General features: G+C 63.9%; 96 protein-coding genes and 2 pseudogenes (1 of these 98 only partly in view). 58 read left to right on the top strand and 40 right to left on the bottom strand.

Going from position 1 to position 115,343, the window contains the following annotated elements:
• Positions 1 to 347: 347 nt before the first annotated feature.
• From ASG20_RS19305 to ASG20_RS06790, 5 genes are all read right to left on the bottom strand, one after another.
• Positions 348 to 698, bottom strand: coding sequence for a hypothetical protein (locus tag ASG20_RS19305; RefSeq protein WP_156364063.1), 351 nt, complete (start codon positions 696 to 698; stop codon positions 348 to 350).
• A gap of 770 nt (positions 699 to 1,468) precedes the next feature.
• Positions 1,469 to 1,999 (bottom strand): hypothetical protein, encoded by a 531-nt coding sequence (locus tag ASG20_RS06805; protein WP_056050084.1) that lies wholly within the window; start codon positions 1,997 to 1,999, stop codon positions 1,469 to 1,471.
• Between the two features lie 98 nt (positions 2,000 to 2,097).
• The gene (locus tag ASG20_RS06800) at positions 2,098 to 2,952 is read right to left on the bottom strand and encodes a hypothetical protein (RefSeq protein ID WP_056050083.1); all 855 of its coding nucleotides are present in this window, start codon (positions 2,950 to 2,952) and stop codon (positions 2,098 to 2,100) included.
• Positions 2,953 to 3,011: 59 nt separating this feature from the next.
• On the bottom strand, positions 3,012 to 3,668 hold the full coding sequence (locus ASG20_RS06795) for a hypothetical protein (RefSeq protein ID WP_056050081.1): 657 nt from the start codon (positions 3,666 to 3,668) through the stop codon (positions 3,012 to 3,014).
• A gap of 46 nt (positions 3,669 to 3,714) precedes the next feature.
• Positions 3,715 to 4,368, bottom strand: a complete 654-nt coding sequence (locus ASG20_RS06790) for a hypothetical protein (protein ID WP_156364061.1) — start codon at positions 4,366 to 4,368, stop codon at positions 3,715 to 3,717.
• Positions 4,369 to 4,443: 75 nt separating this feature from the next.
• On the opposite strand from ASG20_RS06790, the gene ASG20_RS19300 reads away from it, so the two are divergent.
• Positions 4,444 to 4,635 carry a hypothetical protein gene (locus ASG20_RS19300; protein WP_156364059.1) on the top strand — a complete coding sequence of 64 codons (192 nt, stop codon included), beginning with the start codon at positions 4,444 to 4,446 and terminating at the stop codon, positions 4,633 to 4,635.
• A gap of 274 nt (positions 4,636 to 4,909) precedes the next feature.
• Here ASG20_RS19300 and ASG20_RS06785 read toward each other — a convergent pair whose 3' ends face one another.
• From ASG20_RS06785 to ASG20_RS06775, 3 genes are all read right to left on the bottom strand, one after another.
• Positions 4,910 to 7,009 (bottom strand): hypothetical protein, encoded by a 2,100-nt coding sequence (locus tag ASG20_RS06785; RefSeq protein ID WP_056050077.1) that lies wholly within the window; start codon positions 7,007 to 7,009, stop codon positions 4,910 to 4,912.
• 69 nt (positions 7,010 to 7,078) lie between these two features.
• Entirely contained in the window at positions 7,079 to 7,669 is a 591-nt protein-coding gene (locus ASG20_RS06780; protein ID WP_056050075.1) for a hypothetical protein, read from the bottom strand.
• On the bottom strand, positions 7,666 to 8,079 hold the full coding sequence (locus ASG20_RS06775) for a hypothetical protein (RefSeq protein ID WP_156364057.1): 414 nt from the start codon (positions 8,077 to 8,079) through the stop codon (positions 7,666 to 7,668). Before ASG20_RS06775 ends, ASG20_RS06780 begins: the two co-directional genes overlap by 4 nt.
• A 1,325-nt stretch (positions 8,080 to 9,404) precedes the next feature.
• On the opposite strand from ASG20_RS06775, the gene ASG20_RS06765 reads away from it, so the two are divergent.
• Both ASG20_RS06765 and ASG20_RS18945 read left to right on the top strand, forming a co-directional pair.
• Complete coding sequence (locus ASG20_RS06765) at positions 9,405 to 10,010, top strand: DNA-binding protein (protein WP_056050069.1); 606 nt, start codon at positions 9,405 to 9,407, stop codon at positions 10,008 to 10,010.
• A 257-nt stretch (positions 10,011 to 10,267) separates the two neighbouring features.
• Positions 10,268 to 11,335, top strand: a pseudogene (locus ASG20_RS18945) (IS3 family transposase).
• A 599-nt stretch (positions 11,336 to 11,934) separates the two neighbouring features.
• Here ASG20_RS18945 and ASG20_RS06750 read toward each other — a convergent pair.
• A complete protein-coding gene (locus tag ASG20_RS06750; RefSeq protein ID WP_201780690.1) occupies positions 11,935 to 13,545 on the bottom strand; it encodes a GMC family oxidoreductase in 1,611 nt (536 codons plus the stop codon).
• Positions 13,546 to 14,390: 845 nt separating this feature from the next.
• On the opposite strand from ASG20_RS06750, the gene ASG20_RS06745 reads away from it, so the two are divergent.
• The gene (locus tag ASG20_RS06745) at positions 14,391 to 15,704 is read left to right on the top strand and encodes a hypothetical protein (RefSeq protein WP_056050064.1); all 1,314 of its coding nucleotides are present in this window, start codon (positions 14,391 to 14,393) and stop codon (positions 15,702 to 15,704) included.
• A gap of 415 nt (positions 15,705 to 16,119) precedes the next feature.
• Entirely contained in the window at positions 16,120 to 17,136 is a 1,017-nt protein-coding gene (locus tag ASG20_RS18940; RefSeq protein WP_082470835.1) for an ATP-binding protein, read from the top strand.
• Between the two features lie 344 nt (positions 17,137 to 17,480).
• On the opposite strand, the gene ASG20_RS06735 is transcribed toward ASG20_RS18940, so the two are convergent.
• From ASG20_RS06735 to ASG20_RS06720, 4 genes are all read right to left on the bottom strand, one after another.
• On the bottom strand, positions 17,481 to 18,305 hold the full coding sequence (locus ASG20_RS06735; protein WP_056050063.1) for a TauD/TfdA dioxygenase family protein: 825 nt from the start codon (positions 18,303 to 18,305) through the stop codon (positions 17,481 to 17,483).
• Positions 18,306 to 18,329: 24 nt separating this feature from the next.
• Entirely contained in the window at positions 18,330 to 18,761 is a 432-nt protein-coding gene (locus ASG20_RS06730) for a DUF2147 domain-containing protein (protein ID WP_443025882.1), read from the bottom strand.
• 142 nt (positions 18,762 to 18,903) lie between these two features.
• Entirely contained in the window at positions 18,904 to 20,049 is a 1,146-nt protein-coding gene (locus ASG20_RS06725) for a sensor histidine kinase (protein ID WP_056050061.1), read from the bottom strand.
• Positions 20,034 to 20,729: a response regulator gene (locus ASG20_RS06720; protein ID WP_056050059.1), complete on the bottom strand. Its 696-nt coding sequence runs from the start codon at positions 20,727 to 20,729 to the stop codon at positions 20,034 to 20,036. The genes ASG20_RS06725 and ASG20_RS06720 overlap by 16 nt, the downstream gene beginning before the upstream one ends.
• A 175-nt stretch (positions 20,730 to 20,904) precedes the next feature.
• Between ASG20_RS06720 and ASG20_RS06715 the strand changes: the two genes are divergently transcribed.
• Positions 20,905 to 21,579, top strand: a complete 675-nt coding sequence (locus ASG20_RS06715) for an outer membrane protein (RefSeq protein ID WP_056050057.1) — start codon at positions 20,905 to 20,907, stop codon at positions 21,577 to 21,579.
• Positions 21,580 to 21,892: 313 nt separating this feature from the next.
• On the opposite strand, the gene ASG20_RS06710 is transcribed toward ASG20_RS06715, so the two are convergent.
• A complete protein-coding gene (locus ASG20_RS06710) occupies positions 21,893 to 22,939 on the bottom strand; it encodes an aromatic alcohol reductase (protein ID WP_231420536.1) in 1,047 nt (348 codons plus the stop codon).
• On the opposite strand from ASG20_RS06710, the gene ASG20_RS06705 reads away from it, so the two are divergent.
• On the top strand, positions 22,919 to 23,356 hold the full coding sequence (locus ASG20_RS06705) for a winged helix-turn-helix transcriptional regulator (RefSeq protein ID WP_056050053.1): 438 nt from the start codon (positions 22,919 to 22,921) through the stop codon (positions 23,354 to 23,356). The genes ASG20_RS06710 and ASG20_RS06705 overlap by 21 nt on opposite strands.
• 95 nt (positions 23,357 to 23,451) lie before the next feature.
• Here the strand turns inward: ASG20_RS06705 and ASG20_RS06700 are convergent, their stop codons facing one another.
• A complete protein-coding gene (locus ASG20_RS06700; protein ID WP_056050051.1) occupies positions 23,452 to 24,384 on the bottom strand; it encodes an AraC family transcriptional regulator in 933 nt (310 codons plus the stop codon).
• A 92-nt stretch (positions 24,385 to 24,476) separates the two neighbouring features.
• Between ASG20_RS06700 and ASG20_RS06695 the strand changes: the two genes are divergently transcribed.
• Positions 24,477 to 24,875, top strand: a complete 399-nt coding sequence (locus ASG20_RS06695) for a hypothetical protein (protein WP_056050050.1) — start codon at positions 24,477 to 24,479, stop codon at positions 24,873 to 24,875.
• Between the two features lie 36 nt (positions 24,876 to 24,911).
• Complete coding sequence (locus ASG20_RS06690; protein ID WP_056050048.1) at positions 24,912 to 25,979, top strand: aldo/keto reductase; 1,068 nt, start codon at positions 24,912 to 24,914, stop codon at positions 25,977 to 25,979.
• A 319-nt stretch (positions 25,980 to 26,298) separates the two neighbouring features.
• On the opposite strand, the gene ASG20_RS06685 is transcribed toward ASG20_RS06690, so the two are convergent.
• Positions 26,299 to 27,078 (bottom strand): Crp/Fnr family transcriptional regulator, encoded by a 780-nt coding sequence (locus tag ASG20_RS06685; protein ID WP_056050045.1) that lies wholly within the window; start codon positions 27,076 to 27,078, stop codon positions 26,299 to 26,301.
• A gap of 94 nt (positions 27,079 to 27,172) precedes the next feature.
• Here ASG20_RS06685 and ASG20_RS06680 point away from each other — a divergent pair, with 94 nt between their 5' ends.
• From ASG20_RS06680 to ASG20_RS06645, 8 genes are all read left to right on the top strand, one after another.
• Complete coding sequence (locus ASG20_RS06680) at positions 27,173 to 28,294, top strand: alpha/beta hydrolase (RefSeq protein ID WP_056050042.1); 1,122 nt, start codon at positions 27,173 to 27,175, stop codon at positions 28,292 to 28,294.
• An 87-nt stretch (positions 28,295 to 28,381) separates the two neighbouring features.
• Entirely contained in the window at positions 28,382 to 28,990 is a 609-nt protein-coding gene (locus ASG20_RS06675) for a carboxymuconolactone decarboxylase family protein (RefSeq protein WP_056050565.1), read from the top strand.
• Positions 28,987 to 29,451, top strand: a complete 465-nt coding sequence (locus ASG20_RS06670; protein ID WP_056050041.1) for a hypothetical protein — start codon at positions 28,987 to 28,989, stop codon at positions 29,449 to 29,451. Before ASG20_RS06675 ends, ASG20_RS06670 begins: the two co-directional genes overlap by 4 nt.
• A 69-nt stretch (positions 29,452 to 29,520) precedes the next feature.
• Entirely contained in the window at positions 29,521 to 30,612 is a 1,092-nt protein-coding gene (locus ASG20_RS06665) for a catalase family protein (RefSeq protein ID WP_056050039.1), read from the top strand.
• Positions 30,613 to 30,688: 76 nt separating this feature from the next.
• Positions 30,689 to 31,774 (top strand): catalase family protein, encoded by a 1,086-nt coding sequence (locus ASG20_RS06660; protein ID WP_056050038.1) that lies wholly within the window; start codon positions 30,689 to 30,691, stop codon positions 31,772 to 31,774.
• 37 nt (positions 31,775 to 31,811) lie between these two features.
• Positions 31,812 to 32,381, top strand: coding sequence for a type 1 glutamine amidotransferase domain-containing protein (locus ASG20_RS06655; protein ID WP_056050035.1), 570 nt, complete (start codon positions 31,812 to 31,814; stop codon positions 32,379 to 32,381).
• The gene (locus ASG20_RS06650) at positions 32,381 to 33,142 is read left to right on the top strand and encodes an SDR family NAD(P)-dependent oxidoreductase (RefSeq protein WP_056050033.1); all 762 of its coding nucleotides are present in this window, start codon (positions 32,381 to 32,383) and stop codon (positions 33,140 to 33,142) included. Before ASG20_RS06655 ends, ASG20_RS06650 begins: the two co-directional genes overlap by 1 nt.
• Before the next feature lie 96 nt (positions 33,143 to 33,238).
• Positions 33,239 to 33,949 (top strand): SDR family NAD(P)-dependent oxidoreductase, encoded by a 711-nt coding sequence (locus ASG20_RS06645; protein ID WP_056050031.1) that lies wholly within the window; start codon positions 33,239 to 33,241, stop codon positions 33,947 to 33,949.
• Positions 33,950 to 34,013: 64 nt separating this feature from the next.
• Here ASG20_RS06645 and ASG20_RS06640 read toward each other — a convergent pair whose 3' ends face one another.
• On the bottom strand, positions 34,014 to 36,104 hold the full coding sequence (locus ASG20_RS06640; RefSeq protein WP_056050029.1) for an epoxide hydrolase family protein: 2,091 nt from the start codon (positions 36,102 to 36,104) through the stop codon (positions 34,014 to 34,016).
• Positions 36,105 to 36,574: 470 nt separating this feature from the next.
• Positions 36,575 to 38,098 carry a sialate O-acetylesterase gene (locus ASG20_RS06635; protein WP_056050563.1) on the bottom strand — a complete coding sequence of 508 codons (1,524 nt, stop codon included), beginning with the start codon at positions 38,096 to 38,098 and terminating at the stop codon, positions 36,575 to 36,577.
• Positions 38,099 to 38,322: 224 nt separating this feature from the next.
• Between ASG20_RS06635 and ASG20_RS06630 the strand changes: the two genes are divergently transcribed.
• Positions 38,323 to 39,360 (top strand): cupin-like domain-containing protein, encoded by a 1,038-nt coding sequence (locus tag ASG20_RS06630; protein ID WP_056050027.1) that lies wholly within the window; start codon positions 38,323 to 38,325, stop codon positions 39,358 to 39,360.
• 78 nt (positions 39,361 to 39,438) lie between these two features.
• On the opposite strand, the gene ASG20_RS06625 is transcribed toward ASG20_RS06630, so the two are convergent.
• Positions 39,439 to 42,924, bottom strand: coding sequence for a glycoside hydrolase family 2 (locus tag ASG20_RS06625; RefSeq protein ID WP_056050025.1), 3,486 nt, complete (start codon positions 42,922 to 42,924; stop codon positions 39,439 to 39,441).
• Between the two features lie 82 nt (positions 42,925 to 43,006).
• Entirely contained in the window at positions 43,007 to 43,957 is a 951-nt protein-coding gene (locus tag ASG20_RS06620; protein ID WP_231420532.1) for an ROK family protein, read from the bottom strand.
• Positions 43,958 to 44,246: 289 nt separating this feature from the next.
• On the opposite strand from ASG20_RS06620, the gene ASG20_RS06615 reads away from it, so the two are divergent.
• The 4 genes from ASG20_RS06615 (at position 44,247) to ASG20_RS06600 (ending at position 51,564) form a co-directional block, all read left to right on the top strand.
• The gene (locus ASG20_RS06615) at positions 44,247 to 47,396 is read left to right on the top strand and encodes a TonB-dependent receptor (protein ID WP_236698752.1); all 3,150 of its coding nucleotides are present in this window, start codon (positions 44,247 to 44,249) and stop codon (positions 47,394 to 47,396) included.
• Between the two features lie 86 nt (positions 47,397 to 47,482).
• Positions 47,483 to 49,054, top strand: coding sequence for a tryptophan halogenase family protein (locus ASG20_RS06610; RefSeq protein WP_231420555.1), 1,572 nt, complete (start codon positions 47,483 to 47,485; stop codon positions 49,052 to 49,054).
• Positions 49,047 to 50,297: an ROK family transcriptional regulator gene (locus tag ASG20_RS06605; RefSeq protein ID WP_056050021.1), complete on the top strand. Its 1,251-nt coding sequence runs from the start codon at positions 49,047 to 49,049 to the stop codon at positions 50,295 to 50,297. The genes ASG20_RS06610 and ASG20_RS06605 overlap by 8 nt, the downstream gene beginning before the upstream one ends.
• Before the next feature lie 43 nt (positions 50,298 to 50,340).
• The gene (locus tag ASG20_RS06600) at positions 50,341 to 51,564 is read left to right on the top strand and encodes a glycoside hydrolase family 27 protein (protein WP_056050019.1); all 1,224 of its coding nucleotides are present in this window, start codon (positions 50,341 to 50,343) and stop codon (positions 51,562 to 51,564) included.
• Between the two features lie 560 nt (positions 51,565 to 52,124).
• Here the strand turns inward: ASG20_RS06600 and ASG20_RS06590 are convergent.
• A complete protein-coding gene (locus ASG20_RS06590; protein ID WP_056050017.1) occupies positions 52,125 to 52,511 on the bottom strand; it encodes a winged helix-turn-helix transcriptional regulator in 387 nt (128 codons plus the stop codon).
• An 89-nt stretch (positions 52,512 to 52,600) separates the two neighbouring features.
• Here ASG20_RS06590 and ASG20_RS06585 point away from each other — a divergent pair, with 89 nt between their 5' ends.
• Complete coding sequence (locus ASG20_RS06585) at positions 52,601 to 53,464, top strand: SDR family oxidoreductase (protein ID WP_056050015.1); 864 nt, start codon at positions 52,601 to 52,603, stop codon at positions 53,462 to 53,464.
• 10 nt (positions 53,465 to 53,474) lie between these two features.
• Here ASG20_RS06585 and ASG20_RS06580 read toward each other — a convergent pair whose 3' ends face one another.
• Positions 53,475 to 54,047, bottom strand: a complete 573-nt coding sequence (locus ASG20_RS06580; protein ID WP_056050013.1) for a sugar O-acetyltransferase — start codon at positions 54,045 to 54,047, stop codon at positions 53,475 to 53,477.
• 2 nt (positions 54,048 to 54,049) lie between these two features.
• Positions 54,050 to 54,607, bottom strand: a complete 558-nt coding sequence (locus tag ASG20_RS06575) for a DUF1349 domain-containing protein (protein WP_201780687.1) — start codon at positions 54,605 to 54,607, stop codon at positions 54,050 to 54,052.
• A gap of 204 nt (positions 54,608 to 54,811) precedes the next feature.
• Here ASG20_RS06575 and ASG20_RS06570 point away from each other — a divergent pair, with 204 nt between their 5' ends.
• The 5 genes from ASG20_RS06570 (at position 54,812) to ASG20_RS06545 (ending at position 58,059) form a co-directional block, all read left to right on the top strand.
• The gene (locus ASG20_RS06570) at positions 54,812 to 55,360 is read left to right on the top strand and encodes a TetR/AcrR family transcriptional regulator (RefSeq protein ID WP_056050009.1); all 549 of its coding nucleotides are present in this window, start codon (positions 54,812 to 54,814) and stop codon (positions 55,358 to 55,360) included.
• 313 nt (positions 55,361 to 55,673) lie between these two features.
• The gene (locus ASG20_RS06565) at positions 55,674 to 55,910 is read left to right on the top strand and encodes a YozE family protein (RefSeq protein WP_056050007.1); all 237 of its coding nucleotides are present in this window, start codon (positions 55,674 to 55,676) and stop codon (positions 55,908 to 55,910) included.
• Between the two features lie 390 nt (positions 55,911 to 56,300).
• Positions 56,301 to 56,861 (top strand): GDSL-type esterase/lipase family protein, encoded by a 561-nt coding sequence (locus ASG20_RS06555; RefSeq protein WP_056050003.1) that lies wholly within the window; start codon positions 56,301 to 56,303, stop codon positions 56,859 to 56,861.
• 48 nt (positions 56,862 to 56,909) lie between these two features.
• Positions 56,910 to 57,428: a TIGR02594 family protein gene (locus ASG20_RS06550; RefSeq protein ID WP_082470768.1), complete on the top strand. Its 519-nt coding sequence runs from the start codon at positions 56,910 to 56,912 to the stop codon at positions 57,426 to 57,428.
• Between the two features lie 112 nt (positions 57,429 to 57,540).
• Positions 57,541 to 58,059: a general stress protein gene (locus tag ASG20_RS06545; RefSeq protein WP_056049998.1), complete on the top strand. Its 519-nt coding sequence runs from the start codon at positions 57,541 to 57,543 to the stop codon at positions 58,057 to 58,059.
• A gap of 122 nt (positions 58,060 to 58,181) precedes the next feature.
• Here the strand turns inward: ASG20_RS06545 and ASG20_RS06540 are convergent, their stop codons facing one another.
• Positions 58,182 to 59,123 (bottom strand): alpha/beta fold hydrolase, encoded by a 942-nt coding sequence (locus ASG20_RS06540; RefSeq protein WP_156364055.1) that lies wholly within the window; start codon positions 59,121 to 59,123, stop codon positions 58,182 to 58,184.
• Positions 59,124 to 59,255: 132 nt separating this feature from the next.
• On the opposite strand from ASG20_RS06540, the gene ASG20_RS06535 reads away from it, so the two are divergent.
• Positions 59,256 to 60,194 (top strand): LysR family transcriptional regulator, encoded by a 939-nt coding sequence (locus ASG20_RS06535; RefSeq protein WP_056049993.1) that lies wholly within the window; start codon positions 59,256 to 59,258, stop codon positions 60,192 to 60,194.
• A 78-nt stretch (positions 60,195 to 60,272) separates the two neighbouring features.
• On the opposite strand, the gene ASG20_RS06530 is transcribed toward ASG20_RS06535, so the two are convergent.
• Positions 60,273 to 61,619 (bottom strand): DUF3999 family protein, encoded by a 1,347-nt coding sequence (locus ASG20_RS06530; protein ID WP_056049990.1) that lies wholly within the window; start codon positions 61,617 to 61,619, stop codon positions 60,273 to 60,275.
• A complete protein-coding gene (locus tag ASG20_RS06525) occupies positions 61,616 to 64,471 on the bottom strand; it encodes a DUF2339 domain-containing protein (protein WP_056049988.1) in 2,856 nt (951 codons plus the stop codon). The genes ASG20_RS06530 and ASG20_RS06525 overlap by 4 nt, the downstream gene beginning before the upstream one ends.
• A gap of 639 nt (positions 64,472 to 65,110) precedes the next feature.
• On the opposite strand from ASG20_RS06525, the gene ASG20_RS06520 reads away from it, so the two are divergent.
• The 5 genes from ASG20_RS06520 (at position 65,111) to ASG20_RS06500 (ending at position 70,665) form a co-directional block, all read left to right on the top strand.
• Entirely contained in the window at positions 65,111 to 65,794 is a 684-nt protein-coding gene (locus tag ASG20_RS06520) for an NAD(P)H-dependent oxidoreductase (protein ID WP_082470765.1), read from the top strand.
• A 26-nt stretch (positions 65,795 to 65,820) separates the two neighbouring features.
• Positions 65,821 to 66,852, top strand: a complete 1,032-nt coding sequence (gene adhP, locus ASG20_RS06515) for an alcohol dehydrogenase AdhP (protein ID WP_056049985.1) — start codon at positions 65,821 to 65,823, stop codon at positions 66,850 to 66,852.
• A 2-nt stretch (positions 66,853 to 66,854) separates the two neighbouring features.
• The gene (locus tag ASG20_RS06510) at positions 66,855 to 69,239 is read left to right on the top strand and encodes a phosphoketolase family protein (RefSeq protein WP_056049982.1); all 2,385 of its coding nucleotides are present in this window, start codon (positions 66,855 to 66,857) and stop codon (positions 69,237 to 69,239) included.
• Complete coding sequence (locus ASG20_RS06505) at positions 69,227 to 70,267, top strand: acetate/propionate family kinase (RefSeq protein ID WP_056049978.1); 1,041 nt, start codon at positions 69,227 to 69,229, stop codon at positions 70,265 to 70,267. Before ASG20_RS06510 ends, ASG20_RS06505 begins: the two co-directional genes overlap by 13 nt.
• 128 nt (positions 70,268 to 70,395) lie before the next feature.
• Complete coding sequence (locus tag ASG20_RS06500) at positions 70,396 to 70,665, top strand: hypothetical protein (protein WP_056049975.1); 270 nt, start codon at positions 70,396 to 70,398, stop codon at positions 70,663 to 70,665.
• A gap of 456 nt (positions 70,666 to 71,121) precedes the next feature.
• Here the strand turns inward: ASG20_RS06500 and ASG20_RS06495 are convergent, their stop codons facing one another.
• The 4 genes from ASG20_RS06495 to ASG20_RS06480 form a co-directional block, all read right to left on the bottom strand.
• Positions 71,122 to 71,538 (bottom strand): response regulator, encoded by a 417-nt coding sequence (locus ASG20_RS06495; RefSeq protein WP_056049972.1) that lies wholly within the window; start codon positions 71,536 to 71,538, stop codon positions 71,122 to 71,124.
• Positions 71,539 to 71,607: 69 nt separating this feature from the next.
• On the bottom strand, positions 71,608 to 72,240 hold the full coding sequence (locus ASG20_RS06490; protein WP_056049970.1) for a response regulator transcription factor: 633 nt from the start codon (positions 72,238 to 72,240) through the stop codon (positions 71,608 to 71,610).
• Positions 72,233 to 73,795: a PAS domain-containing sensor histidine kinase gene (locus ASG20_RS06485; RefSeq protein ID WP_168371605.1), complete on the bottom strand. Its 1,563-nt coding sequence runs from the start codon at positions 73,793 to 73,795 to the stop codon at positions 72,233 to 72,235. Before ASG20_RS06485 ends, ASG20_RS06490 begins: the two co-directional genes overlap by 8 nt.
• Before the next feature lie 262 nt (positions 73,796 to 74,057).
• On the bottom strand, positions 74,058 to 74,876 hold the full coding sequence (locus ASG20_RS06480) for a universal stress protein (RefSeq protein WP_056049968.1): 819 nt from the start codon (positions 74,874 to 74,876) through the stop codon (positions 74,058 to 74,060).
• Positions 74,877 to 75,046: 170 nt separating this feature from the next.
• On the opposite strand from ASG20_RS06480, the gene ASG20_RS06475 reads away from it, so the two are divergent.
• From ASG20_RS06475 to ASG20_RS06455, 5 genes are all read left to right on the top strand, one after another.
• Positions 75,047 to 75,697, top strand: coding sequence for a BON domain-containing protein (locus ASG20_RS06475; protein WP_056049965.1), 651 nt, complete (start codon positions 75,047 to 75,049; stop codon positions 75,695 to 75,697).
• A gap of 1 nt (position 75,698) precedes the next feature.
• On the top strand, positions 75,699 to 76,400 hold the full coding sequence (locus tag ASG20_RS06470; RefSeq protein WP_056049962.1) for a VIT1/CCC1 transporter family protein: 702 nt from the start codon (positions 75,699 to 75,701) through the stop codon (positions 76,398 to 76,400).
• 155 nt (positions 76,401 to 76,555) lie between these two features.
• Positions 76,556 to 77,506, top strand: coding sequence for a L,D-transpeptidase (locus ASG20_RS06465; protein ID WP_056049957.1), 951 nt, complete (start codon positions 76,556 to 76,558; stop codon positions 77,504 to 77,506).
• Between the two features lie 35 nt (positions 77,507 to 77,541).
• Positions 77,542 to 80,121 carry a cation-translocating P-type ATPase gene (locus tag ASG20_RS06460; RefSeq protein ID WP_236698751.1) on the top strand — a complete coding sequence of 860 codons (2,580 nt, stop codon included), beginning with the start codon at positions 77,542 to 77,544 and terminating at the stop codon, positions 80,119 to 80,121.
• Complete coding sequence (locus ASG20_RS06455; protein WP_056049954.1) at positions 80,118 to 81,740, top strand: SulP family inorganic anion transporter; 1,623 nt, start codon at positions 80,118 to 80,120, stop codon at positions 81,738 to 81,740. The genes ASG20_RS06460 and ASG20_RS06455 overlap by 4 nt, the downstream gene beginning before the upstream one ends.
• Here the strand turns inward: ASG20_RS06455 and ASG20_RS06450 are convergent.
• Positions 81,732 to 82,295, bottom strand: coding sequence for a GNAT family N-acetyltransferase (locus ASG20_RS06450; protein ID WP_082470833.1), 564 nt, complete (start codon positions 82,293 to 82,295; stop codon positions 81,732 to 81,734). The genes ASG20_RS06455 and ASG20_RS06450 overlap by 9 nt on opposite strands.
• Positions 82,296 to 82,461: 166 nt before the next feature.
• Between ASG20_RS06450 and ASG20_RS06445 the strand changes: the two genes are divergently transcribed.
• Together ASG20_RS06445 and ASG20_RS06440 are read left to right on the top strand one after the other, a co-directional pair.
• On the top strand, positions 82,462 to 83,076 hold the full coding sequence (locus ASG20_RS06445) for a hypothetical protein (RefSeq protein WP_056049952.1): 615 nt from the start codon (positions 82,462 to 82,464) through the stop codon (positions 83,074 to 83,076).
• A 60-nt stretch (positions 83,077 to 83,136) separates the two neighbouring features.
• Positions 83,137 to 83,673 (top strand): hemerythrin domain-containing protein, encoded by a 537-nt coding sequence (locus ASG20_RS06440; protein WP_056049949.1) that lies wholly within the window; start codon positions 83,137 to 83,139, stop codon positions 83,671 to 83,673.
• Here the strand turns inward: ASG20_RS06440 and ASG20_RS06435 are convergent.
• From ASG20_RS06435 to ASG20_RS06425, 4 genes are all read right to left on the bottom strand, one after another.
• Positions 83,670 to 84,347 (bottom strand): Crp/Fnr family transcriptional regulator, encoded by a 678-nt coding sequence (locus tag ASG20_RS06435; RefSeq protein WP_443025879.1) that lies wholly within the window; start codon positions 84,345 to 84,347, stop codon positions 83,670 to 83,672. The genes ASG20_RS06440 and ASG20_RS06435 overlap by 4 nt on opposite strands.
• Before the next feature lie 88 nt (positions 84,348 to 84,435).
• Entirely contained in the window at positions 84,436 to 84,558 is a 123-nt protein-coding gene (cydX, locus tag ASG20_RS18935) for a cytochrome bd-I oxidase subunit CydX (RefSeq protein WP_082470763.1), read from the bottom strand.
• A gap of 25 nt (positions 84,559 to 84,583) precedes the next feature.
• Positions 84,584 to 85,723 carry a cytochrome d ubiquinol oxidase subunit II gene (gene cydB / locus ASG20_RS06430; protein ID WP_056049942.1) on the bottom strand — a complete coding sequence of 380 codons (1,140 nt, stop codon included), beginning with the start codon at positions 85,721 to 85,723 and terminating at the stop codon, positions 84,584 to 84,586.
• 14 nt (positions 85,724 to 85,737) lie between these two features.
• On the bottom strand, positions 85,738 to 87,309 hold the full coding sequence (locus tag ASG20_RS06425) for a cytochrome ubiquinol oxidase subunit I (protein WP_056049939.1): 1,572 nt from the start codon (positions 87,307 to 87,309) through the stop codon (positions 85,738 to 85,740).
• A gap of 121 nt (positions 87,310 to 87,430) precedes the next feature.
• On the opposite strand from ASG20_RS06425, the gene cydD reads away from it, so the two are divergent.
• Entirely contained in the window at positions 87,431 to 89,227 is a 1,797-nt protein-coding gene (gene cydD / locus ASG20_RS06420) for a thiol reductant ABC exporter subunit CydD (RefSeq protein WP_056049936.1), read from the top strand.
• Positions 89,224 to 90,651: pseudogene (locus ASG20_RS20090) on the top strand (amino acid ABC transporter ATP-binding/permease protein); the annotation flags it as partial. The gene cydD and the pseudogene ASG20_RS20090, both read left to right, overlap by 4 nt.
• A gap of 97 nt (positions 90,652 to 90,748) precedes the next feature.
• Here ASG20_RS20090 and ASG20_RS18930 read toward each other — a convergent pair.
• Positions 90,749 to 91,477 (bottom strand): sterol desaturase family protein, encoded by a 729-nt coding sequence (locus tag ASG20_RS18930; RefSeq protein WP_082470832.1) that lies wholly within the window; start codon positions 91,475 to 91,477, stop codon positions 90,749 to 90,751.
• Positions 91,478 to 91,536: 59 nt separating this feature from the next.
• Complete coding sequence (locus ASG20_RS06410; protein WP_056050551.1) at positions 91,537 to 92,229, bottom strand: OmpW/AlkL family protein; 693 nt, start codon at positions 92,227 to 92,229, stop codon at positions 91,537 to 91,539.
• Between the two features lie 132 nt (positions 92,230 to 92,361).
• Between ASG20_RS06410 and hemN the strand changes: the two genes are divergently transcribed.
• Positions 92,362 to 93,681: an oxygen-independent coproporphyrinogen III oxidase gene (gene hemN, locus ASG20_RS06405; protein WP_056050549.1), complete on the top strand. Its 1,320-nt coding sequence runs from the start codon at positions 92,362 to 92,364 to the stop codon at positions 93,679 to 93,681.
• 6 nt (positions 93,682 to 93,687) lie between these two features.
• On the opposite strand, the gene ASG20_RS06400 is transcribed toward hemN, so the two are convergent.
• The 3 genes from ASG20_RS06400 to ASG20_RS06390 are packed head-to-tail and all read right to left on the bottom strand — an operon-like array spanning position 93,688 to position 96,930.
• Complete coding sequence (locus ASG20_RS06400) at positions 93,688 to 95,196, bottom strand: acetyl-CoA hydrolase/transferase family protein (protein WP_056049930.1); 1,509 nt, start codon at positions 95,194 to 95,196, stop codon at positions 93,688 to 93,690.
• Positions 95,193 to 95,933 (bottom strand): DUF6920 family protein, encoded by a 741-nt coding sequence (locus ASG20_RS06395; RefSeq protein ID WP_156364053.1) that lies wholly within the window; start codon positions 95,931 to 95,933, stop codon positions 95,193 to 95,195. The genes ASG20_RS06400 and ASG20_RS06395 overlap by 4 nt, the downstream gene beginning before the upstream one ends.
• 31 nt (positions 95,934 to 95,964) lie before the next feature.
• Positions 95,965 to 96,930: an Acg family FMN-binding oxidoreductase gene (locus ASG20_RS06390; protein ID WP_231420525.1), complete on the bottom strand. Its 966-nt coding sequence runs from the start codon at positions 96,928 to 96,930 to the stop codon at positions 95,965 to 95,967.
• 507 nt (positions 96,931 to 97,437) lie between these two features.
• Between ASG20_RS06390 and ASG20_RS06385 the strand changes: the two genes are divergently transcribed.
• The 14 genes from ASG20_RS06385 to ASG20_RS06325 form a co-directional block, all read left to right on the top strand.
• Positions 97,438 to 97,992, top strand: a complete 555-nt coding sequence (locus ASG20_RS06385; protein ID WP_156364051.1) for a hypothetical protein — start codon at positions 97,438 to 97,440, stop codon at positions 97,990 to 97,992.
• 487 nt (positions 97,993 to 98,479) lie between these two features.
• Positions 98,480 to 99,085: a hypothetical protein gene (locus tag ASG20_RS06380; protein ID WP_056049909.1), complete on the top strand. Its 606-nt coding sequence runs from the start codon at positions 98,480 to 98,482 to the stop codon at positions 99,083 to 99,085.
• Between the two features lie 23 nt (positions 99,086 to 99,108).
• Entirely contained in the window at positions 99,109 to 99,771 is a 663-nt protein-coding gene (locus tag ASG20_RS19295; RefSeq protein ID WP_056049906.1) for a hypothetical protein, read from the top strand.
• Positions 99,772 to 99,783: 12 nt separating this feature from the next.
• The gene (locus ASG20_RS06370; protein ID WP_056049902.1) at positions 99,784 to 100,254 is read left to right on the top strand and encodes a MauE/DoxX family redox-associated membrane protein; all 471 of its coding nucleotides are present in this window, start codon (positions 99,784 to 99,786) and stop codon (positions 100,252 to 100,254) included.
• A complete protein-coding gene (locus ASG20_RS19615; RefSeq protein ID WP_056049898.1) occupies positions 100,239 to 101,207 on the top strand; it encodes a hypothetical protein in 969 nt (322 codons plus the stop codon). Before ASG20_RS06370 ends, ASG20_RS19615 begins: the two co-directional genes overlap by 16 nt.
• Positions 101,207 to 101,914, top strand: coding sequence for a class I SAM-dependent methyltransferase (locus ASG20_RS06360; RefSeq protein WP_056049895.1), 708 nt, complete (start codon positions 101,207 to 101,209; stop codon positions 101,912 to 101,914). The genes ASG20_RS19615 and ASG20_RS06360 overlap by 1 nt, the downstream gene beginning before the upstream one ends.
• Before the next feature lie 1,355 nt (positions 101,915 to 103,269).
• Positions 103,270 to 104,124, top strand: a complete 855-nt coding sequence (locus ASG20_RS06355) for an OmpA family protein (RefSeq protein ID WP_056049892.1) — start codon at positions 103,270 to 103,272, stop codon at positions 104,122 to 104,124.
• Positions 104,125 to 104,167: 43 nt separating this feature from the next.
• Positions 104,168 to 105,436, top strand: a complete 1,269-nt coding sequence (locus tag ASG20_RS06350) for a hypothetical protein (protein ID WP_056049889.1) — start codon at positions 104,168 to 104,170, stop codon at positions 105,434 to 105,436.
• Positions 105,433 to 106,719, top strand: coding sequence for a hypothetical protein (locus tag ASG20_RS06345; RefSeq protein WP_156364047.1), 1,287 nt, complete (start codon positions 105,433 to 105,435; stop codon positions 106,717 to 106,719). Before ASG20_RS06350 ends, ASG20_RS06345 begins: the two co-directional genes overlap by 4 nt.
• Positions 106,720 to 106,749: 30 nt before the next feature.
• A complete protein-coding gene (locus tag ASG20_RS19290) occupies positions 106,750 to 107,385 on the top strand; it encodes a hypothetical protein (RefSeq protein WP_156364046.1) in 636 nt (211 codons plus the stop codon).
• Between the two features lie 672 nt (positions 107,386 to 108,057).
• Positions 108,058 to 111,162, top strand: coding sequence for a TonB-dependent receptor (locus ASG20_RS06340; RefSeq protein WP_056049884.1), 3,105 nt, complete (start codon positions 108,058 to 108,060; stop codon positions 111,160 to 111,162).
• Between the two features lie 55 nt (positions 111,163 to 111,217).
• Positions 111,218 to 112,768, top strand: a complete 1,551-nt coding sequence (locus ASG20_RS06335; protein ID WP_056049881.1) for a tryptophan halogenase family protein — start codon at positions 111,218 to 111,220, stop codon at positions 112,766 to 112,768.
• Entirely contained in the window at positions 112,765 to 114,288 is a 1,524-nt protein-coding gene (locus tag ASG20_RS06330; protein ID WP_056049878.1) for a tryptophan halogenase family protein, read from the top strand. Before ASG20_RS06335 ends, ASG20_RS06330 begins: the two co-directional genes overlap by 4 nt.
• A protein-coding gene (locus ASG20_RS06325) for a WD40/YVTN/BNR-like repeat-containing protein (RefSeq protein WP_056050547.1) crosses the window boundary here: on the top strand, positions 114,285 to 115,343 show its start. It continues 1,176 nt past the right edge of the window; the window shows 1,059 of its 2,235 coding nt (coding positions 1-1,059); its start codon is at positions 114,285 to 114,287; its stop codon lies beyond the right edge, outside the window. Before ASG20_RS06330 ends, ASG20_RS06325 begins: the two co-directional genes overlap by 4 nt.

Genomic DNA, 115,343 nt, shown 5'->3' with positions numbered 1-115,343 from the left:
GTAAGCCGGTTGCGCGGGGTGGTTGAGGGATACCCTCTCTACATCGCATACCCCTGAATCCGGCCACACCGCTGATTAGGCGTCCAAGCAATTCCCATCTCTCGATCCTTTTTGGGAATGGCGGCAGCTGCCCAATGTCGGCTATCGCCACCCGCCCTCCCGAATGCAGCCGGTCTGGTTTCCTTCCCATTCCGGTCATTCGTGGTGCAAAAATCAAAGATTTTGCATCAATTTGGCGCATACAAATCTGGTCCCACTTCCTGTTCAGGCTGTGACTTACCCCCTATTCCCGTCATTTTGTCCCGTGCCCAGACAATGCTGAGTGTCCGCGCCATTGAACGCCCTCGTTAGGCGTAGGGTCGCCCAGCGGCGGTAATGAGCACGTCGTGATCGAGATTGCATCCAATCGAAACTCTATCCAACCATCCAAGACCAACAAGGGCACGGTCGATCTTCGAGCGCTCAACTGCGGAAAGGCGATGTGAAAGCCCGTTGATGTCAACAACCCTTACTGTTCCAGCGCGATATTCGAACTCGGCATTAACCTCGCCGATGGTGCGACAAAGAACGCGTTCGCGTTTGGCAAAGGAGACCGGCTGAAGTGAGCGCCAGTAGGCAGACGTCTCACCAATTGAGGGCGAAGGAGGAGCAGACGGGCGCGAGGCGGCGACTTGAAGCAGCAGGGCGACGACGAACAAGGCAGGTCTCCTTCGATCTGTCGTCTATGACATATGATTTCTGTTCGCCATATCCTGCTTCCTGATGCGACATTCACGGATTGATGCATTTTTGGCGAGCGCATTCGATGGCAGGTTTACCAGGGTGCGGCCCCGAAAGCCGCCCGGCCGCTTTCCTTCCTTATCACGACATTCGCGAGCGGATAGCCGGGCTTCAAATCGATCATGCGCAAAGATGAACTAGCGTCCGAAGTTGGGAAGCGAGGGAAGGGGCGTGAACGTCCGGTTCTGGGTCGGAACAGCGATCTACTAAGCGTTCTTTGCTGGCAAAACGCGCTTTGCATCAAATACGGCACCAAAGGCATCGCGTCCGACCCGTCGAACCAGCCAACGCGTGCCAACTGTATTGGCCGCCGTGGGATCTGCATTGATAGGTCGGCAGCACTAACGCGTTGTTAACCATGCGCCTTCTTTTCCATGCCTGCAGCAGGATTGTGCAAGATATGGAAAGGAAAAATAGAATGAGATCAGACAGATCGAAGCGGCGCGAGCGCGCGCCGTCAGCGTGGCCCGAAAGCCACAAGTAGAAAAAAAGATGCGGGCAGCAGCGCGTCTTTACCGATCGGTAACTTCCGATCGGTACTTCTCTCGAAGAGATCTTCTATTTTTCCTTTCTCCATTCCTTACACCTGTCCTTCTGACGATGTCCGCGTGCCTGGAGAAGCGCGGTTTACGTGCCGCGGCTCCGGCGCCGTCTGTAGGACGACGCCGGACGTTCCCAAGGCCTGACCTCAGGCCGCTCGTTTCTCCAGCCAGACCGGCGACGACAATTCGACGCAGTTCGCAAGCTGCTCATCTGCGATATCTTTGAGGCGTCGATATGCGCGGATATAGCCTTTCTCGGCGGCTTTGCTTCCGAAGCGCACCGGCGGGCGCGCGTGATGCTCGAGCGCGAGGTCGGCGTTGACGCGGTATGCACCCCAGCCTTCGCCGTCCGGGATGATCCAGCACTGGCCGCCGCTCTGCGAGAGCCAGAGCCAGCAGCTTTCTGCGATGAGGGCGCGGTCGCTCTCGTCGACGACCACCATCGCGATGGTTGGGAGCGGCGAGTATTCCTCCGGGAACGAGAAGTGGAGGATGTTCCGCTTCGAGCAGCGGACCCAGTCGGCCCAGTGGAGCAGATTGAGCGTGTCGATGGGGCTGCCGACCATAATCGCGAGGGTGCGATTGAGTTCGTCCGCTCGGCCGGGCTGGCCGACGAGAAGGTGGGCGGCTGCAGCCATGATGTTAGCGGCCTGTTGCTGCGGGGTACGTTCGGTCATGTGTTGCCTTTCTCTGATCGATCAGCCCAGGCGGATGCCTGGGCCGATCTTCTTGTTTTCCGCCCTCCAATGGGCGTACCTTCCCCTTTTGTTCAGTTTTAGTTCTCGGCGAGGGCATCGAGCTTTGCCGTTTCTGACGTCATGACGTCATGAAAGAGCTGTTCGCCGTAGCGGCGCCAGTCCGCGGCATAGCTGCGATGGTCGCAGTGCTCGACAACGAAGCCGGTCAGCCGGCGCATGGCTTCGAAGACGGAAGTACTTGCGCCGGAAAGGTGCCGCCGGCGCATCAACAACGCCGCGCAGGACAGCACATCCCCCTCGCAGACGCTCCGCACCGATGCCCACTTGCCATGTTCCATCAGTTGGCTGACGAGGTTTGGCCGGCAAGTGAGCTTGGCCGGGATGTTCAGCCGAGCTGCAACCTCCGCGAGATGTGCCGGGGTCGCGCCGCCGCAGATCTCGGTGCACAGATCGAGGTGGCCGGAGGCATCGCGACGCCATGGCGTCATAAGGCCGGCCAGTGAGGCAGGCAGCCGCAGACCGGCATCCATTGCGGCGATCAAAATCTGCGGCAAATCAGTGTGAAATCCGCCCCAGGTGACTAGCTGAACGCTGCCGAGCTGCTCCATGTCATCGAAAAAACTCTTCAGAATGGACGCTTCATCTTGCTCGGGCAGGCTGCGGGTCTCCAAACGCACCGGGCGCAAGCCGTCCTCTGCCTCGGTCATTACCAGCCACGACAGGGTCGTGATCCGGCGGCAGGGCCAGCGCGGGGTAGCGCGCGGGTCGTGACGTCGGTCGCGCGGATGAAGATCGGCGATGTCGGCGGGCGTGCAACGCTCGGCCGCCAGATAGCGGCCATGTGCTTCATGGTCATAGGCGCATTCGGCATCAAGGACGACGACGAAGCGAGGCGAGGTGCTCTTCCAGAGCGAGGTGATATCGTAGTTCATGGTGGTTCTCCTGCGGACGTTCGGTCCGCGATTGAGGAAGGCCGGGATTAAGGCAGGGATCAGCGCGCATTGGGCTCGCCTGCGCGCCACGCATCGAGGTCGCGCAACGCAGCTTGCGCGGGGTGGTCGGCGTCATCGAAGTTGCCGAAAATCCGCGCCCAGGCCTGCCAGCCGGCAACCGCTTCGCTGATTAGCGCGGTGGCCGTGGCGACCGGGTCCGGCAGCAGGACAGCGGGCATAGCGCTATCGCATTCGTCGATGCGGGCATTGGGTCCGCACAGGCAAGGCAGGTGGCATGCGCGAGCCTGACGCAGGGACCAGGTGTGACCTGTCGGCATATCGCGCCAGCGACCCCCTATATCTTGCGTGGCCGCGACGATCTGCGGATGGCGTGAAGGGTCAGCGAGGGCACGCAGACGAAATGGAACCGAACCCCAATTGTGCCAGCTGATTATGTGCTGATCGGCCGGCAGATGGGGCTCTAGCCAGTCCATTAGGTCGGTGACGGTGTCGCCTTCACGGAGACATCGCGCGTCGGCAGCGAAGGCAACGCCGTACTCGGCGTTCGGTGTGACGGTAAGCACGCCGATCCCGGTGACAAGCCGACCATCAGGACGATGGCAGGCACCGGGGCAGCACGCGATGGTGCGCACGGCGAGCGCGGTCGAAGCAGGCACAAAGCCGCGCCGCTCGACCGATATGTCGATAAGATACATTGGTAATTCCTTGATGGGGCCAGCTGCGAGGCGCGACCGGAGTGGGTCAGCTGGCGGCGGTGCCGAGATCGATGACATGCGCGCGCGCAGCGGCATTGGGCGAGGCGCACAGCCAGGTGGTGAAGTGCGCGGACATAGCGGCGGAGATTTTGCGCTCCATCGGATCGAGTGCCGCGACCCGGCGCAGCACGAGGCGGAAGGCCGCGATCACATCGACCTGCGCGTGATGATCGATGCGATCGGTGTCGGACCGGCACCATGCGGCGAAGCGTTCGTCCGGATCGGCAGGTGCGTACAGGATGCGCGAAAGGCCGCATGCCTGCCCGAAGGTCAGCGGGCCGTCATGGCTACGGCCTGTGAGGTCGAGAATAGGCTGGACGCCGCATCCGGAAAGAGCGCGCAGGGCCGGTGACCAGTCGGCACCAGGTAGCCGGCTCAGCAAACCAGCAGCCTCAGTCAGCCGATAGCCGCAGATCGTCGCATCTGGTGAGGTCAGATGTTGGTCGAGCCAGAGCACCAGATTGTCCGCTGCGTCGGAGGGCTGCAGTATATGGCTGGCGATCGAGAAGCGGACGCTGGCGCCCGTGAGGCGGGCGGTGAGTACGGCGGCACCGACCGGAATGGCGCGGTCGAGGCCAAGGTTGTGCCCGATCTCGAGCCGCGTAACGGTCAATGTGGTGAGGACAGGTGTGGGAAGCATGGTGAGCTCCGAAGGCGCGCGCCGACCGGCCGCGCCGCTGATGCGGCCGGCTGGGAAGCGCGACTTGGTTTGGGAATGACCGGCGGTAAACCGGTTGGTGGCGATGAAGATTCTGACCTGGGACAGCCGGCGTATGCCGATCTGTTTTTCCCTTCTTCAAAACCTTCGCTTCACCCCTTCATTACGATCAGCGCCGTCGGCGCTCTTTTCCACGCTGCCGACATGGCAGCACCGACCAAGATGCTGCGGGCTGCCGCTTTCGGATAAGGATTGCCCCTAGCCGGAGGTGTTTCACGTTGATCTGGACGCGTATGTCTAGGGCGCCCTGCTAAAGGCGCCCTCGCCAGTTTTACGGTAGGTTTCGAACATATGATTTCCCGGGTCGACAACCGCTATCACACGGTTTGCCGTAAGCTGGTCACGGTCACGCACTTTGGGGACGGCTCGGTGCAGCGGGGCACCGGCGAAGGCCGCCGCATCGATAGGGAATGGTAAATCACGACGTGACGGATCAGCGCGGCTCGTAAGACTGCGGGGATGATCATGAACGTTGCCACGGATCGGCATTGTTTCCGAAATGCCGGAGCTCGGCCGGGCGGTTGCTCTTACCAGCCGGGTCGCGTGGTTTATCCCGGTCCGGAGACAGAGGCGAGGGTGGCGCTTCTGCCGGTGAATGTGGTGGCACAGGCATAGGTGAGATGGCGGCGGAGGCGGGTTGACTCGCCTGACCCTTGACTGCGTCTCGTGTCTCCTGCGCCCTCCGGCGTTGGTGGGCGTCGGCTTCACGGTTGGCCCGCGCCTGCATCTCCGGCGCGAGAATTGCGAGATCGTCGCTGGCGATAAGCTGCGCTGCGAGGGCTTCGCTATGCCTTCGGCGGGTCGGGTCGGTCTCGGCCGCTTCCGATGCCCTCAACCACTGTGCGATAAGCATCGCTTCTTGAGAAACCATGGCCCTGGCTTCGGAAGCGGGAAAAGCTGGCGTCGAGATTGGCGCTTCGGCCGTGGCGGGTACCCTCGCGCTCGGTTTGGTATTTGGTTGCGGCGTCACGACCGGCGTCGCGGGTTGCGGCGGTGTCGCCCGTGCCTTCTTCAGAGGCTGGCCCCCGTTAAATGCGGGACCAATTGCTACCGGTGCGGATGCGCCCTTCTCGGGCTGCCCGACGTCCTCGCCATTAAGCGGCGGCGTGGTCACCAGTCGCTGCGTTCTCATCATGGCCATAGCTTCATAGATATGGCCATGGTGGGGCGCCACAAAAGGCGGGGATGGGAGGGCTGGCTGGTGGGCGTGAACGGCGGGTTGCGGCTCCGGCGGGACCGTGTGGAGCGGCGGATGCCTCTCCGCTTTGTTCGGTGGAGATAAAGGCGGTGCAGGTGTGCCCGCAGCCAAGTTGATCAGCGCAGTTGTTACGATCTGCGCAGGTCGTCGGGGCATGTCATCGTCTTGCGCCTCCCATCCACGGCGAACCGCAGCATCTTGCGCCGGCGTCAGCCAACGGGTGGGCTGTGACCCCTCGAAGATGCGCTGCAACCAGGACGCCGGGGTTTCGCCGCTGCGCTGAGGTATTCCTTCGGCACAGTGGATGGCGATGGCCAGACGTCGTTCTTCTTCGATCTGCGCGGTATGAGTGGCCTGCGCGTGATCCAGCACGGGGTGGGGTAATCCAGTTGCCCGCACGGTCATCATCGTTTTGTCGTCGATCCGCACTTCGTCCGGCGTGACATGCACCCGTCGGTCCTGCCGGTCCGCGTCAAAGATGAGCTTGACGCCGATGGCGTCCAGCCGTTCGGTAAGCGCATTAATGATGCGGGCCTGCTGCAGTATCGCCGCCGCAGCTAACAGGGCATTGCCCTGACGCATAAGGTGCTCCTGCTCCGCCACGATCGCGGCATAGTCTGCCGGCGACAGACGCGCGGGTGGGGCCGGCTCGGTGCTTATCGGCGCCGTGGACGCATTGGGTATGGTGGATGAGGCGGCAACGGGGGAGGGGAGCATTGCCGCGCCACGCTTGCGCAGTGCTTCATAGTTACGAGCAGCCGCCGGATCGGTCTGCCCCTCGATCGCAAGCCAGCTGATAAAATCTTTCCGGCGTACCCAGGCGGCGTCGAGCGCTTCACGCTGCCTGGTGGCTTCAGCGTCGATCTGTGCGCGTTGCTGGTGGTAGCTCGCGGTTGCAGCGGCTCTTAGGAGTCGTGCGCTTCTGGTTGCAGAGGCAGGAACGGCGGCTTTCCTTCGTGCCAATGCCTTGGCACGTTCACTCTTGTGCCACGTCGCCAGAGCGATGCGCGCTTCGCGTATCTTACGCTGTTGGACCGCGACGTCGCACGTGTAGTCCTGGTACCGCGTCTGGAGCGGTTCGGCCTTCGCAGCTGCTCGATCCGGAACATCTGGCGAGATCGAGGTTTCGTTGCGGTACCAGCTTGCGAATGCGACGGGCGACCGCTGGTCGAGTGCCTTTAAACTGTAGCGGCCGCCGAGCGCGGATACCGGGCAATGCAGGCGCAAATCGGAGATGCGGTGAAGGCGCAGTCCAGCCATGTCTCCGTTCTTTCGAATAAAGGGGCGCAGCGCGAGGCCGAGTCTGGCGAGCGCCACGGCACGCGCGTCGTAGTCGGCCTCGTCCAGCGCTTCTTGGGTCGCCACCGTGTCGAGCAGATCGGCCAGGGGCGGAATGCCGGTGCGGCGTTGACGGTCGCGCCCGCCCTGGCTGCTTTATGCCTTGTCCGGCACCGGCTCGGCCTGTGCTGCACGGTCTCGCGCCAGCGGACGCAGACACAGTTCGTCTTCGAGACGCCGTGCGGTTGACATCAAACGACGCCGCAACTGGCTATCCCAGGCACGGCTACTGACGTCGCCGCGGGGAAGCGCGTCCGCTTCCTTACGGGTCACGCGGCGCTCGAGCGATTCTGACCGCAGAAATCGCGGCGGCGGATTACCCTCGCGATCCACCGCAACTGCTGCGATATGCATGTGGTCGCCTGGGTCATCGTCGTCATGATCGTGAAGGAAGGCAATCCACCTATGGGCCGACAGGCCAGCTTCGTCTAACACCGCGATCATGGCGGTATTCCATTCGAGATCGCTGAGTCCGCGCTCCGCGCGGATGATGAGATGCACGATTGCGTTCTTGCGGCCGCTCTTTGTCGCTAGCCGATCCAAGACGGCTGCCGCATTTTCGACGTTGTGAATGCCCTGCTTCGCGAAGACGCGAACGCCGGCCTGCTCTTCCGGTGTTCCCTTCAGGCGACGCTGGTATTCCAGAAGGCCTTCGGCGGAGTCACCTTGCTTGACCTTTATGATCATTGCCCATCGATCCGGGCGTGCATGAAGCCGATGACGGCATCAGCCTTTGCGAGGATGGCGGCGACAGTTTTGGGCAAGGTGTCGCGCAGTCTGTCGGGGTCTGCGAAACGCAAGGTTCCCGTTACAAGGCGGTCCACCAGCAGGTGAATATCGGCCAGTTCGTTCGCCAGCCCGTCAATGGCAGCAATTGTATCGGCCCACGGATTTGCCGCTGGTGGAGCTGGCGGCGGCGTAGGCCGGACGATGACGCCGGGCAGATGGCTGCGTAGCCAGTCGCCGCGCGCATGGGGGCCGTAAAAGCCCGCGTTTTTCACGTGCCGATCGAACTGGTCCAGCTCATCTTCATTGCGCAAGCGGATGCGCACATCACGGTGCCGCTGACGCTGTTCGGATCCTGAGGTGCTGCTCATCGAGCATCTCCCCGAACCTGAGTTTGAGGGCGCGGGCCGGGATGAGGGGCATGTATAAACGTCGGCTTGTGCTGAGAGGGTGTGGGAAGGGGGCTGCCTCTTCCCGTCAAGTCCCGTCGTTCCACCGAGGGCCGGACAGACCGAAGCGACAGACGGCCCGGCGCGAAGCGCGGTGGACACGACACGACTTGCTGTACTTTTCCATGCCGGGCGCACGGTTCCCGGCATAGCGTCCCCGGAAATGGGACTGAAATATTCTCGTGGCACCCTAAGTGGCTGACGAAGAAGATTAAAAGTTTTTTATCCGCGTCTTCCGGGAAATGGGATGCTTCCCCAAAAATGGGGGTGAAAATGAGCCCCTCATTTCTAGCTTTGCAGCCCCCTGGCGGCACCCGGTACATTTTGATTCCCATTTTCGGGGAAATCGGGCGTTGCAAAATTGGGGTGTCCGGCATCGAGAACGATGGAAAGCGGGGGGCAGGCAACCGGTAGTTTTCGGCGGAAGGGCGAGCGGGCATGCAATGCTCCATCAGCAGCAGCACATTGGACTGCGGTGAAGGAGAAGGTTCGGACCCTTTCCGGTAATGCTCGAACGAGACATCCGCCCCGCTTCGAACCAACAAGCCCGCACCGCTTGGGCAGCTTGCCTATGAGCAGCATCCGACATGCCGCAGCGTTTTGATCAGCTTCGCTGCTCGGGGCGAAGCACCGCACATAATCGTGCTGACTGCAGACTTCTTATAGGGAGAGACTGCCATCCTGAGAAGGGGCAGTCGACAAGACGCGCCCAATCGAAGCGGTCGCAGAAAAACTTTACGTACCTTCTGGCGCTGGCTTGGTCGCCGTCCTAAAATACCTTGGGTGATCAAGCCCAGCTGCCATGACCTCCCACTCGATGGCGACGTAAGCGCGACGGTCGCATGCGGCGGAATGTTGCCGGAAATCTTCGGTCTGGTTGCCCAGCTATTGAGCGCGGCCATTGGCCGGTCAAAATATTACTTTACGCTGCTGTGGTTGGCGACGTTGCACCGTCTATATTATGACGTTACCGTGGACGCAGTGGATTGGACAGTCCTCGTTCGAAGGGAGCCGACGCCCTTTCAGCGCCGGATGCTGGTGGCGCCTCCACAGCATTGGAGCGCGCCTTAGCGTTGCCTGCCGGCAGAAGGCCGACTCGATTGCGGTGATTTCTCGCTGCTTAAGGCAATGCGTTACCTGACCCGGCGCGCCGTACAGGCGGTACAATCCGTACGGTACGTACATGTACATCGTCGTACAAAGATACTGGCGACGTACCGGCAGGGACCAGATCTCTGGTGAATAATATGAAGAAGATGTTTCAAGAAGACGTTGACGGACAGTGCAATGCGTTGCGTGTAGCCGGTGTGCCTATCCGCGGCATCACCGGTTCGCTGGTGTGGAAAAACCTTGGCGGGATTGGCTCGCGCACTACCGCCTATGACATGGTGCGCGACTGGAAAATGCGCCTGGATGACCGGTCTGCAGTTCAAGTGCTGGTGTTCTCCGACACCGCACGGCAGCAGATCGTCGCAATCTGCGAGCGTGTGGCCAGCACCGAGCTGGAAACCGAGCGGCAGGCAACCGCGGTGGAGAACGCTGCATTGCAGGACGAGCTCGAAGCCGTTCGCGGCGAGCGTGACGACCTGGTAAGAGCCGTAGCAGAACTGGAGACAACGAACGCCGACCATGCCGACGCTTTAAAATTGATCCGCGGAGAATTCGCGGAGACGAAGGCGGCGCTGGCGACGGCGGTCGTTGAGGTGAAGCTCCTGAAAGCAGACCGTGCGCAGCTGCTTGCCGGCTTTGCCGACCGGGCTGTGCCGGAACCGGGTGCACCGTTGGCGGACGATAGCCAGCCGGGCTTGTTCGACAGTACCAGTAGCAAGGATGATGGAGCTTGTCAGCGCTGATGAGTCAGGCGTGCGGGCTCGCTCGGCGAGCCTGCCTGCGTAGGCGGCGTGTCAGAGACGGAGTTGACGGCCCGACCTTGGCCTTCCGTTTTCCTCGTTACGGCGATGGATTTTGTCCGCGATCGGCACGACCATTCCATTTCAATCTTTTGAAGGTCCCCTGTTTATAAGTCCATTTTGAGCGAGAGTTTTCTGAGGTTGAGAAGCCTTCGGTCAGGGAGCTGGAAATGAAGAAATCTAGGTGCACAGACGAGTAGATTCTCTTCGCGCTCAAGCAGGCGGAAACCGGTACGCCGGTGGCTGAGTCATCCGGCGAATGGGGATTTCGGAGCAGACGTTCTATCACTGGAAGAAGGTGTACCGCGGTCGCGGCGTTGGCGATTTGAGGCGCCTGAGGCAGCTGGAGGACGACAGCCGGCAGCTGAAACAGCTGGTTGCGGACCTCAGCCTCGACAAACATATCCTGCAGAACGTTCTGGGCAAAAAGCTCTGACGCCTGGACGACAGCGCGAGCTCGTCGCGTACGTCCAGGCGTCCAATGCTTTAAGTGAGCGGCGCAGTTGCTCGGCGCTGGGCGTCGAGCGGTCGTCGGTGCGCTACATTTCCCACAAGCGGACCAGACGGCGCTGGTGATGCGCATCCGTGATCTGGCGGCGACGCGAACGCGCTATGGTTATTTCCGGATCTAGATCCTGCTGCGCAGGGAAGGATGGATCGTGAACCACAAACGCTTCTACCGGCTCTACCGTGATGATGGACTGAGCCTTCGGCTCAAGAAGCCCCGGCGCAACGTCAGCGCTGCCAACCGTGAGCGGCAACCTGCGTCGTTGGCGGCGAACGAGATGTGGTCAGTGGATTTCGGCTCGGACGCCCTGGTCGACGGTCGGCGGTTACGAGCGCTGACCGTGGTCGACGCCTTCACGCGCGAAGCTCTGGCAATTGACCTCGACCAGGGCATCAAGGGCGAACAGGTGGTCGAGGCGATGGCACGAATCTCGTCGATCCGCGGCGCGCCCAAGACCATTCGCGTGGACAATGGTCCGGAATTCATCTCGAAGGCACTCGACCGCTGGGCGTACGAGAATGGCGTGACGTTGGACTTCAGCCGACCGGGCAAACCGACGGACAATGCCTTCGTAGAGTCGTTCAACGGTCGCCTTCGCGACGAATGCCTGAACGCGCATTGGTTCCTTTCCATCGCCGACGCTCGAGCCAAGATCGAGGCCTGGCGACGGGACCATAACGAGAGGCGCCCTCACACATCGCTTGGCTGGATGACGCCGGTCGAATATGCTGCTGCAGCGGCCATCAAAGCGGCTGAATGAACGCCGGAAACTCACCTTCACGTTGGATGAGAAACCGGGGGACCCTCAAACAACGATCGATTCTGGTCGCTGCTGGATAAAAAGCGGGGGGTCACGTTAGCCCACCATCAGGCGCCCCTCGCGACATAGCCGACCCGGCAATTCAGCCCCATCCCCGTGCCGTCGTGGGCCTTCGGTAAAATATACTTAAGTTATTGTAATGGATGGATACGTAATATTTAAGTTATAATTATGTTTGTCGATTAGACCGATTGTCCATGTCGGATAAAAATAATGTCTTTGCGTGGCTTGCCGATCGCAGCGCGGCACCTTTATCGTCAAAGTTGTTGTATAGGCGCTCATTGGCTATAGCGTTGATGCTTGCTGATAGACGGAATCTAGTCGACAGTCGTTGTCTCGGCCTTTAGAATCCGCGTATCGCTGACAGAAAGTCTGCAGCTAATATCGAGAATAACGATGTCAGACGCCCGCCCCGCGGGAACGCCGCATATCGCTACGGCGGATATGCCGGTCCCAAACTGGGGGCGACAGGTCATATCTGAATTCGGTACGGCGTCGTGGAACCGGCGAGACGCTGACGAGATCAGCCAGACGATCCCTCACCATATCGTGCTGCTGTCGTTCAAGCCGATCAACAACCGTGAGTCGCGACTTGGCGGAACACGGCTGCGCACCGCTTCGGCTGCAAGCGGAGCGTGTGAAATCATCCCGGCGGGCGCGGACCATTGGGCGCGCTGGCATGACCCCAAGGAGGTGGCGGCGTTCTCGCTGTCGCAGGTCTGGCTTGATCGTCTGGCACAGTCCGACCTCGACCTGCCGGGCGCCACCGTGAACTCAGACGCGCTGCCCCTCGTCGACCGTCGCGTGGCATTGCTGGGCGCCATGGTCCGCGACGAACTTCGTGCAGGTTCACACGCGACGATGTGCGGCGGCACCGTCGGATCGCGCGACGCGAGCTCGAACGACCCGATCGATTTCGGCAGCGTCACCGCCGCCGCCAGCACGATCGCGCCGCCGGTCGGGCTCGCCTTCGGATCGATGAAGTGGGTGGCCGATACCTGAAGATCGAGATCGCCCCGGGCGGCACCGGAGGAACCGGTCCAGGCCAACGCACCCGCGGCGGGCAGCATGCCTTTGTCGAGGGTCTTGAGCGCGTAGACGTTGTAGAAGAACGGGTGGTCCTGGAGACGCCGTCCGACGGGAAGGTCGGCGATCACCGGGATGCCGAGCGCGCGAAGATTGGCGGCGGGCCCGATCCCGGAACGCATCAGGATCGCTGGGCTCCCGAAGGTTCCACCGGACAGGATGATCTCGCCGCCGTCGACGATCTCGCCGGACACGAGGCGCGCACCGGTCGCGCGTTTGCCGGAGAAGATGATACGATCGACTTCGGCACCGCCGCGGATGGCCAGGTTCGGTCGCGCGCGGACCTCCGCCGTCAAATAGACCGTGCCGGTGTTCATCCGGACGCCACCCACGACGTTCAGCGGATACGCACCTGCGCCATCGCCTTCAGCGCCGTTGAAATCATCGACGGTCGACAGCCCGGTTGCCCTTGCTGCAGCGACGAAGGCGCGTGACGACGGCGTGAGCTCGTCGAGCGAGCGCTGGCGGATCGGAAAGGGACCGGTGCGTCCATGCCAACCGCTGGCACCCGACGGGGTGTTCTCCATGGCCTTGAAGGCGGGCAACACGTCGTCCCAGGACCAGCCCGCGATGCCGCGCGCAGTCCAGCGCGCGAAGTCCGATGGCTTGGCGCGCATCGCTACGGTTCCGTTCACAGCCGAACTGCCGCCAAGCACCTTCCCGCGCGGCAGCGGAATGTCATGGCCCAGCCGGGCCTCGTCGTCGCTGCTGTATCCCCAGTCGAAGTCGGGTGTCCCGACCACGCCGGGATTGGTCAGCACGTCGGGGTAGCCGTCCGGTGCGAAACTGGGGCCAGCCTCGAGTAGCAGGACGCGGCGCCGGGGATCGGCACTCAGCCGGGTAGCCAGAACTGCGCCCGCCGAGCCGCCGCCGATGATCACGACATCGGCGATCAGCCCCGCAGCGAGAACGCGTCGATCGGCCAACGATGCCGCTGCCAGCGCGCCCGTTCCAATGAGGGTTCTTCGTGTCACGTCCATGATCTTTCCTTCGTTGCGCGGGGGACGGGCCACTCGATGGTCGACCGGATCATGAGTTGATCCGGTCTCGATCCGCTGGGTCACCATGCTTCTCGGTTTTTGACGGCGAAGAAGTAGCTCAGGGAACTTCGTTCGCCTTTCAGGATGCACGCACGCCTGTCAGAAAATGCGCATGTCGGTAGGCGACGGTGACGTTGGGCGGCACCCGAGACTGCCGCTGGATCGACGCGGCGACGGCGACCCAGTTAATGAAGTCCCGTGTCAAACCCCGGATTGTTTTTCGCTACAATCGCGACGCCGGCCTCTTCCGCTAGAAAGGGTGCTGCCGGACGGTGACAAGCCAAGGCGTAGAGACGGTACGGCTGGATCCGCTATTCACGGCGCTCGACCTTCAGCTTCACGCTAGGGCATTTAAGCAAGCCCGCCGCCCTCACCGTCTGACTGAGCGCTTGGTGTTCACGAACGGACACCAGCGTGTCCGCGAGCGATACCAAGGTCGAGGCCACGGACCTGAATGTCTTTTATGCCCCGTATCGGCTTATCCATGGCGGCACAGGGAAGTGGCACGGTCCCTGCAGAACCAGTCTTGTCCGGCAACGAGCTACGCCCCTGCAAGAGCCGCACAGATGCAAAGCCAATCATTGTGGTCAAAAAACAATCAATATCCTCGCGGAGGGCTAGATATCGTAGCGCCGTTTCGATGTTAGTCACCGGCCGACAATAGTGCTGCCGAATAGCGGGAAGCGAGTTCTGCAGCGGTAAAATCCTGTCCCCGCAATCAAAATTCCAATTATGACAGTCGCTTACCAGCTACCCCCTCCGCGAGTTGGGGGCTTTTTGCGTTAGCACGCCGCTAGCACAAATTTGACTTTTGCCGGCAGTTGTAAAAAACTGTGCCCATTGGTCCGCTACGAACCGGTAGCGTCGTCATGCAGCGGCACGAAATCCTCGGCAGAAAAGTCCAGATCTACAGGCGGGCAGAGGGCGGAAGCTGGCATTGCTCAGCCTCGGTCGGCAACAAGCAGCGCCGCTCGAGCACCAGGACGGATAGTCTGTCGCTTGCCAAGCAGGTGGCGGAAGACTGGTATCTCGGGCTGCGGGGCAAACTTCATGCTGCCGTTCTGAAAAGCGAGAAGACCTTCAGAGAAGCGGCCTCACAGTTCACCCGCGAGTATGAGGTGATTACCGAGGGTCAACGCAGCGCGCGCTGGACCCAGAGTCATGCCATCCGCTTGCGGATCCACCTAGTCCCGTTCTTTGGCGACATGGGGCTCTCGGAAATTACCGCGGGCAGGGTACAGCAATATCGCGTGCATCGTATGTCCTCACGCGGCGTGGCCAACCCTCACTCGCTCGGCAATCGGCCGGTGACCGACAAGGCGCCCGCCTGGAAGACCGTCCACAATGAGATCGTAACTCTTCGACAGGTGTTGCATACCGCGGTCCGTCACGGCTGGATGTCGCACGTGCCGGACATATCCAGCCCGTACCGCGCCTCCAGCAAGGTCGAGCATCGGCCCTGGTTCAGCCCTGCCGAGTACAGGCAGCTCTACAATGCTACCGGTGCCTATGCGAAGGAGCCTTTCCACGAGCACTATTGCTGGAATGCCGAGCAGGTGCATGACTATGTGCTGTTCATGGCCAACACCGGCCTGCGCCCGGACGAGGCATCCAATCTCGAGCACCGCTATGTCGAGATCGTCATCGACGATGAAACCGGACAGCGCATTCTCGAGATCGAAGTACGGGGCAAGCGCGGCGTCGGCTTCTGCAAGAGCATGCCGAACGCAGTTCGCCCCTATGAGCGTCTGCTAGGACGTCCGGAGCCGGTTCGGGGTGAAACCCGCCGGCAGCGCAGGCGTCGAGAAGTGGAGGGGGTCACGCAAGCGCCGGAGACGCCGGTGCCTGAACTGCCTAAGCCGACCGACAAGGTCTTCCCCGACAATCATGTGAAGCTCTTCAACGGCATTCTCGACAAGGTCGGCCTCAAGCTCGATCGCGATGGCAAGGCGCGTACCGCCTATTCGCTCCGCCATACCTATGTCTGTCTCCGGCTGATGGAGGGGGCCGATGTGTATGCCGTCGCCCATAACTGCCGCACCAGCGTCGAGATGATCCAGAAGCACTATGCCGCTCACATCAAGAACATGATCAGCGCAGCGTCCGTCAACGTGCGGCGCGCCAAGCCCAACGCTCGGCGCAAGCCGCAGCCGGTCCAGTTTGAAGACGACGACCGGAGCTGACCGGGAACCGGTCTCTCCATCAGGGCGCGGGCCGTTCACCGGTCCGCGAGCCCTCCTCGCGGGGGCGTACGAGCGTTTTCCTCTGATTTGTTACGGCCTTTCGGGCAGATTTGGCCACGTTTTAGGCTTCGATGTGACCGGTCTGGTGAATGCAGACCATCTGCGTTTCGGCGAAATTGGTGGAAAACCGCCTGTCCGTTTTCGGATGTCGATCGACGTAAGTTGCCGTTCATTCATGAGGCAGTGCAGGGCAGGGCATTTAAGTGGCGACGATGCCCGCCGGGATCGACCGCTGGCTCGAGGACGAACAGGAGGCAAACCGCAATCTTAAGAGAATGTGAGGAACATCTGCATCGACGTAGCCAATCTGCTAATGCAGATCATCGGGGTCCGAGTGAACGGGAAAGGAGGAGTGATGGCTGGTGCAAAGCAGGTGATCGCCCTCCTGTCCGGACAGGTCGAAGGTGATGCAGAACGAGTCTACACGGTTGCCTTGCAGATTGCGGCGTCGGAAGCTCGTCAGGGACACACCAAAACCGCCGAGGCGTTGCGCAGGCTTGTCGACACGGCTCGGGAGAGCGGGGCAACAACTGCGCCCACTACGCTGCCTCGAATTGCCATAGCGACGCCGCTGGTCAAGCCGCGGGGCGACCTCGAAGGATTGGTCCACGTTACTCACAGTGAGACGCGGCTCGATGACATGACCTTAACCGAGGCGGTGCGCACTCGTCTTCTGCGCCATGTCGTGCAGCAAAAGCAGCGTGGTCGGCTGCGCGAGTACAATCAGCGGCCGAGCTCACGCCTTTTGCTCGTCGGCCCACCAGGATCACGCAAGACGCTCACCGCGAGCGCGCTGGCGGGCGAGTTGCACCTCCCGCTGTTCACAGTCCGACTGGACGGTGTCATCACCCGTTTCCTGGGGGAGAGCGCATCGAAGCTGCGCCTCGTGTTCGATCAAATCGCGCAGATGCGAGCAGTCTATCTCTTCGATGAGTTTGACGCGATTGGGGGCAAGCGCGGGGCCGCGCTTCGGTTTGACCTGCGACGACGCAACGAAACACAAGCGCGGTTCGAAGCGCGCGTTAACGCGCTGGCGGCCGTGGCGGCCGTGGCAGCCGTGGCGGACGAGGAGGACGATCTGTTGGGTGACGTCGCCGATCCGGGGCGGCTGCTTGGCGAGCGGTCAATATCTGCGGGTTCGCTCCATCTTGACGAGTGGCGCTGCTCGGCAGCAGATCTTGCCGATCGCAATGGCATTGCGATCTTCCCGGTCGGCGGATGGTGGAAGTCCAGTCGCGACCGAGACCGCACGAATGGCATGATGCGCTATGCGCTGATCCTCACGATCGACGCGGGCGATGTAGAGCAAGATCTCTGGGTCGAGACCGCGATCGCTGCTGGCGTTGAGGTCGAGGCGCAAGTTGAAGTCTGACGGGGGTCATTCCGGCTGAGGGCAAATTGACATCCTAAGCGGTGGTATCTTCGGAACCGAGGTATTCGCCGGTAAGTAGGCTATGTGCGATCCTAGCGGTGAGACATGCGGAGAAGGTGGTCAGCCGTATCCAGCCCCCGGCGTCGTCGGACCGAACAGAAATGCTGTCGATTGCGGTCCCGAGTGGCGGACGCGGTTGCTTGCTGGCGGTGCTCGGCAACATGAACAAACGACCGAAACTGTGCGCTGCATGGGAGGCGCTGGATGACCACGTGTGGGTCATCGGCCAGAAGCGCCATGGAACTTGGTTCAGGATGAACCATGCGTAAATTTACCTCGTGATATCAGGCAAACGGTTCGTCACCCCCAAGCTTCGTCCGCAGCATCAAACGGCCGCACGCGGGGTCATAAGGTTCGGCACGGTGCATCGTTCCGGTGTTGTCCCACATGACGAAGTCGCCGGTCATCCAGTTGTGACTGTAGCTGAACTCCTCGCGCGTCGCCCATTCGCGCAAGCCGACGAGTAGTGCGCTGCTGTCCTTCGGGGCCAGCCCGACCACGTTGAGGGCGGTGCAGCCGAGGATGAGCGACTTGCGTCCCGAGGCGTGCGTCCACACCAGTGGCAACTCCTTCTCGCCGAGCGACTGCATCGCCGTCAGCATGTCGAGGCTGGGTTCGGGGCGGTAGTAAAATAGCGACGCCCAAGGTGCGTGGATGACGCGCAGAGGATCGTACTCCGCCTGTCGGCTAGCGGGCAGAGCGTCATAGGCCGCATAGGTATTGCAGAAGCCAGTATTGCCGCCGCTCGGTGCCGGCACGACGCACGACAGGAGCGAAGCGAGGATCGGCACGTCGCTGTTGGTGCCGTCGATATGCCAGTAGAGCGATCCCTTCAGGAACTCCGCCGTCTCCGGGTTCTGCTTTGCATCCAGCGAAATCTTTGCGGTGGTCTTGCCATCGCTGCCTTCCGACGCGGGCATCCCGAGCGTCCGGGTGAACGCGATTTGTTCGGCTTCGGTAAAATCAATCTCAGGGAAAACCAGGACGCCGCGGGCCTCAAGCAGCGCCCGGATATCTTTGGCGAGATGACCCGCAAGTAGGTCGGTCTTGTCGTTGAGGACGCGGCTGGCGATGGCGTCCTTCACGATCTCGGTGCGTAGCGTCGTCATGTCATGCTCCTGCGATGCGGGGGGTCAGCGGGCGGGCTGCCACGTCGGTCCACGGCACAGGAATGCGACGCATCCCTCGACCTTCAGCGTGCCGTCGGGGTTGCGGGCGAGCTTCGCCGTGTAGGTCTTGCCGCTGTCCGGATTGTAGATCTTGCCCTTCCAGACCGATCCCGCGTCGGTGAACCCGGTCAGGATGAAGCTGCCTTCGATCGGGTTATGCCGTTTCGACGGGTCGGGGTTGGCGATGTCGGTGGTCGGCTTGCCGGGCTCGTGCTTGAGGATCTTGACGATCCTGCCGCAGACCGCCGGGCCGCACGGCTCGATCCGCACCAACGCCTTGCCCTCGTCGGTGATCCAGGTGCCGGTCACCGGCGTCGCGGCGATCGCGCCCGTAGCCGAGCTGATCAGGAGCGCCGCGAGCGTGCCAGCGCCGAGCGTATGAAATATCGCCATCATTCTACCTCCCAAGCGCCGCCGCCCAGACTAGCCAAAGCGAGGCACGCCGTTTGTCGACCGGGACGATCCCGGCGGTCCGTACAAAGCAACGGGTGATGGAGGCGCGATGGAGCGACGATGTCGAAACCGCGAACGTGTCAGGTCAGAGGGGTAGCCATACCGAGAAGCAGGCGCCGGACCGGTCGACACGGTTCTTCGCCATGATACGCCCGCCATGCGCCTCGGTGATCTTCGCGGCGAGCGTCAGGCCGACGCCGCTGCCGGGGCGCCCGGCCAGTCTGTCGCTGCCGGCGCGCCAGAACGGCATGAACATGCGCGCCTCGTCGTCGATCGCAAAACCGTCGCCCTCATCGGTCACGCTGACGATCGCGTGGCCGGACGCGCTGAAGACGACAACGTCGATCCGGCTGCGATCGGGGGCGTGCTTGATCGCGTTGGTGAGGATGTTGGTCATTACCTGCATCAACCGGACCGGATCGCCGTGCGCCATTACCGTCTCGTACGACTCGACGATCGTGACGCTGCGCTCGCTCGCCGATCCTCGGAGATCGCCGACCGCCAAGCCGAGCAACAACGCCAGATCGACCGGGCGCCGGTCGAGATCGAGTTCGCCCGCATCGGCATGCGCGAGCGTCCTCAGATCCTCCACCAGATGCGAGAGGTGTTCGACCTGGCGCAGCAGCCGATCGGCCTCGCCGGTCGCGGGATCGATCACGCCGTCGGCAAGCCCGTGCAATCGCCCCTTCAGGATCGTCAGCGGGGTGCGCAGTTCGTGCGCGATGCCCGCGGTCAGGACGGTGCGTTCGCGTTCGTATGCGTCGATGTCCGCCGCCATCCGGTTGAAGCTCTCGATCAGTTCGCCGGTTTCGCCCGAGGTACTGCCGCGCTCCACCCGCACCGACCGGTCTCCCGCGGAGACGCGCGCGGCGGCGTTCGCGACGGCGGTGATCGGTCGGCTGATCCGGCGCGCGAAGACCATCGCCACCCCGCCGCCCACCAGGATCGAGACCAGCGCGATCGTCGCGACGAACCCCAGGTCGGTGAGCGCGGGGGCCTTCGCGCCATAGCGGTTGAACAGGTCGAAATAGCGATCGCTACCCTCCTGATGCGTCCGCACCAGCAGTTCCAGTTGTTCGCGTGCCTTGGGCGGCATGTGGTGCGTGGTGACGCTCAACCGGTAACGGATGGCGGCAACATAGGCGATCATGCCAAGCAGCATCGTGATGATCGTCGTCGCCGCGGCGAGCACGACCATCCGCGTGACGATGCGGTTCAGGAGGCGGGCCATAGGCGATATCCTATTCCGCGCACCGGTTCGATCATGTCGATGCAGCCCGCCGTCGCCAGCTTCTGGCGCAGTTTCGACAGATGGCTGTCGACGACGCGATCATAAGCGTCGCTGTCGGGTGACGCCGCCTCGAGCAGTTCGGCGCGCGAGAAGGCGCGGCGCGGCTGGCGCGCCATGTGCGCGAGAATCTCGAACTCGCTCGGTGTCAGCGGAATCCGAACAGCCTCGTCACCCTCGGCGTTGCGGCAACTGACGACGCGCGCGTCGAGTTCGATCAGCAGCGTGCCGACCGACAGCGTCCGCCGGTTGGTCGCACCCTGAGCCCGACGCAGTACCGCACGGATGCGCTCGACGACTTCCGACGGGTTGAACGGCTTCACGACGTAATCGTCCGCGCCGATCCGCAGCGACGACAGCTTGGTCACTTCGTCGTCATGCGCGGTGATCATGATGACCGGCGTGTCGGCGCGGCGGCGGATCGTGGTGAGCACGTCGAGCCCGTCGCCACCCGGCAGGCCGATGTCGAGCAGCATCAGCACCGGGTTCGACTGGGCATGCGCGCGGATCGCGTCCGGTACGGTGCCCGCCTTCACCACCTCGAAGCCGGCGCGCTCGACATAGGCCGCGAGCAGCTCGGCGATCTCGCGTTCGTCCTCGACGATCAGGATACGGTCGGTCACTCGATTTCCCTTGGCTCACTGTTTGTCAGGGCTTTGCCGCGAAGTGTGGACGAACGATGGAGGCGGCGCTCCATCGTTCGTCCATCATACCCACGACGCGTCTTCATCGCCGTCCGCCATCAGCCTGTTCGACCCCGCCAGCCCAAGGCGGGAACCACTCGAAAGGCCTTATCCCATGACTCGCTTCGTTTTCGCCAGCCTGATCGCTCTTGGTGCGGCTGCGTCGCTTTCGTCCGTCGCGCAGGCGCAGGACGAACCCGCGCGGGGCATCTATGCGGTTGCGCGCGCGGGTGCCTCGGTCAATTCCGAGCAGAAGTTCGACGTCGACTCGCTGCCGTCGCAGTTCGACGACAAGACCAAGTACAAGACCGGACTGACTGGCGAAATCGGCGGCGGCTACGACTTCGGGATGTTCCGCGTCGAGCAGACGATCGGCTACAACAGCAATAGCCTTAACCTGAAAGACCTCGGCACGAACAATCTGCCGGCGTCGGGTCGCACGCGGTCGTACAACGTCAGCGTGTCGGGCTATGTCGATATCCCGCTCCATGCCGTGTTCGTACCCTATCTCGGCGGCGGCATCGGCGCGTCACGGGTCGACGCAAACCTGTCCCGGACCGGCGCCAACGGCTTGAACAGCAGCTATTCCGGCAAGGACTGGGGCATGACGTGGCACGGCGACGCGGGCATCGGCATCAACGTCGCGCCGAAGACCACGATCGAGGTCGGGGGCCGGTATTCGCAGACCAGCAAGCTCGCGTTCGAGGGCCAGGATGCAGGCGCCGCCACGCGCTACGAACCCAAGCTGCGCACGCTGTCCGGCACGATCGGCGTCCGCCACATCTTCTGAAATACCGAAGGTCTCGCTCGGCTCGCAATCGAACGCGAGCCGGGGCCGTCGTCCGTAATATTCCGATTTGAAGGATGAAGCGTATGCTGATGCCGATCCCGCTCGCCTTGACGGGCGCGCAGCAAGAACCGGTAGCGACGATCCCGAACGCGGCCTCGCGCGTCTCCGTCTCCGACAGGTCGTTTCGGTAAAGAGCAATCGGGAACAGGTTTTGGAAAAAGGGTTGCTTCGGACGTCTGTCGGCGCGAGCGCCGAGGCGACTGTCTCGTTATGGTTTCGTTTTGGGAAGGTCTCTTTAGCCACCCCGCCGACATCACTTTTCCTGTTGAGCGCCTCGCAGATCGGCATTGATCAGGGCCGCAACGTCGGTGACCGGAAGACCCTGCCGATCATTGAACGTGCCCGCCTTCGGCCACGACACACCGCGACCGATCGCGAAGGCGGCGCGGTATTTGCGCATCATGTTTTTCGGATCGTTCGTTAGCTCTTCCATCAGGAAAGGCACGGTCCAAACCGACCGTTTGAAGGGCCGGCCCAGTGCCGCCTCCAACTTGTCCGCGACCTCGCCATAGGTGACGGTGTCACCGGCCAGGAAGACGATCTCGTTGCGGATCATCGGTTCGAAGAACACGATCTCGGCGGTCAGCACACCGATATCGTCCGGCGTCGTCAGCGTCACAGCGGTTTCAAGGCTGCCGAGCGCATGAATCTCGCTATTCTCCAGATCGACGACACCAAAGTCTGGCTCGAACAGGTAGCTCATGAACATGCCCGTGGAGATGATGACCCACTCGGTCTTGTTCTGCGAGCGTAGCAGCTCGCGCACGTCGAGCTGCGCGTCGAAGATGTCCTGCGGCCCGCCGCGGCCAATCGCCTCGAAGTCGACGCCGAACTGCCACGGGAAATAGCGCGGGATGCCGGATTGCAGCACCGCCTTGGCGAGCTTCATCGGCGTGTTGATCCCGGCTGCATAGCCTGCGCAGCCGATCACCGTATCGTAGTCCGAGAAGAGCGATGCCAGCTCATCGATCGTGTCGTTCACCAGGTCCCCGAGGACGATCTGGATCCCCGCTTCGCGGATTTCAGCAATGTCACGCTGCTTGGAAGGATCGCCCGACTCGACGGCACTCTCGCGGAGAAGGACGCTGATCTTGGCACCGTCGATGCCCTTGGCGCGACGCGCCAGATTGCGGAGCACTGGCATGCCAAGCTCGCCGGCACCCAGAACGAGGATATTGCGTGATTTCATGTTGGAGACTGTATCGTTCATCGTTCCAACTCGTTTCACCGTGGATGACGGTGATCTGGCAAGCCAGGGGCAAGCGTGAAAGATGGGTACATGCGTGATACTGCCGTTCAATCTCTAAGCGAGGAGGACATCCTTCGATATTCGCAAACGGTTTGCGATGGCCTGCGGGACGATGACGACGGGGTTCGCCGTGAGGTGTTGGCCCATGCCGGCAACCGCTGGTCGCTTGGTGTCATCCATACGCTCGGCGTGTACGGCCAGCTTCGCCATGCGGAGATCGGCCGACGGATGCACGGTATTACGCAGCGGATGCTGACGCGCACGCTGCGCCACCTGGAGCGGGATGGATTAGTGGTGCGTCACGACTTCGAGGAGGTAGTTCCTCACGTAGAATATGCTCTGTCCGAAACCGGCCTGAAGCTACTGGTCAGGATGGTCCCCCTGTGGACGTGGATCGTCGAGAACGTCGACAGCTTTCGCACATCACGGGAACTGTTTGATCGGGAGCACGCGGGAGAAGAGCCCTGAAGACGTATCGGCTCACAGGCTTAGCTTTTCGATATACCATCCCTTTTGGAAAATTGGCTGTGGTCAACATTGATCGTTTTCACATGGTCGGCATGTTATCGACGTGCATCACGTGGGGCGGTCCCGAACTGACGCCGGAAGGCGCGACTGGCGGCGGTTCGAGATAAAAATCCGTTTTGCGCTGCGATATCGGCAAACGCCCGGTCGCTGGTAGCGAGCGCATGGCGGATGCGTTGCATTCGCCATGCGCTCACATACGCCATCGGCGTCATACCGACGCGGGCGAGAAAACGCTCACTGAACGCCGATCGGGACATGCCGCCAGCCTTTGCCAGTCTATCGACTGACCAGGCTTCACCTGGAGTGCTGTGGAAGTTTTCCAGCGCGCGAGCGATGCGAGGATCGGACAGGCCGGACAACCATCCAACAGTCGTCCCACCGGATTGCAAATGGGCGCGCAGCGCCTGGACGAGAAGCACATCGGACAGTCGTTCGCTGATGAGCCCCTGCCCTGGTCCGGCATCAACTGCTTCTGCCGCCAATAACGCCAGCGTAGCGCGGATCGGGGCCGCGGCAGGCATATGTGCGGCGATATGAATAAGGTTCGGCACGCTTGATCGCAGCCATTCCAGCCCAATGGTATCAAAGACGAACCGGGCTCCGATCACTATCGTCATCGCCAAACCGCTACCCCAGCGAACCACACCGTCCGCCCCCTTGTTCGCTGCAAACAATCCCGCGGCATCGATGTCATCAAGGGGGTCGGCACTGACAGAAGATGTGCGATAGGCGCGACCGTCCGTCAGCAGGTAGCAATCGCCTTGTTCGATCCGTACGACTTCTGACGAGCCGACGATTTGCAGATCGAACGCACCGTCGATCGCGGCGCCGATCTTGACGTGGTCATATGCAGGCATTCGAAGTGCAAACGGCTCGGCCGCCTCAAAGCGCGCCGAGACGACGCGTTGCAGCGTGAAAGTCGTCAGTACCTCGGATAACGGATCGATTTTGGACTGTGAGCTACGCATAGGAGAGTTTTGGGCTCTTATGCGCCGGCACACAACAGCCGAATAAGCGTTTTGATGGGACGCTATCGCCTTCTCATACCGGGGACCCCACTATGAACCCTGTCATTTCGACATTCTTCGGTAACTACGGTCTGCTGCCCGACGTCGATGCCTTTCGAGAGGCACAGAGCCAGTTGATGCTGCCCGACGTGCATGTCGAAAGCCACGACCATCGCGGTTGGCAGGTGCTCGATGGCGTCGATGCCTATGTCGAGTCGGTTCGGGAATGGTCGCGATCCTATGACAACAGCGACGACCGCGGATTTGAGCAGGTGCTCGATAACGGCACCGATGTCGAGGTGAAGGTGACGGGTACGATCGTGTTTCGCGAGCCGATCGCAGGCGTTTCGCGCATCGCCGATTCTAACCACGACTGGCGGGAACACTTTGTCCTGCGCAATGGGCGCATCGCCTCTGCCCGTATCGATATGGGTATCGAAAAACTGGCGTGAAACCATCTCGGGCTGCGGCCAATTAAGGAATTGACGATGCAATATGAACAACTTGGCCAAACCGGGCTATTCGTGTCCCGGTTCTGCCTCGGCGCCATGACATTTGGCGGCGCAGACAATCCGGCCGGCAACGCGATCGGTCGCCTGTCGGCAGGCGAAGCGGACGCCATCGTCGGCATGGCGCTCGACGCCGGTATCAACTTTATCGACACGGCCGATGTATACGGCGGGGGTGGCTCAGAGACGGTGCTGGGTGAAGTCTTGAAAAAGCGGCGCAGCGATGTGGTTCTCGCGACCAAGGTCAGCAGCAAAGCGGGTCGCGGACCGAACGATATCGGGCAGTCGCGCGGGCACATCATGGCCTCTCTCGAAGGAAGCTTGCGCCGCCTCAAGACCGACCATATCGACTTGTATCAGGTACATACGTTCGATCCATTCACGCCGATCGAGACGATGTTGCGCTCGCTCGACGACGCCGTGCGGCAGGGCAAGGTACGCCATATCGGCTGCTCCAACTTTGCCGCGTGGCAGCTAATGAAGGCACTGGGCGTATCCGCGCGCGCGGGCCTGGAACCGTTTGTTTCTATCCAATCCTTCTATTCGATCGCAGGCCGCGACGTCGAAGCCGAGATAATTCCAGCGGTGACCGATCAGAAGCTGAGTCTGCTATGCTGGAGCCCGCTTGCGGGTGGTCTGCTGTCAGGCAAGTTCGATCGGCATGGCAACAGCGATGCCTCGGCGCGCCGGGCAAAGATCGCCTTTCCACCCGTCGATGAAGCACGCACATTTGACGTGATCGACGGACTGAAAGCAGTAGCGCAGCGGCGGAAAAGCGAACCCGCTCAGATCGCGCTGGCGTGGCTGTTGGCGAAACCAGCCGTCACCAGCGTCATCGTTGGCATCAAACGTCCTGATCAGCTGGCCGCGAACCTGTCGGCTCTCGACCTCGTTCTTGATAAGGAAGATCTAGATCAGCTCGATGAGGCCAGCCGAATTCCGGCTTCCTATCCAGGATGGATCCAGAGCTACAACGCTGCAGGCCGTGTTCCGGCTGGCTATCCCTTCGACGGACCAAATTGGACGCTTGGCGAGCGGCCGCGTTAAACGGGATTGCCTTGATCGTTCACAGACCCTGCCGGGAAACACTCCTAATCGCCTGTTTTCTGGAAGCTGCCCTTTAATCTATTCGAACTCGACATTCCCAAAGCGCCAATCTCTTTCAGGAAAGTCCCCACCGTCAGGTGGCGTCAGCTAACGCCATCTGCTTCACAATAACGGACGGTAAACTTTCCTCTCATCACGCCATTCGCGACTTGATAGCCAGACTTCAAAATCGGTCATTCGCAAAGATGAACCAACGTCCGAAGTTGGGAAGAGAGTTAGGCGGCCTGCGGCCCGGAACTGGGTCACCTGGCGCCAGGCCTCAGCGTCTTCGGTCCATCTGTAGGAGACGGACATAGTCCTGCTCTGGTTGGCCATATGTATCGCCTGCCAGGGCCATAAGCTTTGTCCGATCGTGGACCAGAACCTTGGCCCGGACGGCGCGGATCGCATGCTCCTCCTCCAGCCGGTGGAGTGCGTCCGTAACGCTGCTGCGGCGAACGCCGAGCATCAGCCGGAACTCCTCATGCGTCATGCAGATCTCGTCGGCCTGGACACGGTCGTGATAGAGCAGGATCCACCGGGCCATACGGCGTTCGATCGAATGCGCCAGCGACGACACGACGGTCCGGCCCATCTGCAGCATGAACACGTGCGCGAACCGCAGCAGCGTCAGGTGCAGGGCAGGGCTTCTGTCGATCGCGGCCAGCAATGCCTTGGCGGGAATGCGCAGCGCCTGGCCGCGCTCGGCGCGCATGGTGACGTCGTAGGGCGAGCGATCGTCGCCCATGACCAGCGGCCAGCCGATGAACCCCTCTGCGCCGACCAGACCGACTGCGTAGCGACGATCGTCGTCGAGCGAATCCAGCACTCCGGCAATACCCTGTTCCAGAAAGCAGATGCTTTCGATCGGATCGCCGGCTCGCGTGATGAAATCGCCGACCGCGAACGATACCGGCTCGAGGTGCGGCGCCAGCAAGCCGAAATCTTCCGGGGAGAGGCTGGCTAGCAGCCGATTGCCGACCATTCTTTCGACAGGAGCGTCATCGCGATCGACCGTCGCGCACGGCGTTGCGCCGGTAATGGACACGATCGTCGACACCCAGTTCTCCTTCTAACCTCAGGACTTTGCACGGTTCCGTACAGCAACGTTGGCCATCCTGCTTTGTTCATGAGCGATCAAACAGGAGGATCACATGGTTTCCATCTCGAGGCGCCCGGTCGCGCGCAGCCTTTTCGCGGCGGCGCTGCTGACCGCATCGGCCGGCGTGCTCGCGCAATCGGCCCGCTCGCCGAGCGCACCGCCGCCCGCCGCCCCGCCGGCAAGCGCGACGCAGCCCCCCAAGGCCGCACCCGACATGCAGAAGGTGCTCGACGCGCTCGCCGGTCTCGGTGGCAAGCCGATCGAGACGCTGACTCCGGCCGAGGCGCGGATGCAGCCTTCGGCCGCCGATGGCGCCAAGGCGGCGATGGTCCAGCAGGGCCTGTCAACCGCGCCCGACGCTTCGGTAACGACGCAGGACGTGCCGTATGGCTCGGACGCCCAGCAGTTCGCGCGCATCTACAAGCCCGCGGCAGCGCGCGCGAATGGCAAGCCGATGCCGGTCGTCGTCTATTATCACGGTGGCGGCTGGGTGATCGCCGACGTGAACACGTATGATTCGGCACCACGCGCGATGGCCAAGGCGCTCAATGCGATCGTCGTGTCGGTCGAGTATCGCCATGCACCGGAGTTCAAGTTCCCGGCACAGCATGACGACGCGGCAGCGGCCTATCGCTGGACGTTGCAGAACGCGGCGAGCTGGGGCGGCGACCCTGCGAAGATCGCGGTCGCGGGCGAGAGCGCGGGCGGCAACCTTGCAGTCGCGACGGCGATCTACGCGCGCGACAATCGCCTGACCGTGCCGCGCTACATCGTCTCGGTTTATCCGATCGCCAACAGCAGCATGACGCTGCCGTCGCGCAAGGATTCGGCGAACGCCAAGCCGCTGAATGCAGCGATGCTGAAGTGGTTCGGCTATTATTACCAGACCAGCGCCGCCGATGCGCAGGACCCGCGGCTGAACCTGGTCGCCGCCAACCTGCGCGGCCTGCCGCCGACGACGATCATCAATGCGCAGATCGATCCTCTCCGCTCGGACGGCGAGACGCTGGCAGCCGCGATGCGGACCGCCGGCGTGAAGGTCGAGCAGAAGACGTTCCCGGGCGTGACGCACGAGTTCTTCGGCATGGCGAAGGTCGTTCGCGGTGCCAAGGACGCCAACGAGCTGGCGGTCGCGCGCCTGAAGGCAGCGTTCGCAGCGGCGCCCCGCCGCTGATCGGTTCGACGGGGTGGCTGGTGCCGCCCCGTCGAGCAATTCGTGACCGGCTTCGCGCCGGCGCGGCCTGACAACGGAGAGCAAGCGATGCGTACCCCACCTTATCCGCCTGCGGACATGCCGGCGGATTTGCGTCCGCTCCACGACGAGATGGACGCTTACATCACCGAGCATCTGAAGGGCTTCGTCTCGCACCGGGCGGATGGCGCGCTGGTCGGGCCGTTCGCGCCGATGCTGCGCTTTCCTGCGTTCGGTCGCGCTGCCTGGACCTACACCAAGGCACTGATCGACAACGCGACGCTGCCCAAGGCGGCGCATGAGGTTGCGATCCTGGCGACCGGCGCGGTCTTCAATTCGCGCTACGAACTCTACGCGCACGAGCGGGTCGGCAAGGCGGCGGGTCTGTCGCCCGAGAAGGTCGCGACGATCGCAGCCGGCCAGCGTCCCGCCGATCTGACCGAAGAGGAACAGGCCGCCTACGACGTCGCGGTCACGTTGGCGGGCGGACGGCAACTGCCGGCCTCGACTTATAACCGTGCCGTGCGCGCGTTCGGCGAGGATCGGACCGCGGAGCTGGTCTATCTGGTCGGCGGCTATTGCCTCGTGTCGCTGCTGCTCAATGCCTACGACATGTCGGTCCCGGGCCGCGAGGAGGGCTTGCCCGACGATCCAAAGGAAGAGGGAGAGCGCGCATGAATGGCAAGCGGATGGCCGGCGCGATCGCCGGTGGGTTGGTGGCAGGCCTCGGCATCACCGCGATGATGCTGGCGGGCGAGAGGAAGAGCGGCACGCCGTCCGAGCTCACCGATCTCGAACGGGCCGGTGTGCGGCAACTCGGCGTCCGCGCCGTACCGCCGAGCGATCGATTGCCCGATGCCACCGAACAGGTTGTGGTTCAGGGCAGTCACCTCCTGCTCTCCGCCGCGGCCGGCGCGGTCTATGCGGCGACCGTCGACGAGGATGCCGGCGTAGTGTCATCGGGGATCGTGTTCGGCTTGGCGTTCTACGCCGCGATGCACTGGATCACCGGGCCGCTGCTGGGGCTCAAGAAGCCCGAATGGCAGGCGGACGCGGCGACGATCGGCACGCACACGATGGTGCACCTCGTCTTCGGCGTCGCCACTGCGGCCGGCGCGAAGGCAGCGGCCAACGCCTGACCGTTCCGGAATACCGACGCCCCAAAAGCGCGAACCGCGCGTTACTGCGCTGAACCAAAAGGATTTCCCATGTTGAAGAACCCGATCCGCTACAGCCCCGACGTCGAGACGATCGGTCCCGACGAGCAGGAAACGATCGATGGTCTCAACAAGACGTTCAGCTACATCGTCGAGAAGACGCACGAGGACCTCGGCCACGCGCAGCGCGGCGTCCATGCCAAGAGTCATGCCTTGCTCGAAGGCGAAATGGTCGTGCACGACGACCTTGCGGACGAGCAGGCGCAGGGCATTTTCGAGCGCGGGCGTGGCTACCCGGTCATCATCCGGATGTCGGCGATCCCCGGCGATCCAATCCGCGACAGCGTGTCCCTCCCACGCGGCTTCTCGATCAAGATCATCGGCGTCGATGGCGATCGGCTGCCGGGTGCCGAGGACGAGGTGACGCAGGACTTCCTGATGGCTTCGGGGGTCGCCTTCTCGAACCCGACGCCGGTCGGGTTCCTCCGCAACACCAAGCTGCTCGCCGCGACGACCAACCGCGCGGAATGGGCGAAGGCGGCGCTGTCGAAGGTGTTGCGACCGATCGAGCAGGCTTTGGAAGCGGTCGGCGGCGAGAGTGCATTGCTGAAGGGCTTTGGTGGTTATCCCGACACCAATCCAATCGGCGACCGCTATGGCACGCAGGCGCCGCTCCGGTTCGGCGACTACATCGCCAAGTTCGACATCGTGCCGGAATCGCCCAACTTTCGCGCGTTGACCGACCAGAAGCTCGACGAGAGCAAGAGCCCCGACTCGATCCGCGAAGAATTGATGGCGATCTTTGCGAACGAGGGTGGTGCCTGGACGCTGCGCGCGCAGCTCTGCCGTGACCTCGAGGAGAACCCGATCGAGGACGCCGCGACGCCGTGGCCCGAGCAGGGCAATCCCTACATCCCGGTCGCGACGATCACGGTGAAGCCACAGAAGAGCTGGTCCGAGGAGCGCGTCACCGTGCTCAACGAACAGACCGCATTCCGCCCCTGGCACGGCGTCGAGGCGCATCGACCGCTCGGGTCGGTCATGCGAGCGCGCCGTGCGGTGTATCCGGTGATCCAGGATCTGCGCAGCCAGCTGAACGGCTGTCCGATGCACGAGCCACGGTCGCTACCCGCGCTCGACTGATCGGGTCTGCACGGAACCGTACCGAAACGTCGCAGGGCATTCGGGTGTTAACATCCTGATCCAGCAGGAGCTTCCCATGCCCTATCTACCCTATCGCGACGACATCGAGACGCCTGAGCCCGTCGAACAGGAGAGTATCGACGGCATCATCAAGGGGATGACGCAGGAGAGCCAGACGGTCGAGAAGCGCGACGGCCATGCGGTACGTGCCAGCCATGCCAAGAGCACGGCCTGCGTCATCGGCAAGATGGTCGTGGCCGCCGATCTGCCGCCGGAACTGGCGCAGGGGCTGTTCGCGAAGCCGGGGACGTTCGACGTCGCGGTCCGCTTTGCACAGGGGCCGGGCGAGAAGCTTGGAGACCGCGTATCGACGCACCGCGGCATGGCGATCAAGGTCTTCGGGGTCGAAGGCGCCAAGCTGCCCGGTCACGACGCGCCGACCCAGGACTTCGTACTGGCGAGCGGCACGACGTTCCCGGCCGGCACCGCCGCCGGGTTTCTAGCGCAGGCGAAGAAAATCGGCATGACCGTGCCGATGCCCGAAGGTATGAAAAGCGCGGCCGCATCGATCGCGCGCAACATCAACAAGGTCCTGAACGCGGTCGGTGCCGAAGCAAGCCCGACGCTGGACTTTTATGGCCATCCGTTCAGCCACCCGCTCGTCGAGACCTATTTCAGCCAGTGCCCCATCCGCTACGGCGATCATGTCGCGAAACTCGGCGTGTTTCCGGTCGCGCCTGAGCAGCGTGCGCTCGATGATTGGCGGCTCGATCCGCATCAGGATGAGGATGGCTTCCGTCACGCCGCGATCGCGTATTTCGACGGCAACGACGCGGTCTTCGAACTGCGTGCGCAACTCTGGGTCGATGCCGAGACGCAGCCGATCGAGGATACGTCGGCCGACTGGCCGACGCGGGTCAGCGAATACCGCACGATCGCAACGATCCGCCTGCCGCGGCAGACCGCCTATGGGCCGAATCGCGTCCGCTATTTCGACGAGGTCATGACGTTCCGGCCAGCGCACGCCCTGGAAGCGCACCGCCCGCTCGGCGGCGTGATGCGCGCACGCATGCAGGTGTACCGCGCGCTCAGCGATTTCCGCCACCGCGAGACTGGCATCGCCGCCGCCAACACCGCGGCGATCACCGATATCCCGGCCTGACGCCGCTCACGCTTATTCAGATTTCGAAAGGACGATCATGAAGCTCCAAGGCAAGAAAATCGCGATCCTGATCGCACCCCGCGGCACCGAGGAACCCGAGTTCGCGCAGCCCAAGGCGGCGGTCGAGCAGGCGGGCGGCGCAGTGACCGTCATCAGCCTCAAAACCGGCGACGCGGAGACGTTCAACAACGACCTCGATCCCGGCAAGACGTTCGCCATCGACAAGGCGATCGACTACGTGTCGGCCGCCGACTTCGATGGCCTGGTAATTCCGGGCGGGTGCGTCGGCGCTGATACGCTGCGGTCATCGGACAAGGTCGTGGCGTTCGTCCGCGATTTCTTCGCCGCCGGTAAGCCCGTCGCGGCGATCTGCCACGCGCCGTGGACGCTGATCGAGGCCGATCAGGTACGCGGTCGTACGCTCACGTCGTACCCGACGCTCGCCACCGACATCCGCAACGCGGGCGGGACCTGGGTCGATCAGGAGGTGGTCGTCGACCAGGGGCTCATCACCAGCCGCACCCCGGATGACTTGCCTGCGTTCTGTGCAAAGCTGGTCGAGGAGTTCTGCGAGGGCCAGCACGAGGCGCAGGCGGAGAACGCATGATGGCGCGTTTTGCCGACAAGGTCGTCGTGATCACCGGTGCCGCCTCGGGCATCGGCGAGGGGGCCGCGCGCCGCTTCGCCGAGGAAGGCGCGATCCTGGTGCTGGGCGACATCGACACCGGCGCGCTCGGCAGGTTGGCAGCCGAACTGGGCGGCACCGTCGAGACGCGGGAAACCGACGTTACCGACCGCGCCGCGTGCGAGGCGCTGGTCGAGGCGGCGATCGATCGCTTCGGTCGGATCGACGTGCTCGTCAATGACGCCGGCGTCGACCATCTGGGCAAGCTGGACGAAGGCGACTTTTCGGAATTCACCAAGGTGATCGAGACGGACCTGTACGGCGTCGTCCACATGAGCCGCGCGGCGATCGCACATCTGCGTGCGTCGAAGGGCTGCATCATCAACGTGTCGTCGGTGTCGGGGCTCGGCGGCGACTGGAACCATAGCTTCTACTGCGCGGCCAAGGGTGCGGTGAGCAATTTCACACGCGCGCTGGCGATGGACGAGGCCAGGAACGGCGTGCGCGTCAATGCGGTCAACCCGTCGCTGACCTATACCGCGCTGACCGCGGGAATGAAGGAACAACCTGACCTGATCGCCAAGTTCGAGGAGCGGATCCCGATCGGACGGGGTGCCGAGCCCGTCGACATCGCCGGTGCGATCGCGTTCCTGGCGAGCGACGACGCGCGCTTCGTGACGGGCGTCAACCTGCCGGTCGACGGCGGACTGACCGCGTCCAACGGCCAACCCCCGCTGTCCTGACATCGCGAGAGCGCAGTAACGCGCTGTCGGTCCTTTTCGGAGTCCATTCGGCAATGACAACCCCCGTTACCCTCCGCGCGCAGATCGGCGCCGTCGATGTCTGACGCGCCCATGGTCGCTATCGTCACCGGTGCCTCGCAAGGCTTGGGGGAGGGGATCGCAGACGCGTATCGCGCGCGCGGCTGGCGTGTCGTCGGCGTGTCACGATCGATCGCAGCGTCGCAATCGGACGACTGGATCACCGTTGCGGGGGACGTTGCCGATCCCGAAACCGCGAGGCGCGTCGTGATGGCCGCGCGCGACCGGTTCGGGCGTGTCGATACGCTCGTCAACAATGCCGGCGTTTTTATTGGCGAGCGCTTTACCGATTACACGGCGGAGCAGTATCGCCAGATCACGCAGACCAATCTCGACGGCTTCTTCCACATGACGCAGGCGGCGCTGCCGCTGATGGTCGAGCAGGGCAGTGGCCATATCCTGCAGATCGTCACGACGTTGGCGGAGCACGCCAATGTCGAATTCCCCTCGGTGCTGGCGTCGCTGACCAAGGGCGGGCTGGCTGCGGCGACGCGCAGCCTGGCGATCGAATATGCCTCCCGCGGCGTACGCGCCAACGCGGTGTCGCCCGGCATCACCGAAACGCCAATGCACCCTCCCGAGACGCGCGCCGGGCTTGGAGCGTTTCACCCGCTCGGTCGGATGGGCACCGTCGCGGACGTGGTCGGCGCGGTGCTGTACCTCGAGGATGCCAGTTTCGTGACCGGCGAAATACTCCACGTCGACGGTGGGCAGGTCGCCGGTCACTGACAGATCAGAAAGGTACGATCTCTGAGGGGGTCAGTGGGCGCCGAGCCCCCTGACCCCCTTGGCGCTACTGCAAGACGTGTTTGGCGCATCGGCGGACGAATGCGGCGCTGGCATGCGGATGCGCGACCGGGAGCATATGGCCTCCGTCGGTCATTTCCAGCGTCGCGCGCGGAATTGTCGCTACTGTCTGCTCGCCATCGATCGAAGGGGCGATTACCTGGTCGTCACGGCCGTATAGCAGCGCGACCGGAATCGTCAGTTTAGGATAGCGGCTGACAATTGCGGCAAGGTCGACGTCGGCGCTGGCCAGTTCGAGCAGCGCAGCATTGACCGCAACCGGGCGATCGCCGAGCCCACCGCCGCCGCGCGTGGCGAAGTCGGCCGGGACTGGATCGGGCGCGAAGATCTTGCCCCAGCGCAGGCCATACGCCGCACGGCTGATCGGCGTACCGATCAGATTGGCGAATATCGAGCGTGAGCGCGGGCTGCCTTCGATCGCGTTTGCCACCGAGGCGGGCATCGATCCAGGCGGCTGCGTCATCGGCGCCAGCAACGCGAGGCCGGCGACCGAACCGGGATGGTGCGTGGCCACGCCGAGGGCGACCGCACCGCCCAGCGAATGACCGACGAGCAGCGGCGGACGATCGAGCGCGAGCGTGTCGATGAGGCTTGCAATGATCGCCGACTGGCCAAGGACACCGGGCTGTTCGCCGGTCGGCACCGAATAGCCCGAGCCGGGCCGGTCGACCAGGATGACACGGTACTCGTCGGCCAGCGCATCGGCGACGCCGTAGGAGAAGTTGCGGAGCTGCGCGCCTAGCCCGTGGATCAGGACGATCGGCGGTCCCGCACCGCGATCGACATAGTGGATCCGTGCACCTGCGACGTCGATGAAACGGCCGTCGGCGGGCACGTCCTGCTCGATCCGCTTGGTCGTCGCGCGGGTGTAGACCGCGGCTGCTGCCAGTGTTGCAGCGATGATCCCAGCCGAGCGAAGTGCGATCGAGCGTTTCGGGGCGTCGTCGGCAACCGATCTGGACGCGGAGAAACGGCGCATGTCGGCGAGCAGCAATTCGGGTTGCTCGAGCGCGGCGAAGTGGCCGCCCGCGGGCATCTCGGTCCACTGGACGATGTCATAGGTCTTCTCCGCCTGCGAGCGCGGCGGCGGCGGAAAGACCGGGTCGGGGAATGCCGCGACTCCGGTCGGTACGGTAATCCGCGCTCCCGCGGGGAAAGTGCCCGAATCCTCCAGCATGCGGCCACGGTACATCCAGGTCGAGGTTACGAACGATCCCTCGACCAGATACAGCATGATGTTGGTAAGGAGCAGGTCCTCGTCGAACGCCTGCCACAGGTCGGGGCGGCCGCGTGCGTCGCGTGGCACGTCGGCCCATGCGCCGAACTTCTCCAGGATCCACGCCGCGACGCCGACCGGGCTGTCCGACATCGCCACGCCTAGCGTCTGCGGGCGCGTGCCCTGTTCCTGCGAATAGCCGGTTTCTTCCTTGGCGAGCTTGGCGCGTTTCGCGGCCCAGGCGATCTCGTCGGGCTTTTTCGGCACCGCGTCCTTGGCCTGGAGCAGCACCATGTTCAGATGGAGTCCGGCGATCGCATCGGGATGCGCGTGCGCCATCCAGCCACCGATCGCAGAACCCCAGTCCCCGCCCTGCACGAGATAGCGTCGCGTGCCGAACAGCTCGACCATCAGGCCGTGCATGAGTTCTGCGGTCTGCTTCGGTCCGATCGGGGACACGGGGCGGCCCGAAAACGCGTAGCCGGGGAGCGAGGGAACAACGACGTCGTGACCGTCGGCGACGAGCGGCGCGATCAGCGCCTCGAATTCGAGGAACGACCCCGGCCAGCCGTGCAGCAGCAGCAGCGGGGGACGTGAGCCATCGCCCCGCGCATGAATGAAGTGGAGGCGCTGCCCCTGCACGTCGGCCGTAAACTGCGGCAGCATATTGAGCCGCCGCTCCTGCGCGCGCCAGTCGTAGTCCGCCAGCCAATAGTCGACGAGCCGCTTGAGATCGGCGAGGCCGACGCCTGACTGCCAGCCCCCCGCGTCCGGCATGATGCTCCGGTCGAACGCCTCGACCTTGGCGCGAATGGCGGCGAGCCGGTCGTCGGGTACCGCTATGATGAAGGGTTCTGCCATGTGTCGATCCTGCCGAAGGGGGTAAATCTTGCTTGCCCGATTGAAAGCCTAACGTCGAACCCGCGAAAGCCGCCGGAAGGCGCTTCGAAGCGGGATGAACGGACGGCTGCTTTTGGGAAGCGGGTACGGCGGTTTGGACGTCTGGAATTGGGTCTGTGTCCTGTGGTTCGCGTAAATTCGCGATCGTGTCGTGGCGCGGTGTGATCAATCGCAACACCGCCAAGACGGCGTTAATGATTGCGTGAGCCAACGCGCTAGTTGGTAGCTCGGACCTGCTTGAACAGGATCGGCAATTTTGGGAATCGATACCTTTTCTGGTACGAGGAACATGATATGTGGTAATTTATCTCCTGGTGATTTGATACAATTGTTGGATTAAAAGTACGGGTAGGCGGGGCATGGTGTTCAGCCAAAAAGCGGCATCGGGAATTTCACGTTGTTGTGTTAGCTCAGGACGGCGAAGAGTTCTTCTAAGGGTAAGTTAAATGACCTCGGATGCGCTCTTCAGAGGTGAAGGTTGACATAGGCAAGCCTGCGGCATTGTAGAGGCTGCCGGGTACAACGTTGCTCCAATTGTAGCGAACGTAGCTGGGCTTCGATATCGCACCAGTTACGACCACGCTCTCGCCATCGATCCGCGCTGTAGCCGTAACAAATCTTCGATCGGGCCCGGCGATTTCGAAGCCCACGACGGCTGCGCCCCGGCTCGTCAGGCCTTCAGCATGATCGAACCAGATGCGCTTTCCACCCGGTTCGCCACTCACTTGGCGGAACAGCGGGCTTTGATACGCTACGCGCTCGCCATACGCGACGCTGCGGGCCGCGAGTGCAAGTCGGGCGGCGACTGTCTGCTTGTCGCCCGGATGGACGTTGCCGGGATCGCCGACGTCGGTCGTCACCACCATGGCGGTGTCGGTCAGCACAAGCGCACGACGTTGCGCATCGCGTACCAAACCCCATTCTTCCTCGGGTGAGTTAAATGAAGAGATCTGTGCAAAGAGGAATGGGAAAGCACCTTGCGCGAAATTGTGTCGCCAGTCGGTGATCAGTCCCCGGAAGAGGTCGGCATAATATGGCGCCCGCGCGACATTGCTGTTCGTCTCGCCCTGGTACCAGATGACGCCCTTGATGCCGTAGCCGGTGAACGGCGCAACCATTGCGTTGTACAGCGATGACGGCCGGTACGCATCCTCGGGGGGGTGCCAAGGGTGTGGGGGAGGCTTGCCGCCCGACGCAACGATGGCAGCATCCTCGCGCGCTTCGGCAATGGTGGCGAGGTCGGCGTCGGTCTGGTCCTGCTGGAATCGAGCACGGGCGTCGATGGCCGGCGCCAGCGCTGCGTCGGACGCGAGCGCGTCGGTGGACACCCAGCTGTCAGCAGGTGTGCCGCCCCAGGTCGAGTCGATGACGCCTACCGTCACGTGCTCGCGCGCCGCGATCTCGCGCGCAAAGAAATAGCCGATCGCCGAGAAGTCGATGGCGGTAGCGGGCGTGGTGGTCGTCCAGTTTGCATCGATGTCACGTAGCGGGATGGAGCTGCTCTTGTGCTCGATCCGGAGAAGCCGAACTTGCGGGTCGGTCGCTGCCGCGATCTCCGCAGCGGCATTCTTTAGCGGCGCGCCGTCGAAGCCCTTGAGCGGGAACTCCATATTCGACTGGCCCGAGGCGAACCAAACGTCGCCGAGCATCACATCCTGTACCTGGACCTTACCCTCTGCTGTGCCTCCATCGACGACGAGGACATAGGGTCCGCCAGCAGCTTCGGGCTTCAACCACGCATTCCATCGACCGAGGCGGTCGGCGACTGCCATTACGCGTTGGTTATGCAGCGACACGGCAACGTTCGCGTCCGCACGCGCCCAGCCCCAGACGTGCAGTGGCCTGTCACGCTGCAACACGCTGTGGTCGCTGAACGGACGAGGCAGCTTAAGCTGTGCGGCCGCAGGTGACGTTGCCGTGGCAGCGAGGAGGGCGGTATAGAGCAAAAGCTTCATGATCGGCATTATCCCTGACGTGCGGCGCTGACTGTCGCGACGTCTTAGCCACAGAATATCATCAAAGAAGCGCATGACCAGTTGGCATGCAGCTAGCAGTCGCACCTGCCCTGATGCGATGGCAACGGCGCGGCGCTTCGGCAATCGTGACATGCGCATTGGCGCAGCGAACGGTCTTCAGCTTCGAGGGAACCGACGCTAGAAGGCGGCGAGGAGAGCCGGTTATGACGATTCACGCCCAGGTCGATGAAACCGGCCCCGTCGATGCGGCCCAGTTCGCAGAAGAAATCGCGACGCGGGACCGGCCCATCGTGTTGCGCGGTCAGGCGAGACGGTGGCCTGCCGTTGCGGCAGGGCTCCGCTCCAACGAGGCACTGGTCGATTACATGAAGGCGATGGACCGTGGACGTCCGGCCGAAGTGCTGATCGGTCCCCCTGAGATCGATGGTCGATTCTTCTACGATGCGTCGATGCAGGCCTGCAATTTCCAAAAGCGGTTCGGCTCGCTCAGCGGACTGCTCGACAAGCTGCTGTCGCTTCGCGGGGAGGCGGAGCCGGCCGCGTTATATGCAGGCGCTGCTGCCGCGGACGATCACCTGTCCGCCTGGATCGCAGACAATCCCCTCTCGTTCTCGTTGCCGGGCGCCAAGCCGCGGATCTGGGTCGGCAATCGCACGCACGTCGCGACGCATTTCGATGAGGCGAGCAACGTCGCGGTGGTCGTGGCGGGTCGGCGGCGTTTCACGCTGTTTCCGCCCGAACAGGTCGGCAACCTCTATGTCGGCCCATTCCACTTCACGATCGCGGGGCCGCCGGTCAGCATGGTGGATCTCGAGAAGCCCGACCTCGAACGCTATCCCAAATTCGCAGACGCCATGGGCTACGGGCTCGTGGCCGACCTCGATCCCGGCGATGCGCTCTTCATTCCGCCGATCTGGTGGCACAGCGTCAAGGCGACCGCCGCGTTCAATGTGATGGTGAATTATTGGTGGGCCGAGCCGCATGCGCTTTCGCCGATGGGCGCGCTGAGCCACGCCGTCCTCGCGATCCGCGATCTTGCGCCGGCTCAGCGCATGGCATGGCGGCGCTGGTTCGAACATTATGTGTTCGACGACGCGGCACCCGATGCCGGCAATCACCTGCCGCCGCATGCTCGGGGCGTACTCGCGCCGCCGTCCGAAATGCGGAATGCCCACTTTACGGCGCAGATCGCCGAGGCGCTAAGTCCGCCGCCAACGCCCGCAGCGCGCAAAACCCGCTAACGCGCGCTATTAGCCAGGCCGCCGATGGGTCGACCCAGCGTGCGAGGTCGGCGCAACCGAGGTTGCGCCGACAGGTCGCTATTGCGCCTTCCCGGTACCGCCGTTTTGGGGGGAGAGCGTGATGAAGCGATTCGACTGCGCGACGTTCCATCCGCGCAGCGTCAGCGCGGCCGCCGTCTGGCCGGTGGCTTTGGGATAGCGGATGTCGATGCGCTTCTCCTCGCCGGGCAGGAGCGCGACGTAATTGTCGCTGTAGAATGCGGGCAGGACGCGTTTGCCCTGTGCATCGACCAGCGTCAGCTTGGCGTTCAGTGCCGGAACCGCGGTTCGATTGGCCAGCGTCACCGTCACGACGTTGTCCTCGCCGTCGACCGCCTGCGCCGCGACGGAGCCGGTCAGGGCAACGCTCTGCAGCGTGTTCAGCATCCGGTAAGCGGCTTCGTCTTTTCCGCGCCAGTAGAAGTTGTCGGCGACCGTCTTGCCCGCCGGATCTATCAATTCGAGCTTGACCAGGAGCATCGGGTTGGACGCGAACAGGCGATCGAGCGGGACCGCTGCGAGCGGCGTCGCCATGTTCGCACCCGCATCGACTCGGTCTTCACGCGTGAAGAGTTCGGCGTTGTCGAGCCCGACGACACGCGTGCGGACTCGCAATCCCGGTTGCGCCTTGCGGGTCGTATTGAGAACGACCAACTCATTGCCTGGCAGGTTGAGCTGGATGTGAAGCGGTTCCGCAGCCTTTTTCGCACCGTAATAGGAGGCCTGGGTGTCATAGTCCCAGCTGTAGATCTGCCACGTGTTGGACGGCCATGCAGGATGCGTCATCCACAACAGTCGACCCGAGTTCTTGGTCCACAAATGACCGAGAAACCCTTCGTACATCGCCTTGTGCGTCTCGAGATTCATCATCTGCGACTTGCGCTCGAAATCCGCGAAGCTGGTCCCCGGCCCGAACATGGTGTCGAGCGTGGACATGAACGTCTTTGTGTCCCCGTTCCCCGCAAAATGCCAGTCATGATAGGCCAGCGTGTCGCTGAGCGGCCAGGTTTCGCTATCGGGCATGGTCGCCCGGACGGATTCTAGGGTGGAGAGTGAGGGCGTTCCTGTCTCGACCGAGAAACCGGTGGCGAGGCCAGTGAAATAACCGACTGGTGGACGATAGTTATACGGCCCCGATCCTTGCAGGTTGACGACGTTGGAGCTGCCCGTGAACCAACGCGTCCCATCCTCGCGCGCGATCAGGTTGTCGAGGCCTTCGTTCAAGGCCGGGTAGGGCACCCCCTCATTGCGGCCGAACCACAGGATGATCGACGGGTGGTTGCGGTAGCGGCGAACCACGTCGTCGGCGTTCTTAAGGAACAGTGCCGGATCTTCCGGCTCGACCTGGAAATTCTGCGTGGATTGCCAGAAGTCGTTGAGGATCATCATGCCGTTCTCATCGGCCAGGTCGTAAAACTCCTCTTCGGTATTGTTGCCCATCCAGTTGCGGATGACGTTCATGTGCGCCTCCTTCTGGAGACGGAAATAGGGAGCGAGGCGTGCGCGTCCGATGCGCTTCATCGCATCATCCATGCCCCAATTGCCCCCGCGCGCGGCGATCTGCACGCCGTTCACCCGGATCGTCATATGCGGTTCGGGCATCGTCGCTTCGACCGATGTTACCGCCGGGGAACGTTCGCCCTGCAATGTCAGCGATTCCGCCCAGCCATTGGGCGACTGCTTGATGGCCTGATGGCGAACATCGATCAGTCGCTCTCCGCGCAGGCTGCCATCCGTGAACTGGAGGTTGACCCGGCGCAGGGCCCCTGCCGCATCGAATAGCGACAGGTCGTAGCTGACTTCGCGAATACCGAACTTGTCGGTGCGCGTATCCGAGATCTGGCCGTCAGCCAGCGCTTCGAGCGACAGTTGGTAGAGAGCCTGCTCGCCATAGCCGTTCGGCCACCAAAGTTTTGGATTGGCGACGTGAAGCTGCGCGAACTCCTTAGGGTTGAAGACGACCTTCGTCTCACCGGGCGGCGCGATGACCGTCTTCTCCACTCGGACGCCGCCAAACGCTGCACGCACGGTCACGCTTGCGGCTGTCGCACCAGCGTTCTGGACCGGTACGGTGATATAGACGTCAGCACTGTCAGTACGCGGCAGAGGGAGATCGGTGACGATCTTGGGATCGAGCAGCCGGACGGTCCCATGCGCGAGCAGTTCCACGGGCCGCCACAGCCCCGTGTTACGGTCCCGAATACCCGGTATCCAGTCCCAGCCTTCGGTTGCGACGAAGGTTGGGCCGTCGATCGCGAGCTGGCCCCCGTTCTCGCCGACGCCGCCGCTGATCGACTGCTCGTGCGGGATGCCGGGATGGGGAGGCGGCGAAACGCGGACCGCGACCACATTCTCGCCGGCGACAGGTACGAGATCGAACTGGCCGCGGATGAAGGCGCCGTGGGTGTCGCCCAGCTTGCGGCCGTTTGCCCAGACGTCAGCGGCGTAGTTGATGCCGCCGAAGACCAACGTCAGGCGCTTGCCCGCGGCGGCTGCCGGCACCGTAAAGCTGGTGCGGTACCAATAGTCCTGACGTGCCAGACTCTCGGGAATCTTGAGGTTGTTGAGCCCGTAATAGGGATCGGGATAGACGCCGCGGTCGACCAGCGTCGTCAAGACCGTGCCCGGCACGGTCGCCGCACGCCACGTGCCCGTGGCGGGGCCCGGACGCGACAGAGTGGCGGCATCTTCGCGGACCTCGGGTTCTGCGGCGAGCTGCCAGCCGTTGACCAGCCAGCGACCATCGCTTTCGCGCGCCAGTCCCGTCGGGGGCAGGGGCAAGTGCGCGATCGGCGCCGTGGTCGCGCTCACGCGCGCCTTCGGCAAGGTCCAGGCATCCTGCTGCTGCGTAAGGCCGATATTGGCCTGCTTCTGGAACGGCCAGCCGACGCCGACCTGCCAGAATTGCACGAGATCGAAATCCGGCCGCGCTCGGATGGCAGCCGTGATCTCGCTGGCGCTCAGCGCCGCGCCGTTGAGTTGCGCCGCAACCAGCGATCCGCCAAAATGGCGAGGCGCTTTAGCGCCGTTCGTCACCGGTGCGACGGCGAGGCGGGCGACGACTTCGCTCGGGCGGTTCGCGACGGACGCGACGACGCGACCATCGACATAGAGGGTCAGTGTCCGTCCGTTCGCCACAGCGGCGACATGCGTCCACTTGCCGGCGGCCAACGCCGGTCCGCCGGTTACCCGTGTCGCTCCGTCCACGGCAGACGCGCGCCCATTGGTAAGGTCGAGGCAGCGACAGGCCTTTAGCGGATTACCGACTGCCAGCAGCGCACCATCCGCGCCGGCAGTGCTGGGGCGGACCCAGGCGGAGAGAGTCCAGGGAGCGTCTGCACGGACCGCTGCCTCGGCGCCTGTCAGATCACGCTCGACCCCGGTCCCGCCTGCTAGGATGGCGACGTTGTAGGGGCCGGCATTCGCGATCGCCGGCCGCATGGTCGGCACCACGGTTTGTGCAGCCAGCGAGGAGGAAAATGCGGCACCGAGCAGCAAGGCGGCTGTTAGTGGCAACGATCGCATGGATAGATCTCTCCTGAGTTCCCGGCTCGATATTCTACCGGCCGGTCGGTTCTTATGTTCGTCTTGCCGGACCTTGGGTCGGTCAGGCGTCCCCAGTCCACAATCGTGCGGCGCCGCGCACGCCTGACGCGTCGCCCCAGCGCGCGGGCACGATACGACCCTCCCATAGGTCCGAGAAGGCATAGCGGCGGACGATGGACGGAAGTTCTTCATAGATTTCGGCGACGTTCGACATGCCTCCGCCCAATACGACGACCTCGGGGTCCAGCAGGTTGGCAACCATGGCCAGTATGCGTCCCAGCCGGTCGACATACGCATCCAGTGCAGCTCGGGCGGCGGGATTCCCGGCGCGGGCGGCTGCAACGATCTTTGGCGCGCTGAGCGACAGACCATGTTCTGTCCTGGCGGCACGCGCGAAACCCGTGCCGGAAACCCAGCTTTCGATACACCCCGTCAGGCTGCACCAGCATGGCGGCGGAGACAGTTCGTCGCTGCGCGGCCAGGGTAGAGGTAAGTGCCCAATCTCGCCGGCAATGCCGTGGGCGCCGTCGAGACAAGCTCCCGAGAGTACGATGCCGCCACCGACGCCCGTACCGATCACCAGCCCGAACACGCTGCGCGCACCGGTCGCTGCGCCATCGGTGGCCTCGGACAGCGCGAGGCAGTTCGCGTCATTGACCAGCCGCACCGGTCGGCCGAGAACAGCGGTGAGGTCTTCGGAGAACGATCGACCGTTCAGGTAAAGAGAGTTGCTGTTGCGCATCACGCCGGTACGTGGCGACGGCGATCCGGGTGCGCCGATGCCGACGGTACATGCCGTGCCCCCCGCGATGTCGGCAGCCACGACGAACTCGGCGATAGCGGCTACCGCGGTATCATACGTGCCGGGATTGGGAACCCGCTGCTGCCAAAGCGTCTCACCGTCTGCACCTAGCAAGACGGCTTCGATCTTGGTGCCACCAAAGTCGATTCCTAAAGCCGGTACAGATGCTGGCTGCGGCCCGATAGCCCGAGCAGCGATACTGTTTTGCAAGGCAATGCTCCCCTCTTTACTGGCGTGACCGCTGCTCGGCCATCGTCAACCAAGCATGCCAGCGATCGTTATAAACGCAAATTGATTTTGTTATTGACCGGATCCACCGGACGATTAAACACGCGATGTCGAGACAACGGAAAGTTGCGACTGGCAGGCAGGAGAGGGTGGGGCGGTAAGTCGCCGATCGGCTCGATCTTAGCATGCTAAAACGTTCGCCAGTTCCTGGCGATTTCGGGTGCTGAGGGAGACGGTCGAAATGTTGCGTGCACGTTCCAAGAATATGTTGATGGTCGCGGCGTCAGTTACGGCGCTGGTGAGCAGCGGCACCGCACTTGCCCAGCAAACGTCGACAACACAGGGGGTGTTGCAGAACGCACCTACCGATCAAGCCGCATCGCCCTCGGCTGCTGCTGCCGACCAGACGAGCGAAGCTCAGAACCCGACAACGCCCGCGAGCGACGCGGCTGCTGAAACGCAGGACATCGTCGTCACCGGCATTCGTGGATCGCAGCAGCGTGCGGTCAACCTCAAGCGCGATGCCGCGTCGGTCACCGACTCCATCTCGGCCGAAGACATCGGCAAGCTGCCCGATGTGACGATCTCGGACTCGCTTCAGCGTATCCCCGGCGTGCAGATCCGCCGTGATGCCGGTGAGGGCGCGGCGATCAATATTCGTGGCCTGCCGCAGGTTACGACGTTGCTCAACGGTGAGGCCTATCTCGGCGCTCAGTCGATCACGACGATCCAGCCGAACTTCAACGATATTCCGTCGCAGCTGTTCGCTGGCGCGGACGTCATCAAGTCGAGCACGGCCGATCTGCTCAACGCCGGCATCACCGGCACCGTAAACCTGCGCACACGCCGCCCATTCGATCTGAAGAAGGGCTTCACCGTCGCTGCCGCTGCCGAGGGCGCCTACGGCGACAAGACCAAGGAGTTCGATCCGAACCTGAACGGGCTGTTCGGCTTCCGGGGCGAGAAGTTCGGGTTCCTGGTGTCGGGCGCTTATTCGAACCTGCATCTTTCGAACTCCCACAACGGGATCCAGGAAGGCTACGGGGCCGCGCTGCACAACGAGCAGTTCAATACCGCGGCCAACCCGACTGGCGACGTCAACCTCAGCAACGGCTTCTCACCCGCAAATCGTCCCAAGGGGACGATCGTGGGGACGGGCCGCGACGTAAATGGTGACGGCGATGCCAACGATGCTTTCATCGTTCCTCAGGGCTTCACCGCCTGGGACAAGGTCAACCAGCGCGAGCGGATCGGCATCAATGCCTCGGCGCAGTGGGAGATCAGCGACGCCCTGACGCTGAATGCCGATGCATTCTTCACGCGCCAGAACGAGAATGATCGCACAGCCGGCATCCAGATGCAGAACGTCAACTGGCAGGCTGGCGAATTCGTGCCGGGCCAATCGCGCAACACCGGCTCGACCGTGTCGCTTAGCAATGGCGGCGTGACGCGCGATTATGATCTGAATACGACCCAGATCTATAATTACGACCTCGGCAATTTCGACTCGTATGCGCAGAATGACAAGTTCAAGTCTCAGTCGCAGAACTACAATGCCGAGCTGAAGTACGACAATGGCGGCCGGTTCAAGGCAAGCCTGCGCGGCGTCTACGGCAAGGCCTATTCTAACTACGACCAGAGCTATCTGCAGTTCAGCCCATCGAACGGCGCGCAGTGGCAGCCGGGCGGGATCGGTCATTATCCGACGGGCGACGTCGCGTTCAATCCGGGCGGGTATGCGGTCAACACGATCGCCGGATCGGCATCGTTGCCAGCGACGGTCGATTTCACCGGTAACCAGCCGGTCTTCACTCTGCCGTCGCAGCTGACGACGGCGCTCGGCAACATCGACAGCTACGCGATGAAGACAACGTCTTCGGAGGGTAACTATCGCCGCAAAGGCGACCTGAAGATCATTCGCGGTGACGTTTCGTACGATGCCAATGACAATGTAAGCCTGAGCGCTGGTGGCCGGTACAGCGAGCGCTCGGTCGACGACTTCGAATTCGATCGCGCCGCGCCGCTATATTCGGGGCAGGCGTCTCAACCTGGTGGGTGCCTGGTCAAGTGGAAGGCGTTCGACGTACCGCTAAATGATGCGTCCTGCTATGCGGGTACGGGCACGTTCGGGACGGCAAATTTCAGGCCTTACACCTCTGGCGTTGTCCGCAAGGCGAGCGATCCGATCTTTAACGGGCAGGTCAAGCAGTTCAACCTGCCGGGTGCCGGCTTGCCGCCGATCTACGTGCTCGACCCAAAGGTCATGGACAACGCGCTCGCATTCCAAAACAGTTTCTACCCAGGCAACGTCGAGATTCAGAACCCGGGCGCCTCGTTCAACGTCGGCGTGAAGCAGATCTCGGGCTATGCGCAACTTAACGTCAAGGGTGACGTGTTTGGCATTCCCGTATCCGGCAACGCGGGCCTAAAGGTCATCAACACCAAACTCGACATCACCCAGTTCGTGACCGGTTCGCCGCGCCCCTACGGCGTCGCAAACACGGTCAACGGTACGGTCGAGACCAAGCGGAGCTTCACCGACTTCCTGCCGGCATTCAACTTGGCGTTCAATTTCGCCGACAACCTGAAGCTGCGCCTGGCGTATTCCAAGACGATGACACTGCTGGATCTCAACCAGTGGGGTGGTGGACTTAATCCGAACTACGCGATCGACACGAGCAATCCAGGATCGCCTGTGTTCCGCGTCACTGGCGGTAGCTCCAACGGCAATCCGCAGCTGGATCCATGGCGCGCCACGAACGTCGAAGGCTCGCTCGAATACTATATCGGACGCAGCAGTCTGCTGAGCTTGGGTGCCTTCTACATCGACGTCGCCAGCTTCATTCAGTCTGGCAACATCGTGCGAACCGATCTGCCGGACAATGACGGCGTGGTTCGGAACCGGACCGTGTCGATCAGTACCCCGGTTCAGGGTGACGGCGGTACGCTCAAGGGTGTGGAAGCCGGTGCAAAGCTGTCGTTCAACGACTTCGGCTTCATTCCGACGGTGCTCTCCAACTTCGGCATAGATGCGAACATCACCTATTCGCCGTCCGACTCCGGCGCGGTAGATTTGAAGGGTGACTCGATACCGTTCCAGGACAATTCAAAGATCCAGACCAACCTGGCCGGCTTCTACCAGGACAATCATTTCCAGGCTCGCGTCGCCTGGAACTACCGTTCGAAGCGCGCAGTCCAGCAGGATTTCGGCGGCATTCGGGGCCTCGAACTGTATCAGCAGCCGACGAATTATATCGATGCATCGATCAGCTACGACTTCACGCCAAACCTGACGCTGTACGCGCAAGGGTCGAACCTGACCGGCGAGTATGAGAAATACTATCTGACCTTCCCGGATGAGAAAGCGTACAACAACATCTATGAACGCCGGTTCATGGCGGGCGCGCGTTTCAAGTTCTGATCTGCGGGTGAGACTGTAAGCGCCCGCCATCCTCTTTGCGGGGTGGCGGGCGTTTGCGTAGCTACGCACAGGATGGGGAATTGAGCGTGACAGATGGAGCAGGAGCAACGCGTAACTCAGGACCGCTACGCTCGATCGTGATCGTCGGCGGAGGCACGGCGGGGTGGATGGCGGCGACGCTCCTCGCGCGCAAACTTGATCGTCAGTCCGTGACCATCACGGTCGTCGAATCCAGCGATATCCGGACGGTGGGGGTCGGCGAGGCGACCGTGCCTGGGATCCGCGATTTCTTCCGGGAAATCGGCGTCACCGAGCAGGAGGTGATGGCGGCTGCGCAGGGCACGGTGAAGCTCGGCATAGAGTTCGTGGACTGGAAGCGCGAGGGTGAACGGTTCTTTCATCCCTTCGGCCTGTACGGGATGCGATCGCGCGGGGTGGCGTTCCATCATTACTGGCGCAAGCTGAACGCAGCTGGGCAAACTACGCCGCTGTCGGATTTCTGTCTCGCAACCGCGCTTGCCGAGCGTAACCTTTTCATGCGACCGACCGACAGTCCGGTGCATGATCTGCTGTTCTTCGACTGGGCGGTACATTTCGACGCAGGCCTGTTTGCCAAGTTTTTGTCTAAAAAGGCGGGCGAATGGGGCGTCAAGCACATCGACGCCACGATCACCGATGTTCTCGTCGATCAATCCACGGGACTTATATCCAGCGTCGATACGCAGTGTGGCAAAACGATCGCGGGAGACCTCTTCATCGATTGCTCGGGCTTTCGGTCGCTCTTGCTCGGCGATGCACTCGGCGTACCGTACGAGGATTGGACGAACCTGCTTCCGTGCGATCGCGCGGTCGCGATGCCGTGCGAACGAGCAGGACCGCTTACCCCATATACGCGCAGCACGGCACTGACGGCCGGATGGCAATGGCGGATTCCGCTGCAGCATCGGGTCGGCAACGGCTATGTCTATGCGAGCCGCCACATCTCGGATGACGAGGCCGTTGCGACTTTGAAAGGTCGGCTCGAAGGCGAAGCGCTGGCCGAGCCAAACATGATTCGTTTCCGTACCGGTCGCCGGACCGAATTCTGGAAAGGGAACTGTGTCGCGCTCGGGCTTGCTGCGGGATTTATGGAACCGCTAGAATCGACGAGTATCACGCTCATCCAGACCGGCTTGGAAAAGTTGCTCGCGTTGCTGCCTGATCGGGGTTTCGATCCGGCGCTGGCGGATGAGTACAACCGGACCACGGGCCTCGAATATGCGCGTATCCGCGACTTCCTGGTCCTGCATTATTTTGCAAATGGCCGGCAGGGTCAGCCGATGTGGGATCGCTGTCGAGGCACCGCGCTACCCGAGCAGCTGGCACGCAAGTTGACGTTGTTCAAGGCTCGCGGGCACCTCGTGCGCTATGAATGGGAATCGTTTCAGGACCCAAGTTGGCTCTCCATGTATGCCGGATTTGGCATCGATGCCGCGGCGCATGACCCGCTGGCGGATCATTTCTCCCTGTCAGATCTCGAGGCAGCGTTCGAACGGATGAAAGGTTCGATACGTGACGCCGTTGCGCTTGCCGAACCGCACGAGACGTTTCTCAAGTCCTTCGCCCCGGCGTCGGCTCCTCCCGCATCCCGGTCGATGAACTTTACCGCGAATGGATAGGCCCTCCAATTTCAAGGTTTCCGGAAAAGCGACGAGCGGCAGCGTTACCGCAGACGATCGATCTGTCAGGCTTGGGCCAAGCCTGTCGGGCACGAACCTGGAACGTGCAGGTGACTATAATCAGCGCGTCGTAACGCAGATCATTCGACGCAATCCTGACATCACGCGAAACGAAATTGCGGTGATGACCAATTTGACCGCGCCGACGATCGCCAACATCGTAGGGCGATTATTCGAGAACGAACTCGTGATCGATGCCGGTCGACGCTTGGGCGGTCGAGGGCAACCGGCGACCCGCCTCCGGATAAATCCGGAAGGGGGCTACGCTATCGGCCTCAACATCGATCGCGATCATGTTACGTTGGTATCGCTGGATCTGGCTGGCACGGTGCGATCGCGATTTACCCGGCAGATCGCGTTCGCATCGCCCGATGACGTCGTACGGGTCGTCGAAAAGGGGATCGCGGCAATCGTTGGTACCGATGCGATACGTTTGGATCGGGTGCTTGGTATGGGTGTGGCGCTTCCCGACGACCTCGGGCGTGTCGACCTGCCGCATCGCCCGGCCGGGTACGAGCAGTGGAGCGATGTCGATATCCAGGCGATGCTCGCACCTATCGTCCCCTGGTCGATACACATCGACAACGATGCCGCTGCAGCAGCCATCGGCGAGGCACAGTTCGGCGACGGGCACCATGCGAACTTTTTCTATATTCTCGTCAGCGCGGGGCTAGGCGGTGGAGTCGTGATCGACGGCGCCTATTATCGCGGGGCAAACGCCCGCGGCGGGGAAATCGGGTTCTTGCCGCTCGCCAGGGATCCGACCAAGGTGCTGCAGGACGTCGTCTCCCTGTCGGCGTTGTCGAGCTATCTAGAGACTGCAGGACTGGACCCGGCGGGTATGGATCCGACGCAACCGTTTCCCGCAGCGTTCAAGCCGCACGTTGCCGCGTGGCTCGACGACGCATCGGACGCGCTCGTGCCAGCGCTGACGGCCGTGAACTGCCTAGTCAATCCGGCAATTGTGCTTGTTGGAGGGCGGCTGCCGGACGATATCCTCGATCAGCTTGCTACGGATACCTACCGGAAACTGCGAACGGCAGCACCCAATATCCCTATAATTGCGCCGATCGCTCGGGCGAGTCTCTCGCGAGATAGTCCGGCAATAGGCGCCGCGATCCTTCCTTTTCTCGACCGCATCCTGCCGTCGGACGGGATACTCATCAAGACGCAATCGGCATAGCCAAACGAATGATCTGACGTATTGCTCTAATTAGGAAGTACTTTTGAAAAAGCTGGCGCATCTAGTTGTACTTGCCTTTCTGCCGTTTGCGGTCGGCGTGGCGCGCGCGCAGGATCAGTTTGTCGATCCAAACACGCTGCGTCCTTCGTTGGACCCGAACCGCAAGGCCAATGGGTTGGCACGAACGCCGCAGATGGGATGGAACAGCTGGAACAAGTTCGGCTGCAACATCGATGAGAAGACGGTGCGTCGCATCGCCGACACCATGGCGACGAATGGCATGCGCGATGCGGGGTACGAGTATGTCGTCATCGACGACTGCTGGCACGGTGAGCGCGATGCCACCGGCTTCATCACGGAAAGTCGAGAAAAGTTTCCATCGGGCATGAAGGCACTGGCCGATTACGTCCACGCTCGCGGCCTCAAGTTCGGGATATACTCCGATGCCGGCGCCAAGACCTGTGGCGGAAAACCCGGCAGCTTGGGACATGAATATCAGGACGCGCTTACATACGCTCGGTGGGGCGTTGACTACCTAAAGTATGACTGGTGCTCAACTGGCACGTTGAATGCCGAGAGCGCCTACGCGCTCATGTCGGATGCCCTCAAAGCCACGGGGCGGCCGGTTCTTCTGGCGATGTGCGAATGGGGCAACAATCGTCCGTGGGAATGGGGCAAGAAGATCGGCAACTCGTGGCGCACGACCAGCGATATCCGCGATGCCTGGAAGGGGCGGGACAAATGGTCGATCGGTATGGTCGACATCGTTGACGCGAACGAGCCGCTTTATCCGTATGCGGGGCCCGGGCACTGGAACGATGCCGACATGCTCGAGGTCGGCAACGGCGCAATGTCCGATACCGAGTACCGCTCCCATTTTAGTCTGTGGGCGATGATGACTTCACCACTGATTGCCGGCAACGATATCACCAACATGAGTGCAGCAACGCGCGACATTTTGTTGAACAAGGAGGTAATCGCGGTCAATCAGGACCCTCTGGGTCAGCAGGGTCGTCGTATACGCGATGATGGTGATCTGGAGGTCTGGTCGAAGCCGTTGAGCGATGGAAGCCGGGCCGTGATACTATTCAACCGCTCCGAAAGTCCTTCCAAGATCGAGGTCAATTGGCCGGAAATAGGTCTGACCCGCTCGGTCCGTGCAGACGTACGCGACGTGTGGAGCCATCGCTCGATAGGCAAGGTTACTGACCGATACGCCGCACTGGTGCCAGCGCATGGGGTGATCATGGTTAAGGTTACCCCCTGATCGCGCCACCGGGTTCTATCACGCGTCGTCGGGCAGACGAACACCGGATGCTAGTTTGCGGCGAATCTGCCGTTCGAGAGGTTGCGTTAAGCCCAGCAGCAAAGCCGTCAGTTTGACCGTTTATTAGCGTTGCTGGGCAGTTGCGAACCATGAACGAATGTCCGAACTTGGAAAGCACAACAAGGACGCTGAGCGTCCGCTTGTGGGTCCAAAGCGCACTCGCTGCCTTCGCATTATCGGAAGGGCGACGTCCGATCCCGTGTTCACACGATCGGATCCAGCGCAGTGATGGCCTCGATGTCCTGATCGTCCGCAAGTCGGTACAGCGAAACGGCATAGCTGTCGTCGGGATCGATCACGGGGCCGTGCGCCAGGATCTACCCATTGGCGAGCAGGTCGTCGAGCAACGCGCCGTGCTGCTCATCGACGTCTTTTGTCGTCGGTCATCGTCGCGAGGAATTCACGCGGAGTGGCAGGTATTTGCACAGCTGACATTTCATCGATGATATCCTTCAGACCTGTGAAACTGCTCGGCGCTTGGCGGTGTGCGAGATGCCACGCTATTCGGTCCTGGCCTCGCCACCGGTAAGCTCGGGCAGTGTGTCTTCGATCCAGTCGGCCAGCGCCTGTACGAGGAGGGCGGCCTGCTTGCCTTGCTCGGTCAGCGCATAGTCGACGCGGGGCGGTACGACCGGGAAGCTTTGGCGGCGGACGAGCCCGTCGCCTTCCAACTGCTTCAATGTCTGCGAGAGCATGCGTTCGCTGACGCCGGCGACCCTGCGGCGCAGGTCGCTGAACCGAAGCGTGCCCGGTAGCAGCGCAATCAACGCCAGTGTGCCCCAACTGCTCGTCACGTGCCGCAGGATTGCGCGCGAGGGACACCGGGGCGCGAACACGTCGCCGCGTTCCATGCGATCGGCGAGGCGCGTGGACGGTGCGGTGGTCATTTCCAAAACTAACCTTTTTGTGCGTACTTCTCTTTCGTAAGTTAGGCGCTTACCTCGCCTCCATCAACAGCGTGAAAGTGGAGAACATCATGTACGCAGTCACGGGAGCTTCCGGCCAGCTTGGCCGCCTGGTCATCGACGCCCTTCTCCGGACGGCCAGGCCATCCGACATCGTCGCGCTCGTGCGCAATCCCGCCAAGCTGAGCGACCTTGCCGCGCGCGGCGTCGTCGTGCGGGCCTTCGATTACGATGCGCCGGATACGCTCGAGCCCTCACTCGCCGGGGTCGAGCGCCTGCTGCTGATCTCCTCGAGCGACGTCGGTTCGCGCGAGGCGCAGCACAAGGCCGTGATCTCCGCCGCCAAGACGGCGGGTGTCGGCTACATCGCGTACACCAGCATCCTCCATGCCGACGCCAATCCGATGAACCTGGCGGTCGAGCACCGCGCGACCGAGGCCGCGATCAAGGCAAGCGGCCTGCCGCACGCGATCCTTCGCAACGGCTGGTATACCGAGAATTACGTCCTGTCCGCCGCGCCTGCGATCGAGCATGGTGTGCTGGTCGGTAGTGCAGGCGACGGGCGGATTTCCAGCGCGAGCCGCGAAGACTATGCCGACGCTGCGGCGGCGGTGCTGATCGATGGTTCCGGCGAGATCCGGGTCTTCGAGCTCGCCGGGGACGATGCGTTCACGATTGCCGAGTTCGCCGCTGCGATCGGCGAGGTCGCGGGACGCCCGGTCGTCTACCAGAATCTACCGCAGGACGACTATCGCCGAATCCTCGAAGGTGCCGGCCTCCCGGCACCGATCGCCGACATGCTCGCAGAAAGCGATGCAAAGGCGGCGATCGGCTCATTGTTCGACGACGGCCGGGCGCTCAGCGCGCTGATCGGTCGTCCGACGACGCTATGGCGCACGACGCTGGCCGACGCATTGAAGGGCAAGCAAGGCTGACGCTCGTGGCTTAAGTGCGCGAGCCAGGATCGTCCTTGGTCGCCACGCGTGCGGGAATGCCGACAACGGTCGTTCCCGCCGCGACATCCCGGGTGACGACGCTGCCGGCACCGACGATCGCATCGTCACCGATCGTTACGCCGGGCAGGATCAGCGCGCCGGCGCCGACCCACACGTTGCGGCCGATCTCGACCGGGCGACCGAACTCCAGCATCTTGGCCCTAATTCCTGGATCGCGGGGGTGGTCCGCCGTCAGGATCTGGACACCCGGTCCGATCTGCGTCCCCGCACCGATCCGGACCGATACGACATCCAGGACGATGCAGCCGAAATTCAGGAAGACGCCGTTTTCGAGGTGGATGTTGTAGCCATAATCGCAGTGGAACGGCGATCGCACGGTGGCGCCGTTGCCGACGTGACCTAGCGCTTCGGCGAGCATCGCATGCCGCTCGGACGCAGCCGCAGCGGACGCGGCGTTGTAGCGCGCAAGCCAGGCAGAGGCTGCCGCCGCGTCGCCCACAAGCTCGGGATCGTCCGCGGTGTACAGGTCGCCGCGTAACATCTTCTGTTTTTCGGTCGCCATGCTCAGCTCAGATCGTGAAGGTCTTTGCCGAGCGGGGCGGTAATCCGGAGATCGGAGAACCGGATCTTCAGGCCGCTGCGTTCGGGCGTGCAGGCCATCGGACCGACCTGGTACGACGCGGCGATCGGGAACGGCGCGAGGCGGACCAGCGGCCAGGTCTTGCCGTCCGCCGATACCTGAAGCCGCAGCACGCCCTTGGCGACGGTCGCGCGCATCCAGAAATCCCGCGCCGGATGCTCGTAAGGCCCGGTCGCCCAATCGGACTTGCCGTCGGTCAACACGCTGCTCAGCATCGCGCGTCCGTCGGACAGTTCGATCCCGGCCTTGACCCAACGGCGCTCGTCGACCCGCACCATGATCCCGGCCTGATCGTAGAGTTTTTCATACTGGCCGCGGATGCGGACCTGTGCGGTGAAGGCGTCGGGTGCGGTGAAACCGAGGAAGTGGCCGCTGTCGCGCGTGAAGCCGTAATGCGTTTCCCGCCAGAAGTCGGTTCCCTGGTCGGTGGCGATCGACAGATCGCCATTCGGATCGACCGTCCAGCTCTTCGGTTCGTTCAACCACCGCCCGTCGGATCTTCCGAATATCGATTTACCGCTCGCCGCTGCGATCGGCGTTGCCACAACCGCGGGGATCGCCAAGGATGCCACTCCGCCAAGAACCGTCCGTCGCGATATATCAGGGGTCTTCACAAGCACTGCCTTTCGCTACAATGCGCCGATGTGTACAGATGTACATAATTGCTGGAAAGGCAAAAATTGACTGTGGAACCTCGTCGGCGGAATGATCCGGAGCGCAGACAGCGGATCGTCGACGCGACACTGATCGTCATCGAACGCCACGGCGTGGCCGGGACCACGCATCGCCGGATCGCCGAGGCCGCCGCGGTGCCGCTGGGCTCGGTCACCTATTATTTCGCATCGCTCGAAGACCTGCTGACGACCGCGTTCCTGCAACTGGCGACGACCTCGTCCGGCGCGTTCAAGGCGAGACTGGACGCGGCTGCCACGCGCGCCGAGGCGATCGAGAGCGTCATCGACATCATTGCCGGATCGGTCTGGGCGGATTCGCGCACGCTGTTGCTGAGCTACGAACTATACGCCTACGCGGCCCGTCATCCCGAGGTGACGGTGGTCATGCAGCAATGGATGGACAATAGTCGCGCCGCGCTGGGGCGGTTCTTCGATCCGGTCACGGCGCGGGCCTTAGATGCGCTCGTCGAGGGGATCGGCATCCACAATTCGATCGACTCCGTGCCGCTCGACCGGGATGCGATCCGTATGATCGTCGACAGAATTACCAAGATCGCATGACTCAAAAGAGATTTGCAGCTGAGTACATTTGATGACCAATCGCTACGGAGCGCTCCGCTTCTGCCCTGAACTAGCAAGCCTGCCGTCTGGCATCGTTTAGCTGCGGCTCATCTGACGAACCGGCCGATCCATGCTCGCGTGCTGGCGTCTGCCGCCCTCAGTCGCAGATCCTGCCGCATGTTGTTGCTCCATCGTGTGGAGACGTCGCGATCGGCGTGCCCATAGCCAGGCTCGACACCGATTGATTCACAAGAACATTGCAAGAACATGGATTCGATGCAATTGTCAGACCGACGATTCGTAGGACGCGAGAATGACCGATCACGATGACGACCAGCAGGAGCCGAGGCCGGCGTTCGGCCAATGGCTTGTGACGCAGAAGGACCGCAACGACCTTGTCGGTCAGCTTGCGATCGGAGCGGTTGCCGACCGGCGTTTTCCGCGCAACGGCGATCCCGAAGCGGTACGGAAGCATCTCAGCGCCATGCAGGCTGAGGGCGACATGTTCGCCGCGGTCGACGACGCCGAATCGGATTGGTTGTCGGCATGATGCAGGACGCGTGGGAGCAGGCATTTGCGCTGATGGCCGATCATGGGCAACTCGGTGCCTGCGCGCTCGTAGCGTCTGGTATGCAGAAGACGCCGCCAGGGCGACCGGAGCAATACCGACAATGGGAGGTGCTAGCGGACTGCCTGAATGCTGTGGCCGATGCCAGCCGGACGACGCATTGATCCGGCGGACAGTTCGCTGATCGTCCTCGCTGCAGCGACGTCGTTCTCCTGCACGGTACCGCGTACACGACAGCGACGGGTCCCTATGGTGCTCGAACGGCGTCAGGGTTGGATCGCGGGTCCTAGCGACGGTATCGCATCGGGAATACCGATTAGACGCCTGCGTCACCTTATATTGCTGCGCCTGTGACCTATGTCGCGGCGACTTATGGAAAACGTCCGACCTCTCATCCTCGCGATCGGCGATAGTCTCATTGCGGGATACGGACTGGCAGTCGCGGACAGCTTTCCGGCGCAACTGCAGTCGTCGCTGCGGTATCGATATCCCGGCGTGTCCGTGATCAACTCCGGCGTATCAGGCGATACGACCGCTGACGTTCTACGGCGCCTGCCACGGCTGCTGTCCAGCCTCGACCGGCGGCCGGCTCTGGCCATCGTCCAGGTAGGGCCGAACGACGTCCTGCGGCAGGTGCCCGTAGCACGTACCCGCGCGCAACTCGCGAATATCCTGCTGAGCCTGAGCGATTGCGGCATTCCCGTGGTCCTTACGACCGTCGAGCCGCCGGCGTTCATACGCGACCGCGCCGCTGCGTACCTCGGCATCCATGCGGAGGTGGCTGCCGAACACGGCGCGACCGTCTGGCCGTTCTTCCCGCCGGGTGTGCTGGGGCGCTCCGACATGGTGCTGGCAGATAGGGTGCATCCGAACGCGAAGGCGATCGCTGCGGTCGTGGCCGCGATGCTGCCGGTAGTGGAGCGAATGGTGTAGCACCGCGCGTTCGAGCGTAACTGCGGGCTGTTGGGATCATGTCGGAATATGAAGACTAAAGTCGTGCCAGCGGAGCCGAAGTGGTTGAAGGCAGCTAGAGCGAAGTTGGGCACCGAAGAGGCCGCCGGTTCGGCGAATAGCGTCACCATTCTCGGCTGGGCGAAGCGGCTCGGCACGAAAGTGCTGGGCATGGTCTACAACGCCGACAGCGTTCCGTGGTGCGGCGTGTTCGTCGCCTATTGCCTTCAGGAAGACGGGATCGAGCCGGTAGCAATCGCGGTTCGCGCGACGTCGTGGTCGACATGGGGGCAGGCGCTTCGTCCGGAACGGCTCGCACCCGGCGCGGTGCTGGTTTTCGCGCGCGCGGGTGGTGGTCACGTCGGATTCTATGTCGGCGAGGATGCCGCTGCATATCATGTCCTTGGCGGCAATCAGGGCGATGCCGTCACTATCGCGAGGGTCGCAAAGGATCGGTGCATCGCGCGGCGGTGGCCACCAGGCCATCCGGTCATTGGCAAGCCGGTGCAGATGGCCGCGCGCAAGCCGATCTCGAGCGACGAAGCCTGACCGCCCGATGCTATTCTCGGTTACCGGGGCGGTAACCTTCAATGTCTGGAACGATCGTCTGCCGACACCGCTTTTAGGAGCATCTGCAACCGAGCCATCGACAGGAAGCACCATGAGCACGAACCTCATATCCGCCGTATTCGATAATCACGCCGACGCCGAGCGCGCGGTCTCGGAGCTTCGTGCTGCCGGGGTCGACGACCGCGCCATTTCCATCGTCGCTCAGCACGATGGCAAGACCGCGACGACCGATGGCAATGGCGATACGCAGGAGTTCGCCGGTAAGGTTGCCGCCGGCGCGGGCATCGGGACCCTGCTCGGCATTGCGGCACTTGCCATTCCCGGGGTCGGACCCCTGGTCGCCGCTGGTGCGATCGCATCGGCGGCGATTCCCGGTGCCGCGATCACTGGCGCGGCGCTCGGTGGGGCTATCGGGGGGCTAGAGAAGGTGATGACCGACCACGGCGTCAGCCGCGTCGATGCGAGCTACTACGAAGGGTGCATCAAAGAGGGCGGCGTGTTCGTGTCGGTCGATACCAGCGCTGCCGGGATTACCCCGACCGATGCGGCCGACCTGTTGCATCGCGCCGGCGGTCATACCTCCACGCGCACTAAAGCGGCCACAGCGTAAGAACAAGCCGGGGGCCGGAGGGGCGTCCACGGACGGGGCTGGCCTGGCAAGCTTGTCCCGTCCGCAGTCTCGGCGAGCGAGGCGCACGCCCGCGCGGCACGCACCTCGGTCGCCCTGCTAAGTCAGGTCAACGTTCCGCCAAGGAAGTCCCGGATATAGCTGGCGATCATGTCATGGTGCGTTTCCAGCGCGAAATGGCCGGCATCGAGCAAGTGTATCTCTGCCTTGGGCAGATCCTGCTGATAGGCTTGCGCACCGGCGGGGATAAAAGCGGGATCGTGTCTGCCCCACACCGCTAGCAGCGGGGGCTGATGCTTGCGGAAATACGCGTGGAAGGCGGGGTACAGAGCGACGTTGCTGCGGTAATCCAGGATCAGGTCGAGCTGGATGTCCGCAGCGCCCGTGCGCGCCATATAAGCGACGTCGAGTTCGTAGCCGTCCGGTGACAGCAGCGCGGGATCCGAGCCGGTGCCATATTGCCAATCGCGGATCGTGTCCGGCGTCAAGGATGCGCGGCAGGCCTCGCGGTGGGCGTCGTTCGGTTCGCGCCAATACGCTTGCCAGGCGCCCCACTGATCGCTGAACCCGTCTTCATAGGCGTTGCCGTTCTGGCTGATGATAGCGGTCACCCGCTCGGGATGCCGCATTGCCAGCCTGAGTCCGACGGGTGCCCCGTAGTCGAAGATGTACAGGGCGTAGCGGTCGAGGCCGAGCGCATCGACGAACTCCCCGAGCACCCGCGCGAGCGTGTCGAAGGTGTACGGGAATGCCCCTCGCGCCGGTGCCCTGGTCTGTCCGAATCCCGCCAGATCCGGCGCGATGACGCGATAGCGGTCCGCCAGCAACGGGATCAGATCGCGGAACATGTGGCTTGCAGAGGGAAATCCATGCAGCAGCAATAGCACCGGCGCGTCGGCGGGACCGGCTTCGCGGTAGAAGACGTCGACCTCGCCAACCTGTTTTCGACGATAGTGAATTTTGGACACGGGGGGTTCCTTTGATTGCGGCGGGGCAGCGGTGAGAAGGCTTGGATGCTCGCCAGCGCCGGTCCTGTCGCGAGCCATGAGAGAAGCGTCCGGCGGGGGTAGAGAGTCGGTCGATGGCGCATGCGGCCTCCTTGCCGACCTCATGTACGTCTTGCAGGGAGCGGCGGTTAGCCTTGCATAATGACAGGCTTGATTACAGGATCCGAAACGATGGATCGATTGGAAGCGATGGCGCTGTTCGTTGCCGCGGTGGATCGCGGGTCGCTCGCCGCGGCGGCCAAACGCTACGGGCGATCGCCGGCCAGCGTGACGCGCGCGGTCGCGTTGCTGGAGCGGGACGCCGGCGAGACGCTTCTGCTGCGCTCCACCCGCAAGCTGAGCCTGACCGCATCCGGCGAGCACCACGTGGCGGTATGGCGGGACGTGCTCGAGAAGCTCGAACACCTTGCGCCGATCGGCGCGGGCGCGCCGGTCCAGGGAAATATCGTGCTCACCGCGCCCGAATTATTTGGCCGCATCGCCGTCCTGCCGCTCCTCGAAAGCTTTCTCGACGATCATCCGCTGGTGTCGGCACGCGTTCTTCTGATGAACCGCTTGGTCAACCTTATCGGGGAAGGGGTCGATCTCGCCGTGCGGCTGGCGCCGCTGGGCGATTCTTCGCTGCGCGCGATCCGGATCGGCGCGGTCCGTACGCTGCTGTGCGCATCCCCGGAGTACCTGAACAAGGCAGCGCCTCTGGCGACCCCGGTCGATCTCGAGCAGCACGCGTGCATCGGCTTAGACGTCGCGGCCGAGGGCGAGCGCTGGACGTTCGCGAGCCCTACGCCCCCCGCGCGCAAGCGGCGATCGGTCCGGGTCCAGCCCCGGCTCAGCATCGGCAACGCAGCCGCCGCCATCGATGCCGCTTTGCGCGGCCACGGCGTGATTCAGGCTCGCTCCTATCAAATCGTCGACGCGATCGCGGACGGCCGCCTGATACGCCTGCTACCGGAATGGGAGGAGCCGCCCGTACCCGTGCATTTGGTATTCCCGGCCGGGCGCGCGTCTCATGGAAGCGTGCGGGCGCTGATCGACCATCTTGGCCCCGCCTTGCGACGCAATCTGGCAGACGTCGAGGCCTCTATGCGCGTGGAACCGACTATATCTTAATTACGGACGTACCGCATGGATGAACGGACGCCTGAATATGTCGATCCGAGAAACGAAACGTGAGTGTCGGGAAGCGGGTCATCTAGATGCCATGTTGCGCCACAAGAACCACGCCATCATCCCAAGCACGCCTGTAGCAATCAGCAGTATCGTCCATAGCAGTCCTTTCCGCATCGCGCTGGTGTCGCCAATCGGCGCCAGACGAACCGTGACACGGGTTAGCGCCGTCTTCGCGATCGCGAACTGCCCGTTCGGTGCCTGCGTCAGTACGCTGGCTAGCGGTAGATAGGCATCAGCTACCCCCGCTTGTCCGGCAGCAACGACGAAAGGCGGCGTACCGATCGCCAGGAAGGCGATCTCGCGGGGCGCGAAATGGAAGGTGACCATGGGCGCAGAGGTGAAGCCGGCGGAGCGCTGGGCGGCTTCGATCCGTACGGTCCGGTGTGCCCCGCCATCCAGCCCGATATCGTCCTGCGTTGCCGTCATGCCCTCGACCGACCGTGCCGCGGTGCTTTCGCCCAGGGCCAGCCACGGCTGCTCGCGATCGTCGCGGCTGAAGAGACGAATGGGCACGATGACGTCGCGGCCGGTGGGAACGATCCTGATCGCGGAGATCGCCGCCGCGAACGGAATACCGAACTCGATGGCATGAGCGTCGGTCAGCGGCGGTGCCGAGCCCTCGACCGAAGGGCCACCACCCGTCGTTTTGTCTCGCGTGATCAGCAGCGCGCGGTGGATCGTTACCGGCGAAAGCAACCGCGACGTACCGCGCCATACGATGCGGAGGTAGTCGCGGTGCAGCACGGCCTCGCCGAGCGGAACGACGACTGCGGCCTGACGGGCATTTGCGGTCCGATAGACCACTTTCTCGCCGATCGACCGCCAGGTCTTCAAGTCGTCGCTCGCCTCGACCGTGAGGGTGACCGGCTGTGCCGCGGGCATGTCGATTCCGACCGCGAGGCTGCGGGCTTCTCCCACGATGGCGCGGGTATCGAGCAGCACACCAAGCACGGTCGCGATCGTCGGCGCGTCACGCACCGTCCCCGTGACCTCCGCAACGCGCGCGCGGCCGTCGCCGTCGAGCCTGAGCGATACGCCCGTCACATCGAGCGCATCGGCGGCGCCCATGATCGGCAGCACCGGCAGCAGGGTGCGCCGCGTCGCCGGCGCGGCGGGTGCAAGACGTGCTATCGGCATCGCCCTGCCGGTCGCATCGAAGACGCGTAGGTCGGACAGGTCCGCCGTCTGCGCCACTGCAAGTATCTGCGGCGGGATCGCCAGTCGCTGCACCGGCGATCCCGCCGCGACAGTGATGGGGACGCGAACCGCGTACGAGGCGGCATCATCGGACGATCCGGTCGGAGCGGCGCCCGCCAGCGCGCATGCAGCCAGGGCGAGCCCTGCCAGCTTGCCGATCGTGGTCATGCGGATGTGTCCTCGCTGTCCGGCGCCGTCAAAGCTTGCGGCGGCAACGGCGCGAGATAGCCGACCATGAGCATCATCATCCCGACGACGATGAACGCGACGATGCGCGCGCCGCCACCCGCGTTGTTGAGATCGACCAGTAGCAGCTTGACCACGGTCAGCCCCAACAGCCCTGCGCCGACCAGCCACTGCACCCTTCGACCGCCACGATGAGCAGTTACCATAAGCGCCACCGCGAGCAGCGTCCAAAGGATCGCAAGGCCGGTCTGGACGACGAAGCTGTCGAGCAGCGCGTTGCCGTCCCATGCCACGCCCAGCAGGTGATGCGCGATCCGCAGCCACACCGTGTTGACCATGACGAAGGCTAGTCCTGCAAGTGCCGCCATCGCACCGCGTCTGCGCAGCACGCCGCCGCCGGGCGGCACCGGGTCGCTCGCGAGGATGGTCCGTCGCCATAGCTCCAGTCCGAGCAAGGACAGCCCGAGCGCCAGATCGACCGGATTGAGCAATGGAAAATAGGGCAGGGGAATCGCGTTGCCCGACGACAGCATCGCCGTCAGCAAGGAGCCGACGAACACCAACGCCGCGATCGGCGCTGCCGCATACCAGCCATAGTCGACGGCGTGGCGGTCGAGCGGCCAGTGCGTGGAGCCGAGGGTTCCCTTCATAGCGCGGGCGCCCCACAGTGTCAGCACGACCAAGACCGCTACGGTCGCGACCAGGAACGTGACCTCCGCCCAGGCGGTGTCCCATAGCGCCGCACGGTCGATGGCGAGCGACAGTCCGTCGGTCAGCATCGCGGTCAGCAGCCAGACGCCGCCGATATGGCTCGCGCGGAGCACGGCATCGCGCGGATCGATGCGGGGCGCGGCATCGTTTTGGTACAGCATCCACACATGCAGCCCGATCGCCCCGATCCAGATCGCCGCATCGGGCAAGTAGAGGACATGCCGCCCCGACCCGACGAGGTCGACGAACGCCAGTACAAGAGCGGCCAGCGTCGCATAGCTGGGCCAGCCTGCCACCGGCCAGCGCAGGTGTCGGCCAATCGTTTGCGCGCCCCACGCGCTCGCGACATAGGCCAACATCACCGCCAGCGGTTGTACGCCGGACGCCACGACCGGAACCGGTGACAGGCCTGCGACGGACGGGGGGACGCTGCGCCCAACCTCCAGCGTCCACGCCAGCCACCAGAACGCGAACCCGACCAAAAACGCGGGCGCGGCGAGGGCGACCTCCGCTACGGCATAGCTTTTCGCCAGACGAGACGCGCTGTGCGGCAGCGGCGCGCGTAGCCACCACGCGGTCGCAAGCGCGGCGAGCGCGATCAGCATGCCTCCGACAAAATTGGGATTGGCGAGGGGGACCGCCGACACTGTCGGATGCAGGTCACCGAGATACAGCAGCGCCGCCACCGCCTGCAACAGCAGGCCGAACAGCCGCGGCATCCAACGCGCCTGCCGCATGCCGACCCAGAACGCGCCCGCGCCCTCCAGCGCCCAGGCGGCCGAGGTCCAGCGTGCGCCCAGCGCCAGCGGCACGGCCAGCGTGACGAAGCCGATGCCTATCGCCAGCATCGTCTCGTTCATGACCCGGAAGCTGTCGTGCCGGTACAGCATCGTCCACATCGCGACCGCAAGGTACAGCGCCGCGAAGCCGAGCGCGGCGAACGCGCTGCCGAACGGCTGGTCGTGGACCAGTCCCACCTGCAACCCAAACCCCGCCAGCGCGGGCCCGAACATCAAGGTCGTGTCGACGACGTTGCCGAGCAGTCCCATGGTCGCACGGGCGTAACGCACCGCAGTCGCGACGTAGATCAGCACGGAGACGATGAGGAAGGCCTGCGCCGCGCCGTAATCGGATGTCTGGTAGCTGGTCATGCCCCACAGTGTTGCGGTGCCGAATGTCGCGAAGAAGCCGGTCAGGTTGAGTACGCGCCACGATTGCCGATGCGCGATGAACAGGATCGCGAGGTTCAGGATCGTGTAATAGGCGAACACGCCGACGACGCTGCCGCCACCGCCCGCCAGCAGCAGCGGCACCGCAAAGCCGCCCGCGAACGCCGTTGTCGCCAGCGCCTGCGAGCGTTGGAGCAGCGCGAGAGCGCAGCCAAGCGCGCAGACTACGATCATCAGCGCGAAGGCCGCAGCGATCGGGATGGTATCGAACAGCTTGGCGGCGGCAAACAGGGTAAGGTAGATCGTCGCGATGCCCGCGCCCTGCAACGCAAGGCCAAAGCCCGGCCGCGACGTCCGGGTCCTGAACCCGACGGCCAGCAGGCCGATGCCGATCGCCACGATCAGGACCAGTCGCAGCTCGATCGGGAACAGCCCGGCCGAGGCCGCATAGCTGGCGAGGAAAGACAGTCCGACGAACAGGATCACCAAGCCGATGCGGACGATGGTGTTGCCGCCGAGCAGCCAGTTTCTCGCATTGGCAAAGGCACTTGCCACCAGCGTCTCGACGAGGCCCGGCTCGGGCGGCGGAGCCGGTGTCGCTGGCGGCAGGACATTGCCAGAAGCAGCGGACGATGGCGTCGCGCGATCCGGCAGGATCGTCGGCCGGTTCGTGGACAGCGGTGTGACGACGCGCGCTGGGCTCGCGCCGCGCTCGAATGGCGGGGTCGTGTGGGCAGCAATGGCGGACGGCGATGGCGTTATTTCGCGGGCGAGCAACAGGTCGATCTGAGACTGCAACCCGGCGGTCGCGGCCGAGATCTGCGCGCGGATGTGGCGCGCCATGATCCATCCGGCGGCGCCGCCCACCATGCTGCCAAGGAGGAAACCGTATTCCTCGAAGTCGACCAGGCACCATCCGACCAGCGCGCCAAGTATAGCCATCCACAAGATCATCGATTTCGCTCCCGTGCGCGTCGGCGCTGATCGGGTCGATCATGCCGTACCCGCAACGATCGGTCGAGCGACGATCGACCGGTGATGGCGATACTGATGACTGAAGATGAAGAGGGCAGACAGTACCATGGAGACTGCTCGGCAAGAGGCGTCGACTCGAGAAGACGATGATCGAAACCTGCTGGTCGGCTAGCAACCCAACCTCGGTCGATCGACGATGGCATTGTTGCAGGGCGTGATCGTTTGCTCTCCGCCGAAAGGCGTCATTCACGTGGAGAACTGGGAACGATGGCTTCACCCCACTTTTTGACATGCCCTGCCGCGGGTTCGGTGACCGATGACTTTACACGAACTGGCCGCTTGAGCCGGGACTGATCAAAAGGGCCGTTCAAGCGTCCAGAGATAGCGAGTCACAGGCGCGCGGCTGCCACCGTCGCACGATTCCAACTGACCGGATCACATCGGAAAAAAGCTTGAATACGTATCGGAACGCCGCAGCCGCATTGCGACCTGCGTACTTTCCGAGGGTCACTTCGGGGGCCGTCGACGGATAGAACGGCCGGACCAGATGCCCCGCAGGATCGCGCCACGCTTCGCTGCGGCCGTCGGGGATCGTGACACTTTGGCGAGGACGCAACGATGGCAGGTGGCGAGCGCGGCACGACAGGCGGACGGCATGCCGTGATCCTGTGTCATCCCGATCCGTCGAGCTTCAACCATGCGATCGCGGGCGCCTATTGCGACGCGGTGCGCGCGGCGGGGCAGGGGGTCGTGTTGCGGGATCTGTACGCTATGGGGTTCGATCCGGTTCTGAAGGCGACAGAGCGGCCGACCAACGTCGCCGCGGTATATGAGGCGGACGTACTGGCCGAGGTCGACGCGATCGCCGGCTGCGACGTGTTCGTGCTGGTGTATCCGATCTGGTTCGGGACGCCGCCGGCGATGCTGAAGGGCTATGTCGAACGCGTGTTCGGCGCAGGCGTGCAGCCCGAGGCGTTGCAGGGGCGGGTGCGGACCGACCTGCTCGGCGGCAAGCGGCTGGTCAGCTTCTCGACCTCCGCGGCGAGCAAGGTCTGGCTCGACGAACAGGGGCAGGGGCAGGGGCTCAACAGCGTCTTCGACCAGTATCTGGTGCATGCGTTCGGGATGCGATCGCAGGAACATCGCCGGTTTGCGCACATCGTGCCGGGCCTCAGTGCGCGGTTCGCCGACCAGTATCTGCGCGAGGTCGCGGCGCAGGCGCAGCGGACTTGCGCGCAGATCGCGTTCGGCGACGAGGCGCTGCTGGCCGATCCCGCACTGGCCGCGCGGATGGCGCGTTGAGCTCTCCGCATCTTCTAGGACAGTCCATGACCCGTATGATGCACGCCGCCGTCGTCGAGGCGTTCGGCAAACCCCTGTCCTTGCGCGAATGGCCGGTACCGGTCGCAGGGCCCGGACAGATCGTCGTCAAGACCGAAGCATGCGGGGTGTGCCACACCGATCTGCACGCCGCGCACGGCGACTGGCCGGTCAAGCCCACACCCCCGTTCATTCCGGGGCATGAGGGGATCGGCATCGTCGTCGAGGTCGGCGCCGGGGTGACGATCGTGAAGCTTGGCGACCGGGTCGGTGTACCGTGGCTGTACTCCGCGTGCGGGCATTGCGAATATTGCCTGTCCGCCTGGGAGACGGTGTGCGCCGAGGCGGAGTTCGGTGGCTACACGCGCAATGGCGGGTTCGCGGAGTATATCCTCGCCGACCCGAACTACGTCGCGCATATTCCCGCCGGGCTGTCCGCGGTCGAGGCGGCGCCGATCATCTGTGCGGGCATCACGACCTACAAGGGCATCAAGCAAACTTCAGCGCGGCCGGGCGAGTGGATCGCGATCTCGGGTGTCGGTGGTCTGGGGCATCTGGCGGTGCAGTACGCCAAGGCGATGGGGTTGCGCGTTGCCGCGGTCGATGTCGACGAGGGCAAGCTGACGCATGCCAAGGCGCTGGGCGCGGAACTGTTGATCGACGCGCGCAAGCCCGACGCGATCGCGACGCTGAAGGACGGGACGGGAGGCGGCGCGCACGGCGTGCTGATCACCGCGCCGTCGCTGACCGCGTTCAATCAGGGCGTGGCGATGACGCGGCGCAAGGGGACGTGCGTGCTCGTCGGCCTGCCGCCGGGCGACTTTCCGATGCCGCTGTTCGACGTGGTGGCGCAGTGCATCACGGTGCGCGGCTCGTTTGTCGGGACGCGCAAGGACATGGCGGAGGCGCTCGCCTTTGCCGCGGATGGCAAGGTGAAGGCCGATATCGAAGTGCAGCCCTTGTCGGCGATCAACGACATCTTCGACCGGCTCCAGCACGGGCAGGTCGCGTCGCGCGTCGTCCTCGATTTCGGGAGCTGAACATGGCCGATACTGCAACGCTGGCACCTGCGAAGACGCACCCGCTGTCCCACGACATGCTGCGCCGGATGGACGCCTATTGGCGGGCCGCGAATTACCTGTCGGTCGGGCAGATCTACCTGCGGGACAATGCGTTGCTCGATCGGCCGCTGACGATCGCCGACGTCAAGCCGCGGCTGCTCGGGCATTGGGGGACGACGCCCGGGCTGAACTTCCTGTACGTCCATCTCAACCGGCTGATCGTCGAGCATGACCTCGACATGATCAACATCATCGGGCCGGGGCATGGTGGGCCTGGGCTGGTGGCCAACACCTATCTGGAGGGCTCGTACACCGAACGCTATCCCGCGATCGAGCGGAGCCGGTCGGGCATGCACCGGCTGTTCCGGCAATTCTCCTGGCCGGGCGGCATCCCGAGCCATGTCGCACCCGAGACGCCGGGATCGATGCACGAAGGCGGCGAGCTCGGGTACTCGCTCGCGCATGCTTACGGCGCGGCGTTCGACAATCCCGACCTGATCGTCGCGTGCGTGGTCGGGGACGGCGAGGCGGAGACCGGCGCGCTGGCGGCGAGCTGGCATTCGAACAAGTTCCTCAACCCCGCGCGCGACGGCGCGGTGCTGCCGATCCTGCATCTCAACGGCTTCAAGATCGCCAATCCGACGATCCTCGCGCGGATCGATGGGCATGAGCTCGATGCGCTGCTGCGCGGCTATGGGCATGAACCCTATTATGTCGGGGGCAGCGACCCGGCGGCGGTCCACCAACAGCTTGCCGCGGCGCTCGACAAGGCGTTGGCGCGGATCCAGGCGATCCAGGCGGCGGCGCGTGTCGAGGGCGTGAAGCCCGAGCGACCGCGCTGGCCGATGATCGTGTTCCGTACGCCGAAGGGCTGGACCGGGCCGAAGTTCGTCGACGGCAAGCCGGTCGAGGGTACGTGGCGCGCGCATCAGGTGCCGATCGCGGACTTCAAGGATCCGGAGCATCTGCGCCAGCTCGAGGCGTGGATGCGGAGCTACCGGCCCGAAGAGCTGTTCGACGAGACGGGCAAGTTCCTCGAGGAGTATGCCTCGCTCGCACCCACCGGGCACCGGCGGATGGGATCGAACCCGCATGCCAATGGCGGCGAGCTGATGGTGCCGTTGTCGCTGCCCGATTTTCGTGAGTACGCGGTGGCGGTGGACGTGCCGGGCAAGGTCAAGGCCGAGGCCACGCGCGTACTCGGCCGGTATCTGCGCGACGTGATGAAGCTCAATCTGGCGACGATGAACTTCCGGCTGTTCGGGCCGGACGAGACCGCGTCGAACCGGCTTGCCGACGTGTACGATGTGTCGGGCAAGGTGTGGATGGCGGAGATCGAGGCGGTCGACGAGCATCTGGGGCCCGACGGTCGGGTGATGGAGGTGTTGAGCGAGCATCTGTGCCAGGGCTGGCTCGAGGGGTATCTGCTGACCGGGCGGCACGGGTTGTTTTCGTGTTACGAGGCGTTCGTCCACATCGTCGATTCGATGGTCAACCAGCATGCCAAGTGGCTGAAGGTGACGCGCGGCATCCCGTGGCGGCGACCGATCGCGTCGCTCAATTACCTGCTGACGTCGCATGTCTGGCGGCAGGATCACAACGGGCTGTCGCACCAGGATCCGGGGTTCATCGATCACGTCGCGAACAAGACCGCAGACGTCGCGCGGATCTATCTGCCGCCCGACGCGAACTGCCTGTTGTCGGTCGGCGATCACTGCATGCGCAGTCGCGGCTATGTGAACGTGATCGTCGCGGGGAAGCAGCCAGAGTGGCAATGGCTCGGGATCGACGCGGCGGTGCGGCACTGCACCGCGGGCGCGGGGATCTGGGACTGGGCGGGCGACGATGCGGACCCGGACGTGGTGATGGCGTGTGCGGGCGACGTGCCGACGCTGGAGACGCTGGCGGCGGTGACGATGCTGCGCGCCTACGTGCCCGACATTCGCATCCGGGTGGTCAACGTGATCGACCTGATGGTGCTGCAACCGCGCTCCGAACATTCGCACGGGCTCGACGAGCGCGAGTTCGACGCGATGTTCACGGCGGACAAGCCGGTGATCTTCGCGTTCCACGGCTATCCGGCGATGATCCACAAGCTGACCTATCGGCGCGCGAACCACGGCAATATCCATGTGCGTGGGTACAAGGAGATGGGGACGACGACGACGCCGTTCGACATGGTCGTGCTGAACGATCTCGACCGGTATCGGCTGGCGCTCGACGCGATCGAGCGCGTGCCTCGGCTTCGCGACTGCGTGCCGCGCGAGACGGCGCGCTACTGGACGACGATGGAGCGGCACAAGCTCTACATCGCCGAGCAGGGCGACGATCTGCCGGAGGTGCGTGACTGGCAATGGGCACGGTAGAGGGGGGCGCGGTAGTTCTCGCGCTCAACAGCGGGTCGTCATCGCTCAAATACGGGCTGTACGCGGTCGATCCGGAGCCCGTCCTGCTCGTCGGCGGGACGATCGAGACGCCTGACAATGATGGCGACGATCACGCGCGCTTCTTCGATACGATCGAGACCGCGTTGACGGGGTGGCCGACGCTGACGGTGATCGGTCACCGGATCGTCCACGGTGGCCCGCACCGCGACGCGCATTGCCGGATCGACGATGCGGTGTTGGCGGATCTGGAGGCGGCATGTGCGTTCGCGCCGCTGCACGGCCCTGCCTCGCTGGCGCTGATCCGGGCCGCAGAGGCTCGCTATCCGCGCGTGCCGCAGATCGCGTGCTTCGATACCGCGTTCCATGCGGACATGCCCGACATCGCCCGGACGCTGCCGATCCCGCACGAGTACCAGGCGACCGGCGTGCGGCGCTACGGCTTCCACGGCCTGTCCTGCGAGTCGATCGTACGGCAACTCGGCGGCGATATGCCCGCACGGTTGGTGATCGCGCATCTCGGCAACGGCGCGAGCGTGACTGCCGTGCGCGATGGGCGATCGATCGATACCAGCATGGGGCTGACCCCGTCGGGCGGCGTGATGATGGCGACGCGGACGGGCGATATCGATCCCGGCGTGTTGCTGTACCTGCTGCGAGAAACCGAGCTGGACGCCAAGACGCTGGCGACGCTGGTCGATCATGCTTCCGGGATGACGGGTATCTCGGGGCTGTCCGGCGACATGCGCGTCCTGCGCGCTGCGGCGACCGAAGACGCCGACCTCGCCGTCCGGATGTTCGAGCGGTCGGTGGGCAAGCAGATCGCAGCGATGATCGCCTCGCTCGGCGGCGCCGACATGCTCGTGCTGACGGGGGGCATCGGTGAGAACGACAGACTCACCGGCCGCGCCGTTCGCGACGGCTTGGCCTGGATGCCGGGGCTCGAAATCCGTATACTACCCTCGCAGGAAGACGCGCAAATCGCGCTGCACGCCGCCGCACTCGCCTGACGACCTTGCCGAGGTACGTGCTTTCCGAGTCCCGACGCCGCCGTCCACGCTCGCTACCGTCCGGATACGGATCGGCTCATCGACACCCGCATCGTGCGGCAGCGGGGGCGACCGGCGGGGAGTTCGTGATGAACGCTATCCACACCGAGATACTCTATTTCCAGCGCCGCCTCGACGCCACGCGGGCGATGGCCGATGCCGCCGCAGGGCCGTGCGCGCGCCGGGCTCATGAACTGCTCGCACGACTCTATGACGAGACGCTGGAAGCGCTTTCCGTCCAGGCCGCCGGCTTGATAGCCGAACCCGTGCCGACGTTGGCGGCGCGGAGTATCGGCGCCGCGCCGCGCCTCCGGCCGATCGCGAACCGTCCGCGCCTGACGCTCAAGCTCGCCTGCTAGCCCGCATTCCCGCTGCTATGGTGCGCAGCGAAGTGTGGCGAGCAGCAGCCGCAGCGCTGGCGAACGCCGGGAAGCATGGTTTAAGGCTGGGGAGGTCGGCTTTGGACCACCACGGGGGCATCGCTCGACAGGATTGCTGTGGAGCCCTGCGCCTGCGTCAGGCGATCGGCTCAATGATCGGCAGTTCGCCGGTCAGTTGTGGTCGTCGAAGCCGGCAACGATCGAATGGCTAAATTCATGGCGTAATCCACGGTAATTGGGCGTTGCCAAACCGTAGGATCGGGATGTGGCGGCCCAGAATCGGGAACTATCTAGCGCGCCACAGCGATCAATGTGGGCGTGGGAAGGGCGCTCGAATGGCGCTCGCGGATCGAACACGCTTTTGCCCTCCCGCGAAGGCGGTAGCCCAGTCTGGGCCTACGCCTCGCGGGGAAACAGGCTGTCCTCACGCGACCGTCACCCCTCCGCGTTCCAGCCGGACCAGCCGCGGTCGATCGACGCGGCGATCGCGGTTAGCAGCGGTGCGTCGCCAGCGGTGCGGTCGAGGATGCGGTCGCCGTGGCGTTCGGCGGCGTGGACCAGCGCGGGGGGCGGGGCGGTGCCGTCGAGCAGGATCGCCTTGCCGCGCCAGCCCGACGCGCGCATCGCCTGGAGCGTGGCCATGCCGGTGCCCTCCGTGCCTTCGACATCGACGACGATGCAGGGCACGTCGCGCGATCGGGGGTCGGCGAGCAGCGCCGCGCCGGTCGCATAGGAGCGGACGTCGTAATGCTCGGAGAGCAGCATGATCTGGCGCGCGCGGCGGATCGCGGGGTTGCCGTCGACCAGCGAAACGCCGATGCCGTCATGCGATTGGGGAGCGTGGTCGGTCATCGGGCGGGTCCTTCTCGACCCTCGATGACACGCGGACCCCGCCGCGTCTGTACGTAGAAGACGAGGGTGTCAGGCGGGCTCGGCGGTTTCGCCCAGCCCGGCCGAGAACGCGATGCGCAGGACGTCGGACAGGCTGCGCGCGGCGAGCTTTTCCATCAAACTGGCGCGGTGGACTTCGACGGTGCGGGTGGCGATCGCGAGGTCGTAGGCGATCAGCTTGTTGGGGCGGCCGAGCACCATGCCGTCGAGCACATCGCGTTCGCGCGGAGTGAGGGCGGCAAGCCGGACGAGCGCATCGGCGGCGGCAAGGTGCTCGCGATCGGACCGAGCGGCATGCGCGAGCGCGGTTTCGATCGCCGCGAGCAGGGCGCTGCGCTCGAACGGCTTTTCGAGAAACTCGATCGCGCCCGCCTTGATCGCGCGAACGGCTAGTGTGACGTCGCCGTGGCCGGTCAGCATGATCACCGGCAGCGCGATGCCGGTCTGCGCTAGGCGCGCCTGTACCTCCAACCCGTCGAGATCGGGCATGCGGACGTCGAGTAGCACGCAGCCGCGTGTCTCTCGAGTCACGGACTTCAGGAAATGCGTGCCGGCCGGGTAGGTCTCGACCGCATACCCCGCCTTGCGCAACAGGAAGCCGACCGACTGGCGGATCGCCTCGTCGTCGTCGACGATATGCACCGTGCGGAGTACGTCAGTCATCGGTGTCGCCTTCCTGGAGCGCGGCAAGCGGCACGGTGAAGTGGAACGCGGTGCCGCCGTTCGCAACGCCGTCCGCCCAGATCCGCCCGCCATGCGCCTCGACGATCGTCCGGCAAATCGACAGGCCCAGGCCCATGCCGTCCTCCTTGGTGGTCGCGAACGCCTCGAACAGGCGCGCGCGGACGTCGCTGTCTATGCCGGAGCCCGTGTCCGCGACGGTGATCTGCATCCAGCCTTCGCGCTCGGAGGCGGTGGCGATCGACAGCGTCCGGACGGACGACGTGGCCATCGCATGGATCGCGTTGCGGATGAGGTTGACCAGCACCTGCTGGATCTGGATGCGATCGACGCGAACCATGACCGGGCTTGGCGAGGCTGAGTTGACGACGGTGATTCCCGCCTCGTGCGCGCCAAGCAGGCCCAGGCTGGTCGCTTCCTCGACGAGCAGGTCGAGCGCTTCGTCGCGAAAGCCCGTATCGCCGCCATCGACGAACGCACGCAATCGGCGGACGATCGTGCCCGCCCTCAGCGATTGCGCCGCTGCGAGGTCGAGCGCCTCGGCGATGTCTGCCAGCAGCGGGTCTGCGCTGCCGTCGATCATCGCGCGCGTCGCCTCGAGGTAATTGGCGATCGCGGTCAGCGGCTGGTTGATCTCGTGCGCCAAGGTCGAGGCCATCGTGCCCATCGCGCTGACGCGCGAGACGTGGACGAGTTCGGACTGGAGTTCCTGCACGCGGCGTTCGGTCGCGTGGCGGTTGGTGAGGTCGCGGATGAAGCCGGTGAAGATGCGTTCACCCGCGATCGACGCCTCGCCGACCGCCAGTTCGATCGGAAACGTCTCGCCGCCTTTACGCATTGCGCGTTCAAGCCTGACGTTGCCGATCACGTGGCGCTCGCCGGTGTGGCGGTATTTGCGCAGGTGCGCGTCGTGGTCGCGTGCTTCCACCTGCGGCATCAGCATCGCGACGTTCTGGCCGATCACTTCGCTGGCCGTATAGCCGAAGACGAGTTCGGCGGCGGCGCTGAACGAGGCGACGATGCCGTTCTCGTTCATCACGATCATCGCGTCGGGGACGGTGTTGAGGATCGAGCGGAGGTGGTGTTCGCGGCGCACGATCGCGGCCTCGGCGGCCTTTTCGTGCGTGATGTCGCGGATCACCTTGCCGAACCCGCGCAGCGCGCCGGCATCGTCGTGGAGCGCGGTGATCGTGACATGCGCGAGGAATTCTGAGCCGTCCTTGCGGACTCGCCAGCTTTCTTCCTCGATCCGGCCGTCGCAGTGTGCGCGGGCGAGATCGGCTGCGGGTTTACCCTCCGCGATATCGTCGGCGGGATAGAAGATCGCGAAATCACGGCCGATGATCTCCGCCTCGGCCCAGCCCTTGATCCGCTCGGCCCCGCGGTTCCAGATCGTCACGCGGCCGCGGGGATCGAGCATGTAGATCGCATAGGTCGTCGCGCCGTCGATCAGCAGCCCCAGTTCCTCCGCCAGCATCGCATCGCCCCGCGCCACCGCCTGGGGGTCGGTATCGGGCGAAGACTGCAACGCGATCATGCGGGCGGTGCGGTGGCTCGGGGGGCGCAGAGGCAAATCATCGAGATGCGGGCCTTGTTCGACACACTGATCCGGTCCGTCAGGGGGCAAGACCTCGACACCCTCGTTCCGATCATGACGCATGTTAAGCCAAAGACCCGCTATATGCTAATAGTCCTTCGATGATCGCGATCGTCGACAGAATCGTGGCGCCGACGACTAGTCTTCGGTTCGCCTTGGCAACCGGGCCGAGATACTTGCGGATCGCGGCGCCCGTCATGGCTCAGTGCGACAGCAACGTGCAGCGCCGGTCGCGCAGCAGCAGGTCGCGGGTGACGCCGCCGAACGCCCATTCGCGGATCCTGCTGTGGCCATAAGCGCCCGCGACGACGAGGTCGGCCTCGACGTCGTCCGCGATGCTGGCGAGCGTGTCGATGCTGGTGCCCTTCATCCGCGCGACGATCTTGTCCGCATCGACGTCGTGGCGTGCGAGCCAGGCGGCGACGTCGTCGATCGGTTTCCGCGCGTCGATCGCGTCGATCGTGACCTCGACGATCACGACGCGGTCGGCGGCGTGAAGCATCGGCAGCGCATCACTGATCGCGCGGCGGCATTCGCGCGTATCGGTCCACGCGATCATGATCGTCGAGAAGGTGGCGGTGGCGGCGCCGTCGGGAACGACCAGCACCGGACGGCCCGCGCGCAGGATCAGGTCGCCGGTGTCGGCGTGCGTCGCGCGGTCGGCAAACCCGGGACCTGCGCTGGTGATGACCAGATCGGCGGATCGCGCATTCTCCGCGACGACGTGCGCGATGTTGACGATCGTCGGGATCGATCGCCATTCGAGGACGTGCTTCGCGAGCCGCTCGTGCGCGTGGAACTCGGTCTTGGCGCGGGCGAGTTCGTCGGCGACGATATCGCGTTCGATCACCGCATAGTCGCCGCCGAGATAGCCGTCGCACGTGCCGATCGGCACCGGCTGGCAGGCGGCGATGCCGATCACCGCGGCGTCATGCTGATCGGCAAGCGTGGCCGCGACGTCGAGAAGGACGGCGTTAGGCCGGCCGCCGTCGAGATGTACCATCAGGGTCGAATAGGTCATGTGCGGTCTCCCTCTTTTGTCGAGCTGTCGGCGTTCGGGCAGATGCGGGAAAGGATCGGGAACTACGCATAAGCGCGGGCTGCGTAGTTCCCGACGCTGTCTGCGAACGGTCGCGGCGATAGGGTGCGGTCATCGGCTCGGGCCTCTCCGTGTCGCCACAGGAGAGTGTCATGTCCCACGACGCCAGATTGCAGAAAGCCGTGCTCGCCGAACTCAACTGGGATCCGAGCGTCCCCGCCGGTCACATCGGGGTCACCGCGAACAATGGCGTCGTCACGCTGAGCGGCCACGCCGGCAGCTATGCCGCGAAATACGCCGCCGAACGTGCCGCCGCGCGCGTCGATGGGGTGAAGGCGGTCGCCGAGGCGATCAAGGTGCAACTCGAGGACCGCTTCAAGCGCGGCGACGAGGCGATCGCCAGCGCGATCGTCGAGCGGCTGTCCTGGGATACCACCGTTCCGCACGACAGTATCAAGGCGCAGGTCGAGGATGGCTGGGTCAGCCTGCGCGGCGAAGTGCGCTGGCATTTCCAGAAGGACGCAGCCGAGGCGGCGGTGCGACCGCTTGCGGGTGTCGTGGGCGTGATCAACCACGTCACGCTGAAACCGCGCGTCGACGTGACCGATGTCAGCAACGACATCCGCACCGCGCTGCACCGCTCGTGGTTCTTCGACGGCGACACGATCAAGGTGTCGGTCGACGGCGGCACCGTACGGCTCACCGGATCGGTCGACTCGCCGCACGACCGGATGGTCGCCGAACGCACCGCCTGGGCGGCGCCGGGCGCGGTCAAGGTCGAGAACATGCTCGAAATCGCCTGACATGGGCGCGCTGTCGTCGCACCGCGAACGCCACGTCGCCGACCGGATCGGCTGGCTGCGCGCGGCGGTGCTCGGCGCCAATGACGGGATCGTCTCGACCGCCAGCCTGATCATCGGCGTCGCCGTCGCCGGTGGTCAGGTCGGCGCGATCGTCATCGCGGGAACGGCCGGGCTGGTCGCGGGCGCGATGTCGATGGCGGCGGGCGAGTATGTCTCGGTCAGCGCGCAGGCGGATACCGAGACCGCCGAACTCGCGCGCGAACGCCGCGAACTGGTCGACGATCCCCCCGGTGAACTGGCCGAACTAGCGGCGATCTACGTTGCGCGCGGCGTGGACGCTGCCATCGCCACGACGGTCGCGGCGCAGTTGATGGCGAAGGACGCGCTCGGGGCGCACGCGCGTGACGAACTGGACATCACGCTCCGGACGCGGGCGCGGCCGGTCCAGGCGGCGTTCGCGTCGGCGGCGAGCTTCACAGCTGGCGCGGCGCTTCCGTTGCTGACCGTTTTCATCGTGCCGCCCGCGGTACTGGTCTGGGCGGTGGCGGGCGGATCGTTGTTGTTCCTCGCGCTACTTGGTGCGGTCGGTGCGAAGACTGGTGGCGCGATCGTCTGGCGCGGCATGGTCCGCGTCACCTTCTGGGGCGCGTTCGCCATGGCGGCGACCGCGGCGATCGGGCGCCTGATTGGCGGCACTGTGTGATCCGCATCCGACAAATCGACTGAGCTAACGATCCCCGCGCACGGGTAGGGTCGTAAATCCGATGCGTAGTTTCCGATGGTGATGCGGGGGCGGCGCGATCGATAGCGTCTAATCGACCGCCCTGTTTGGCGGCACCTTATCGATCGGATCCTATCATGACGACGCGCCGCCTCACGTGCCGCCTCGCGCTCGCGCTGACGTTCGCCACGACGGCTTCGGCGCAGGTGCCGCCGAGCATCGACGGTCGGATCGAGCAGCTCAAACCCGGCGAATATATCTGGGCACCCGAGATCGCGCCCGTCGGCCCCGTCACGGTGATCGTTAGCCTCGCCACGCAAAAGGCCTATGCCTATCGCAACGGCGTGCCGATCGGGGTCTCGACCGTGTCGACCGGCAGCGATGGCCATGCGACGCCGACCGGGGTCTTCACCGTGCTCCAGAAGGACGCTGATCATGTCTCGAACGTCTACAAGGACGCGCAGATGCCGTTCATGCAGCGGCTGACCTGGGGCGGGATCGCAATGCATGCGGGCAACCTGCCGGGCTATCCCGCGTCGCACGGCTGTATCCGCCTGCCGCCGGCGTTCGCCAAGCTGCTGTTCGGGATCACCCGGCTGGGGATCACCGTCGTCATCACGCAGGACGCGCGCGTTCCGGTGGTCGCCGCAGCGCCGAGCATATTGGCGGCGACGAGCGCCGCGCCGACATCTGGCAAGGATTATGTCTGGAACCCGACGCTGTCACCCAAGGGACCGGTATCCATCGTGGTGAGTGGACGAGACCGGCGCATGATCGTCCTGCGCAACGGCATCGAGATTGGATCTAGCGGAATCGCGGTCGACGTCCCCATTGATCGGACCTCCGCATTCACGCTGCAATCGATAGACACGGGCGGCGAGCATTGGCTGCGCCTGCCGCTGCCGGACGACCCGCGGACCGGCGAACTGAGCGTCGAGGACCGTACCAAAGGGTATCTCCCGGAAGGCTTCCGGACCGCGCTCGCGACCGTGATGACGCCCGGCACCACGTTGCTGGTGACGCGCGAGACGCTGGCCAGTGCCAGCACCGGCACGCCCGTGACTATCATCGAGGCGACCGGCCAGTGATCGCAGCGCGACCCATCGACAAGGCGCGCGCGTCCGTGACGGCATGGCACGCGACGTCGATCGACCGGGTGGCGGCGTTGCTCGATACGGGACGCGGAGGGCTAAGCTCCAAGGCCGCAGCGGCGCGGCTGATCGCGGACGGCCCGAACGCGCTCCCCCCGCCGCCGGTGCCGTCGGTCCTGCTGCTGTTCGTGCGGCAGTTCAACAGTCCGCTGATCTACCTGCTGATCGCGGCGGCGGCGGTCTCGCTTGGCCTCGGCCATCGCACGGATGCGGGGTTCATCGGGGTCGTCCTGCTCGTCAACGCGGCGATCGGCACGGTGCAGGAGAGCAAAGCGGCGAGTAGCCTTGCCGCGCTCGGGCGGATGATCGGCCAGACCGCGATGGTCCGGCGCGATGATGTTGTATCGGTGATCGATGCCCGCGATATCGTCGTCGGCGACGTCGTCGAACTCGAAAGCGGCATGGCCGTCCCCGCCGACATTCGCCTGTCGTCGAGCAGCGCGCTCAGCGTCGACCAGTCGACCTTCACCGGCGAATCCGTCGCGGTCTTCAAGGATCATGCCGGACTGGTCCACGATCGGACACCGCCGGGCGAGCGCGCGACGATGGCGCTGGCGGGGACGATGATCGAGCAGGGGCGCGGCGTTGGAATCGTCGTTGCGACCGGGGCGGACACGGCACTCGGCGCGATCGATGCGTCGTTGCGGACGGCCAAGGCGACGCCGCCGCCGCTCGTCATCCGGCTCGACCGGTTGGCGCGGCAGATCAGCACCGCGACGATCGCGCTAATCATCCCGTTCGCGCTCGTCCTGTTGGCGCAAGGACGGCCGGGCGACCAGATCCTGCTGCTCGCGGTGGCGCTGGCGGTGTCGGCGATCCCCGAAGGCCTGTCGATCGCGGTGACGGTCGCGCTGGCGGCGGGGACCCGGCGGATGGCGGCGCGGAACGTGATCGTCCGCTCGCTGCCCGCGGTCGAGGGGCTCGGCGCGTGCACGATCATCGCCAGCGACAAGACGGGGACGCTGACGCGCAACATCCTGTCGGTGGAGAAGATACTGCTCGCCGATGGACGCGCGTTCGCGAGTGCGGACTGGCCTACGGATGGTCTGGCGGGAATGCGCCAGGCAGCCGCGCTGTGCAACGAGGGATCGATCGGACTCGACGGCGAACTGGTCGGGGACTCAGTGGATGTTGCCTTGCTGCGATTCGCGAGAGATGGCGGCGCAGATCTGGCCATGCTGTATGCGGTGGTGCGGACCGCGGCGCTGCCGTACGAACCGGTCCGCAAATTCTCTACCGTCGCGATCGCGGAAGGGGCTGGCGTGAGGGTGTTCGCCAAGGGTGCGCCCGAGATCATCCGGCAAATGTGCCGCGCGATCGACCCCGCCGCGTTTGCCGCCGCCACCGCGATGGCGGGCGAAGGCTACCGCGTGATCGCCGTCGCCGCGTCCGAGGGTGCAACAACGACCGATCCGATGGCACCGGGTGACATTGTGCTGCTCGGCTGGGTCGGCCTGATCGACCCGGTCCGTCCCGAAGTTCCCGCCGCGATCACGCGCTGTGCCGAGGCTGGGATCGGCGTCCGGATGGTCACCGGCGATCATCCGGGCACGGCGCTGACCATCGCTCGCGGCCTCGGGCTTGAGGTCGCGGCTGATCAAGTCGTTACCGGCGCGCAGATGACGGAGCTTGCAGAGCAGCCCGAGCGGCTCGCGGCGCTCATCCTCGGCGGACGCGTGTTCGCGCGGATAGAACCGGTGCAGAAGCTCGAGATCGTCCGCATCCTCGCCACGAGTGGCGAACTTGTCGCGGTCACCGGCGACGGCGTCAACGACGCGCCCGCGCTCCAGGCGGCGCATATCGGCGTGGCGATGGGCATCGCTGGCACCGACGTCGCGCGCAGCGCCGCCGACTTGGTGCTTGCCGAAGATAATTTCGCGTCGATCGTCGCCGGTGTCGAGGAGGGGCGCGTCACCTATGCCAACGTCCGCCGCATCGTCATCATCCTGCTCGCGACCGGGATCGCGGAGATCGGGATGTTCATCGGTGCGGTGATGCTCGGCCTGCCGATGCCATTGACCGCGGTGCAGTTGCTGTGGCTCAACCTCGTCACCAACGGCGCGCAGGACGTGATGCTCGGCTTCGGCCGCGGCGAGGGCGACGAACTGCACCAGTCGCCTCGTCCGCCGAGCGCTCCGATCCTCGACCGGAGTGCGATCGCGCTGATGATCCCGCCCGCGCTGCTGATGACCGGGCTCGCGCTGTATCTCGTTGCGGACCTGCAGCGCGAGGGGCGCCCGCTCGCCGAGATCCAGAACGCGGTGTTGCTCATGACGGTGCTGTTCCAGAACGCCTATGTGCTGTGCATGCGCAGCGAACGCCGCTTGATCTACCGCGAGCCTGTGCTGTCAAATGCCTCGTTGCTGCTCGGCATAGGCATTGCGCTCGCGTTGCAGGCGACTGCGATGCTCTGGCCGCCGCTCGGCAGCGTGCTTGGGACCGCACCGGTCTGTGCCCCGACGGTGCGGTTCTGCGTTGCCGCGGTATTGGGGACAGTCTTGGTCACCGAAGCGACAAAGCAAGCCGTCGTCATCTGGCAGCGACGCCGATGACCGCCTTCGTCCCGAAGATCGTCACGACGATACGCGAAGGCTATTCGCTCGCCACTTTCCGCGCGGATGCGGCCGCGGGTGCGACGGTCGCGGTCGTCGCGCTGCCCTTGGCGATGGCGCTGGGCATCGCCAGCGGCGCGTCACCCGACAAGGGGCTGATCACCGCGATCGTCGCGGGGTTCCTTGTGTCCGCGCTCGGCGGATCGCGCGTCCAGATCGGCGGCCCCACCGGCGCGTTCGTCGTCGTGGTGTTCACCGTCATCGCGCGACACGGCTATGACGGCCTGATCTTGGCGACGTTGCTTGCCGGCATCATCCTGATCGCCGCGGGCTATGCGCGGCTCGGCGCGCTGATCCGGTTCATCCCCTACACCGTCGTCACCGGCTTTACGGCGGGCATCGCGGTGATCATCGCCTCGAGCCAGATCCGTGATTTCCTCGGGCTCGACATGGCCGCGGTTCCGGCCGATTTCGTGCCGAAGTGGCTAGCCTATGTCGGTGCGATCCGTACCATCGACGCCCCGACCGTCGCGGTCGGCATGGCCGCGCTCGCCATCATTCTGATGCTCAAGCGCATCGCCCCGCGCGTGCCGGCGTTTCTCGTCGCGGTCGTGCTCGCCTCGATCGTCGTCGTCGCCAGTGGAGCGCACGTGGCGACGATCGGCTCGCGCTTTCCAGCCATGCCCAGCGGGATCGCGATGCCGGCTTTCCCAGTCTGGACGCTAGCGAAGCTTCAGGCGGTACTGCCATCGGCGTTCACGATCGCGTTTCTCGCCGGCGTCGAGGCGCTGCTCTCCGCGGTCGTCGCGGACGGGATGATCGGATCGCGGCACCGGTCGAACCAGGAACTGGTCGCGCAGGGCGTCGCCAACATCGCCTCGGCGCTGTTCGGCGGGCTGCCCGCGACCGGTGCGATCGCGCGCACCGCGACCGCGATCAAGGCCGGCGCGCGGACACCGGTCGCGGGCATGCTCCACGCGGTGTTCGTCCTGCTGTTCGTGGTGTTTGGTGGGCGACTGATGGCTTTCGTGCCGATGGCGGCGCTGGCGGCGATCCTGTTCGTCGTCGCCTGGGGCATGAGCGAGAAGGAGCGCTTCGTCGGCCTATTGCGGATGCCGAATGGCGACCGCGCAGTGTTGCTGCTGACGTTTGGGCTGACGGTGCTCGTCGACCTGACGGTGGCGATCGGCGTCGGCGTGACGCTCGCCGCGCTGCTGTTCATGGCGCGGATGAGCGAGACGGTCGCGATTACCGGCCCTGACGACGATGCGCTTACCGAACGCGGCACGCTGCCCGACGGCGTCGAGATGTTCCGGATCGACGGCCCGTTCTTCTTTGGCGTCGCGGCCGGATTGATGGACACCTATCGTCGGTTGGGCAGCGTGCCGCGCGTGCTGATCCTGAGATTGGAACAAGTGCCGATGCTCGATGCGAGCGGTGTCGCGGCCATCGCCGAGCTTCTGCGGCGGGCGGATGCCATGCATACGCGCGTGATCCTGTGCGGCCTGTCTCCGCAACCGACCGCGATGCTGGCACGCGCGCGGCTCGGCTCGATGGTCAGCACCGCGACCTATGCCGAGGCGCTGGTCCAGGCGCGGGCGATGTCGGCGTCAGGCTGACAGCGTCATTCGCAGCATCATCGAAGCCGGATCGCCCGGACAGGCCGACGCGATCCAGCCGCGTTCGCGTTCCAGGTCTATCGCCTGATGGTTGTCGCGACTCTCGATCGATTCCAGCGTCGTGATCCCCTTTGCGCGGGCGAACGCGGCGACATGATCAAGCAGCGTCCAGCTGATCCCGCGGCGTTTGAAGTTGGTGCGGATCGCGATTGCGACTTCGGCGCGGGTGAGGCTATCGTCCGCAGCTAGCATCGCGGTAGCGACGATCCCGTCGGTGGCTGGATCGAAGGCGAGGAAATTCTCGGTATGCTCGTGATCGACCGTGACGAGCGCGCGGAGCTGATCGTGGCCGACCTTGTGCATCGCGCTGAGAAAGCGGAACCGGAGGTCTTCCCTGTCGACATGCTCGAAGAACTCCCCAAGTGCGGGTTCGTCGGCGGGCGACGCAGGGCGGACGTGGAAGACATAGCCGTCGCGCGTCGTCAGGTCGACGTTCCACGACACGGCCGAGGGTGTATGCGCGACGCCTGCACGTTCGCTGACGAGTTCGATCATCTTGATGTCCTTTGCGATTGTGCGCCACCGATGGCGATGCCTCGTGCCTACCGACAAAGCCAAGGTTCCCGCAGCGTCGGAAAACACGTAGTTTCCGACGCTACCGACGCGATCGGCGTACACTAGGCTGGCTTCGAAGGGCGATCTCCGCCCGCGAGGAGACCGCATGACGATCGACATCCAGCGGATGCAGGATCTCGCGCACGAGATCATCCGGCTTCAGGGCGAACTCGACCGCGAGATCGAGCAACGACGGCGTGCGCTGGGAGTCGAGCTCACCGGCCGCATCGTCGGCTTCGAACACGGCGTGCTCGATGCGCAACGGCGGTTGAAAGTATCCGTGCTGCGCTTCGTCGTGCGCTCCGATCTGGTCTCGATCGTGACTGCGCCGGTGATCTACTCGCTGATCGTGCCGCTGCTGATCATCGATGCGTGGGTGAGCCTGTACCAGGCAATTTGCTTTCGCGCGTACGGGATCGCGCGGGTCCGACGCGGCGACTACATCATGTTCGACCGTGCGCACCTGGCCTATCTGAACCGGATCGAGGCGCTGAACTGCGCTTTCTGCTCCTACGCCAACGGGCTTGTCGGGTTCGTCCGCGAAGTCAGCAGCCGAACCGAGCAATATTGGTGCCCCATCAAGCACGCGCTTCGCGTCAGCGATCCGCTCCACCGCTATTACGAGTTCCTCGAATATGGCGACGCCGACGGCTATCGCTCACGATTGACGGAGTTTCGCGACCGCCTTCGCGAGCCGGAGGCAGCGGAACGCCCGGCTTGATTGATCACTGTCAATGTCAGGCGCGGGTGGACGTGTCATCGAGGCTCAGGGAGAGCCTCGATGACCGAGCATGACGAGTTTGCCACGCGCGTCGTACCGTTCTCCGTGCGCCGGCATTTCATCCGCGAACTCGACTTGGAACCGCTACTGGCCGCTCATGCCAGGCTTCGGGGCATGGGTAATCGGCTGGAGGAATACGCCGATGCGTTGCCCCGTCGATTGCCCAGTGCTGACGCCAATGCGATCTGCTGCGACCTGCGCGCCCTTGTGGTCAGTCACGCGCGCGACGAGACTGCGGTGATCGATGCGCTGTTCGCGCGGGCTTTAGGCGATCCGCTCACGGCTGCGGTGATGAGGCGCGTGCGTGCGCGCCATATCAGCGATGCGATCCAGGCTGACGACATACTTGCCGCCTTGTCCGGCCTCTCGACGCCGTGCGCGGAAGCGTTCGGCTATATGTTGCGGAGTTTCTTCGACGGGGCCCGGCAGGCGATGGACTTCACCCAACTCGCGATCCTGACACTTGGCGCAGGGCGGCTCACGCAGGGTGCGCGCGACATGCTCGTCCGTGGGCTTGGCGAGCGGAACGCGGTCTAGGCCGCCTCGGCGCGGCCTTGCAGCGCATCCGGGTCTGAGATCGTGATCGCGCGGCCGCCGGGCAATGCGATCACGCCGGCGGTCTTGAGCCGGGTCATTTGGCGGCTGACCGTCTCGATCGTCAGCCCGAGAACGTCGGCGATCTGTCCGCGTGTGAGCGGCAGGTCGAACGTCATCGGCCCGTCCGGCGTCGCGCGACACCCCGTCGCAGTGGCGCGCACGGCCATGTCGAGCAGGAAGCCGGCGATCTTCTCCTGCGCGGACTGGCGCGCGAGCGACAATATCCGCGTGCGGGCGACGCCGAGCGCGGCCAGCGTCCGCTGCAGCAACAGTCGCTCCATCCGCGCATGATCTTCCAGCACACGCTCGAACGCGTCGCGCGGGAAGATGCACAGTTCCGACTCGGTCAGCGCGGTGATCGTGAAGTCGGCTTGCCCCGCATAGGGTTGCCCTACGAAATCGGCGGGATACAGCAGCCCGACGATCTGCTCGCGACCATCGGGCGTCGCCGCCACCAGCTTGAGCACGCCCGACAACAGGTTCGCGCAAATGATGCTCTCGTCGCCTGCCCAGATCAGCGTCTGGCCGCGCGCGATCTTGCGACGGCGGCCGAGCGTATTCAAGGCGCTCAACTCGACGTCGCTGAGGCTGCTGCAAAGCGCCTGGTCGCGCACGGCGCAGTCCGCGCATATGTCGTGGTGAGCCATTGATCGAGTATAGTATGAAGGCCCGCGATATCCGCGCGAATTCTTTACGCGACCGTTACGAGTTTGCAGGCGCGTCCGCATCATCTTCGATCGGCAGGTGAAACTCGTGCCAGATGCCGTTGAGGATGCCGAAGCCGACCGCGAGGCCGAGGCCGAGCACCCAGGTAAAATACCACATGATCAGATGTCCTTAGCGTTCGGGGTCAGTAGAAATCGGGGTTGGTTGCGACCTCTTGCGTCGTCACGCGGCCGAACATCACCTTGTACGCCCAAGCGGTGTAGGCCACGACGATCGGCAGCAGGACGACGGTGACGAACAGCATGATGCCGAGCGTCTTGGCGCTGGACGATGCGTTCCACACGGTGAGGCTGGAATGCGAGTCGATGCTCGACGGCAGGATGAACGGGAACATCGACAGCCCGACGGTCGCGATGATGCCGACAGCCGAGGCTGACGATCCCGCAAACGCCGCGCTTTCCGATCCGCGCCGGATGCCGAACAACGCGAGCACCGCGCCGCCGAAGCCGAGCACGGGCGCGACCATCATCCACGGATACATGCCGTAATTGGCGAGCCAACCGCCGCGCACCAGTTCGCTGGTGGTGCGCAAGGGATTGGAGGGGCCGGAGGGATCGATAGCGCCGACGATGCGGTAGCCGATGTCGCCATACGCGACGAACGCCCAGCCGATCGCGAACAGCGCAAGTGACGCGATCCCGGCGATCGTGCCGAATGTGCGCGCACGATCGTGCACCGGCCCGTGCTCAACCTTGATCGCCAACCACGCGCTGCCGTGCAGCACCAGCATCGCCACCGACAGCAGCCCGCACAGCAAGGTGAACGGCGTGAACAGCCCGAGGAAGCTGCCGTCGAAGAATGCGCGCAGATCGCTGTCGAGACGGAACGGCGCACCCGACAGGACATTGCCGACCGCCACCCCGAACACGAGCGCGGGGACGAACCCGCCGACGAACAGCGCCCAGTCCCAGCGCGAACGCCAGGCCGCATCAGGCCGCTTCGAGCGGTATTTGAATCCGACCGGGCGCAGGATCAGCGCCGCGAGGACGAGGAACATCGCTAGGTAAAAGCCGGAGAAGCTGATCGCGTAGACGAACGGCCAAGCTGCGAAGATCGCCGCGCCGCCGACGATGAACCACACCTGGTTGCCCTCCCAGGTCGGCCCGATCGCGTTGATCACCATGCGCCGCTCGGCGTCGGTGCGCCCAACGAACGGCAGCAGCGCCGCGACGCCGAGATCGAAGCCATCGGTTAGTGCGAACCCGATCAGCAGCGTACCGAGCAACACCCACCAGATCAGACGCAGCGTTTCATAATCGAACATCGTCGTGTCTCCTGTCAGGCGGTAATGGCGACGGCGTGGATCGGGCCGGGCGCGGGCTGCGGGTCCTCGTCATGCTCGAACGGACCCTTGCGGATCGTCGCAAGGATCAGCCGCACCTCGATCACCGCCAGCGTGCCGTAGATCGCGGTGAAGCCGATGATCGTCGTCCACAGCACACCCCGGGTCAGCGACGACGCGGCGAGGAACGTCGGCAGCACGCCTTCGATCGCCCAGGGCTGGCGACCGATCTCGGCCAGCATCCAGCCAAGCTCGATGGCGATCCAGGGCAGCGGGATCGCGATGACGGCGAGCTTCAGGAACCAGCGCGTCTGCGTGTGCATCCTGAGCGAGGTCAGCACGAACGCGGTGCCAAACAGCGCGATCATGAAGAAGCCGATGAACGCCATGATCCGGAAGCTCCAGAACATCATCGGCACGTTCGGCACCACGTCCCACGCGGTCGCTGCGATCAGCTGCGGGCTCGCCATGCGCGGATCGGCGACGTGACGTTTCAGCAGCAGCGCATAACCGAGATCGCGCTTGTGCGCCTCGAACCGTGCACGCTGCGCGACGTCGGTGCGGTCGATCTTGAGATGCTGGACCGCATCATAGGCGATGACGCCTGACGTAATCCGCTCCTGCGCCTTCAGCACGAGTTCGGACATCCCCGTGACCTCCCTGTCCAAGCTGCGCGTTGCGATGACGCCGAGAACCCAGGGCACCTGCACCTCGTACCGCGTCTCGCGCAGGGCGACGTTGGGCATCCCAAACAGCGTCAGCCCGGCAGGGGCAGGGGCGGTGTGCCAGGCGGCCTCGATCGCGGCGAGCTTCATCTTCTGGTTGTCGGTCAGTGCGTAGCCGCTCTCGTCGCCGAGCACGACGACCGACAGCGAGCCGGCAAGACCGAACGCGGCGGCGACCGTCATCGAACGCCGCGCGACCGCAGTGTAGCGGCCCTTCAACAGCCAGAAGGCGGAGATGCCGAGCACCACGACCGAGGCGCAGACATAGCCCGCGCTGACGGTGTGGACGAACTTCGCCTGCGCGATCGGGTTGAACAGCACCGCGCCGAAATCGCTGACCTCCATTCGCATCGTGTCGGTGTTGAATTCGGCTCCTGTCGGGTTCTGCATCCAGCCGTTCGCGACGAGGATCCACAGCGCCGACAAATTCGTGCCGAGCGCGACCATGCACGTGACGATCAGGTGGCCGAGCTTCGACAGGCGCTCCCAGCCGAAGAACATCAGCCCGACGAACGTCGCCTCGAGGAAGAACGCCATCAGCCCCTCGATCGCAAGCGGCGCGCCGAAGATGTCGCCGACATAATGCGAGAAATACGACCAGTTGGTCCCGAACTGGAATTCCATCGTCAGCCCGGTGGCGACGCCGAGCACGAAGTTGATCGCGAAGATCCGCCCCCAGAACCGCGTGATGACGCGCCAGATCGGCCGGTTCGTCATCACGTACACGGCTTCCATGATGACCAGCATCATCGACAGCCCGAGCGTCAGCGGCACGAACAGGAAATGGTACAAGGCGGTCAGCGCGAATTGCAGCCGCGACAGATCGATGACCCCAAGGTCCATGATTATGCTCCCCACACGGCCGTCGACGGGCCTGTCTGGGGGATGGGCTAGGCGCGGGCGACGGCGCGAACATTGACCGCGGTCAAAGACGCGCGTGGGCTTGGCCTCGAATGCGGAGGGCATGAGCAGTATCGCCAAAGACCGGACGCTGGCGTCATGCGCCTATCTGAAGGCCGCCGTCGCGAATGGCGGCGGGGTGCGGGTTTCGACGAGCCTGCTGTTGCTCGACACCGTCGCGGCAATTGGGTTCGCCGCAGGGCTGGCGGGTGGCGTGGTCGCGGTGCCCGAAGGCGCCGTGGTGATGGCGCCGTGGGCTTTGCTGGCGAGCGTTTCGGCGATAGCGCGCGGTGCGTTTGCGATGCTGGCGACCCGCGTTGGCGCGAGCGGTGCGTGCCAGGCGAAGACGCGGTTGCGGCAGCGTATTGTCGACGCAGCGCTGCACCGCGCGCCGGGTTCGGAGGCGACGACCGGCACGCTGATGAGTGCGGCGGTCGACGAAGTCGATGCGATCGACGGCTATGTGTCGCGCTTCCTGCCGGCGCGGATGACGGCGTCGATCGCGCCGCTGATCGTGCTTGCCGCGACCGCTTTCGCTAGTCCGATCGCGGCTACCATCCTCGTGGCGACGTTCTTTCCGTTCCTGGCGGCGATGATCCTGGCGGGCGGCGCCGCCGCGGATGCGTCACGCCGCCAGTTCATCGCGCTCGCTCGGCTGTCGGGGCTATTCGCGGATCGGATCGGTGCGCTGCCGATCGTGCTGGCCTTTCGTGCAGAGGAGCGCGAGGCTGCTGCGCTCGGCGACGCCGCGGAGGATCTGGCACGGCGGACGATGCGCGTGCTGCGCGTCGCGTTCCTGTCGTCGGGTGCGCTTGAGTTTTTCGCCGCGCTGTCGGTGGCGCTGGTCGCGGTCTATGCCGGGTTCAACCTGCTGGGCTTGCTCCCGTTTCCAGTGCCCGAAAAGCTCGACCTCGGTCGCGCGTTCTTCGTGCTGGCGCTCGCTCCCGAATTCTACGCGCCGATGCGCCGATTGGCGGCGGCGTATCACGACCGACAAGCAGCGGAGACCGCGGCCGAGCGGCTGGCAGCGGTTGAGCGGGACAAGGCCGCGCGGTCGTCGGTCGAGCCGATCTGGTGCAACGCCGCGCCGTCGATCTGCTTCGACTCCGTTACGATCCGCTATGCCGGGCAGGACAACGCTGCGGTATCCGGCGTTTCTTTCGAGGCACACCCCGGCATGATCGTCGCGCTGGTCGGCCCATCGGGCAGCGGCAAAAGCAGTCTGCTTCACCTGCTTCTCGGTCTTGCTCCTATTTCCGAGGGACGCCTGTCGATCCGCACTCCTTCTCCCTTCCCTGGAAGGGAGGGGCTGGGGGTGGGTCGGCTTCCGCATGTTCGAACGGCAGTGACACAAGCCGACCAACCCACCCCCAACCCCTCCCTTCCAGGGAGGGGCGCAGCAGATGCCGGGACGGTTCTCGACCTCGCCGAGATCGGCAGCATCGCGCCGATCGCCGCGTGGATGGGGCAGTCGCCATTGATCCTCCCCGGATCGATCGGCTCGAACATCGCGCTCGCCGACCCAAGCGCGTCGGTCGAGCGGATCGCGGAGGTCGCACGGACCGCGGGGCTATCACCGATGCTGCTCGCACGCGGAGGGTTGGGCGCGGTGATCGATGCACGTGGTAGTGGGCTTTCGGGGGGAGAACACCGCCGGATCGCACTCGCTCGCGCGTTGTTGAAGCCGGCGCCCGTGCTGTTGCTCGACGAGCCGACTGCTCATCTGGACGCCGAGTCCGAGGCGCGCCTGATCGAGGCGATCGCGCGCGCCTGCACCGGGCGCACCACGATCATCGCGACGCACAGCGCAGGGCTGGCCGCGATCGCCGATCTCGTCATCGACCTCGGAGAGCCGGCATGACCGCGTTCGACATTCTCATCGCAAACGAACGCCGACGGCAACGACGCAGCCTGTGGCGCGCGAGCGGCTATGCCGTGATCGTCGCGATAGCCTCGGTCGTGCTGCTCGGCCTGTCGGGCTGGTTCATCACCGCTGCGGCGCTCGCCGGAGTGGCGGGGCCGATCGCCGCGCAGGGCTTCAACTACATGCTGCCGAGCGCGGGTATACGCCTGCTCGCGATGCTCCGCACCGCCGGGCGCTACGGCGAGCGGCTGGCCAGCCACGATGCTGCGTTCGGCGCGCTCGCCCGCATCCGCCCCGCGCTGTTGCTCGGTCTCGCGCGGGGTCCTGCGGAACAGGCGCTGGCGCTGTCCCAGGGCGAGGCGACCGCGCGCATCATCCAGGACGTGAACGTCGTCGAGGCGCAGTTCGTCCGGCTCTCCGCCATGCCCGGCATGATCGCGGCGCTGGCGAGCGGCCTGCTGTTGTGTGCCTTGGGAGGGTGGCGGCCGGCGTCGGCGCTCGTGCTGTGCCTCGTCGGTGTGCTGGCGGTTGCAAGCGTTCTGGCCCGCCGCCTCGAAGCACCGGGGCGCGAGGTGCAGCGTGCGAGCGGGGCGCTCAAGGACGCCTTTGCCGGCGTCGCCGATGCTGCGGCCGAACTCCGCTGCTATGGCGTCGAGGCGCAGGCAAAGGAGGCGGTCGATGCGTGCAGCCTGCGCCTCGCGGAAGCGCAACGCGCGCAGGCCGGCGTCGCCGGTTGGTTCGAGTTTATCCACGCGGTCGCCCTCGGCGTGGCAGGCGTTGCGGCGCTGATCCTCGCTGCACACGCGGGCGCACCGATCGCGGCCTTGTGCGCGCTGGCGGCGGTCATGGCGATCGACGGCGCCGGACCGGTGTTGCGCAGCCTGGCCCAGCGAAGCGCCGTGTGCGAGGCGACGGCGCGCCTCGACGATCTGGCCTACGAGACGACGGAGGACGAGCCGACAGCGTGCCTTGGCGCCACGCGATCGCTAGATCTGCTTGGAACGCACCTCCCTGTGGGCATCCGCGTTGCGCTGGTCGGCGCATCGGGGACGGGCAAGACCACGCTCGTGGAAAGTCTGCTCGGCCTGCGTGCCGCGAACCCGGGCACCGCCTTCATCGACGGCCAGGATATCGTCGACGTCCCGCTCGCCGTCCGCCGCGCGACGTTCGGTTGGGCACCGCAGGACGCCGCTTTGCTGGCCGGGACAATCCGCGACACCCTCGCGCTCGGCGATCCGTTGGCTGACGATGCTGCGATGTGGGCGGTGCTGGCCGACGCTGCGCTGACCGACGTGATCGAAGCCCTGCCGAACGGTCTCGACACCTGGATCGGAGAACACGGCGTGCGCCTGTCGGGTGGCGAACGCCGGCGGCTTGCACTCGCTCGCGCCTACCTCGTCCCGGCGCCGTGGCTGTTGCTCGACGAACCGACCGAAGGGCTCGACGCCGACACCGAACGCCGTGTCGCCGAACGCCTGTCCGCCCGGCTCGCTAGAACCGGGCAGGGGCTGGTCATGGTCAGCCACCGTCCGGCGATGGTCGCGTTGTGCGATAGGCAACTCGCGGTCGCGCCGGCGTCGAACTCGATTGTCGCGCTACCCACGGATACCGTACCGCAACCGCGTCGGTATAGCCGAGATTGAAGACAGTCGGGCTCTTCGCCGGCCGTTCGATCCGGCGATAGAGCGTCCCGAACACGCGGTCCCACGCGAAGTTCGTGATCCCGAAATTGCCCGTCTCGTCGTAGAAATGATGCTCCATGTGACGTGCGTTCATCATCGCCAGCCACTTGACCCGCGGCTTGTACGAGAGGTGCTGGATGCAGTGGAAGAACTCGTAGACGCAGGTGCACAGCAGCCCGGTCGCGAACCCCGCCGCCGCTCCGCCGAGCCCGTCGATCACCCAACCCGGCACCGCGGCGACCAGCATCAGCGTTGGCAGCGTCGTGTAAAGCGCGCCGAACAGCACCTCGAGATGATTGGGGTCGCGGTGATGATCGTAATGGATCCGCTTCCAGACGCCCGCGAGCAGCGGCGTCTTGAACATCCACTGCGAGTGCAGCACCCAGCGGTGTAGCACGTACCAGATCAGCGGATAGGCGAGCATGACCAGTGCGATCGTCGCGACGGTCGGCACCACGTCTGCCGGGCGCCAAGCGAAAACGCCGACCGATACTGCGATCAGGGCCATATAAGCCAGGATGGCGTGATGCTGGAGATACGCGACCGCCAATTCGCGCAACGTCATCCGGTCGAGGTGATGCGAGCGCCGCCAGAATGGGTCCGCTCGCTCAGGCCCTTCGGTCGTCACAGCCGAATGCCGAGTCCGATGCCGAACACCAGCGGATCGAGGCTTATCGCGACCCGCTGCGTGCCGGCCGCCGTCGTCCGCAGCCGGGCGGTCGTATCGATGTCAATGTATTTGACGTCGAGGTTGAGGAATATTTTTGGCGTGATGTCGATGTCGACGCCCGCCTGTGCCGCCCATCCGAAGGTGTCCTTCATGCGGACGTCGGTCGGTCCCACGGCTGCGACGAGACCGTCCGACGCCTTCTCGTTCCAGAAGATCGTGTAATTCACACCGGTACCGACATAGGGGCGGACCTTGCCGGTCGGGTTCAAGTGATATTGCGCGGTCAGCGTCGGGGGCAAGACCCAGGTCGAGGCGAGCTTGCCGATCGAGCCGGTCGTGCCGGTACGGCCGTCGGCGTGATGCTTGGTGGTCGACGCGATCAGCTCGAAGCCGATGTGATCGGTCGCCATGTAGGTCACGTCGACCTCGGGCATGAAGCTGTCGTTAACGCTGACATGCTCGCCGGGAAACGCGGGCAGGACGCTGCCGGACTTCTCGTTCGGCGCGACCAGGATCGTCCGTATGCGCAGCAGCACGTCGCCGGCGGCAATGCCCTGGCGCGGGGCCGCGTCGGTCTGCGCCAGGGCAGGGGCGGCCACGGCCATACCCGCACATGCCGCACCGATGGCGAGGCTCTTGATCGACACGTTCATGGTCCGGCTCCTGCAATCCAATGCTGTCGAGCTACGCGCGCGGCGCGGCGCGGGCGTTGATCGCGGACAAGGATCGGGTTGACCGCGGTCAAAGACGTCACGCCGACCGCCGCCCATCTGGCGGTCATGTGGATCTATCATCCAGAACTGCTCGCGGTGCCGGTGCCGCGTTACACCAGCTATCCGACCGCCGCGGAGTTCACCGACGCCGTCGGCCCCGCGGACATGCACGCCGCGCTGGCGGGAATCTCCAAGGGTGAAACCGTCTCGCTCTACGTGCACATCCCCTATTGCCGGCAGATCTGCTGGTATTGCGGGTGCAACACCGGCGCGGCCAATCGCAGCGCCCGGCTCGACGCGTATCTGGAGCGGCTAGAGGACGAGATCGCGCTGTTCGCCGAGCGCGTCGGACATGCGAAGATCGGCCGGATCGCATTTGGCGGTGGTAGCCCGAACGCGGTCGCCCCGGCACAGTTCGCGCGGCTCATGGAGCGCATCGTGACCAGCTTCCGCTGCGACGATCCGGTCGTGTCGGTCGAGATCGACCCGCGCGGGTTCACCGCGGAGTGGGCCGCGATGCTCGCCGCGCACCGCGTGACGCGCGTCAGCCTCGGCGTCCAGACGCTCGATCCGGCAATCCAGGCCGCAATCGGGCGCGTGCAACCGACTGACGAAATTCACCGGGTGATGGCCCTGCTCCGTCGGGCAGACGTCGGCTCGATCAACTTCGACCTGATGTACGGCCTGCCGAACCAATCTGAAGCTGCGCTGGAAGCAACGCTGGTCGAGAGCCTGACGATGGAGCCCGATCGGCTCGCGGTGTTCGGCTATGCGCACGTACCGAACATGATCCCCCGCCAGCGACGGATCGATACGACCGCACTTCCGCATGCGAAGGCTTGGTTCGCTCAAGCCGCGCTGACGCACGAGACGCTGACAGCGGCGGGATACACCGCGATCGGCTTCGATCATTTTGCGAAGCCCGGCGATGCGCTCGCCCAAGCCAGCGGGAACGGCAGATTACGTCGCAATTTCCAGGGTTTCACCGAAGACCCCGCGGTCACGCTGATCGCACTGGGCGCGAGCGCGATCAGCGAGTTTCCGGGCTCCCTGCTTCAGAACGAGAAGAACACCGGCCGCTATCACATTGCGCTTTCGGCGGGCCGGTTCGCCACGGTCCGGGGACTTCGCCTCACCGCTGAGGATCGCGTGCGGGGCCGGGCGATCGAGGCGATCCTGACGCGAGGCGTAGCCGACCTGTCCGGAATACCGGAGACGGCCTTGGTGCGCGACCGCCTCGCCCCCTTCGAACACAGAGGCTTGGTGCGCTGGGAGGGCGCGACGCTCAAGCTTTCAGCTGGCGCCCGCCCTTATGCCCGTTCGATCGCCGTTACGGTCGACGCCTACAGATCCCCCGGTACACGGCAGTTCAGCACTGCCGTCTAAGGCGGCTCACATCCTCATCGTGCCGGTATCGATGAACCGCTGGTGCCATGACAGCGCCTCGCCCGGCAGCGTCGGTGTCTGCTGTCCATATGAGCCTTCGCGCGCGCGCCGATAGTAATCCGCCAGCGCCGGGCGGTAATCGGGATGCGCGCAGTTCTCGATGATGACCTGCGCACGTTGCTTGGGGCTCAGCCCGCGCAGGTCGGCGAGGCCTTGTTCGGTGACAAGCACCTGCACGTCCTGGCTGATGTGATCGACATGGCTCGCCTGCGGCACGATCGCGGAGATGTTGCCGTTCTTTGCGGTCGACGGCGTCATGAAGATCGAGACATAGGCGTTGCGCGCGAAATCGCCCGACCCGCCGATGCCGTTCTGTATCCGCGATCCCATAATGTGCGTTGAATTGACGTTGCCGTAGATATCCGCCTCGATCAGCCCGTTCATCGCCAGGCAGCCTAGCCGCCGGATCAGTTCGGGATGGTTGCTGATTTCCTGCGGGCGCAGGATCATACGGTCGCGATAGGCACCCATGTCCGCATTCAATCGCGCGGCCGCCTCGGGACTGAGCGAGAACGCGGTTGCCGACGCCATCCGCAGCTTGCCGGAATCGAGCAGGTCGAGCATCCCGTCCTGGATGACCTCTGTATAGGAAGTCATGTCGTCGAACGGTCCGACAACGAGGCCAGTCAGCACTGCGTTGGCGATGTTGCCAACACCGGACTGCAACGGCAGCAGCGATGCGGGCAGGCGACCGCGGGCGACTTCGTGGCGGAAGAACTCGATTAGGTGGCCCGCGATCGCGTGAGCCGATGCATCGGGCGCGGCGAACGGCAGGTTGCGGTCGGGGGCTTCGGTCTCGACGATTGCCACGATTTTCGCGGGGTCCACCCTGAAATAGGCGTCGCCGATCCGGTCGTCGGGTCGTACCAAAGGGATCGGTACGCGGTGTGGCGGCAGCGCGGTGCCGTAGTAGATGTCGTGCATCCCCTCCAGCGCGGGGTTCTGCCAGCGATTGACCTCGAGGATGATCTGGTCGGCGCGATCGAGCCAGGTCTTGTTGTTGCCGACCGACGAGGACGGGATCAGCGACCCGTCGGCGCGGATGCCCGACACCTCGACCACCGCGGTATCGAGCGGCCCGAGAAAGCCCTGCCACGCCATCGGCGCGACTTGGCTCAGGTGCATGTCGAAATACTCCATCTCGCCGCGGTTGATCTTCTCGCGCGCGATCGGATCGGAATTGTACGGCAGCCGGAATTCGATGCCGTCGGCCTTGGCCAGCGCGCCGTCGAGTTCGGGGCCGGTCGACGCGCCGGTCCAGACGCGGATACGGAACGGGTTGCCCGCGGCATGCTCCGCCTCGATCCGCGCGGCGAGCGCCATCGGCACGGCCTTGGGATAGCCCGAGCCGGTGAACCCGCTCAGCCCGACCGTCGATCCCGACGTGATCAGCGCCGCGGCGTCGTCGGCGCTCATGATCCTGTCGCGCAGGCGTTCGTTCGCAATTCGGCTCATGAGGGTCCTGTCATTCTGTTGCGCTTCGATTGTTCGCGGGCGGTTTCGACCCCGTCCGCATTCCAGCTCGCCACCCGGCATCGCCAATAGGCAACATCCTTGGCGGGGAGGCTCCATGCGACTTCGGCCACCGTCGGGACCCAGATCGTATCGACAAGTCGATAGTCGGAGAACCGACCATGCCACGGGGTAGGCAGTATCGGAGGCGTTGCCGATCGAGGACGATCCGGTGCGAAGGCGGTTGCGATCCGTCCGTCGCTATCCAGGCCGAGGATCACTTCTGACGCCGTCGCCCCAACACCCGCGCTGACCGACAGTGAGTCGGGGCCGTCGACCCGCCATCGCAGTTCGGGATTGTGGAGAATGGCGTGCGGCGCCCAGGCGATCTCGGCGAGGTAGCGCATCAACTCGCCGCGCACGAGCGCCGGCGTATGTTGCGCGCGTGCGAGCGGGATGACGCCGAGCGCGGTGATGTCGAACCGCCCGTCGCCATCCTCCAGCGCGTCGCGTCCGGAGATCAGCCCGAACGGCCCGACCTTGGCGCGCCAGTCGAACGCGCAACGGTCCGTCGCGATGGTTTGCGAGGCCTTGAACGCCATCCAGGAGTCGGACTCGAGCGTTCGTTTCATATGCCCGGCCTGCGTCAGGCTGACGCAGGGTGGATGCGCCGCGGGCTGCACGCCCAGCCGCACGGCGAGATCGACGACGGCGGTCGGCAAGGTTCCAGCCCTGCTCATGCGCGAGCCTTCGTTACAGCGATCGCCGCCTTCAAGGTACGATCACCGCATCCACCGATCGCCGCAACGACCACGGCAGCGTCGGGCCGTAGCCGAACCGCATCACGATATCCGGGCGCCTGCCGGGTGTACCGATCAGCGCCGCCAGATCCGGACGGAGCGAGGGGACCTCGACCGGCTGGTTGATGAAGGCGTGCTTCAATCCGAGCGCAGTCGCCTGAAGCGCAAAGCGCTGGCACGCACGCCCTACCGCAAACCAGTGCGCGGCGGTTTCTCCCGCCCCCGCGAACACGGCCACCCCCGCCGATGATCGCAACTGGGCGGCATAGGCCTGATTTTCCGATCGCGCCGTCGAGATCCAGTCGAACGCATGAGGCCCAAGCCAGTCGGGTAGCGCAGGATTGCCGCTCGCGACGCTGTAGAGCCCATCGCCAGCCCGCGTCGCCGCTCTCGGATTAAACCGAAGCCATGATTTCAGCTCGCATACGAAGGCGGGGTCGGTCCTTTGCAGTGTGTTGCCGGCGAGCACGAGGTCCCTCAGGCGATCGATCCGATGCCGATCGGTGAGCAGGACGAAATCGACACCGGGGACGGTCGCGGCTTTCACCAGCGCGTCGAGGTATCTCACGGGAACAGCCCGACCGTCATATTCGGTACGGGTCGATTGACGCCGGGTTATCGCGTCGAACAGCGGGGAAGGGGCCGGGCGTGCCGTCTCGAAGTGGACCGCGACCGACCCCTGGTTCCGCGGATCGAAGGCGATGGTAGCGGGCATACCGCAGGCCGCCGACGCCAGCGACAGGGTCTCTGCCGCTGCGCCGAGGCTGACGAACAGATGGTGGTTGTCCGGATCGACGACCAAGGTCCGTCGCGAAAAGTCGGGCATGATGTCGATCTGCCGTTCGCCGATCCGAAACCGCCAAGGCTGGGTATTGTGGCCGTTCGGCGCGAGCGTCGCATAGCGAATGAGATCATGAGCAGACGGTATATCGGCCAATGGCGCGCGTAGGGCGGTCGCTCGAGCCGCGTAATTCGACGAAGCGTTCGCTTCTTTATCCAGAAGATAGGCCACCTCGCCGCCAACCAGGGCGGTCGCTCCCGCACCAATCAGCACTTGCCGTCGATTCACCGTCAGTCCCCAATATCACGGACGCATCGACGCTCCCGATGAGGCATCCTGCTACTTTCCATAACGACCGAGAACCGGTGAGAATTACGTAGACGCGTCGGCCTTTGCGTATTTTCCGATGCTGCCTGGCGCCGGGTGTCGGCTTCTAGAGGCGGGCTGCCGGATCGTTCGCTGCGACGGTCGGCTCTGGCGGCGCTTGGCGTTCCCCGATCCTCGGATACAGTAGGAAGCGCAGCCCAATCTAGCTGACCACCAGTCGCGGGACGCGTCAGCTGAAGTCCTGATATCGCCAAACGGACTAAAAAGGTTGCTTTCCTTTCGCGGCCGGAATGAGCAGTCTTTGGCGCATGGCGCATGGCGCATGGCGCATGGCGCATGGCTCAACCGAAGGCCTCCGACCTCGCATCAATCGCCGACTATCCGGCGCTCCAGCCGCTGGCCCGCTCGCTCTGGAAATCCGCCGGCCTGCGGGGCGCCGCGGTTCTGATCGGCGCGGGCTTCAGCCGCGAAGCTATCCTGACCAGCCCGGACACGCCACCACCGCCGCTCTGGAAGGATCTGGCGGACGCGATGACGCACGATCTATATCCGGGAAGGGAGGAGATGGCGCCATGGGATCCGCTGCGCTTGGCGGAGGAATATCGCGCTTATTTCGGGCAGTCGGCGCTCGATGCGTTCATCCGGCATCACATCCGCGACGGATCCTGGAATCCGTCGGCAAGCCACGCCCGCCTGTTGAGCCTGCCTTGGGCCGATGGCCGCCACGCCCGTTACCTGTATCCGGAGACGTTCGAGGGTGGGGCAGCTCTCGACCAGAGCCAGTTTTTCACGTCCACTATAATGAATGTCCGGTCTTGCCAAAGATGCCGAATTTCTGCGCCGAAGCAGTCCGTCAAATTTGCGCCCCAATCCCACACATTAGGCCGGTAGCTCACGTTTATCGAAAGCGGTGGCCAGGCCCCATCAGAGCGCCGGATACCTTGCGTCGACCACTGCTAGCCAGTGCCGTGCAGCGCTCCAAGTCCATTTTCGTATTTCCCGACAGGTTCTAGAATGTCGATTATTTGTCTTGATCTATTATGAGCTATGTAAATAATCGAGATTAAAGTGATCATTTCGTCATAAGTCAGATTGACTATCAATTCGGGATTAATTTCAAATTTTGACAAGTTCAATTGTATTGATAATAATTGACTCTAGATTTTATCGATGACACAACTAACGTTGTAAACGAATCGAATTCTAAACTTCTCACTATTTCTATTTCTTAGAAACTCGAGATAGTGATGGAAGAAAGAATTACATTTTCATTAAGGCAGAAAAAGTTGCCGTATAGGCGCTGGATTAGTGGTATTTCGTTTGTGGGTATGCGTCGAGTGAGGGAAAATAGTTGCACTTTCATCGGAGGATATGAGTCATGCCAGAATCGTCCATCGTCGAACGACTAAAGTCTATCGGCCTCACTCATGACAGGAGTCTCGAAGATATTCATGTCGAGGACGGGAAATCGATAGATCTCGACCCGCGCAACGACCGTTTCCAGGGCCATATCGAACGCATGACTTTTAACTCGATCAAGGACGTCAAGCGGGCGATGGGCATTCCTGACGAAGCTGTGGAAAAAACGGACTTCCAGACAAGGCCTCAGATACCAACCCGCTTCGCGCTGGACGATCGCCTGCCCTTGTCGCGGCGCATTCCGCCGCTGGTGCTTACCGGAGCCGCAGCACAGGACGTCCAGACCACCAAACGCTTCTACGACATCAGCGCCGAATATGTCTTCGGCGACAGCAGGCGTATCGATCAGAGGCAGATCGAAGCGATTGATAAGTGGATTAAGGACATCGGCATCAAGATTAGCATCTTCCTGTTCAACGACATCTTCGTGGGTAAGGGCTCGACGCTCAACGTACAGTCCGCGGCGCTGTTCGCCAATCACATCACTGTTCAGAAATCCGGGCGCATCAAGTTCAAATCCGGCACCCATTCGACCGTGCACGCAGCTAGCTTCAAGGGACTCTGAGCCACCGAATTCAGGAGATTGTGATGTCTTTTAATATCTTCCTTAACGGCACCCCAGGTGCCAACGGAACCAACGGCACGGGCGGCCAGCAGGGCGGCTCGGGTGGACAAGGCCAGGATGCCGCGTGCCACTGGGATGGCGATGATTCGGGCACGGCTGGTGGCCCGGCCAACAACGGCTCGCCCGGGTCGAACGGGACCAACGGCTTTGCCGGACAGGACGGCGGTTCCTTGACCGTCTCCGTTTCCGAATTTCTGACCGGGTTCAGTGTCGAAGGTTCGGGGGGAGCGGGCGGCAACGGCGGCTTAGGCGGCCCGGGTGGAGCCGGTGGCAGCGGCGGCAACGGCGGTAACGGCCAGGGATGCGAATCTGACGAGAACGGCGGCCGAGGCGGGGATGGCGCCACTGGTGGGCGCGGCGGCAACGGCGGCAACGGCGGAAACGGTGGCACTGTCGTGATCCGATACCAGATCGGCGTTCCGACTCCCAGCTATACGGCGGTGATGGGCGGCGGCCAAGGCGGCACCAGCGGCGCAGGCGGTGCCGGCGGATCACCTGGGCAAGGTGGCCGGCGCGGAGGCAACGGCAACTCGGCTGCTCAGGGCAATCCGGGAGCCCCTGGCAATACAGGCGCCAATGGAGCGAACGGGTCGCTCGGGTCGGCTATCCTTGTGCAGATTCCCTGACGTAGGCCGATCATGCGTGACGGCTTGGTGTCCCATAGCGTGTGGTGGCTAGCGGTCGGGATGAAAGTCCTCATCGGCATGATCTTCCTGAGCGCAGGCGTCTCCAAGGCGCTGCGGCGATCAAGCCTCGAGCGGATGGTGCGCCATCACGGGTTGCACCATCCACTTCTGGTGCACTGGGTGAGCGTCGGTCTATTGACGACTGAGATCGTGGTCGGGGGGATTTTTCTTACCGCGTGGAGCTCGGTAGGTACCCGGATCGGGGCCGGAGGAGCGATTGTGCTGCTGGTGCTGTTTGCCGCGATGTCGCTGCGCCTCTCACTGCTGAAGCGGCCCTTCCTGTGCCAGTGCAGCCCGCTGCTCGCCAGCCACACATCGGGTATTGCCGTGGCATCGCGCAATCTGGGTCTCGCGGCCCTGACCGGGATGCTGTTCTTTATCCACCTGGACAAGAACGGGAGCGCGACATGGGCGATCACCTGAACTTGCTGCGCGATATCGAAGCCACGGTGCCTGCGGCCCGCGGCGCGCATGCGCTTTTCCAGCAAGTCAGGCCGGATGATGATCCGAGTCTGTGGCACTCCACCCTTAACAATGATGGCACCCCGTTCCAGATCGCCATCGCCGATGCGGGCGATACACATCGTAGCGTGCGGCTGATCGTCGATCCGTTTCGTCTGGGTCGCGATGAGACCGACCGCAGCGGTGCAAATCTTGCCGCCTTTGCGCAGCTGCACGGCCGGTGCAGCCCGCGCGCGGCCGCTCGCTGCCGCTGGTTCATGGCCGCGTTCTCGCCCTCTTTCGAGAAGGCGTGCGAACGTCGCAGCGGCGATATCTGGTTAGCCGCTGATCTGTGCCACGCAGGAGCGGGCATCTATGTCACAGCGCGCGGCTGCAGCCCCGGGGAACAGGGTGAGCAGCTTATCGCGGAGGCGAGGATCGAACAGCATCGTCCGGCCATCACCGCCATTCACTCGTTCTGCGCGGTGCAGGCCTACAGCATGCAAGGATCGCGAACCGACAATCTCGCGGTCAACATCTATTGGAAGCCGCGCCGCGGCACGCGGAGCATCCCGCGCGAGATTGGTTTTGCTCTGCCGGTGTGGCAGCCCGCCAGCCTTACGGGAGCACTAAGTTGCGCTTCGGCGGGGGCATTGACCTTTTGCAGCACATTTGCAGTCATGGGTAAAGAGCGCGGTAGTAAGCTTGATCTTTGCAACCATTGCCTCGGGCTGGATGTGCAAGGGTGTCTCGCCGCCCTTGGTCAGTTATGCACGATATCCTCCGGATTTGCGGACGACGTTGCGCAGATTGCTGCTGCCAAGACAGCCGAGATCGCGTTTATAGGAGTCAGGGTGCGTACCGGAGGAAACAGCCCCTATATCTATTTCAAACCCGTCTGCTATGGCGCCCATGCATCTGTGGACGGTCAGTAGTGACGGCAGTCAGCGAGATTTATTCGTGGGGTTACTCCGATACCTATGCCTCGCTCTATATTGATCCTTGGCCAGCCAAGCACGCGGCCAATCGAGCAATCCTAGAATTCTTGCTGGATCGCGGCCCGCAGACCCGTTGGCTCGATTTAGCCTGCGGGCAGGCCTGGCATTTCGCCCATCTGACCGGTCGGGCGCAGATGACCGGTGTGGATGCAAGCGCATCGCAGCTAGCCAAGGCGCGCATAGCCGCGCCCCATGCAACCTTCGTCTGCGAAGATCTGCGCACCTTTGCGCCGGCGTCTGACGCGTTCGATCTGATCACCGTTTTCTGGGGTGCCTATTGCTATTTGGCGGACTGGTCGCAGATCGTCGCGCTCCTTACCAAGGCGGTCGCGGCCCTGAAACCTGACGGGTCGATCTACATTGAAGTGCTGCCGATTGAGGCGATCGAGACGTTCAACCGCTCCCGCTTCGCCGGAAAAACCGGATTTCGTGCTCGCCGTACTGCGCAATCGAACCAATGGACTTATCGCGACTCCGGCGGCCTTCATCGCATGATTAGTCCGCCGCTGCGCTATTTCGAGGCGCTTCTAGAAGGGCACTTCTACGGCGTGCGCGTGCATGACGATGGCTGCTTCATGCAGCATCTGGTGGCATATCGCCGGCGAGAGTGTCGCGGGCCCGCACCGCCATACTCATCTGGATGATTGCACGATACTCCTTGCTGGGATTGGCCTGATCGGGAAGCACAGCGTCATGGCAGTTACTTCTGAGAACTGGATCCGCACCGACGCGCTCGAAACGGCATGATCGAGCTTTTCAGCTTTGGACGGACGATGTTCGTGTACGCGCTCCAAGGCGAGGCACTGAAATCTTCCACATGTTCCGGCGCACGAAAGGGCGGATTGTCCGGCGGAAAGCCAACAGAGGGGACCATTTGCGATCGAGCCGCGGCCTCGCGGCGGAACTGACATTCGCCTTCCCACCCCATATTCGCCGGCACATCAACCGGCGGCGGCTACCGAGCGAAGAATGTCGCCTTTGCTTTGGTTCTCAGCCCGGATCCGCCGTTCAACAATCGGCCAATTTATGTCGCCCTGCGATGCCGGTCGAACAAACTCTAGATGTCAGCCTCCGACAAGACCTGCCGTTCCACACGTCGATAGGGAATGGAGGAATGTCCCACTTGTCGCCGTTTCCGCTCCCTCTATGTGGTTGTTTAGCCATCCGAACTTGGCGCACTCACGAGCGTCCAAAACTGGGAGCCGGTCCAACAGGTCTAATTGGCTGCATTTGGGTCTGGTAAGCCGAGTTGTGCGACGACGCGGCGATGGTTAGCGTAGCTGACTGTCCTTACTGCCCCGCCAATTGAAGGTCGCAGCAAGAGGCCGGTCGCGGCCGCGCTGGCAAGTTACGCAGGTCCGCAATCCAGGCAGAGCTCTGCACCGACCGGACCTGGTGGTTTTCGTCCTTTTACGGCGGTGCTGGGTAGTTGAGCGTATCCTAGCGTGGCTCAACCCATGGCAGCATATCGTCACAGATTGAGAGGCCTCCATCGCCTTGGCCGAAGCATGGATCGTCATCTTACCCTGTAAAACGAATGGTCCGTCGCGTCGGCAAATATGATTATGAGCCAAGTTCTTTTGATTGCATCGGTAATGAACCTTTTTTTCTATACAAGCTCAAAGCTTTAGCATTTTAAAGATAGAATATTGCGTCTCTTAAAGATATTGCCGTCATGCTGCCGAGCTAATCAAATGAGAAATTCAGTATGCCAGAATATTCTGGGGTAGAGGTGTCATATGATGAAGATGGAACGTAGCGCTGGACAATCCGATCGTGAGGAAGCAGGTTCGGCGCATACAAGGGGAAATTAGTGAAGGCTATTGAATCGGGGGCCAGAAATCTGGCCCGAGGAAAGCCGCGTCTGCTTAGTGCAATTGCCTGCATTCTAACGCCCTTGTTGCTCACACCATCACTGGCATCGTCTCAGGCGATGACCCAAGTACGTTCGGTACCCGTTGACTGCCGAGATTTGAGGGCGTCTTCGAACGTCGGCGGCATGCAATCGTGGCAGGCTTTCGTGCGGATGGAGCATTGCGATCGAATTAAGCGCCTGGTCAGACTCTCTGCAGCTCTTCCAGCAAACCAGCAGCCTTTGTTTTACGAGGGCGTCGTACCGGCGGACCGCTTGCCGGGTGAGTTCGGGGTAGATGTGCCGGTGTTGCGGGTCGTATTCCCGGATCACGTATTCTTCGACACTGCACAGAGTCGCCTACGGTCCGAAGCGGCACCGCTGGTAGCAATCGTTGCGGAGAGCCTCAGGCGTGAACCGCCCGACGTAGCGCTCTTCGTTGCGGGCCATGCGGATAAGCGAGGAGATGCCGTCTACAACGAGGCACTGTCGATCGACCGTGCAAACATCTTGGCGGAAGCGATCTTCGAGCAGGGCGTCGCGTACAGCTCAATCTGGCGGATCGGCTTTGGCGAGGACATGCCGCTTGTGCTGGGTGACGATGAGACCGCCTACGATCAAAATCGCCGGATCGAGTTTCTGTTCGCCTCTAAACCCGAAGCCGTTGGTGTGTGGATGGCCGATCAGCAGCTTTCGGAACTGTGCCAAGCTCGTTCAAAGAGCGAGGCGGAGCGGTGCAAGGCAAAGCTGGAACTCAAACGAAACTACGAAGCCGTGGAAATCGTCCGACATCCGCGGACGCGGATCGATCCGGTGCGCGAACGGGCGAGGAGCGTGGTTCCAAGCGGAGGACGCCGCGGTGGCATCGCTCCATCAGGAGCGGCGGTAGCTGCGGTTAGGCCGAATGGCGGCGGCGCGGTCAGTATCATGCCAACGGGCTCGAGGAGGATCAGGATTGATCCCGTTCTCAGGCGAGCCACACCGGTGCAGCTCAATCTTTGATCCGCGAAACGAACGAGTTGATTAAAATGGGGGAAGAGAAGACGTGCCGATTAAGACGTATCTAGATTTGGATCTTGCGACGACAGGTCCGCTTGCCACCGACCTTTTTGGACGGGCGGAGCGTGAGAGCGAAGGCCGCGGCATCAGTCTGACGGGTGATGGGCAGTCCGGCGCGATGAGCGCCAATCTCACACCCGAGATGAACGCCTGGCTTTCAACCCATGTCGCAAGATTGCGGGCGAACGCGCTCAATCACGTGCTTGGCGCTGCCAAGCGTGTGCGTCTTCAAGGGGGCGCCGAGGGTTTCGTCGAGGACTTCGAGCGTGACTTGATCGGTCGTGATCGTGCGGTCCGGAAGGCGCAGGAGACTGCAACCTTCTACGAGAAGCAGCGGGGCAGGTTGGATCGGTTGGATGTCGCGGAGACGGAATATCTTCGCCTCCGGACCGAGCTTGGCGGCAGAGATGCTCAGGTGCCGTCCAAGCTCCTCGTGTACGGCATTCCCGCAGTTATCATGATTCCAGAGTTCTTCATGAATTACAGCAGCTTCTTCAAGCTGTCGGGCGTGCCGGCCATCGCGGCTGGACTGTCACTCGTGGTCGCATTGGCGGTGGCCGTTTCATCGTACATGACCGGCGTGTTCCTCAAGGCCTACCAGTTTTACATGCGACCCGATGACGACGAGCAAAGATCGAAGGGCATCAGGCTAATGGCTATCGCGATGGCGCTCCTGTTGATCTCAATGATGGCCGTGGGCTATGCTCGCTACTCGACTGTCCTGTCGCAGATCGAGGCAGCGCTGGTGCTTGGCATGACGCCGCCAAACGTCATCGCTCAGACGGCGGGTCTGCTTGCCGGTAACCTGATCGTCTTTGCGGTGGGTGCTGCATTCACTTACCTGCAACATGACGAAAATCCGGAATACGCGAACAAGGCTGAGAAGTACCTGCGCCTCAAGGCGGAGATGGAGGCGTTGTACGCCAAGCAGCTCGGCGCCAAGCTCGCGGATATCGATCGCAACCACAAGCGTCGTACCGAGGAATTGAGCCGCAGGTCCAATCAGATGCGTTCGCAGCCCGACAACGTGGCGATCCTGCATGACGCGGGCCAGATCTCAAGCAAGGATGCCGAAGTTGTTGGCCTGCTGAGAGCATACCAGAACCATCTGGTCGACAGGATCTGCAACCGACACCCTGACTTCCGTTTCACCGGTCCTGCTGGCGAGAGGCACGCGGGCGCCATGGTCGAAACCATCACGCCCAATGACTTCGCAGCCCGTTCCATCCATCTCTACCGGAGCGTGCAGCTGTGATCGTCGCCTCATCACACCGATCGCTGCTGACCGGTGCAGCCGCTATCGCCGCTTTGCTGCTTGCTGCATGTGACGGTGGATCAAACACTGCACCTGCGAAGACAGGCGGTTCGACCATTCGAGCCGAGGCTGCGTGCGATCTCAAGGGAGCGCAAGCGCCTCTACGCCGGACCCTGATCTTCGTTGACGCAAAGTCGTTGAAGAAGGCCGCTGACGCTGTTGGATTCGCGGAGACCAACAAGGGGTTCCGTGACCTGATCCTGTCGATTGCCGACCCCGCTGTGGCGCTCCCAGCCGGTATCAGCGCCGCACGCGAGCAGATCACGATAGCAGTCGTGCCGGCGGATGGTTCGGCAGCGCAGACGACATTCGTGGGGTGTATTCCAGGTTTGTCTTCGCAGGAAATGGCGGATGCGCAAAAAAGGGAGGGCGGCATTGGCAGCATGTTCTCCTCGGGTACGGCACGCGAACTCGAAGAGCAGGCCTCGAATTTCCGTACGCAACTGATCGGGGGTATGGTTGCCGCCGGGTCGTTGGCCGCGGAAACTTTTGGAGCGCAGAGCGGCCCCGTCGACGCAGCACCGTTCTTGGCAGGGCTGCGTGCGTCGAAGGGCCTGATCGAGGGCGATGACCGCGTACAGCGTCTTGTGCTTGTCTCCGACTTGAGCGGCCTCGAGCTGCCCACGGGCGACGCTACCGCCGTTCGCAAGGTCGGTTTGGAAGCCGGACGCAAGGCGGCTGGCGACCTTCCACAGGTGGACGTCCACGTCGTTCTCCCGGCCGGGAAAAGCGCTGCGGGGAAGGACTTTTTCGAAAGCTACTGGCTGGCGCAGGGTGGGAGGCTGCTTTCGTACGGCTCAGGCAAGATCGGCAACACGTCGCCAGCACCAGTGCGACTATGGCGGTTCTCCGCCAAGGCCGCGTATCCGTCGGGCGACGAGCTTGCGGATATTCGCATTGGCGACGACGGCAAGGGCAAGCTCACAGCCTCGTGGCTGACACTTCTTGGTACTCCGTCATTCGCCATTCCAATGACTGGTAGTATCTCCTGCTCCGGCGAGGACTGCGAGATTCGTTCGGATCGTGGCGGTTTTGCGCAAGCTTGGAGCCCGCAGCCGGGGGGTGAACCGGAGTTTGGAAACGAGATGCCATTTGGTGGCATGCGAAACTTTGTCTTTAAAATAAGAGGAGGCAAGTTGAGCGGAGAGTCCACGGACGAAAGCGTCTACATCGGCGCCGACAAGGGGCGTCAGGGTATAGCGATTACGGGTATAGCCAAGTAATCGAATTTAGACGATAAAGGGGGGAATATAATGAAATATAAATCACTGACGCTTATGCTGGCTATGACATTGCCGATCTCCAGTGTAGTTTCCGGGATAGCCTACGCCGGAAATATTAAGTATGCAAAGACCGAGGTAGAGAAGGCAAAAGGCAAATGCATTGGCTCCGTGCTGGGTGGCGCGTTGCTTGGCGCATTGGTCGGTAGGGCGACCGGTAAAGGCGGAGTAGCTGCCGGGGCGGCAATTGGCGCCGCTGCGGGAGTTGGTGTCTGCGCGATAATTCTCGCGAATGCTAAGAGGGCAGACAAGATTATCGCGGCACAAATCGCGTCGGCGAACTATCAAGATACAACGTATCGTACTACTTTCGCCGCCGATGACGGTACGAGTGCGACGACGTTCGAGGGACGTGCGGGGGCAAGTGAAAGCATTGACTCCGTACGTCTTCAGCCTGTTCGATACATGTCTTTGGATGGAGCAAAGATGGAGTCTCCTGTTCTTGCCGGAGGAGGGCAGGATTGCCGTCCCATCAGCGGATCTCTAGCAGGTGCAAATGACGTGCGGGCAGCACTGCCAACTCAATACGTCTGCCGGACTCCTGATGGCGATTACAAGCCCTATGGGTTGCAGATGGCAGACAGCGGAAAGAAAAAGATGGCTGGGTGAGCTGCATGGCGGAGGTCTGTAAAAGGTCTCCGCCATGTTCATGGTGGGCTATGGTTTATATTGCAATATGGTGCCGGAACTAGACGAGCTCGTTGCGCAGCTAGAATAGTAAACGGTGGCTGGTATCGTTTGAAGGGGGGGGGGGCGATGCGCGGTCAGCTACTGGCGCCCAATTCGGTCAACGCCGCCAGGGACGCCAAACTCGGCTCTCAGCCTCGCCAGCAGCGAAGGCTCTTGCAGTTCCCGATCGCCACGGTTGCCGCTACCGCGGCGTCTCCGCGCAATGCGCGCGCACCGCGCTCGGTCCGATCTCCGTTTCGTACGCTCATCACGTCGTCGCTCTTTATCTGAAACGGCGGGCAGTAGACCCGACCGTCGGGGCGCCGATACTTGGACGGTCGCCATCCTACTGGAGCAGTCCCCGCACCTTCTACCGGTCAGAGGCGCCCCGCACTGGTAGCGCTTTTGCGCCCAATCTTCACAGTCTCGCGGCGCACGAGAGGCCCGTCTGGTTATCCCGTCTCGCCATAAGGCAACCATCAAAAAAATAACGAATTTTTCAATTGTCGTACAATCATGGTAAGGCTACCACGCCGGCGAAGCAGCACCACAATAAGGTGCGGCTTACTGGGGGCGATGCGTAAAAACGTGTCGTGCATAGGGGAGGGTTCTATGAACATGTTTGTTATCGGTTCGCATCGCCGCGGGAATGCCATGGTTGCGATGCGTGCTGGCGTATCCGCAGCGGCACTGATCGCTGCCGGCTTCAGCGGAAATGCCTGGGCCCAGGCAGAGACGCAGGCCATATCGCCTGACACAACCCAAGCGGCGGCACCCGAGCACGCCCCTGGCGATCCGGCGGCTGATCAAACGGGCGGCGATATTGTCGTTACCGGTCGCCGCGCCGCGCTCGAAGCTGCCGACGAACGCAAGCGTCGCAGCGAGACGATCGTCGATTCGGTTGTCGCCGACGATGCGGGCAAGTTGCCTGACAATTCGATTACCGAAGTCCTGCAGCGCGTTTCAGGCGTGTCGATCGTGCGTTTCGCCGCGCTCGGCGATCCTGATCACTATTCAGTCCAGGGTTCCGGCGTGCAGGTGCGGGGCCTGACCGGCGTCGCATCGCGTCTGAACGGCCGCGAGATCTTCAGCGCGAACAACGGCCGCGCGATCCTGTGGAGCGACGTCACCCCCGAGCTCATGTCGGCGGTCGACGTCTACAAGGCATCGACGGCGGATCTAATCGAAGGCGGCACCGGCGGCCAGATCGATCTGCGCACCAAGCTCCCGTTCGACTTCAACGGCAAATTTCACGTCTCGGGAACCGGCGAGCTCGCGCTGGGCGACATGGCGAACAAGGCCGATCCGTCGGGGTCGGTGCTGGTCACCGATTCATTCGAGACGCCGATCGGCCGGATCGGCCTGCTCGGCGACGTCGCGTTCAGCCAGTTCAGTTCACTGTCGCAGTTCCTCCGCGTCAGCCCGTATTTCAAGACGACGCTGAGCGACGGCAGCAGCAAATATGTCCCGAGCGGCTTCGCGTATGGCGACGAGGCGTTCCAGTACAAGCGCTACGGCATCTACGGTGCAGCGCAGTGGCAGCCGGCGGAGTCGCTGACCTTCACCGGCAGCTTCTTCCAGTCGCGCTACAAGAGCCAGTCGAGCGACTACGGCACGCAGCTCGATTCGCAGACACTGGCGGTCGATCCGTCGAGCAGTAGTTTCGACAGCAACGGCCTGCTGACGAAGACGAACGCGCTGTTCAATCGCGACACGGGCACGTTCGCGCCGACCGGCGGTGCGGTCAACAGCAGCGGCAACAAGGGCTTCGTCCAGAGCAACACGCGGACGCGCGATTACTCGCTGTCGTTCGCCTGGGCGCCGGTCGACAGCCATTTGTCGCTAAAGGGCTCGCTGCAGCGCGTCGATTCGCGCCAGATCTATGATCGCATCGACATCTTCCGCGACATCGGCTTCGGACAGAGCTTCGGCATGGACCTGGCGGGCGATCTGCCCCAGATCAGCGTCAATCCGGCGACGCAGGCATCGTTTGCCGATCCTGCGAATTATCTCTGGACTGCCTCTATGCCGCACAACGAACGGAACAAGGGTCGTCTCGACGCCGGGCAGCTCGATGCCGAATACAAGTTCGACAACAGCTTCTTCCGGTCGATCAAGGTCGGCGGCCGCTACGCCAAGCGCACTGAGCGCGATCTGGCGAACGGCTATAACTGGACAGCGCTCGGCCGTGGCTGGAATGGCGATCCGCAGCTGACGTACGCCAATGCGGCACCGGGCGACGTCGCCAGCCACGCGTTCAAGGACTTCTTCCGCGGCGAAACTACGCTGCCGGGCAATTTGATGTTTGCGTCGGAGGATTTGGCGTCGCGGTTCAACGTCAACCGCACCGGACTGGTGACGGCGCCTCCCGCTGGCTTCTGCACCGGCCGCGAGTTCGACTGTTCGGCCTCGGGACCTCTGCCGGTCACCGGCTATGGTGGCCAGTTCAATCCTGATGGTACCTTGGCGATCCGGCCGGTCGGTTTCGTCCTGCCGGGCGATCAGGTCGAGAACCGCACCAAGAATGCCGCGGGCTACGCACTGGTGCGCTTCGGCCCAGAGGAGGGCGCGCGCGGCATCTCGGGCAACGTCGGCGTACGGGTCGTTCACATCGAGAACGAAGGCAGCGGTTTCATCCAGCAGAACGGCGGAACCGTCTTCATCCGCAACGGCGTTCAGCAGACGCTGGCGAACACCTTCCTCGCGCGCGGCGGCAAGGCCGATTTCACGCGCGTCCTGCCGTCGATCAATCTCGAATTTTCGCCGACGGACAAGATCAAGCTCCGCGGCGGGTACAATATCACGATGGATTTGCCGACCTTCAACGCGTTGCGGGCCTCCGGTTCGGTCGGCGTAGCGACGACCGCTAGCCAGACTCCGGGCGGGTTCGGGACGTTCAACAACTTCACCGCGGACACCGGCAATCCGTTGCTCAAGCCGACCCTGTCGAACAATTTCGACGTTTCGCTCGAGTATTACGGTCGCGCGGGGACGTCGTTCCACGTCGCACCGTTCTTCAAGCGGCTGACCAACCTGCCGATCTACGCGCTGACCACCCGGCAGGTGACGGTCCAGTTCACCGACGGCACGACGGAAAACGTCTCGGCGTCGGCCACCGACTACAGCAACTCGACCAAGGCGGCGACCGTCAAGGGCGTCGAGGTCGGCGGTCGTTTCTTCTTCGACATGCTGCCGGGTGCGCTTGCCGGGATCGGCTTCGAGGGCAACTACACGTTCATCAAGAGCAGCAATCCGGGCGACGCCTATCGCGATATCACCGGTACCGTCAGGAACGATGCGCCGTTGGTGGGGCTGTCGAAGCACAATCTGAACGCGACGTTGCTCTACGAGCGCAACCCGATCTCGCTGCGCATCGCCTATTCGTGGCGCTCGCGGTATCTGCTGTCGACGAACAGCAACGGCACGAACGGCACCTACACCTATTACAGTGCGCCGGGTGTCGTCAGCAACCAGGACGGCGGCGCCGATGCCTCGACCCAGATCGCGCTGCCGATCTATGGTGGCAACTACGGGTCGATCGATGCCGGTATTCGGTTCAAGGTGAACGACCAGTTCTCGTTCGGCGTGCAGGGCACCAACCTGACCGCGTCCACCCAGCGCACGCTGATGGGCGGCTATCCCGGTGGCGAACTGGTTGGCCGGAGCTGGTTCCAGGCCGATCGCCGGATCAGCACTGGTATCAACCTCGCCTTCTGACGATGATGCATCGCCGGTCGACACGCGGTCGGCCGGCGATCGAGCGGAGGGCGCGATGCGCAAGCGAATCCTGATCGTCGGCGGCGGTACCGCCGGGTGGCTGACCGCCGGCTATCTGGCCAAGCGTCTCGGTGCCGACCTTGCGGGCGGGGTCTCGATCACGCTCGTCGAGTCGCGCGATATCGGCATTCTCGGGGTGGGCGAGGGGACGTTCCCGACCATTCGGCGGACCTTGGCGACGATCGGTATCGACGAGGCCGAACTCGTCCGTCGCTGCGGTGCGACGTTCAAGCAGGGGGCGAAATTCGTCCATTGGCGCCATGAGCCCGGCCAAGGTCGCACCGATCATTACCTGCATCCCTTCCAGGTCGCGGATGCGAACGACGGGCTGGATCTGCTGCCCTACTGGTTGCTCGGCTATGGCGGTCCGGACAATTGGGACGAGGTTTCCAACCCGCAGAAGAAAGCCGCGGACCAGATGCGGGCGCCGAAACTGGCGACCAACCCCGATTATGTCGGGCCGCTCAACTACGCGTTCCATTTCGATGCGGTGGCGCTCGCCGGGCTATTGCGCGAGCAGGGCGTGAAGAACGGCGTGCGGCACCTGACCGATACCGTCACCGAAGTGCTGCTCGATGCCGATGGTGCGATCGGCGGGGTGCGGACAGAGCAGAACGGTCTGCTCGACGCCAATCTCTACATCGATTGCACTGGGTTTCGCGCCGAGCTGATCGGCAAGGCGATGAAGATACCGTACCGATCGTGTCGCGACGTGCTGTTCTGCAACCGCGCGATCACCGCGCAGCTGCCCTATGCGCGGCGGGATGAGCCGATCGCCTCGTACACCATCTCGACCGCGCAGGAATCAGGCTGGATCTGGGATATCGGGCTCGATCGCCGGCGCGGTATCGGTCACGTCTATTCATCGGATCACAGCGACGACGAGACCGCCGAACGAGTGTTGCGCGGCTATCTGGGCGCCGGCGGCGACGAGGCCGACGTGCGCCATTTCAAGTTCGATGCGGGCTACCGCGAGGTCAACTGGTACAAGAACTGCGTCGCGGTGGGGCTGTCGAGCGGGTTCTTCGAGCCGTTGGAAGCAACCGGGATCGCGTTTGCCGAGGTGTCGGCGGGGATGATCGCCAACCTGTTCCCCTGGGGCGGCGATTACGAGACGTCCGCGCGGCAGTTCAACGCGAACATGCTGCGCCGCTACGAACGCGCGCTCGATTTCATCAAGCTGCATTACTGCATCTCGGAACGTCGCGACACGGCGTTCTGGCGCGACAACGTGGCGGATTCTTCAGTCCCGGACAGCCTGCTCGAACTGCTCGACCGCTGGCGGTTCCGGCCGCCCAACGAACTCGATATCGACGGGCAGGTCGACATCTTCACCGACGCGAGCTGGCAATATGTCCTGTACGGGATGGGCTGGAAGACCGACCTGAGCGCGAAGGCTGGGGCGTTGCGCTATCCGGACGATGCGCGGCGCGCGTTTGCCGAGGTGCAGCGGCAGGCGCAGTATGCGATCGCCAACCTGCCGTCGAACCGTGCGCTGGTCGATTATGCGCAGACGCATCGTTTCGGCGCGCGGGCACCCGCATGACCGGTACGCCGGCGGCGCGCATCACCAAGGTCGTGATCGTCGGTGGCGGGACCGCCGGGTGGATGACCGCCGCGGTATTGTCGCGCCTGGTCGCGACCGGTGTCGCGGTGACGCTGGTCGAATCCGAGGACATCGGCACGGTCGGGGTCGGCGAGGCGACGATCCCGTCGCTGCGCGATTACAACCGGATGCTCGGGATCGACGAGGACGCGCTCGTCCGCGCGACCGGCGCGACGTTCAAGCTGGGGATCGAATTTCGCGACTGGCGGCGGCTGGGCGACTCCTATCTGCATCCGTTCGGTACGCATGGCCGCGATATCGAGGGCGTCTCGTTCCATCAGCTGTGGTTGCGGCAGGCGAACCTTGGCGGCGATCCGGGCCCGATCGGCGATTATTGCCTGTCCGCGGTCGCCGCGCGGAAAGGGCGGTTCACGCGCCCGGCGAGCAATCCGCAATCGGTTTTGTCGACGCTGTCCTATGCGTTTCATTTCGACGCCGCGCTGTACGCGAAGTTTCTACGCGGGATGGCCGAAGAAGCGGGCGTCGTGCGCGTCGAGGGACGCGTAGCGGCGGTCGACCGCGATGCCGAGACTGGCTTCATCACCGGTTTGCGGCTCGACGGCGATCGCCGCATCGACGGCGAGCTGTTCATCGACTGCAGCGGGTTTCGGTCGTTGCTGCTCGGCGATGCGCTGGGGGTGCCGTTCACGAGCTGGCAGCATTGGCTGCCGTGCGATCGCGCCTGGGCGGTGCCGAGCGAACGGCTGGGAACGCTGACGCCGTACACGCGCGCGACCGCCGAGACGGCCGGTTGGCGGTGGCGGATCCCGCTCCAGCACCGCGTCGGCAACGGCCATGTCTATGCCAGCGACCATGTCGACGACGACGACGCGCTGCGCGCGCTGCTCGCCGGGCTGGATGGCAAGCCATTGGCGGAGCCGCGCCAGTTGCGGTTCGTCGCGGGTCGCCGCGAGCGGTTTTGGGAAAAGAACTGCGTTGCGATCGGACTGTCCGGCGGGTTCCTCGAGCCGCTCGAATCGACCAGCATCCATCTGATCCAGTCGGGTATCACGCGGCTGATGGCGCTGTTTCCGGACCGCGGGTTCGGCGGTGTCGAGATCGCCGAATATAACCGCGTGATGCTGCGCGAATATGCACAGATTCGCGATTTCATCATCCTTCACTATCACGCGACCGAGCGATCGGATTCGACGTTCTGGAACCACTGCCGGACGATGACGATCCCGGATACGCTGCAAGCCAAGCTCGATCTCTGGTCGGGCAACGCACGGACGTTCCGCGAACAGGGCGAACTGTTCACGCCCGATGGCTGGATCGCGGTGCTGCTCGGGCAGGGGGTGCGTCCGGTGTCGACGGATCCGCTGGTCGCCGCGCTGCCACCCGAAGAATCCGCGCGGTTCATGGACCATGTTCGCGACATGATCGGCAAGACCGCCGACGCGATGCCGACGCACGAGCAGTTCATCGCGCAGCATTGCGCGGCGACGATCGCGCCATGATCCGCATCGCCCCCCTACGCCGCGGCCTTAAATGCCTACCGGTGGCGCTGCTGATCATGGTGTCTACGTCGGGCTGGAGCCGGTCGCCGGATGCCGTTCCCTATCGCTGGACCAACGTCACGGTCGGGGCGGGCGGCTATGCGCCGAACATCGTGTTCAGCGAGGTCGAGCGCGGGCTCGCCTATCTGCGGACGGACATGGGCGGCGCGTACCGGTGGGACGACGCGCCGCAGCGCTGGTCGGCGTTGCAGGACGGCACCGCGACGTCGAGCTATATGGGGATCGAGAGCATCGCGCCCGATCCCCGCAATGCCGACATCGTCTACATGGCGGCAGGCGTGGGCGCGCGCCAGCCCGCGGCGATCCTGCGGTCGACCGACCGCGGGCGTTCGTGGCGGACTACCCCCGTGCCGTTCGCGATGGGTGGCAACGAGGATGGCCGGGGCATGGGCGAACGGCTCGCGGTCGATCCCAACCAGACGCGGACGCTGTTCTACGGATCGCGCCATGATGGCCTGTGGCGCAGTAGCGATGCGGGCGCGACCTGGGCGAAGGTGGCCGGTTTCCCGGTCGCGGGGCTCGGCAAACCGGCTTCGCGGACAACGCATGGCGGCGTCTCGTTCGTGGCGATCGACCCGACGAGTGGACGTCCGGGCGGGCGTCCGGGCGGGGGTTCGCGCAGGCTGTGGGCAGGCGTAGCGGATCCCGGCACAGCCAATCTCTACCGCTCCGACGACGCCGGACTGACGTGGCATGCGGCGGAGGGGCCGCGGCTGTTCGCCGGCAAGGGCGTGGTTGATCGCCGCGGCGTGCTGTGGGTGGGCTATGCGAGCGGTCTGGGACCGAGCGGGATCGCGACGGGGGCGGTATGGCGCTACGGCCCCGACGGGCGCGGGCGCGACGTCACCCCCGCCGCCTGGCGCGCGACCGGTGCGGAAGGCGCGTTTCTTGGCGTCGCGGTATCGAGACGCCAGACCGGGACCGTCGCGGTCAGCTCGGTCGATCGCTATCGCCACGGCGACTCGGTGTGGATCAGCCACGACGACGGCCGCAGC

This window comes from Sphingomonas sp. Leaf198 (assembly GCF_001424005.1).
Classification (GTDB): domain Bacteria; phylum Pseudomonadota; class Alphaproteobacteria; order Sphingomonadales; family Sphingomonadaceae; genus Sphingomonas.
Note: the sequence above shows the minus strand (reverse complement) of the source record. Positions and strands in the feature narration are given on the sequence as shown.

Excerpts from the sequence above, each read along its gene's own strand:
- ASG20_RS06805 (WP_056050084.1), bottom strand. The coding sequence starts at position 1,999 with ATGACCGAACGTACCCCGCAGCAACAGGCCGCTAACATCATGGCTGCA.
- ASG20_RS06800 (WP_056050083.1), bottom strand. The coding sequence starts at position 2,952 with ATGAACTACGATATCACCTCGCTCTGGAAGAGCACCTCGCCTCGCTTC.
- ASG20_RS06795 (WP_056050081.1), bottom strand. The coding sequence starts at position 3,668 with ATGTATCTTATCGACATATCGGTCGAGCGGCGCGGCTTTGTGCCTGCT.
- ASG20_RS06790 (WP_156364061.1), bottom strand. The coding sequence starts at position 4,368 with ATGCTTCCCACACCTGTCCTCACCACATTGACCGTTACGCGGCTCGAG.
- ASG20_RS19300 (WP_156364059.1), top strand. The coding sequence starts at position 4,444 with ATGACCGGCGGTAAACCGGTTGGTGGCGATGAAGATTCTGACCTGGGA.
- ASG20_RS06780 (WP_056050075.1), bottom strand. The coding sequence starts at position 7,669 with ATGATCATAAAGGTCAAGCAAGGTGACTCCGCCGAAGGCCTTCTGGAA.
- ASG20_RS06775 (WP_156364057.1), bottom strand. The coding sequence starts at position 8,079 with ATGAGCAGCACCTCAGGATCCGAACAGCGTCAGCGGCACCGTGATGTG.
- ASG20_RS06765 (WP_056050069.1), top strand. The coding sequence starts at position 9,405 with ATGAAGAAGATGTTTCAAGAAGACGTTGACGGACAGTGCAATGCGTTG.
- ASG20_RS06745 (WP_056050064.1), top strand. The coding sequence starts at position 14,391 with ATGCAGCGGCACGAAATCCTCGGCAGAAAAGTCCAGATCTACAGGCGG.
- ASG20_RS18940 (WP_082470835.1), top strand. The coding sequence starts at position 16,120 with ATGGCTGGTGCAAAGCAGGTGATCGCCCTCCTGTCCGGACAGGTCGAA.
- ASG20_RS06735 (WP_056050063.1), bottom strand. The coding sequence starts at position 18,305 with ATGACGACGCTACGCACCGAGATCGTGAAGGACGCCATCGCCAGCCGC.
- ASG20_RS06730 (WP_443025882.1), bottom strand. The coding sequence starts at position 18,761 with ATGATGGCGATATTTCATACGCTCGGCGCTGGCACGCTCGCGGCGCTC.
- ASG20_RS06725 (WP_056050061.1), bottom strand. The coding sequence starts at position 20,049 with ATGGCCCGCCTCCTGAACCGCATCGTCACGCGGATGGTCGTGCTCGCC.
- ASG20_RS06715 (WP_056050057.1), top strand. The coding sequence starts at position 20,905 with ATGACTCGCTTCGTTTTCGCCAGCCTGATCGCTCTTGGTGCGGCTGCG.
- ASG20_RS06705 (WP_056050053.1), top strand. The coding sequence starts at position 22,919 with ATGCGTGATACTGCCGTTCAATCTCTAAGCGAGGAGGACATCCTTCGA.
- ASG20_RS06700 (WP_056050051.1), bottom strand. The coding sequence starts at position 24,384 with ATGCGTAGCTCACAGTCCAAAATCGATCCGTTATCCGAGGTACTGACG.
- ASG20_RS06695 (WP_056050050.1), top strand. The coding sequence starts at position 24,477 with ATGAACCCTGTCATTTCGACATTCTTCGGTAACTACGGTCTGCTGCCC.
- ASG20_RS06690 (WP_056050048.1), top strand. The coding sequence starts at position 24,912 with ATGCAATATGAACAACTTGGCCAAACCGGGCTATTCGTGTCCCGGTTC.
- ASG20_RS06680 (WP_056050042.1), top strand. The coding sequence starts at position 27,173 with ATGGTTTCCATCTCGAGGCGCCCGGTCGCGCGCAGCCTTTTCGCGGCG.
- ASG20_RS06675 (WP_056050565.1), top strand. The coding sequence starts at position 28,382 with ATGCGTACCCCACCTTATCCGCCTGCGGACATGCCGGCGGATTTGCGT.
- ASG20_RS06670 (WP_056050041.1), top strand. The coding sequence starts at position 28,987 with ATGAATGGCAAGCGGATGGCCGGCGCGATCGCCGGTGGGTTGGTGGCA.
- ASG20_RS06665 (WP_056050039.1), top strand. The coding sequence starts at position 29,521 with ATGTTGAAGAACCCGATCCGCTACAGCCCCGACGTCGAGACGATCGGT.
- ASG20_RS06660 (WP_056050038.1), top strand. The coding sequence starts at position 30,689 with ATGCCCTATCTACCCTATCGCGACGACATCGAGACGCCTGAGCCCGTC.
- ASG20_RS06655 (WP_056050035.1), top strand. The coding sequence starts at position 31,812 with ATGAAGCTCCAAGGCAAGAAAATCGCGATCCTGATCGCACCCCGCGGC.
- ASG20_RS06650 (WP_056050033.1), top strand. The coding sequence starts at position 32,381 with ATGGCGCGTTTTGCCGACAAGGTCGTCGTGATCACCGGTGCCGCCTCG.
- ASG20_RS06645 (WP_056050031.1), top strand. The coding sequence starts at position 33,239 with ATGTCTGACGCGCCCATGGTCGCTATCGTCACCGGTGCCTCGCAAGGC.
- ASG20_RS06640 (WP_056050029.1), bottom strand. The coding sequence starts at position 36,104 with ATGGCAGAACCCTTCATCATAGCGGTACCCGACGACCGGCTCGCCGCC.
- ASG20_RS06635 (WP_056050563.1), bottom strand. The coding sequence starts at position 38,098 with ATGAAGCTTTTGCTCTATACCGCCCTCCTCGCTGCCACGGCAACGTCA.
- ASG20_RS06630 (WP_056050027.1), top strand. The coding sequence starts at position 38,323 with ATGACGATTCACGCCCAGGTCGATGAAACCGGCCCCGTCGATGCGGCC.
- ASG20_RS06625 (WP_056050025.1), bottom strand. The coding sequence starts at position 42,924 with ATGCGATCGTTGCCACTAACAGCCGCCTTGCTGCTCGGTGCCGCATTT.
- ASG20_RS06615 (WP_236698752.1), top strand. The coding sequence starts at position 44,247 with ATGGTCGCGGCGTCAGTTACGGCGCTGGTGAGCAGCGGCACCGCACTT.
- ASG20_RS06605 (WP_056050021.1), top strand. The coding sequence starts at position 49,047 with ATGGATAGGCCCTCCAATTTCAAGGTTTCCGGAAAAGCGACGAGCGGC.
- ASG20_RS06590 (WP_056050017.1), bottom strand. The coding sequence starts at position 52,511 with ATGACCACCGCACCGTCCACGCGCCTCGCCGATCGCATGGAACGCGGC.
- ASG20_RS06585 (WP_056050015.1), top strand. The coding sequence starts at position 52,601 with ATGTACGCAGTCACGGGAGCTTCCGGCCAGCTTGGCCGCCTGGTCATC.
- ASG20_RS06580 (WP_056050013.1), bottom strand. The coding sequence starts at position 54,047 with ATGGCGACCGAAAAACAGAAGATGTTACGCGGCGACCTGTACACCGCG.
- ASG20_RS06565 (WP_056050007.1), top strand. The coding sequence starts at position 55,674 with ATGACCGATCACGATGACGACCAGCAGGAGCCGAGGCCGGCGTTCGGC.
- ASG20_RS06555 (WP_056050003.1), top strand. The coding sequence starts at position 56,301 with ATGGAAAACGTCCGACCTCTCATCCTCGCGATCGGCGATAGTCTCATT.
- ASG20_RS06550 (WP_082470768.1), top strand. The coding sequence starts at position 56,910 with ATGAAGACTAAAGTCGTGCCAGCGGAGCCGAAGTGGTTGAAGGCAGCT.
- ASG20_RS06545 (WP_056049998.1), top strand. The coding sequence starts at position 57,541 with ATGAGCACGAACCTCATATCCGCCGTATTCGATAATCACGCCGACGCC.
- ASG20_RS06540 (WP_156364055.1), bottom strand. The coding sequence starts at position 59,123 with ATGGCTCGCGACAGGACCGGCGCTGGCGAGCATCCAAGCCTTCTCACC.
- ASG20_RS06535 (WP_056049993.1), top strand. The coding sequence starts at position 59,256 with ATGGATCGATTGGAAGCGATGGCGCTGTTCGTTGCCGCGGTGGATCGC.
- ASG20_RS06530 (WP_056049990.1), bottom strand. The coding sequence starts at position 61,619 with ATGACCACGATCGGCAAGCTGGCAGGGCTCGCCCTGGCTGCATGCGCG.
- ASG20_RS06525 (WP_056049988.1), bottom strand. The coding sequence starts at position 64,471 with ATGATCTTGTGGATGGCTATACTTGGCGCGCTGGTCGGATGGTGCCTG.
- ASG20_RS06520 (WP_082470765.1), top strand. The coding sequence starts at position 65,111 with ATGGCAGGTGGCGAGCGCGGCACGACAGGCGGACGGCATGCCGTGATC.
- adhP (WP_056049985.1), top strand. The coding sequence starts at position 65,821 with ATGACCCGTATGATGCACGCCGCCGTCGTCGAGGCGTTCGGCAAACCC.
- ASG20_RS06510 (WP_056049982.1), top strand. The coding sequence starts at position 66,855 with ATGGCCGATACTGCAACGCTGGCACCTGCGAAGACGCACCCGCTGTCC.
- ASG20_RS06505 (WP_056049978.1), top strand. The coding sequence starts at position 69,227 with ATGGGCACGGTAGAGGGGGGCGCGGTAGTTCTCGCGCTCAACAGCGGG.
- ASG20_RS06500 (WP_056049975.1), top strand. The coding sequence starts at position 70,396 with ATGAACGCTATCCACACCGAGATACTCTATTTCCAGCGCCGCCTCGAC.
- ASG20_RS06495 (WP_056049972.1), bottom strand. The coding sequence starts at position 71,538 with ATGACCGACCACGCTCCCCAATCGCATGACGGCATCGGCGTTTCGCTG.
- ASG20_RS06490 (WP_056049970.1), bottom strand. The coding sequence starts at position 72,240 with ATGACTGACGTACTCCGCACGGTGCATATCGTCGACGACGACGAGGCG.
- ASG20_RS06485 (WP_168371605.1), bottom strand. The coding sequence starts at position 73,795 with ATGATCGCGTTGCAGTCTTCGCCCGATACCGACCCCCAGGCGGTGGCG.
- ASG20_RS06480 (WP_056049968.1), bottom strand. The coding sequence starts at position 74,876 with ATGACCTATTCGACCCTGATGGTACATCTCGACGGCGGCCGGCCTAAC.
- ASG20_RS06475 (WP_056049965.1), top strand. The coding sequence starts at position 75,047 with ATGTCCCACGACGCCAGATTGCAGAAAGCCGTGCTCGCCGAACTCAAC.
- ASG20_RS06470 (WP_056049962.1), top strand. The coding sequence starts at position 75,699 with ATGGGCGCGCTGTCGTCGCACCGCGAACGCCACGTCGCCGACCGGATC.
- ASG20_RS06465 (WP_056049957.1), top strand. The coding sequence starts at position 76,556 with ATGACGACGCGCCGCCTCACGTGCCGCCTCGCGCTCGCGCTGACGTTC.
- ASG20_RS06455 (WP_056049954.1), top strand. The coding sequence starts at position 80,118 with ATGACCGCCTTCGTCCCGAAGATCGTCACGACGATACGCGAAGGCTAT.
- ASG20_RS06450 (WP_082470833.1), bottom strand. The coding sequence starts at position 82,295 with ATGATCGAACTCGTCAGCGAACGTGCAGGCGTCGCGCATACACCCTCG.
- ASG20_RS06445 (WP_056049952.1), top strand. The coding sequence starts at position 82,462 with ATGACGATCGACATCCAGCGGATGCAGGATCTCGCGCACGAGATCATC.
- ASG20_RS06440 (WP_056049949.1), top strand. The coding sequence starts at position 83,137 with ATGACCGAGCATGACGAGTTTGCCACGCGCGTCGTACCGTTCTCCGTG.
- cydX (WP_082470763.1), bottom strand. The coding sequence starts at position 84,558 with ATGTGGTATTTTACCTGGGTGCTCGGCCTCGGCCTCGCGGTCGGCTTC.
- cydB (WP_056049942.1), bottom strand. The coding sequence starts at position 85,723 with ATGTTCGATTATGAAACGCTGCGTCTGATCTGGTGGGTGTTGCTCGGT.
- ASG20_RS06425 (WP_056049939.1), bottom strand. The coding sequence starts at position 87,309 with ATGGACCTTGGGGTCATCGATCTGTCGCGGCTGCAATTCGCGCTGACC.
- cydD (WP_056049936.1), top strand. The coding sequence starts at position 87,431 with ATGAGCAGTATCGCCAAAGACCGGACGCTGGCGTCATGCGCCTATCTG.
- ASG20_RS18930 (WP_082470832.1), bottom strand. The coding sequence starts at position 91,477 with ATGACGTTGCGCGAATTGGCGGTCGCGTATCTCCAGCATCACGCCATC.
- hemN (WP_056050549.1), top strand. The coding sequence starts at position 92,362 with ATGTGGATCTATCATCCAGAACTGCTCGCGGTGCCGGTGCCGCGTTAC.
- ASG20_RS06400 (WP_056049930.1), bottom strand. The coding sequence starts at position 95,196 with ATGAGCCGAATTGCGAACGAACGCCTGCGCGACAGGATCATGAGCGCC.
- ASG20_RS06395 (WP_156364053.1), bottom strand. The coding sequence starts at position 95,933 with ATGAGCAGGGCTGGAACCTTGCCGACCGCCGTCGTCGATCTCGCCGTG.
- ASG20_RS06385 (WP_156364051.1), top strand. The coding sequence starts at position 97,438 with ATGGCTCAACCGAAGGCCTCCGACCTCGCATCAATCGCCGACTATCCG.
- ASG20_RS06380 (WP_056049909.1), top strand. The coding sequence starts at position 98,480 with ATGCCAGAATCGTCCATCGTCGAACGACTAAAGTCTATCGGCCTCACT.
- ASG20_RS19295 (WP_056049906.1), top strand. The coding sequence starts at position 99,109 with ATGTCTTTTAATATCTTCCTTAACGGCACCCCAGGTGCCAACGGAACC.
- ASG20_RS06370 (WP_056049902.1), top strand. The coding sequence starts at position 99,784 with ATGCGTGACGGCTTGGTGTCCCATAGCGTGTGGTGGCTAGCGGTCGGG.
- ASG20_RS19615 (WP_056049898.1), top strand. The coding sequence starts at position 100,239 with ATGGGCGATCACCTGAACTTGCTGCGCGATATCGAAGCCACGGTGCCT.
- ASG20_RS06355 (WP_056049892.1), top strand. The coding sequence starts at position 103,270 with ATGCAATCGTGGCAGGCTTTCGTGCGGATGGAGCATTGCGATCGAATT.
- ASG20_RS19290 (WP_156364046.1), top strand. The coding sequence starts at position 106,750 with ATGAAATATAAATCACTGACGCTTATGCTGGCTATGACATTGCCGATC.
- ASG20_RS06340 (WP_056049884.1), top strand. The coding sequence starts at position 108,058 with ATGAACATGTTTGTTATCGGTTCGCATCGCCGCGGGAATGCCATGGTT.
- ASG20_RS06335 (WP_056049881.1), top strand. The coding sequence starts at position 111,218 with ATGCGCAAGCGAATCCTGATCGTCGGCGGCGGTACCGCCGGGTGGCTG.
- ASG20_RS06330 (WP_056049878.1), top strand. The coding sequence starts at position 112,765 with ATGACCGGTACGCCGGCGGCGCGCATCACCAAGGTCGTGATCGTCGGT.